Raw genomic sequence first — 115,343 nt, forward strand, 5'->3', positions numbered from 1 at the left:
TAGCGCAGTTTGGTAGCGCACATGGTTTGGGACCATGGGGCCGGGGGTTCGAATCCCTCCACCCGGACCAGGTACAATTATATACTCATAAAAGTGAGGGCCTTTAGCTCAGTTGGTCAGAGCGTCCGGCTCATAACCGGCAGGTCCGGGGTTCGAGTCCCTGAAGGCCCACCATTTTCATTGTACAAAAAAGTACAAAACAAGCCCAGATAGCTCAGTCGGTAGAGCAGGGGACTGAAAATCCCCGTGTCGGTGGTTCGATTCCGCCTCTGGGCACCAAAAAAAGAACTGATATTTTATATATCAGTTCTTTTTATTTATCTTATTATATTTAATATTTATTATTTTAAATATTAGATGTATACTATAATGAAGATTATTTAAGGAATATAGATTTTAAAATAATAGAAAGCAGTTCTCCTATTAAGTGAATATTAAGATGCTCGCCAAGCTTTAAAATCATCAGCTTATTGATAAAGTATTTTTCACTATAATAATCACTTTTATTAAATAGTGATTTAGATAAATTAAAATTTTCCAAATTAATATAACTACATTTTTCTCCAGTAGATAGATAACCTTCAAATAATGGAATTTCAATATTGAACTCGCCATTATAGGGATGCCATTCGAAATTAAAGTTAGATCCATAATATATAACATCTAGTATATCTTTAAAGCTTTCAGTAAGTCCTTTTATATGTAAAAAACCTTTCTTAATTAATATATTTTTAGGATATACATTGAAATTAATTTTTTTAGAATTATAATTTACAATTATCTCTTTTCCTATAATGTCGTATTTTTCAATAGAAATACTATCGAAAATAGTAAGTAGCTTATTTAAATAATAAATATCTTCATAATTATGAAGTAATATTGTTTTCTCAACACTAGGTGAAGGGTTTTTAACATATTCCTTGTATAGCAGCACACTATCTTTTCCGCTAATAGTATCCTTTCTATTAATTCCTACAAAACGCTCAACAGTTTTTAGTTTAAAATTTTCTAATGGAAGTTGCTTTTTTTCTTTTCTAAGACACTGTAGTATATCAATATGTTTAATATTATCAAAGTTCCATTCTAACTTATTAAATATAAAACGTTCTTTTAGAAAAGGTATATCAAATGTCGCGCCATTATAGGTAATAACATAGGGGAAATTTCTAAAAATATTAGAGAATTCTCGTAAAATATTAATTTCCTCATTAGGATTTTCTGCAAAAAATTGTTTTAATATAATAGTATTATTTGCATTATATAAAATCCCAATCAAAATAACTTGATGATACTTTCTACTAAGTCCTGTTGTTTCAATATCTATTACACAATACTCAGTTGTATTAAATATTTCTTCTAAGTTCTTTGGTAATATAGTTCTATCCTCTACTTCAAATGTTTTAATTTTCATGATTACCTCCTAACTCTCCTTTACTAAATATAATATCAAAAACTAGTAAGTCAATCAAAAACTAAATGATATTTAGACTTTTTTATGGGTAATAGAAATGTAATATAGGTGTAATGTTATTGGTAGAGGTTATATGATAATATTAATAATGGAATATTTTACAATATTGAGGATGGTGATTTTATGAAGAGAATTGTTATGTTATTAATAGTAGTTTTAATATTGTTATCTAGTTTTCAAACGGCTATGGCATATACATATTATATTGATATTTTAGAGCATTGGGGAGAGCCCTATATTGAATGGGCAACTAATGATGTGGCTTTATTTAAAGGTTATAAAGATGGTACATTTAAGCCAGATAATAGTATTACACGTGCTGAATTCATGTCTATATTAAATAGACTGTTACAAATACAAAAATCAAATAATACTAATGTAGCTATCAAATTTTATTTAGATTATGATGATTTAAATAAAAATTTTTGGGCATATGATGATATTTATGAACTTGCATATTACTTGGAAAATAAAGCTCGACAAAAAGTAGATTTAAAGTCAATTTTCCCTGGAAATAATTTTAGACCAAATGATCCTATTACTCGTTATGAGGCTGGAGTGTTAACTAGCTTAATTATACCACCGCCTATTGAAGTATTAAATAAGAGCTATAAGGATTTAACTAGTAATGTGAGCTTTTACAAGGAAATAATGGAATTAACAAGTAATGGTATTGTCAAAGGATATAATGATGGAACATTTAGACCTTGGCAAAAGATTACACGGGCTGAGGCAGCAACAATTATTAAGAATGCATATGGTGAGTTAGAATACTTAAAAAACAATGAATTATGTATGAGAGATTTAAAGAAATTCAATCTAAATAAAAAGAAACCATTATTTGAATATGGTGCTAATAATATAAATCAACCTGATCTCGATAAAAATTTCATTAATGCTATTACTACTTTAGATTACCTGTCCTTTGTTGGATACATACCATATTCTGAAAGACATCTATATGATCCTAACCCGATAGATAGCTTATGGCAGTTAAAAAATGATGATTACTATAATGTAATAGGTGTAAACTATTATTTATTGTATTATGATAAAAATCTTGTAAAGGAAAGAAAAGTTGAACTTATAAAAGAAGCATTTGAACATTATGAAAGTATAAAGAAAATAAATAATGTTGATGGAATGGTAGAATTAGTGGAAATAGCCAAAAATATAGTCAGTCCTCAAGAACTTATTTTGTTTTTAGAGAAATATTTTTACTCAACAAAAGACAATAACGATAAAATTTTAGCAGGCACATTATTAATTGAACAGTATTTAAATGATTATAAATATAAAAAAGCATTAGAAATACATAAAGAAATGTTGAATTTAAGTAAAGATATTGAACTAAAAAGTCACTTGATATTAAATAATGGTTACTTAGTTTATAAAAATAGTGGAACTAAGGTAGCTATAGATTATTTGAATAAATCATGGAATGATTTAAAGATAGATAGTCAATATAGAATATATAAGGATAAAGGTGACTTTTTATTTACCAGCATGATTAAGCAATTAATGGTGAAATGATTTAAATTGACTTAAGTTTTGCTATAATAGTATAAGTACTATTATAATATAAATTTTGAGGTGTGTTATGATCGAGCAGTACTTAGAAGAGTTAAACAAACAACAGTTAGAGGCAGTTAAGCATTACAATGGTCCTTGTATGGTATATGCAGGACCAGGGTCTGGAAAAACAACAGTAATTACTCATAGAGTAGGTTACTTAATCCAACATTATAAAGTAGATCCTAATAAAATTTTAGTAATATCTTTTACAAAGGCAGCAGCGGATGAAATGAGATTACGGTTTGAATCGAGTTATGATTGGTTATTGCATGGAAAGCAACATGTTAATTTTGGAACTTTTCATTCTGTATTTTTTAGAATTTTGAGATCCTATTATCGATATGATTTAAGTAACATTTTAAATGAAGGAGAGAAGTTTGGTATAATTAAGAACATTGTAAGAACCCTTGGAGTTGGAAATAAATTAGATGATGAATTGATAAAAGATATAATATTAGATATCGGATTGTTTAAAAGTAATATATTAAATATAGATGATTTTTCTCCCAATTCAATGTCTAAAGATGATTTCAATAGGGTGGTACTTTCTTATGAGAATTATAAAAATGATTGCCATAAAATTGACTTTGATGATATGCTTACAAAATGTTATGAGCTATTAATTAGTCAACCTACAGTCTTACAAGCTATACGAAATATGTACCAGTATATATTAATAGATGAATTTCAAGACATTAATAGTGTACAATTTGAAATAATTAAATTGTTATCTAGTTCTAAGGAAAACTTGTTTGTTGTTGGAGATGATGATCAGTCTATTTATAGCTTTAGGGGAGCTAAGCCAAATTTCATATTAGAATTTGATAAAATTTATAAAAATACAATAAGAATTATACTTAACTTAAACTACAGATCCCAAGAGAATATAATTAGTACTGCCAATAAGCTTATAAGCAATAATGATTTAAGAATAAAAAAAAGTATGCTATCTACTAAGGAACCTGGAGTAGACATACAGTTGTTCAGACCCAAAACTCGAGAGTTAGAGAACAAAGAGTTAAGTGATTTGATAAACAGTTTAATTAAAGAAGGCTATAGTTATAGTGATATAGCAGTAATATATAGGACTAATATATTATCAAGCTCTATAGTGGACTCTTTATTGGACAGTAATATTCCCTTTGCTTCTAGAGAAAATATATATAATATTTACGAGCATTGGATGGCTAAAGACTTAGTTGCCTATTTAAGGTCAGCATTAGATATAAATGATAGAGAAGCAGTAAAAAGGATTATTAATCGTCCAACAAGATATATAACTAATAAGGCAATGAATGAAGCTGACGGATACCATAAGGATTTTATTACGTCCCTAAAGGTTAAAGGTAACCTAATGCCTTATCAAATCTCTTACTTAGATAGATTAGAAGTAGATATGAAAACTCTTAGTCATTTAGAAACAAGAAAGGCGATTAGCTATATTAGAAAAGAAATTGGATATGATGAGTATATTTATAATTATTCTATAGAAAAACAAATTAGTACTAATGGATTGATAGAAGTTTTAGATGAACTGGAGGAAACATCTTCTAAGCACAGTAGTATTATGCAATTTATTAATCATATAAAAGAATTTAAAGAATCTTTATATGATAATAAACGAAACTATTCTTATAAAGATAATCAAGTAGAGCTTTTAACGATGCATAGTGCAAAAGGGTTAGAATTTAAAGTAGTTATTATAGTTGAAGCTGTAGAAGATATTATCCCCCACAGTAAAAGCAAAGATGAGGAAAGTATTGAGGAAGAAAGAAGGCTATTTTATGTTGCCATAACTAGAGCTAAGGAACGTTTATATATTTATGCACCACTAAATAAATATGATAAAAAAGCTGAAATATCACGTTTTATAAATGAGATGGAAATTTTAAACGAAAAGAAAAGCAAATTAGAAAAAGGTCAAGAGATTATTCATAGGGTATTTGGTAAAGGGTTTATTGAAAGTATTAATAAAAGTATGATTAAAGTAAGGTTCTGTAACAATAATGAAACTAAAGAATTAGATATTGTTACATGTCTTGAAAATAATTTGATTTATTAAAGAAAAAGACCTTGATGGTAGGAGTTGTTTGTAAACTCACTGTCAAGGTCTTCTTGCTATTTATATTGATTATTTTCGATTATTCCCTTTAATGTATTTAAATCTTCAGTTACAGTTAGAGCTAGCATAAGTTTAATTCTAGCTTTTTGGCCTGGTAGATCTCCACCTAATATTACACCCATATTTCGGAGAGTTCTTCCAGCTCCCTCATAGCCATATGTATCAAGAACCCTACCAGTAGGACAGCGTGACACCATTACAATAGCAACATTATTTTTAATTGCATATTCAATACCATCTAGCATAGTTGGAGGTACATTACCTCTTCCTAAAGCTTCAATAACTATACCCCTAGCACCAGTATCAACAGAATACTTAAGGAATCTAGAATCCATGCCAGCAACGCACTTGATTAAATCTACTTTTGTTTCAACGGATTGAGTAGGGATATGTTGACGATTTATAATTTGTCTATGATAGATTACCTCATCATTGTCCACGATCCCAAGAGGACCAAATTCTAAGGATTTAAATGTATCTAGACTTAATGTATTACTTTTAGTAGCTTCACTAGCTGCATTAACCTCATTGTTCATTACGACAAGTACACCTTTATTTTTAGAATCATGTGAAATTGCTGTACAAACAGCAGCGGCTAAGTTACTAGGACCATCGTAGCCAAGCTCTGAGCTATTTCTCATTGCCCCTACCACGACTACACACTTTGAAGAATTAATTGTTAGATCTAACAAGTAAGCGGTTTCTTCTAAAGTATCAGTTCCATGAGTAATTATAACACCATCTACATCATCTCTTTCCAAGTTTTTAACTACTAGTTTTTGTAGATCCATCATTAATTGAATATCTATATGTGGACCAGGGAGTTTAGAAAATGTAATTGATTCTGTTTCTGCATATTTATCAATGTTTGTAACCAATGACATAATCTCTTCACTTGATAAAGAAGGTATAGCAGCTCCAATCCGTGGATCTACTGTCATTGAAATTGTACCACCAGTAAATATTATTACAACTTTAGGCTTACGCATGATAAACCTCCTTATATTTAATTATTCAAAAATTAATTGAATACTGCAATATCATTATATAATATATGGACAGAATTTGAAAATATCAAAATATAAATTTGCAGAAAAAAAAGCCAGGTCCACGAGACCTGACTTCACGTCCATAAGACGTGATTTCCGTTCAAAAGGGGTATTGGGAATAGAGATTATATTATCGAGGTTACCAGGGGGATAACCACATACTCATTGTAACAAATTACGACAAAAAGGTCAATGGTTTGACAAAAACTTTTTGTTATTTTGTCTATATAGTAATTTTGCTTATATAGAAATTGGTATATAATAGAATTGTATACATTTCTATTTAATTAGGGGGTAATGATATGGATCAGGTAATTGAAAAGGTTTTAAAAAATTTAGAGAAAAGAAAAATAAAGGCTAAATATTTTGAAACAAAGGAAGATGCTAGAAATATAATTTTAGAAGAAGTAAAATCAAATATGACTGTCGGTATTGGAGGGTCAATGACTGTAAAAGAAATGAAGCTACATGAAGATTTAATAAAATCTGGTAATACTATCTATTGGCATTGGCTAGTTGAGCCAGCACAAATGTCAGATGTAAGAAAAAAGGCGTCTATAGCAGATGTATATTTAACTAGTACAAATGCACTAACTGAAGATGGAGAACTAATAAATATAGATGGAGTTGGAAATAGAGTTGCTAGTATGTTCTATGGACCTAAAAAAGTTATAGTTGTGTGTGGTGTAAATAAAATCTGCTCAGATTTAATTTCAGGCATCGATCGTATTAAAGCTCAAGCCTGTACTAAGAATGCTACAAGATTAAATCGTAGAACACCTTGTGCAGCAACTGGCCAATGTAATGACTGTCAAAGTCCAGATAGAATGTGTAATGTAACTACTATTATTAGTGGAAAGCCTGAGGAAGTAGATTTGAATGTTTATATTGTAGGAGAAGAATTAGGATTCTAAGAGAAGAAAGGTTAAATAACCTTTCTTTTTTTTGCAATAATAGAAGAATAATATATCAATAATTAATTTTTTAAAAACTATTGCATATTTATACTTAAAAATGTATAATATCTCACATAGGATAATTATACAAATAAATGTATAGTTATTAATTAGTTAATCAAGGAGGAATTAAAATGAAGAAGTTTTCGAAAATAGCTATTATTTTAGGAGTAGTTACTTTATTTACTGCCTGTACTAACGGTGTCGCTGGTAATAATACAGAGGAGACTTTATCTAAGCTAGATAAAATTAAAAAAACTGGAAAGATAGTTGTTGGTACTAATGCGTACTATCCTCCATATGAGTTTCATAAGGAAATTAACGGTAAAGATGAAATTGTGGGGTTTGATATTGACATTGCAAAGAAGATTGCAAAAAGCTTAGGTGTAGAGCTTGAAATAAAAGATATGGATTTTGACGGATTATTATTAGCATTAAATGCAGATAAAGTTGATTTTGTAATAGCTGGTATGACTCCAACTGCTGAGAGAGCCAAGGCCGTGAACTTTTCTAAAGTATACTATAAAGCTATTCATGGAGTAATTATTAATGTGGATAATAAAGATGTATTTAATACATTAAATGATTTAACCGGTAAAAAAATAGGAGCTCAGAAAGCTACTGTACAAGAGGAAGTTGCAAAAACAGAGATAGCAGATATCCAATTAAAATCATTAGCAAAGATACCAGATTTAATCCTTGAAGTAAAAAATAATAAAATTGATGGCTTAGTTATAGAAAAGCCAGTAGCTGCTGCATATACATATCGCAACAAAGACTTAATGTTAATGGATATTACATTCGAAGATGCAGAAGGCGGATCAGCAGTTGCAGTTAAAAAGGAAAATACTGATTTACTCGATGAAATAAATAAAACATTGGATACTCTAATGAGCAATGGAGATATAGAGAAATTTATAACAGAAGCTACAAAAATTGTAGATGACTTATAATAGAGAGATAGAATATAAAACTTTGAGTTATGGAGAACTAAACATATTATACAGGGAGTGATTGAAATGCATAGAAAAAATATTATTATTATAGGAGCAGCAGGGCGAGATTTTCATAACTTCAATACATATTACCGTAACAATGGTAATTATAGAGTTGTAGCTTTTACAGCAGCTCAAATACCTGATATCGACAATCGAAGATATCCTACTGAACTAGCAGGGAGTATGTATCCTGAAGGAATTCCAATATATTCTCAAGATCGATTAGGTGAATTAATTAAAGAATTTCAAGTAGATGAATGTGTTTTTGCATATAGTGATGTAAAATATGAAGATGTAATGGGTATAAGTGCAATTGTTAATGCAGAAGGTGCTGACTTTACGCTTCTTGGTTCTAAAAACACCATGCTAAAAAGTAGCAAACCTGTAATATCAATTTGTGCTGTTCGAACAGGTTGTGGAAAGAGCCAAACATCACGTAAAATTATTGAGATATTGATGGAACATAATCTTAAAGTAGTTGCAGTTAGACATCCAATGCCGTATGGTGATTTAGCTACACAAAGAATACAAAGATTTGCTACCGTAGAAGATTTAGAGAAGCATAATTGTACTGTTGAGGAAATGGAAGAATATGAACCCCATGTTGAACGTGGAAACATTATTTATGCTGGTGTAGATTATGAAAATATTTTAAGAGCAGCTGAAAATGATCCTGATGGCTGCGATGTCATTATATGGGATGGAGGAAATAATGATTTTTCGTTTTACCAATCTGATTTATCAGTTGTAGTGTTAGATCCACACCGCCCAGGGCACGAATTAAACTATTACGCAGGAGAAGTTAGTCTAAGAACTTCAGATATAGCAATTATTAATAAAATCGATAGTGCTGATCCAAGGGCAATAAAGCAAGTGGAAGAAAATATTAAACGTATTAATCCAAATGCTACTATTATTAAAGCAGAATCTAAGATTACTGTAGATAATCCAGATATAATTAAGGGAAAACGAGTCTTGGTTGTTGAAGATGGTCCTACTTTAACTCATGGAGAAATGAAACTGGGGGCTGGAATAATTGCAGCACAAAGATTTGAAGCAAAAGAATTAACAGACCCTCGTCCATATGCAGTAGGAAAACTAATTGAAACCTTTAATAGCTATACACATATTGGCACACTTCTTCCTGCAATGGGTTATGGTGAACAACAATTAAAAGACCTTGAAGAAACAATCAATAAAGCTGATAGCGATTCTATTATTATAGGTACACCAATTGATTTAAGTAGAGTTATTAATATTAATAAGCCTTATACACGTGTACATTACGAACTAGAAGAAGTGGGAAGTCCAAATCTTAAATCAATATTAAATGACTTTATCAAAGATTATAAACTTGGAAAATAGAGAGCGTATAAATATTCTTGTGCAAACTGATTTAAAAATCTCCTCATTGGATAACAATCTAAGGGGAGATTTTAAATTTATGTAGACCTAGCAGAGCAGATAAATAGAGTTTGCTCGATTAATGCTACATTGGTTGTTTTACTGAAATACGGGAAATACTAAAGTAGGTTAATGAAAGCTTTACAAAAAAGCATTATTTAGATATTATAATACCTGTAATATGAAAATGAGGGTGAAATTATGGAAGTTTACTTAGATAATGCAGCTACTACAAAACCAAGAAAAGAAGTAGTAGAAAGCATATTAAAATCATTGGAGGAGCAATATGCTAATCCTTCATCTTTACACAAAAAAGGAGTAGAAGTAGAAAAGGAAATAAAAAGAATAAGAAGAATAGTGGCTAAAGCATTAGGCTGTACAGATCAGGAGATAATTTTCACCTCTAGTGGTACAGAAGCAAATAATTTAGCTATTAGAGGAATAACTGATGCTTATAAAAGAAGTGGTAACCATATTATTACTTCGAAAATAGAGCATAAATCTGTTTTAAACACATTTAATGAGTTAGAAAAAAAAGATTTTAAAGTTACATATTTAGATGTAGATGAAAAAGGATTTATATCTACTGAACAGTTAAAAGATGCAATTAATAATAGCACAATTTTGGTTAGTATAATGTATGTTAACAATGAAATTGGAAGTATTCAGCCAATAGAAGAAATGAGTAAAATTATTAAAAGTATAAATCCCAAAACATTATTTCATGTAGATGGAGTACAGGCTTTTGGAAAAATTAAGTTTAACATAAAGGATATTAAGATTGATAGTTTTTCAATAAGCGGACATAAGATTCATGGGCCAAAGGGAATAGGCGCCTTATATATTAAAAAAGGAACTAAAATTAATCCAATATTAACTGGTGGAAGTCAGGAAATGGGTATTCGTTCAGGAACTGAAAATGTACCAGGTATATATGGATTAGGTGAGGCTGTTAAATTATCTATGGAAGATCAGGATAAGAACATCGAACACTTAAAGAAACTTAGAAATTACTTTATAGATACATTTAAAAGTCAAGTTGAAGGTATACATATAACATCTGAAAAGAATGATAATTTTGCACCACATATTATTAATGTTTGTTTTCCTGGAGTTAGAAGTGAAATTATGCTCCATAGCTTAGAGCAAGATGGGATTTATGTGTCGTCTGGTTCTGCTTGTTCATCTAAAAGAAAAGGATATAGCCATGTGCTAGAAGCAATAAATATGAAAGATGACTTAATTGATAGCGCACTTAGATTTAGCTTGTCTTATATAACTACCAAAAGCGAAATAGATTATGCAATAGAAAAGACGAAGGAACATTTTATTAACTTGAAAAGAATTATTAAGAGGTGATTATATAGTGGAAAATGTAGTAGTAATTCGTTATGGAGAAATAATGCTAAAGGGAAAAAACAAAAGATTTTTTGAAGATAAATTAGTAAGTCAAATTCGGCATGCATTGTCAGATTTAGGAAAACTTAGGGTATATAAAGCACATAGTCGGATTTATATAGATGTAGAAAACTACAATGTAAATGATATTACGGATAGAGCTAAAAGAGTATTCGGTGTTGTTTCCCTTAGCGTTGCCAAAAGATTTGAAGTAGATATGGATAAAATTAAAGAAATAGCACTTGATGAGCTTAAGGATAGAATATCTGAAAACAATAATATTAAAACATTTAAAGTAGAAAGTAAAAGAGGGGATAAGAGCTTTCCTATGCAGTCTTTAGAGATTAGCAGAGAAGTAGGAGGATACTTACTTGAAAATATAGAGAATATATCCGTTGATGTACATAATCCTGATGTGAGTATTCAAGTAGAAGTAAGAGATAAAGCCTTTGTTTTCAGCAATAAAATCAATGGTTTTGGAGGATTGCCTCTAGGAACTAATGGTAAGGCTCTACTACTTCTTTCGGGAGGAATAGACAGCCCAGTGGCAGGTTGGCTTGTTGGAAAAAGAGGAGTAGATATAGAAGCAATTCACTTCCATAGTTACCCTTTCACCAGTGACAGGGCCAAGGAAAAGGTAATAGATCTTGCAAAAATACTTTCTAGCTATTGTGGTAAGTTTAAGTTATATTCTATAAATTTATTACCTATTCAAAAAGAAATAAATGAGAAATGCCCAGAGGAAGAAATGACTATTCTTTCAAGAAGGTTTATGATGAAAATAGCAGAGAGAGTAGGAGTAGCAAACAACTGTGATGCCCTAGTAACAGGAGAAAGCATTGGACAAGTGGCAAGTCAAACTGTAAAGAGTCTTTATGTAACTAATGAATCTGTTGAAATGCCAGTATTTAGACCTTTAATAGCTATGGACAAGGTAGATATTATTGATTTAGCACATAAAATTGGAACATACGAAACATCAATACTACCATTTGAAGATTGCTGTACTGTATTTCTTCCAAAGCATCCAGTTACACAGCCTAAATTAGATAAAATTGTTAAATCTGAAAGCAAATTAGATGTAGAAGAGCTTATTAATGCAGCAATAGAAGATATGGAAGTAGAAATAATTACTATAGAAGATTAAAAAATATATAGACAACAGCTAAAAGGGAGGAGAATTTTTATGGATTCATTGACTCATTTTAATGAAGAAGGAAGAGCTAAAATGGTTGAAGTAGGGGATAAACTGAATACTAAAAGAGAAGCTGTAGCTAAAGGCAGTGTATATATGATGCCTGAAACATTAAAGAGAATTATAGATTATGATATAAAAAAAGGCGATGTTTTAGCTGTTTCGCAAGTAGCTGGTATAATGGCTGCTAAGAAAACAAGTGATCTTATCCCAATGTGCCATAATATTATTTTAACTGGTGCAGATATCAATTTTCATATAGATGAGGAAAATAATAAAATAGATATTGAAGCTGTAGTTAGAACAACTGGAAAAACTGGTGTAGAAATTGAGGCATTAACCGCTGTGTCTGTAACTGGGTTGACAATTTATGATATGTGTAAAGCTATAGATAAAAAAATGAAATTAACAGATGTAAGGCTAGTTAGGAAAACAGGTGGCAAATCTGGAGACTTTATTATAGAGGACTAAAACTAAAACCTAGGGTATATGTCTATGTATAGGCAATTATCCTAGGTTTTTGTAAAATATATAATTATTTTACATCGTGTCCACATTCACTATCTGTGCCTTTTAAAATGCCAATGCCATGAGAAAGTACAGGTAAAATAACCTCTAAACATTCCTTTACTCCCTTTGGGCTACCAGGTAAGTTGATTATTAAAGTTTGTTTTCTTATTCCTGATACAGCTCTAGAAAGCATGGCCTTAGGAGTAACACTAAGGCTTTTCATTCTAATAGCTTCTGAAATGCCAGGGGTTAATCTCTCCACAACATCTAAGGTTGCTTCAGGGGTAACATCCCTAGGGGAAAATCCTGTACCACCAGTTGTAAAAATAATATCAAGCTTTGCTTCATCACACATATAAATTAATCCTTCAGCTAACTTCTCTCTTTCATCAGGAACAATCATATATTCCCTTACAACTCCTCCAATAGGTTCAAGCATTTCACCAATTAATGGACCGCTTTTATCTGTTCGTTCTCCCTTAGAGCCTTTATCACTAGCTGTAATAATACCAACTGTAATCAAATTGTACTCCTCCACTTCATATATAATATTTTTGTAAAACATTGTTGTATCTATATTAGTTATCATATAATATAAGTATAACATAGAAATGGAGGTGAGTAGAATGAGGTTTTTAGCAAGATGGTTTATAAGTGCTATTTCGATTTATATAATAGCTAATTTATCTTTAGGGGTTACTGCATCAAGCTTTAAGGCAACTTTAGTCGCCGCAGCTATTTTAGGTATTGTAAATACAATTATTAAACCTATTTTAGTAATTCTCACTTTACCAATTAACATAATGACCTTAGGATTATTTACATTCATTATTAATGGTATTACATTAATGATAACATCCAGCATTGTTGGAGGCTTTGAAGTGAAAAATATCTTTGCAGCGGTTGTTGCATCTGTACTTATTAGTATAGTTAATATGATATTAACAAGCTTAACAGGAGTTAAAAAATAACAAAAGTTAAAGTATAGCGAGGGAGAAACGTGGAAAATATAATTGATACAAAACTAGATAAATTTAAGCTAAGATTTGGAAATGAAAAGGACGTTCCTTTAATTTTGCAGTTTATTAAAGAATTGGCTGATTATGAAAAGTTATTACATGAAGTGGTTGCAACGGAAGAAATATTAATGGATTCCTTATTTAAACAAAAATCAGCAGAAGTTGTTATTGGTGAATATGAAAATAAATCTGTAAGTTTTGCATTGTTTTTTCATAACTTCTCAACATTTTTAGGTCGATCAGGAATTTACTTAGAAGATTTATATGTAAAACCTGAAATGCGAGGAAAGGGAATAGGAAAGCTAATGTTATCATTCCTAGGAAAGCTTGCCATTGAAAGAGGTTGTGGAAGATTAGAATGGTGGTGTCTTGATTGGAATGAGCCATCAATTCAGTTCTATAAAAGTATGAGTGCTATTCCAATGGATGAATGGACAGTATATAGAGTTTGTGATGAAGCCTTAGTTGATTTAGCTAAGGGATATGATAGCTAGTTACATAAATTTATATAATTGAATAATATTTTTCTGTTTAAAAAGGCATTGGTTTTTATCAATGTCTTTTTATTATAACCTTATAGAAGAATTGCAAAGAATATTTGGGAATATTTTGATAAAAAGCAGGATATAAGATAAATAGATAGAAGATTATGTTAAAGCAATATGGGATCAGTTAAGTTAATTAAAGGAAGAAAAGGAGGCTGGAAATTAATATGTTCAAGGAAAATAAAATATATATTATAATATTTCTGACTCTCATTATATCAATATTGATACCTAATACTAGCTATGGAAATTCAGCTGAACCACCATCTATATTAATTATCGTTCCAAATGCCCCTAATGACTTGGAAGTAAGTGCTAGAACTGGAGATAATGTAATAAAAGGCAGAGAAATAAATAAATTAATTGAAACTCACTATACTTTCTATAATAGCCAGATTAAGATGGCTTCTAGGCACAAGGATATCGACTATATATTTACAATTAGTACAGGAGATATCAGCTATGAAATAGCTTTAGAGAAACCTGTAGCATCATATAATAATATATATACATTAGATTTAGATGCTCAGATATTGACTCCAGGAAAATTACTATCGAGATCAATTTTATTAGTTGCTATGCGTATAATTTTGACACTTATAATAGAAGGAATTGTATTCTGGAAATTTGGTTTTAGAAACAAAGAGTCCTGGATAGCTTTTATTATTATAAATTTAATTACGCAAGGTGCATTAAATATTTGGATTAATGGATTTGATCCTAGCAGTAGTTATATGATTTTTTCATTGATACTTGCTGAGATAATTATATTTATTACTGAGATGATACTATTTCCCATATTTGTAAAGGAGCATTCAAAATCGAAGAAAGCGGCATATGTTTTTATTGCAAATATTGTAAGCTTAATTGCTGGTGGATATATTATTACAATATTACCTATATAATAGCTGCTTAGTTTCTTCTACTTGGCTTAAAGAGTTAAAAATTTATTTTTACATAGAGATGCCACTAGCAATTTAGGATACATTGTATTATAGAGAAATTAATCTATCTTAAGTGGAACAACTTAAAAAGTTCATCGTCTAAGAATAAAAGAGAATTATTAGGAGAGTGAATTTATTGTGAAGAAATCTTTAATTTTGATTATAGGTATAATAATGATATTTACGATTGTAGCAGGATGTAGTAATTCAGAAAAGGATAATGAGGTTTCATTTATTGCAACTGTACTTGAAAATAATCAATCCTACTTGTTAGTAGAACCTGTTGAAGGCTCTTCTGAACTTAGTTCTGCTGATAAAATTATGGTATCTATAGGAGATGAAACTCTGTTAAAATCTCAAAATGAACAGACAATTGTAGATAACATTGAAGTTGGGAGTAAAGTTGAAGTATTTTACGATGGTAGGATTGCTGAAAGTTATCCTGCACAAATTAATACTTGCCATCAGGTTAAAATATTAGATTATAATATTTTTACTACAGAAGATGAGAATTTTCTAGTAAAAACATATATTAATAAATTAGAGCTTAAAGAAAATGAAGAAATAAGCATGTATTCAACTATAGAATATATTGGGGAAAAAGACAACATTACTATATGGTCAGGAGAGCCATATTTTCATTATACGATTTATAATGGACAAGAATATTTTAATGAGGGTATAACTGAAGATTTACTAAAGCAAACAGTTTTAAACAAAGGTGAAATATATACTATACCATTTTCAAAGAGTGGAGGATTTAGTGGGGATGATCCCAAAGCTGATTTCTGGAAACACTACTATTCAGAAAAAGAGCTAAAATTACCTAAAGGAGAATACTCTTTTACTGCATATACAGATTTTGCTTTGACTGAAGAACAAACAGAAAAAGTAACATTAAAAATAGACTTTGAAGTTAAAGTGAAATAATTTAAAAAATTAAGGAGAAATACACATGAAAAGATGCTCTTGGTGTGAAAATGATGAACTATATATAAAATATCATGATGAGGAATGGGGTGTTCCTGTTCATGATGATAATAAACATTTTGAGTTTTTAGTTTTAGAGTCAGCCCAGGCAGGTTTAAGCTGGATTACTATCTTAAGAAAGAGAGATAATTATAGAAAAGCGTATGATAACTTTGATCCCGTAAAGGTAGCTAAATATGATGAAGAAAAAATTAATGAATTAATAAATAACCCAGGAATTATTAGAAATCGTAGAAAAATTGAAGCTTCAGTTAATAATGCACAAAGATTTTTAGAAATTCAAAAGGAGTTTGGAAGCTTTAATAATTACTTATGGGGCTTTATAAATAATGAAACAATAAAAAATGAATGGGATAATATTTCACAAGTACCTGCTAATACAGATCTGTCAAGTAAAATAAGTAAGGACTTAAAAAAACGTGGTTTTAGATTTGTAGGCTCAACAATAATTTATTCCTATTTACAGGCGGCAGGATTGGTAAATGATCATATTAAAGATTGTTTTAGATATAATGATATATAAAATAAAAAAATCGACAAATATAGTCGATTTTTTATTTTAGAAGAAATAATCTTTAAATTGTTGATAGTTTCTAAAGACGTATAAAATCAGTAATACTTTGAGTACTTGAAAATTTAGAATAAATTTTAAGTACGACAGGAGTCGATGCGATAGCATCATACGACTTTTTTTTTATTTTATATTAAATATAACTTTCAAAATGTTACAAAACAAGTGTTTTTTCACTGAAGGACTTGTCCTACATTTATAGAAATAGTATATATCACGTAAATAGGAGGGGTAAAAGTTGCAATTACAATATGAAATGGTAGACAACATACTAATTGTTAAATTTGATGGTGAATTGGATCATCATGTTGCTGAAAACATTAGAACAGATCTAGATGATACAATTAGTCAACATAGGATTAAAAACCTAGTTTTTGATCTAAGTGGCATGGGATTTATGGATAGCTCTGGAATAGGGGTTATTATTGGACGATATAAGAATATATCTAAACTAGGGGGAAAAGTATCGGTTATCCATGTAACTGATCAGATAGATAAAATATTTAGTCTAGCAGGTTTATACAACATTATAAGTAAGCATAACAACAAAAGCGAAGCCCTTAATTGTATGTAAAGGAGTGTAATTAGATGGAATACAAAAACTATATGAAAATAGAATTTGACAGCAAATCTCAAAACGAGGCTTTTGCTAGAGTAGTAGTGGCTGCTTTTGCCTCACAGTTAGATCCTACAATAGAAGAAATTACAGATATAAAAACTGCTGTTTCCGAAGCAGTAACCAATGCTATTATTCATGGATATGAGAGTAACATGGGTATGGTTACTGTAACATGTAGAATAAATGGTAATGAGTTAGAGATTATTATAGAAGATAAGGGACATGGGATTGATAATGTTGAACAAGCAAGAGAACCTCTTTTTACTTCTAAACCACAACTAGAGCGTTCAGGTATGGGCTTTACTGTGATGGAAACCTTTATGGACGAAATTGAAGTATATTCTGAGCTAGAAAAGGGAACAACAATAAGAATGGTAAAAAAGTTCAAAAGCCTGAATGTAGAGTAAGGGGTAGATAAAATGAATTTTCCAGCATTCTCAGGGGAACAAGTTGAAATATTGGAGCACGAAAAAACTATAGAATTAATATTAGAGGCACAAAAAGGAAGCTTACAAGCTCAAGAAACATTAGTAAGTCATAATTTAGGACTAGTTAGAAGTGTAATAAGGCGTTTTGCTAATAGGGGATATGATAGAGAAGATTTATTTCAATTGGGCTGTATCGGATTAATTAAAGCAATCAAAAAGTTTGATATCAGTTTTGATGTAAGATTTTCTACCTATGCAGTACCTATGATTATTGGAGAGATAAAACGATTTTTAAGGGATGATGGAATAATTAAAGTATCCAGATCTCTAAAGCAGACAGCAGCTAGGGTTAAAATGACAAAGGAGAGATTGCAAAAGGAACAAGGTAGGGAACCGACTTTACAGGAAATTGCTGATGACATGGATGTAACAAAGGAAGAAATTGTAATGGCATTAGATTCCAGTGCACATCCAGAGTATTTATATGATGTTATTCATCACGATGATGGTTCACCAATACATCTTATAGATAAAATTAGTGAAACTGATAGTTTAGAGGATAGTGAGGTAATTGATAGGATAATGCTTCAAGAAGCTATTGCAAAATTAGAACCAAGAGAAAGACAAATTATATTTTTAAGATATTTTAAAGATCAAACACAAACCGAAATTGCTCAAGTTTTAGGTATTTCTCAGGTTCAAGTTTCAAGAATCGAAAAAAAAGTATTGCAAAATATGAAAGATTTAATGAAGAAGGCTTAAATATAAGTCTTCTTTTTTATTTAAATAAAATATCCACAGTAATTATTTAGCTAATAAGTATAGAACATAATAAAGGAATTAAAAAATGAAAATAGCAAATAATAAATGTGAAGGATGGTGAGAATATGACATATATATTAAGAAAATATAAAAACATATTTTTTATAACACTTATTTTAGTACTTTCCTTTAGTGCATGGTACATTTTTACAAGTAATAATATCAATAAAATACCTGAAAAAGCAGATTTAGTTTTGAATCATACCAGCATTTTAAGGAGTAGGACAAATGAGTAATAATAATCAAGTTTTTTTGAGAGTAAATGGAAAGGTTTCACTTCCAAAGAGCCAATCTGTTGTATTAAAAGATTTAGTAGAAATTTCTGCCGACAAGGAAATAAAGAAAAAATTAGAAAATTTAAGTTATCCAGTTAACATAAAAGACAATAGTAACATTTTAATTTCAGTTATATCACTTATAACCTTTATAAAAGAAAATATATCTGATGTTGACTTAGTGGTTATAGGTGAAACTGATATTTTAATTAGCTTTCAAGATGATAATATAAATACAGATAAATACAAAAAATTGAGAGTTTTAGTAGTATGTTTGTTGCTATTTATAGGATCTATTACGGCTATTATTAATTTTCACTCTGATGTGGATATGAAAACGGCCCATACTGTTATATATAAGATAATTACAGGTGTAGAAACTGATAGACCATTATTACTGCAAATACCATATTCTTTAGGAATAGGAGTAGGAATGGCAGTGTTCTTCAATCATATATTTAAGAAAAAAATCAATAATGAACCTACCCCACTTGAAATGGAGATATATTCTTATCAACAAAGCGTAGATGAATATATAAAAAACAACAATAGTGAACAGCGCTAGAGGTGATAAAGGTGATAAAGATGAAATATACAATTGTACCTCTGTTAGGATTTTCAAATGGGATTATTGTAGGAAGTGGGATTGTTGCCTTACTTTCACTTTTAGATATTATTCCAAGACTAGCTCAATTAACAAAAACCTATAATAATATTAAACTTTATGAAAGTGTAATTGTAGGTGCTGCTGTTTTGGCATCGATTACTTCTCTTACAGGTGTTGGAATAAATTTAGGAAAGTTCACAGTGATAATTGTTGGATTTAGTATGGGTATATTTATTGGGCTACTAGCATCTGCATTAGCCGAAGTATTAAATGTCATGCCTGTATTAATAAGAAGATTTAGATTAGATGGATATATAATATATATAGTTTATTCATTAATACTTGGAAAAGTATTAGGATCATTGTTAAATTGGACGCTATATTTTAAATTTAAATAGAGAGGAAATTACACATGAATAAATATAAATCATATTATTTACCAAATCAATTTGATATACACAAATTTGAAAATATAGAGGATAAAAAAATTATCCATCAATTTGAAGATAAAAATATAACTGTAAATATAGAAAAGCTAACAGATAAATATATATTAAATCAGCTAAGATAGATAAATACTAAATATGGAGTGATATGAATGTCAAAAAATCAAGCGAATAAAAATAAGGCTTATCAAAATTATGTAGATACAAAAATTCCAAAGCCTCATTTACTTAAAAATTGCATATGGGCTTTTTTGGTTGGGGGAGCTATATGTACAATAGGAGAAGTAATCCATCGTGTAATAGAATCACACTATAAGTACTCTCATTTAGATGTAAGTGATATAACTACTTTAATAATGGTTTTTATTGGAGCATTTTTAACGGGGATAGGTATATACGATATTATTGGTAAAAGAGCAGGAGCAGGGTCTCTTATTCCAATTACAGGATTTGCGAACTCTATAGTTGCTCCTGCAATGGAATTTAAACGAGAAGGATTTATAATGGGAGTTGCAGCAAAGATGTTTGTTTTAGCAGGTCCAGTACTAGTATATGGAATAGGCTCTTCAGTAATAGTTGGCATTTTATACTATATTTTTAAAAAATAGGAGGGAATTAATTATGGCTATAAAAAAACTAGGAAGTCAAACTATAAGGTTATTAAATCCTCCATCAATTATTTCTACAGGTACAGTTGTAGGTCCTAAAGAAGGAGAGGGTCCTCTGGCACAATACTTCGATACAATATTAGATGATGATTTATTTGGAGAAGATAGTTGGGAAAAAGCTGAAAGTAAGTTAACTAAAGAATCAGTAAAGTCTGCCTTAAGTAAAGCTAGATTAAATATGACAGATATGGAATATATGTTTGGTGGAGATTTACTTAATCAACTTATGTCAACATCATTTGCTGCTAGAGATTTGCAAATTCCTTTCTTTGGACTATATGGAGCCTGTTCTACTATGACAGAATCTCTTAGCTTAGCATCTATGATAATAGATGGAGGATATGCAGACAATGTAGTGGCAACAACATCAAGCCATTTTTCTGCTGCAGAAAGACAGTATAGATTTCCATTAGAGTCTGGAAATCAACGTCCGGTAACGTCACAGTGGACAGTAACAGGTTCTGGATCTGCAATATTATCAGCAAAAGGTGAAGGTCCATACATTACTTATGTTACAACAGGGAAAGTAATAGACTTTGGTATTAAAGATGCAACAAATATGGGTGCAGCTATGGCTCCAGCAGCAGTAGATACTATAAGAATGCATTTAGCTGATACAGGATTTAAACCAGACGACTATGATCTTATTATTACAGGTGATTTAGGAAAAATTGGTCACCAAATAGCATTAGAGCTATTAGAAAAAGAAGGCTACGATCTATCAAAGGTTTTAAAGGATTGTGGAATAGAAGTATTTGATAATGAAAAACAAGATACCCATTCAGGTGGTAGTGGATGTGGTTGCTCTGCTGTAGTGTTTTGTGGATATTTATATGATCAATTAAAGTCAAAAAACTTAAATAAAATATTACTAATTTCTACAGGAGCATTGCTATCACCTACAAGTACATTACAAGGAGAATCTATTCCCAGTATAGCTCATGCAGTTACAATAGAAAGCAAATTAGTAAATTAGGAGATGATAATATGCAGTATGTAAATGCATTTATAGTAGGTGGAATAATTTGTGTAATTGGACAAATTATAATTAATAAAACAAAGCTTACACCTGCACATGTTTTAGTTTTATTTGTAACATTAGGAGTTGTGCTGGGTGCTATTGGCTTATATGAACCTATAGTAAAATTTGGTTGTGCGGGAGCAACAGTTCCAATTCCAGGTTTTGGATATTCCTTAGCTAAAGGAGCAATGAAAGGGGTTGATGAACATGGCATATTAGGCGCCTTTACTGGAGGAATATCGTCTACTGCTGGAGGAATTACAGCCGCCATAGTTTTCGGGTATTTAATGGCAGTACTATTTACTCCAAAAACCAAACCATAGGATGTGGAAAAATGAATAATACGAATACAGAAAAAAGAAAAATTATATTAGTAACAGATGGAGATTCTTGTGCTCAAAAGACATTAGAAATAGCAGTTTCAAATATAGGGGGAAGATGTATCTCAAGATCGGGAGGTAATCCTACCCCTATTACATCTTCCGAAATAGTTGAGCTAGTAAAACAAGCTAAAAATGATCCAGTAGTAGTTATGGTTGATGATAGAGGAAACACTGGTATAGGTAAAGGCGAGCAAGCTATGTTTGAAATTATAAATCATCCTGAAATAGAAGTACTTGGAATTGTTGCCGTAGCTTCAAACACTAAAGGAGTGAGAGGAGTAAGAGTAGATTACTCTATAGATAATAATGGTAACATGATTAATGCTCCTGTAGACAAGCATGGAAATATAAGCGATAAAAAAGTACTATATGGGGATACAGTAGATATTATTAATAATTGTAATGTTCCTATTGTTATTGGAGTAGGTGATATTGGGAAGATGGAAGGAAAGGATGTAAGCGAAATAGGAGCTCCTATAATTACAAAAGCATTAGAAGAGATAATTACTAGAAACTCTACTCAAAATAAAAAAGGTTATAGACATTAGTTTAATCTATAACCTTTTTTATTTAATTTATTTTGAATAGTAATTTTAAAAAGATTAATTATTATCTAGGGAATCTATAGTATCATCATCTATATCTTCTATTTCTCCTTCATTAGGTCCTCCCTCAGTTTCTGTTCCATCTGGAGAACCACCTGGAAAAGGGATGCCTAATCCATCTACTAATGGGTCATAGTATCCACTAGGAAGTTCGTAAATATAGTCTAATGGTGTAATACCACCATGTTCTGCTGGATAATAAGGAATTGGTCTTTGTACAAATACCTTAGATTGTACTTGCCAAGGTGGAGTTAAATCTGTAGCTAACTTGCCAGATGGTACGTGAATATCCGCAAGTACATGAACATCACATTTCCCAGTAGGCTGAGTACCCTTAATAAATATCTCAGATTTAACTGTACTACCTCTAGGGTCTAGTGCGCAAAGTTCTGTAGGAAGTTTACCAGAAATAGTACATATATTAACTCTTACTATATCACTTGGCATTTCGAAGTCCTTAACCGAGTGACCCTCATGAACTCTTTTCATAACTTTGCTCCATAAAGATGCAGCAGCGGGACTACCTGAAGTTAATTTTACAGGTTGATCAGATCCAATCCAAACAGATGCTGAATAATAAGGAGTATAACCTACAAACCATGCATCTTTTTGACTATCTGTTGTACCAGTTTTACCAGCTACAGGCATACTTCCAATATTAGCTCCTTTACCAGTACCTCTAGGAGATGAAACAACTCCACGAAGCATATCAGTTACAATATATGCGGATTGTTCTGTTATTACTCTATGCTGCTGAGGCTTATTTTCTAAAATAAGATTTCCGTGTCTATCATGTACTGTAGTAAAGGTAGTTGGACTAGTGTAAAGTCCTTTATTAGCTAATACATTGAAGGCAGTATTCATTTCTAATGGACTAACACCTCTAGTCATACCACCTAAAGCAGTAGCCAATGTTTCATCAGTATATTTTTTACCATTAATAGTTAATGGGTTTTCTCTAGTATGAACTGTAGTTATACCCATATTTTTCATAGAATCTAGCATAGTATTTATTGAAGAATTTTGATCACCACTAAGCATACTTGCTAGCTTAACTGCAAATATGTTACCAGAACGTTCCACACCTTCACGTAGAGTAATTAATCCACGATAGCTTTTATCAAAGTTTCTAGGCCAAGGTGTATTAGGTGTAGATTTATTAAAGTAGTGAGGAATATCATCTACTATACTTCCAGCAGTAAAACCATGCTCAATAGCTGGAGCATATACTGCTATTGGTTTAATGGATGATCCAGGCTGTCTAGGAGTCAAAGCTCTGTTAAGTATTCTTTGACCAGAGGTCATACGTCCACCAACAATAGCCTTAATTTCTCCAGTTTGATGATCACTAATAACCATAGCAGATTGAGGCTGAATTTGGCCTTCGTTATCTCTTATATTTTTTTCAGAATCTTCAGTAAAGCCTTCTTTGGCCAATAGCTTTGCTCTATCTGCATTATTTATTTTAGGAAAGTTACTTGAATTAGCATATTCTTCATCTAATATTTTTTGAATTCTTGTATCTAAAGTACTATTAATTCTAAGACCACCAGAATAAAGCATATCAATAGCTTCATCTTCTGAGTAGCCACTATCTTTTAATGCCTGTATAACATCTTTTTTTACCAAATCTCCAAAAAATGAAGAGATATTTTCGGATATTTGCCGATTAGGTTTTAAGTGAGATTTAACATCTTCTTCTAATGCTTGGTTATACTCAGTTTCTGTAATATATCCTAATCTTTTCATTGCATTGAGTACTAATTTTTGTCTACTAATAACATACTCATCAATTTTATCATTCATTATTACAGTATATACTGGATCTGAATCATCTAATACAACATGATGCTCTTGTACATCTTCTTTTTTCAATGTGATAATTGGTGTATTTCTTGAAGGATATTTTGTTATTCCAGCAATTAATGCAGATTCTGCAAGGGTTAAATCTTTAGCATCCTTAGAAAAATACACTTGGGCAGCTGCCTGTACACCATGTGCTCCACTTCCTAAATAAATAGTATTTAGATATGCTTCTAAAATTTGTTCCTTTGATAGCTGTTTGTTTAGCATAATACCATAATAAGCATCTTTGATTTTTCTGCTATAGCTTTTATCGGAACGACTTAAATATAGGTTTACAGCTAACTGTTGGTTAATTGTACTGGCACCTTGTCTAGAACCTGTACGAAGGTTTGTCCAAAGTGCACCAAAAATACGCTTTATATCTACTCCTTTGTGAGTCCAAAAACGCTCATCTTCAATTGAAACAAAAGCACTCGTTAAATGCTCAGGCATTTCAGAATAATCTACTACAACTCTAAATTTGTTAGATTCTATTTTTTCAATTACTTGGCCCTCAGAATCTAAAATAAAGGAGCTCTCATCGAGCATTTCGTATATATTTGAAGCATCAATAGGCTCCGTGTTTTTAATGATGCTCATTACAATTCCTGCTACAGCACCAGCACCAATAAAACCAATTAATATCATTGTAACTAATATTACTCTAAAAATACTTAGCTTTCTTTTTTTATTATTGTCTTTGTCAGTTTGTCTGCTTAGTTTTTTATCTGACATGTTTAACACCTCCATAAAGAGTGAATCTAATAGGTTTAGGAGAATAGATCAAAGATATTATACCATATTACTAATAATGCTATTATATAAATATAGCATATAGGCATTAACATTACAATTATATCATACTTTATGTAAAGTATACATTGTATCTTTATTCTCCAAGCTTTGTTATATAATAAAAAAATATTTGTATTAAGATAAGCAGAATAAGTCTGTTGTTCTAGAATCAAATAATAGCAATATAGTTGTGATCATTATATAATGTAAGTACATATAATAGCATAGGGGTGATGTCCTTGAGCATTATTAAATTAGGTAAGAAAAAATATTTAAAGTTTAAAATCATAACTATCCTAATTCTAATTGTTATAATACTAACTATGTGTTTTTTATACATAGATAGAGAAATTACCCCTACTGTACAAGCTATTGGAGAATTAAAAGCACAGGAAATCACTACAAGAGCTATTAATGAATCTGTAAGTTTAGTATTAAAACAAGATATACAGTATCAAGATTTGATTTCTGTAAAAGAAGATGATGAAGGTAACATAACTATGATGCAAGCTAATACTTTTTTGATGAACAAAGTAGCTTCAGATGTAGCTTTGACTATTCAAGACCATCTTAAACAAATAAAAACAACTTCTGATCGAATACCCTTAGGTAATGCTTTGGGAAGTCAACTTTTAGCCCAATATGGTCCTAAAATAAAGCTTACTGTAACCCCATTAGGAATGGTTGATGTAAATTTTGGAACAGAATTCGAACAATCTGGCATAAATCAGACAAGACATAGAATTTATTTGGTTATTAATACCAGTGTTAGAGTAATAGTGCCATTTAGTTCTAATACTATACATGTAACAACTTATTTTCCAGTGGCAGAAACAGTTATTGTTGGAAAGGTTCCGATGAACTATATAAATGTTCCAAAAGATCAATTTCTAGATGTAACACCTATATACGAACAATAGTGTTATATATTCCAATTATAGGATATAATGTTGATAGATAAATTTTAATATTAAGTTTAGATAGCATGTTCTAACTTATACAAAGGAGTGAAATATTCTGTGGAAATAGAAAATATATATGAAAAAAAATCTAAAGCAATATTGGTAGGATTAAATAATACAGGAAAAAAAGAAAGTATTGACATAGAGATTTCTATGAATGAATTAAGTGAGTTGACTAAGGCTGCAGGAGCCGAGGTCTTATCTATTGCAATACAAAATAGGCCAGCAGTTGATGTTACTTACTTTATTGGTAAAGGAAAAGTAGATGAAATTAAACAATTATGTGAAACTCTTGAAGCAGATATGGTCATATTTAATGATGAATTGTCAGGTTCTCAAATAAGAAACTTAGAAGAAACCCTTGGTGTTGATGTTATTGATCGTACTGCACTTATCTTAGATATTTTCGCTCAAAGGGCACGTACAAAGGAAGGAAAATTGCAAGTAGAACTAGCTCAGTTAAAATATAGAATGCCAAGGCTCATAGGCTTAGGCAGACAACTTTCACAGCAAGGTGCTGGAATAGGTACTAGAGGACCTGGGGAAAAGAAGTTAGAGACCGATCGTAGGCACATATTAAAGAGGATTGATGATATAGAACAAGAGCTGAAAGAAGTTAAAAAGAATAGAGAAGTACAAAGAGGTAAGAGGAGTAAATCAGAACTTCCTATTGTGGCTTTAGTAGGTTATACAAATGCTGGAAAGTCTACATTAATGAATTCCCTTTTAAAAATGAGCGATCAATACGATGAGGCTAGAGAAGTATATGCAGAAGACATGCTGTTTGCGACCTTAGATGTATCTTTACGTAGATTGTCTTTTCCTAATAAATTAGACTTTATATTAACAGATACTGTTGGATTTGTAAGTAAATTGCCACATGCTTTAGTAAACGCGTTTAAGGCTACATTAGAAGAAGTAAAGTATGCGGATTTACTTATACATGTTATAGATGCTTCAAATGAAGAATATAATTTACAGAAACAAACTACATTAGATGTATTAAGGGAACTAGGTGTTGAAAATAAAAATATTATTAATGTATACAATAAGGTAGATAAAATTCTAGATGGAACACTTCTTCCTAAAGAAGAAAATGCACTATGTATTTCTGCAAAGGCAAATAAAAATTTAGACACGCTAATAGAGCATATTAGGAATCAAATTGGACCAGATATTATTGATGTTCATTTGTTAATTCCTTATGATAAAGGTAACCTTATTTCGAGCTTACATAATGACGGCGTGGTACTTGGGTCGGAATATGTTGAGGAAGGAATTGAAGTAAAAGCAAGGGTTGAAAAAATGTATTACCATAAATATGAAAGTTTCAATTTAGATAAGTAATTAATTTGGGGGATAGGCATGAAACAAAAGCAAATAGATTATTCCGTATTATCATGGGATAAAATAGAGGAGAAAGAAGACTTTATTATTACCTATTTATTATACGATGAAGGAAAATCAATCAATTTAATATCAAGAATTAGAAATCTTAATAAAGAAACAGTTGAAAATCACATTATTCAATACAAGTCTCTTCATAATTTAAAAAAATATAGTATAGACGATGATTTTTTTATTAATTTATTAGCGAGTACAAAGGAAGAACGAGTCAAAGCTATAGATTTATTAGATGAAGATGAGGAGATAGAGTTAGTAAAGTATTTAATGAAAAAAATTCCATTAATAGAAAATGCAGAAGACAAGATGATTGCATTATGGATTGCTGGAGAATTGAAAGATAATAGATTATTACCTGTTATCCATAATGAAATTATCCATAAGCATGGAGGAGTACGGCGAATGGTGTGCTCTGCCCTTGGTAAAATCAGTTCTACAGATAGTATAGATTTGCTACACAGATGTTTGCAAGATGCAAAGCCGCAAGTACGACAATATGCATCAAAGGCGTTAAAAGTAATTGGGAATGAGAAAACTTTACGAAGGTTGAAGAGTTTATTAAATAATCCCAATGAATTACCATATGTACGTAGAAGTTATAAAGAAACTATTGATATAATTGAGGACAGATTAAAAGGAGGCTTATAAGCCTCCTTTTACATAATAAAAAAGAAAAAACAAAAAAGCTAAAAAATTCTGAAAAGTAGTTGTAAAATTCTATTATTTGGTATATGATAATAGTAAGATAAAAGGAAGGAGGATTCGTCCAATGATTTTTAGAAACTGCGCAGGCGGTGTTGTGTTTTATGCGAATCAGGTATTTATCTTCAAGAATGAAAAAAATGAATGGGTTTTACCAAAAGGTATAATTCGTAACAAGGATCTCTCGAGAGATGTAGCTTTGTGCCGAGTCAAAATTGAGGCTGGCATTGATGCTGAAATTCTTTCAACAGCGGGAGGTACTAGTTACGAATTTTATTCTGTTACGAGAAAAGAACCAGTATGTAACCAGATAACATGGTACATTATGCATGCAAAAACAAAGACATATGAAATAAATAAAGAATTAGGCTTTAAAGACGGAGGATTTTATACTATCGATAAGGCACTAGAAATGATTACCTATAGTCAGGATAAATCCTTAGTTAATCTATCTTATAAAAAATATAAAGACATGATGAGGAAAGAATCAGCACAAGCAGCGGAGGCAGCAGTGTAGATTTGCATAATATAAAATAACATAAATAATAATAAAGAAGCAGTTCATACTGCTTCTTTATATTATCTAAATATTGCGTAAAAGAGTATGCGTTTTTTAATAGCTGATTGTTTTTAAATAAGTAGAAGACTGATAATATTTCAAGTGAGTCACAGGTTAATACGGTAACATCAGATGAAATTTTCAACTATTTGTTAGGTATATGATATAATATATATATCATAATAAAAAAGGATTGGTAGTATATGTTAAAAGAGTATAAAACATTATCGGCATATGGTGAAGGTGAAATAACTATTGAAAAATCTAAATTTATAGGATATGCAACTCCTATTAAAAGTGAAGAAGAAGCCATTGCTTTTATAGAAAACATAAGGACTAAACATTGGAATGCAACACACAATGTTCCAGCTTATGTAGTTGGTGAAAATAATGAAATACAGCGATATAGTGACGACAGAGAACCATCAGGTACCGCAGGAATTCCAATATTAGAAGTAATTAAGAAAGAGGATTTAAGAAATGTTGCAGTAGTTGTAACAAGATATTTTGGCGGAATTAAGCTTGGTACTGGCGGCTTAGTAAGAGCCTATACTAAAGGAGCTAAAATTGGACTAGAAGCTGCCAAAATAGTAACTAAAAGATTATATGAACTTGTTCATGTAAAGATAGATTATACTATGTTGGGAAAAATTCAAAATGAAATTTTGCAGAACGGATATTTGATTAAGGAAACACAATATGATGATGCGGTTCATTTTTATTTATATATAAAGGTCGATTCTTTGGATTACTTTGAAAAACAAATTATTGAATGGACCAATGGTAGAGCTACCTTAGACTTCGCTGGAGAAGAGTATCTAACCGAGATTGATGGTAAAGTTGCTATGCCATAGACTAAGTTGATAATTTTGATTAGTTAAATAAATATTTTTAATATATATGTATAAAATATATGGGTATATACTTTGAATAGATATATGAGGGAGGATTATATATGGATAAAATAGAACAAGTAAAAAAAGAAATGCTAAGTAAAAAGGTATGGGCAGTTGTAGGAGCTACTCCAGATTCAGAAAAGTTTGGCTATAAAATCTATAAAAAATTAAAAGATCATGGATATACAGTATATGGTGTGAATCCAAAATATGAAAGCTTAGATGGAGATAGACTATATAGTAGTTTGAAAGACTTGCCAGAAAAACCTGAATGTATAGATATGGTTGTAAACCCTAAAGTAACTAAGTCTACACTTACAGAAATAAAAGAGCTTGGAATTGAGTATGTATGGTTTCAACCTGGTACCTTTGACGAAGATATTATAGACATGGCAGAGGAAGATGGCCTACAAATTGTATATTATGATTGTGTATTGGTTGCTTTAGGAAATGGCCACTAAAAACAGTGGCTTTATTCCTTTTTTTTACCTTTATAAAAAACTTCATAAATTCCCATAATTAATAAAAAAACTCCGAACCATTTTCTTAATAACGTGGATGAAAGAGTTAGTGCTAGTTTTGATCCTATGAAAGTACCAAATATTCCAAAAAAAATAAGAGGATAACTAAGTTTTAACAATATATTTTTATTACGATAGTGAACAACTAATGCAACAATTGCTACAGGTATAAACGAAATTAAATTTATGCTTTGAACCGTTTGTTGTTTTAAGTTTGTTAAAAGTATTATACTAGGAATTAAAATGGTTCCTCCGCCAATCCCCATACCACCAATTGCGCCAGTTATTAATCCTAACAAAAAAAATATCATAAAAACACCATCCTTATAGCAGCAACTATTATAAAAAAGCCAAAAATTTTTCTAAGATAGTTTGCAGGAATTTTGTTTAATGCATTGGAGCCTATATAACTCCCAATAATTCCTCCCAAGGCTACTTTAAAAGTTATATCTATTGTTGTAAAGCCATTTTTATAATAAATAAAACCACTAATTAATGAAAGAGGAAGAATTATAGATATTGCAGTAGCTTGAGCTTTGTGTTGACTTATCCCAAAGATAAGTGTAAGGGCTAAAACCGCAACTGTGCCGCCCCCAGCCCCAAATAAGCCATTTATAATACCCGAAAAAAAACCAATTAAAGCAATTTTAAGCCAATATATAAATTTCTCCATATTATTTCTCCTATGTATAAGTAAAATTGTAAGGGTAACAAAAATTAGTAACTGAGTCTTAGTTTAACCAAATAGAACCAAGATATTCTGTATAGTAACAGACTTTGATATAAAATATAAAAGTATAAATAGAGGTTGAATCATCTATATAGCTATAGGTGTTTTTTTATGTATACAGTGGATAAAAAGCATATAACTTATGATATAATAATACAAACAAGCTGGTAATGAAAGGAGACTCTTTATGGATCAACAAATACATAAAAAAATCGATGAAGTTATATTATGGTTAAGAGAACAGGTAAACAATGCTGGGGCCAAAGGACTTGCTGTTGGAATTTCTGGAGGAATAGATTCAGCTGTTGTTGCTTGCTTAATCAAAAAAGCTTTCCCTAACAATTCTTTAGGAATAATACTGCCTATTAAGAGTGATAAAAAAGATATAGAAGATGGAATTTTAAGTGTGAAGGCTTGTAATATTGATTATTTTGAAGTTGATTTAGAAGAAGAACATAATGGAATTATGGCTAAGGTAACAGAACAATTAAATGATAAAGGTAAATTTAACAACAGTACCAAAAGGGCAACGGATGCTAATTTAAGGGCAAGGCTAAGGATGAGTACCCTTTATGCAATTGCTAATAATTTGAATTACTTAGTAGTAGGTACAGACAATGCAGCAGAGTTATATACAGGATATTTTACTAAGTATGGGGATGGTGGTGTAGATCTTCTGCCTATAGCTTCATTGAAAAAGTATGAAGTCTATGAATGGGCTAAGGTACTAGGTGTGCCTAAAGAAGTTATTGAAAAGCAACCATCAGCTGGATTATGGGAAGGACAAACTGATGAGCAGGAAATGGGTACAACCTATGAATATATCGATTCTTTTTTAGATGGTAAATCTATACCAGAAAAAGACTTAGCAATTATTGAAAGATTACATAAAAATTCTGACCATAAAAGAACAACCCCACCATCCCCTAAATTAGATAAATAAATTGCATCCTCCCTAAAGTTATGCTAAAATTTTTTTAGAAATCATATATTAAATGAAGCAGTATTGCTTCAACAGAGCTTAATTAAGGAGATGGAATTATGGGAAGAATCGGTAACATTATCGATAGAAAATCAAAGCAAGATGCTAAAAAGGCAAAGATATATACTAAACTAGCACGATTAATTACTGTAGCTGCTCGTGAAGGTGGAGGAGATATAGAGTATAATGCAGCTTTGAAAAATGCTATTGATAAGGCAAAGCTTCAAAATATGCCTAATGATAATATTGATAGAGCTATAAAAAAGGGTACTGGAGAGCTAGGTTCAGATCAATATGAAGAGTTTATTTACGAAGGATATGGACCAGGTGGTGTAGCTGTTATAGTTGAAGTACTTACTGATAATAGAAATAGAACTGCAGGAGAAGTAAGACATGCTTTTGACAAAAATGGTGGAAATTTAGGATCACCGGGTTGTGTTTCATTTATGTTTGATAGAAAAGGTCAAATAATTATTGAAAAAGATGATAATATAGATGAAGAAACACTGATGATGACAGCACTAGAAGCTGGTGCAGAAGACTTTGCATCAGAAGAAGATGCCTATGAAATTATTACAAGGATTGAAGACTTTAACAGTGTAAAGGAAGGTCTTGAGAAAGAAAATTACACATTTATAGAAGCTAAAATTGCCTATCTGCCACAGACCTTAGCAGAATTACAAAGTGAAGAAGACATAAAGAAAATGAATAAGTTAATAGATATGCTTGAAGATAATGATGATGTTCAAGAAGTGCACTACAATTGGGAGCAAGCATAAAACTATTGAAATCTCAATATTAATTGGCGTTTAGGTAGACTATTGAATGATGATGTACATGCAAATTTTGATTGAGTAATGATATATACTGTTGATTACTCGGTTGAGTTGTGGATGTACAAGTTGAACACCTTCTTATGTGAATGTTTATTATTAAATATTTATGTAGGAGGGTGTTTTTTATGTTATTAGAAGATTATTTAAAAGGATTTATATTTGAGTGTCAGATATTTTGATAAATAAGGTAGTCTAATTAGACTACCTTATTTAGTTGTATAAAATCAACAATTAAGTTTAACAGAGCCAAAAACAAAAAGTCCCTAAGGCTTTCAATTATTATTTTTCAATTTTAATTAGTTATGGATTACAATATAAACGTCTAAAGTAAAATTGAAATCTGCTATAATAATATAGAAAATATGGTATAATTTTCTTGTTAGTTAAGTTGCATTAGATGAAAAATGTGAATTAAGTTAGCATGGAAGAGTCAAGATTTATTACATGGGGGCTTAGATATGATGACTAAGAAGAGAAAAAAGTATAAGATAGCTTTAATAGTTTTTATTTGTATAATTGCCATAATACAATTTCATAGCTCTACAAATTCAAAGAAGAGCAAAATTAAAGCAATAGTTAATAATAATTTAGATATTTTAAGCGAGAGTATTAAAAATAATGACTATGATAAAGCTTATAAAATTGATGGAATAGAGGAAATAACACCTTATTATTTAAGTAATAACGAGGTATTTATTGATTTTTATTGTTATAGATTCGGACTTGTACCAAGTTCAATCTATTATGGTTTTTACTATGTTACTAATAATGAACCGTTAGGATTTCAAGCTACACGCGTAAAATTGGAACCAGATGGACATGGTTGGAAATGGAGAGAGCCTAATGGTGATAATTATTATTATATTGAGAAAATAACAGATTATTGGTACTATTATGAGGCTGGATTCTAATATAAGAAGTGAGTATAACCTTTAATTTAGGTCTTAATTATCTTATAACCTGCTCATAATGAATAATCAGTAAACCTAGAGGTGTATTATATTTAATATTAAGAGGATTAAATCACTTATACCATTTATAATGGGATTTATAGCTTATCATGTAGTAACAATCATATTAAACTTACTTGAGAAAAATACAGGAATATTTAGATTCATTACTTTTATAATTGTAATACTACTATCAAGCATTATAGGTGGGTTGTACGAGAAGAATAAGTCGTAATATCTTTTTTAGGCGCAACAGATATATTATGCGAAGTAAGGAAAGTGAAATTAAAATATGAAAAGAAAAGTTTGTTTTTTTACAAGTATTATAATTATAATAAGTTGGTTTGTATTAGTACGATGTGAAGAAAAAAATGAGTCCATTAATGAGTCAGAAGAAGCCTTTGAAATGATTGAAGACTTAGGAACCACTTTTCAAGAGAATACTTTAAATAAAAGTTTTTATGAGATTATTGATGGGGAAGTTGCAGATATTTTATTATATAATTATCAGGATAGGTCAATGTATATAGCTGGATTAAAAGTTTTTGAGGAATTTGGTATATCAAATGAGGGTGTAGTTTCAATAAGCGCGGATAGGAAAATTTTAACTTTATCTATGATTAAATCTACTGGGTCTGTCACAGGAGCTCTTGACGGTCCTTATGTGTATTTCCAAATAAACCTTGTTACAAATGAAATTATTGAAAAGAAATTTGAGCCTGCTCCAGATTATACTGAATTAGGGAGGTTAGAGTTTGCTGAATATAACAATGAAGTGATTGAATTAAGCGATGAACAGATTCTTCAAATCGGATTGTATTTTAAAGATTTAATTAGAGAGATAGAATCAAATTAACAAGGACGCATTATCTTTTTTAGACGTAACAGCTATATATTATTCATTAAGAAAGAGGGGGAAAGTTGATGGAACATATCTTGAATTTATCTCCATCAGAAGATGATATATTGAAAATTTGTAGAAAGTTACAAGATTATAATTCTCATTTTTTTGAAATAAAAGATGAACCTAACTTTATTATTTCAGAAATAGATGAATATAATGAACTAATAGGCGGAATTGTGTGTACTATTGTTGGACAATGGTTAGAAATTGATTTTTTATGGGTCAAAGATGACCAACGTGGAAAAGGATTAGGTAAGAAACTATTATTTGAAGCAGAAAAAATAGGAATGAAAAATAAGTGTATAAAGGCATTTTTAACTACTATGAATTTTCAAGCGAAGCCATTTTATTTAAAATACGGGTATAAAATAGTATATATTCAAAAGGATTATCCTTTAATAAATGAAAAGTACTTTATGGAAAAGACATTAAATGAAACATAAAACATATAAAATAAATATGATGTTATCTGATTTAGTATCATACAAACTAATATGCTTAGACTATGAAATAGTAATCCGCATTTTTTATAAATTATTAAGTAATAAAATAAATGTTAAGTCGTATCATCTTTTTTAGACGCAACAGTAGGTTAATTTGGAGTATATATTATACATATAGCCCTAAGGAGGATTTATAGATGAATATTAAACTAATAAAAGATATAGAAGGTAACATTCTCGATATTGGTGGTGGAGGAGAAGGAGTTATCTCCAGAGTTTATCCAGACAAGTTATTTCCATAGATAATCGACTTGAAGAGCTTGAAGAAGCTCCTAATGGTCCAATAAAAATTGTTATGGATGCTCGTCATATGTTATTTACAGATAATTGCTTTGATAATGTGACCGCTTTTTATAGTTTTATGTTTATGTCAAAGTCTGATTATCCAGTGGTTTTGTCTGAAGTCAAACGTGTACTTAAGAATAATGGTTATTTATATCTTTGGGAACCTGAAATTAAGACAGCTAATCCATTTATAACAGACTTAGAAATAGATGCAAACGGAATTAAATTGAGTACCACTTATGGTATAGTCAAAGAAGATGCATTTCAAAATGCGGACTATTTTAAGAAACTCATTTTTAAGGCTGGTTTTAGACTAGTGAGTGAAAGAAGTAGTAATCTCCATTTTTATCAATGTTGGGAACGTATTTAAGTTAGAAGTAAATAGTAAGAATTATTATCTGTAAATTAATTATATAGTTAAAATACATTCTTCCTTTTAGACACAACAGATATGGATTACGAATTAAAAATTATTTATATAATTGTAGGAATAAAATGAACAGATTAAAATTAGTTTTACCGACACCAGAGTATAAAGAGGAACTTATGGAGTATAAAAGAGAGTTTATTGAAAATGAGGATAGTATGGATGGCACTGCAGGTTTGAGAACTGCTAAAACTTTTAAAGATTGGTATAGTGTAATTTGTGATAATTTAAAAGAAGAGACTGTAAGGGACGGGTTAGTTCCATCAACTACATATATGGCTATTTCTACTAATGATGGTCGTTTGATTGGTATGATTGATATTAGACATCGTCTAAATGATTATTTATTAAATTTTGGTGGACATATAGGTTATAGTATTAGAAAATCAGAAAGGAAGCAAGGATATGCAACTGAAATGTTAGCATTGGGCTTAACAGAATGCGTAAAATTAAATATTAAAAAGGTTTTAATTACCTGTGATAAAGATAATGTTACATCGGCAAAGACTATAATAAATAATGGTGCCAAATTAGAAAATGAAATACCAGAGGGAAATGGAATTACACAAAGATATTGGATAACTTTAGATTAAGATTAAGAGGACGACCTATATATAGAATGATTAGTATTGTGAAGGACTTTAATTGCATCTTAAGTCGCATCATCTTTGTAATACGTAATAGATGAAAATAGCGTAATAAAAAATATTCACAAGGAGAGGGAGAATGAGAAATAAAAAATTCAGAAAAGCTTATATTTTAGGATTAATAGGTATGCTAGTTATTATATTAACTTTTATATTTTTTAATATTAATAAAAATAGTGAATATTTGAACCCTATACGAAAAATGTATGGTACGGTTGAAGATCATGAACTTATTTCAATTAAAGAAACAAAAAATGGAATTATGGTATATTCAGTAGGTAAAGTAAATAATGGGATAAACAATATGTATCTCGTTAATAAGGTAAAAAAGTCATTTATAAGCTACAAATGGATGGGTGGCGGAGGACATGTTAACCGAGACCTTCATCAGCATAGAGATTTTATTTTCTCTGCACAGCTATTGAATGAAAGCCAGAATGTAAATCCAACATTATTTGGTGTTTTTTCAGATGAAAATATTAGCCAAATAACTGTTAGAACTACGAATGGGTCATATAATGCTGTTATTTATGATGGAAAAAATAGAGATGAAAAATTTTATGTTATTTCATTTGAACAAAATGTTATGGATGAAAGATATTTTATGTTTACAGTTTCATATATAAATGGTGAAAGGTTAAATTTTTTTCATTCAAGGTGAAGAAATAAATAAGTTTCAAGAAGGTACTTGGTGTTATTTCTATGAAGAAGATATAGAATAATTAGTTAAAAAAATAAAGAAATAAATGAATATAAATTTTTAGTGATATGTAAATCGAAATTTTATATTTGTTTGGCCTAATCTTTTTTACACGTAACAGTAGAATGTTATGAATAAAATTTATAATATTAGAGGAATATTAATGCCCTGCAGACATGAATTTGGAATAATAGATTGTTTGGAAGAATATGACGAGGATAAGTATGAACCTGAAAAATACAATTGTGTTTCTGTGGACGATGATTTTCTAGGCGAAATATACCACGCACGATTTAAAAATAAAATAAAAAAACTTGAAACATTTGCACATAATACAAATAGACCCTTTAAAGACCTTGCTTATTACGGAATAACTTTAATACCACCAAAATTCCTTAAATATTTTTTAGATATAATTGTTGAGGAGAATGTAAAGCATAAATCAAAAGAGCTAGAAATGTTAATTGAGAAAATATCTACTGCAATTAAAGAAAATAAATGGATGATTCATTACGGAATTTAAATATTATTTCTTGTAGATTATAAGATTGTGCTTTGCCTTCTTTATAAGGTGCAACAGTTATATATTGTGAAGTGAAGTAAAGGAGGTAAGTATAGTGCATCATTATCTGAATAGAAAAGTTAAGGTTATTGTTGATAGACCATTAGGCACAATGCATCCAGAACACGAAATTTTTTATCCTTTAAATTACGGATATATTCCCAACACTATAGCTGGGGATGGAAAAGAGGTAGATGTTTATATTATAGGAGAGTTTCAACCATTGAGGGAGTATGAGGGTATTGTGATAGCGTTAATACGTAGGTATAATGATGTTGAAGATAAACTGGTAGTATCAAAATATACATCTAAGTACAGCAAGGAACAAATTGAAGCGTTGGTAGAGTTCCAGGAAAGATTTTTTGATTCAGAGATTATAATGGATTGATACATAATATTCTTATTAGACGTAATAACTACAAAACCGAATAATTATTTAAAATACCATATTATTCAAAATTCCAAAATTGAATATTACAGTATTTTTATGTCGTAATCCAAGGTAAATGCCTGAAGTAAAATAGAAATTTGATATAACAATATAGAAAATATGGTATAATCTTCTTGTTAGTTAAGTTGCGTTAGATGAAAAATATGAATTATTGTAGGGGGATTAGATGAGATATATTTATTTATTTGCTTTTTTAATATTTTGGACAGTGATAGAAAAGATCATTATTAACAAGTTCAATATTAAAAAGAAAGAATGGCGATACAAACATGTTAATGAAATCCATAAATGGTTAGAAGTATTACTTATTATAGGAATATTATTAATGTTTTTTGTTGATGCGTATTATTCTCTTGTAGGGTTAACTGTACTACTTGGTTTTAGCGCTTTTATGGAATGGAAGTTTGAAAAAGAGTCAAAAACATATATACTAAATATCTTAAATGGTAGTGTATGTATATTGTTTTTAATAATATTAAAACCATTTTTATAGATAAATTTATATTGTATAACTCTACTAAGTTAAGATATAAAGAATTAGTTATTGTGTAGTATCTTTTTTAGACACAACAGTATTAAATTGCGAAGAAAGATTAATTATATATTGTAAAAAAATATTTAAAAACCTCTTGACCTTAACGTCGCGGAATACTCTAATATTGATTTCAGAGAGGAGAGGTGCAAAATGCTTAGGATAGGTGAAATTGCAAAAAAATTTGATATTTCAAATCGAACCCTGCGTTACTGGGAAGAAGAAGGAATAATAAGCAGTATAAGAACTGAAAATGGTTATAGATTCTATGACGATGAGAATGCAGTCCGTATTAAACAAATTATCTTGTTAAGAAAACTCAGAATGCCAATAGCAGATATTGAACGGGTCTTTATTTCAGATGGCTATGATATAGCTATAGATGCATTGACTAGTCATCTTGAAAAATTAAAGCAAGAAGCCATCGTTATAACTTCGCTGAGTACAGTACTTGAGAAACTTATTAGGCAGATAAAGGCAGGTAAGAATTTGAATCAGGTTTTTTTGTACCTTGAAAAACAGTCTAAAACCATCGATTCTGAGATTGAAAAAGCACTTCAAATTGTGCTCTCTGAAAGGAAAAATAATATGTCAGTAAATCAGTTAAGTGATGTAAGAATCGTAAGGCTTCCTGGAATGACAATCGCATCGTACCGTGCCGAGAGTGAAACGCCGGAAAAGGACTGCTCCAATGTGATGAACAAGTTTATTTTAGAAAATTCATTGCATAAGAAAAGTGGATTCCGACATTTTGGGTTTAATAATCCAAGCCCGTCTGAAAACAATCCTGTTTATGGATATGAAATTTGGGTATCAATACCTGAGGATTTTAATGTTCCTAAGCCTTTAGAAAAAAAGCAATTTGAGGGTGGATTGTACGCATCAATAACAACAAAGATGGGAGAGATAGGCGAGCGCTGGCAACAATTATACAGCTGGGTAAAAAACAATGATAAGTATGATGTAGACTTCAGCTTTCAGTGGCTTGAAGAATGCTCTGACTTTGAAACATTCATATCTAGTGATGAGAGCGCTCAACAATTAGACCTCTTGGAACCGATAAAGCTTAGGTAAGGGTAATATCACAGTATAAGCATGATCTACAGTAAACTTATTACGCAATTTTCTTATTAGACGTAATAACTATAAAACCGAATAGTTTATTAAGATACCGTATTATTCAGAAATGGATTTTACGGTATTTTTATGTTACATAACAAGTAGTATCTGCAACTAATGAAGACAATACGATATAACTATTAAAGTTTAAAGTCAGGATGATGTTTTTTGAAAATTGAATAATATGGTATTAAAGAATTATGAATTTGATATAATTTTCTTATTGAATAAATCTGATTAGTAGGATAAGGTGAAATAAGGATTATCTGCATAACAGGAGGTAATATTTTGAAAGAAATTTTAGTTAAATGTCGACAAGGTTCATTAGAGAAAAATTTAAAATCTGATATAACAAATACTATTTTAATTATATTAACAGGAAGTGTACTTGGAGTATTTTCAAAACTCCTTGATAATATGTCTTTAAATGATGCTATTGGATGGCATAGATTGCTTGGGGATTTAGACTTGAGCAATGTTTTTTCGAGACTATCTGTTTGGGTACTATTTGCAGTAATTATTGCAGTCTTAAGCAAACGACCATTAAGAGCAAGTGTAAATGTGTTCGGATTTTTCATTGGGATGCTTATAGGATATTACACGATTACCATATCTATGTCGGGCTTTTTTCCAAAGACATATATGATAGCATGGGGTGTTATAACTTTATTTACACCTGTCCTTGCTTTTTTTGCTTGGTATTCAAAAGGTCATGGATGGTTAGCAATCGTATTATCATCAGTAATAATTGGTTTTTTCTTCACACAAGCATTTTCCTTTGGTATGTATTATATAGATATTTCTTATTATGATGGATTGATTTGCTTATTATTAGTAATAGTTTTATTATATAGAGATAAAAACCAATTGATTCTCTCTTTGATAGGAGCATTAATTGCTGCTCCATTAATTAAAAATTATTTGCCCTATATTTTTGGTGGATTATAAACAAAATGGAAGTAATCTACATTTGTATTCAAGACGCATTCTTTACAAATTGCGATAACTAAAGATAACTAAATAAGGTAGTCTAATTAGACTACCTTATTTAGTTGTATAAAATCAACAATTAAGTTTAACAGAGCCAAAAACAAAAAGTCCCTAAGGATTTCAGGTATTTTACACAGACTAAACTTATAACTTATTTATACTAACAAAGTTATCATATGCTAGTTGTTGAAGTGTTTTGTATAATGGTTGGATAGAATATTTTTTAGGAAATTCTAATTTTATGCTTTCTGTAGAAATATTGTTTGCTCTTAAATTTAGAGTAGTTATGTAAGTAATAGATATCTCACTATCATCCATTCCAAATCCAGCTGTTTCTGCTGTTACAGATATAACACTTTCAAGATTTATAGATTTAACTCTCATTTTAGTACCGGTAGCTCCTTGTTTATCAAAAAATAGAAGATGCTTATCTGTAAAAATAAAAACATCCCTAACGAGCTTATAGCCAATTGTTATTGATTCATTTTCCATTAAATATTCTCCAAACTCTTTGGCTAACTGATCGATTGACACCTCATTTAAATTACCCAATAATCCATTCATTACATCTTTATTCATTAAACCTTTTAATGCTATTTTAATTCTTCCTTTGCAATTGGTACATTAGTACTAGCTACATTATATAGGTAGAATTGAAAAAATATCGAAACTTGTTTAGAAAGTAAATATTTACACTAGAAATAAAGGCTGTTTTCCTAAATATTGTTGTTTTTAGTAAAGATAAAAATTCTCTTTAAAAAATAAAATGTAAAAGATGTTTGACAAAAAATGAATGCGATTGTATACTGTAATTGTAAAAGATGTTTTACATTATAAGGAGGTGTTTTTATGGATTGGTTTCTCATAATATTTTCAGGCATTATTCTATGTCTGTTAATAACAATTGGATTACTGATACTATCTTTATCTAAACAAGGAGATGAAAGGAACAGTTTTATCAAATCAAAGTCAATGTCTCAAACGTTCCTAATTATGGTGGGTTTCTTAATAATAAAGATTGGCGAATCTTTATATGTGACATTTGTAAGTGGGGGTAAAGTAGAGGGTATTAATCCGTTTATTATTTTAGCGGTAATATCTGTCGTATTCCTCATTTCTTTAATACTTAACAAAAAGAAATATGGTGATTGGAGTGCAAAATAGAATTCAAGAACTAAGAAAAATAAAGAAGTTGACTCAAGATGAAATTGCTAAACTATGCAATGTTTCGAGACAGACAATTAATGCGATAGAAAATAATAAATACGACCCTTCGTTATCGCTTGCATTTGATTTAGCGAGAAGTTTAGGTACAACTGTTGATGAGTTGTTCAATGGAGGAAAAACACGATAATAGGTAGATGTTAAACATCTATTTGCTTTCGCCACTTAGCAAATAGGAGTCGCTTGTGCAAGATACTAAAAACAATAAGACTAAGTATTACTGGAATATAATTAATAGTAATAAGTAGAATATTGTGACTTTAATAAAATTATTTCGCATTAAATTATAAAGATACGAAGGGGCGTTTATTGTGAAGTTATTTAACAAAGTTGTGTATTTATGTATGTTTCTAATTGCTACATTACTTGTAGGTTGTAATTTAACAGGTACAAAAAATCAATTATCTTCATCAAAACCAAAGGATTTTAATTTTGTCTTTCATTACGGGGTAGGGGCTAAAAATCAATTAGATACTATTAAAGGATAGTATACTAAAGACATGGTTACAGAGTCATCAATTATTACGAACTTAAAATTATCTGATGAAGAAATGAAGAAGATTAATATTTTAGATTATCCTGAAAATTTTAAGCCAAAGAATAATGCAATGCAAACACCATTTTACACATACCATATCAAAATAATTGTAGATGGTAGGGAGAAAAGTATATTTTGGGAAGATGGAAATATATCTCAATCAAAAGACTCTATTCAATTAAGGGAATTGTTTAAAAAAATTCAAGAAATAATAGTTAGTAAGGAAGAATTTAAGAAATTACCTAAAGCAAATGGAGGGTATGATTAAGTCAAAATATTTAAGATGTGAAGCAAAGATCATATATTAGACGGAATGAAAATATATGACTAATAAAGAAAAAAATAAAATAATTTTCTAAACCATATTAGGAATACTTGCAATAGTGATAGGTGGTTTTTTAGGATTTATTCTTTTACAAGGGTTCAATGCGTTTTAAATTATAATATTTGCATTGGTGTGTATAGCTATAGGGTATTTATTTAGTTTTATATCTAAGAAAATTTCTGAAATATAGTAAGGTTTGATGCTGTAAGTAAAGAGATTGGATGCAATCTGCATTTGCATTTAAGACGCAAATTTTATATAATTTGCAGTAATAAAATAATATAGTGTAATTTAGAGGGTAGAGTACTTTGTTAGAATAAGAGCGATGTCCAATATGCGATTCTACCGAATTTAGTTTACATAATCTTTCTAAGATGTAATAATAGATATGGTTATTACTTGTATTGTGACATAAAAAATACCGTAAAATTCATTTCTGAATAATACGGTATTTAAAATAATTATTCGATTTTATAGTTATTGCGTCTAATATAAAAGATGCGTCTTAATTCTATTGCAGTCTAGATAAAACTAATAATATTTTATGTTATATTTAAAAATCAATTATCACCTTTTTACAGTTGTTACAAAGATAGGCTTCTGCTTTTGAACCATTCCAACCAAATGGAGCTATCGAAACATCACCGTTTGATACATCAGCTATAAAGAATACTTTCTTTTCATTAATAGACCAAAATATTTCTCTTGCACTCTGTATAACTCCTTTATCCATCTCATCTCTGCAGTATGGGCACTCCATTTTATTACCTCCTTTGATAATATAAATGACTGCAATTTCATATTTTCCATCTGTTACGTAGAAAAATATAATATGTAGTTATATCTTTTATAAGTCCATTAATATAATGCCAAGCATAATCAAAAAAGAACCTATTAGTATATAAAAAGATCTAGCACGATTATCCCCAAATACATTTCTAATACGAATAGTACCTTTGCTTTCCCAGAAAAAATTAGGCTTTCTTATAACACCATAAATAAAATATATTCCTATAAATACAAGAATCGAATAAGAAATAGGATACTTCTGCATAAATCTACTAAAATGATAATTTCTTCTACTTGTTACATATAGAATAGATAATGCGCCAATAATTTAATCTAGCTTTCTATTTATTTCTGCTAGTATACTCTCTATTCTTTCAATTTTTTCTTCATTTCTTTTAAGTCCCTTAGGTAATTTAATAAACAAATTAAAAATGAAGTAAATAATTCCAATCCATAGTACAGTATTTAAAAGTTGAAAAATTAAAGTGAAGTTAAATTCAAAAATACCCGTTTTCATAATAATCACTCTCCTCTAATTTAACTATGTATGTCACACTCATCTGGCTCTCTCCTGTAAAGAATAGTTACTAGGAGACCTTGAACTACAAATAGTAAAGCAAAAATTATAGTTATCCAATCATATCCTTTAATAGAAATTGTTATAATGGTTTGTATTGCTATTAGCATAGATATATAGTTTAAAATATTTTTGCTTTTCTCCATACGAAAAATAACAAAAGAATTATAAATACTATAAGGTATATTGAATTGATGTTGATACTATAATCCATCATAAATTCTCTCCTTTATTGCGGATTTTACATCAACTATGCTACACATTCTATACTAAATACATTTTGTTCTTATCTTTACATAATTTTATTATGTTTATCTAAATTATGTGTTGACCAATGGCACCCTTATTACATCTTAATCTGCTTATTTAATTTAATAAATATATCACTTGTTGCATATTTTGTATCTTAACCTAATTTATTCAACAAGAAAATTATACCATATTTTCTATATTGTTATAATAAATTGCTATTTTGTAATAAAGTATTATTTAATTTTTAAAGAACATTACTTACTTTACAATATCTTTATAAGCAGAATTAAGGAAAGACATTGGACTTCCTCTAAAAATTAATATAATTTCAACATTAAAATGAATAAGTTAATAGATATGCTTGAAGACAATGATGATGTTCAAGAAGCGCACTACAATTGTGAAACAAATGAATAATTATTAAATAATTTACGCACCTTTTTTGTAAATAAAATATTTTACATAAAAAGGTGTTTTGTTCTATAAATAATGAAAAATATTTTTGTAATAAATTTGTAAGAAAAATAATAAAAAAGCAGGACAATTTTAATATATATCGAATAGTTTATATTACTAAAGAAGAACTAAAGAAGATGACTTACTTATGGGGGAGATGGTTGACATTTTGAAAAACAAAAATAAATATATTATGTGTATGGCATTAGCATCCGCATTATTATCAACTACAGTTGTATCTGGTTTGGACTATAAAGCTACAATAATTGCACCTGAAGCAATTGTTAGACAAGAGAAGGTTTTTGACAGCAAAGAGCTGGACAAGTTAAATATAGGAACACAAATTACTGTAAAGGAAGTATTGGACAACTGGTATCGTGTAGAGTTATCTGATGGAAAAAGTGAGGGGTGGATTTCTTCTGAAGAAGCTACCATTAATGATAAGTCTTATACTGCGAGTAGCCTAAAAAAAGGAGAAGTAACAGCTAGTGTGCTTAATGTAAGAATAGGACCATCTACTAATAATAGTATAATTAATAAGATTTATAACGGAAATATTGTTACTATTATTAATACATCGAATGGATGGTATGAAGTTGTTCTAGATAATAATATGAAGGGATGGGTACATTCAGACTATATTAAATTAACCTATAACCTTCCCAGTGGAAAAATAAATACTAATGCTGTTGTATTAAAAGAGCAGGCCAATAATATTTCAGCTGATGTTATATCGCTAAAAAAGGAAGAAGTAGTTTATATTAAAGGCTATAGTGATAATTGGTACAATGTAATTACATCGAGTGCTAAAGAAGGCTGGATAGAAAGTAAATATGTTACAGTTTTACTTACTGAAAAAACAAATGTAAATAGATCTGGGTCATCTAGAGAAGTATTTGATAATATAGAGTCTATTACAGAAAAATATTTAGGTAAAAAATATGTTTATGGTGCAGGTGGACCAGATAGTTTTGATTGTTCTGGTTTCTCATCATACATACTAAAAACATATTATAGTGAATATCTAAATGCAAAGGGAATTACTCAACTTCCAAGAACCGCTAGCGGTCAAGCAACAATAGGAACAACAGTTAGCAGAGCAGATTTACAGAAGGGTGATCTTGTATTCTTAGATACTTCTGGAAAAATAGGTGACAACATAACTCATGTAGGGATATATATAGGTAATGGGCAAATTATTCATGCATCTACATCAAAACGTCAAATTGTTAAAGACTCATTATCCGATCGTTATTATAGCAGTCGATTTATGAAAGCCGTTAGACTATAAATAAAAATGAACTCCTGTATAAAATTTATATAGGAGTTCATTTTTGTTTAACTGGATGATAAAAAAATTTTATTCTAAATAATATAACTATATAACAGTAAACTTAGAAATATTATTTAATACTTTATTTACATAATTTTCTGTTTCCTTAAATGGAGGTATTCCATTATACTTTTCTACATTTCCAGGACCAGCATTATATGCTGCTAAAGCTAGCTTTATATTTCCGTCATATCGGTCTACTAGTTCTCTTAGATATTTTGTTCCGCCTTCTATATTTTGTTTAGGATCCCATACATTTTTAACACCGAGATGTTCTGCTGTTAATGGCATAAGCTGCATTAAACCTTTAGCACCAGCCGATGATATACTATTAGGATTAAAGCTAGATTCTACTGAAATAACAGATTTAATAAGGGCTTGAGGAATGTTAAATTTAGTAGATGCTTCACTGATTATATGATCAAAACTATTTGAGTCATTTAAATTACTGTAGTCATTCAGGTTACCTATCTTTTCTGTCATATTCATTTCTGTATTTAACACTTCATTAAATGAAGGTGTGTTTATTTCAGGTACATTTAGTTTCACTGGAATCTTATTTTGAATACTCATTACTTTCTCGTAAAAAATTTGATTAACCATACCTTTTAACATAATCTATCTTCCTCCAAGGAATAATTTAATAATTTTATTATATATATATTAAGACAAGTATTCAATAGACCAAAGTACCATTTATGTAGAGTACTTAGATCTAAAATAGGTAAAAGAAGGACAATCTATTCATTAAATATTAATAATATGGGAGGGATTATTGTGAGAAAATCTAGGATTGGTATACGAAGAAGGCAAAGGAGAATTAATATAGGGGTAGCTATATTCTTTTTAGTTATTTTACCTATAACAGCTGTAGCAATTGGATCGAGGATTACTGAATGGCTGGTTATTCCTACAATTAATACTGACAATATACTAAAACCGCCGAGTGGTATTACTTTGGAAGGGAGTGGCGACGTAGAAGATGGTAGTATAGAAAAAGAAGTAAATAACGTAAAGGATGTAACCGAAGTTTCGGGTAAAGAAGAAATAAATACAGAGATAACAAATCAGAATTCTTTATCTGCATATATGATACAAATAGCCAGCATATCTGATAATAAGAACATAGAATCGTTAATTGAACAATTAAATAGTTATAGTTTTCCGCATATCATATACAAATTAGATAACATATATAAAGTATATACATTTGGTTCTACTAAAAGAGAAGATATAGAAAAAAAATTAGACAATGTGAGAGAAGTATACGCTGATGCTTATATAGGACAAATATATATTCCACAAAAGCAAATCCATTACTCAAGTACAGAAAATAATGGGACAAAGGAAGTTATAGATAATATGAATTCGTTAATAGAAATATTAAATCAATCTTCAGAGACTCTATATAAATTTATTAATGCAGAAGGTACATTGGAAGAGTATAAGAAAATATTAATTAATCATCAAAAACTTTTAGCACAAATGTCTGAAAAAATTAACAATGTTAAACTACCTAAGGAATTTGCTAATGTAGAAGATATAAAGAAAATGATTGAATATCAAGAGAAAAATATTTTGGAGTCCTTAAAAGTAATAGAAGAGGGAAGGGACACATATCAGTTGCAAAATCATTTTTTAGATAGTTTATTTAGAACAATAGAAGTAATTAAGAAATGATTAAAATAAGTATGTTATATTTCTAAACCTTTTCTTAAGTTTGAAAAGGTTTAAAAATGTCGATTTATACAATAAAAAAGAAGTTTAAGTAAAAGAATATGTAAAAGATGGAGTAGAAATGCTTGTTAAATCTTAAATTTTATACTAATATAGTAATGTAGAATAATTATTCCATAATAACGAATAAGTGATTATAGACTATAAATAATTGAAATTAAGTACAACTAGGGATATTTATACTGGATTTTATATAAGAATTACGGTATACAATATTCCATTTTGATGACATAATGAAGATATGTTATATTAATTAATTTTGTGGTTATTTATGGTTAATTAATTAACATGGAAAAACATGTCGAATTGTAACTTAAAATGGAAATTATTTAAGCTATAGTCAAATAATATTTAAGGGGTGAAATATGTAATGAAGTTTTTAACCTTTAGGGGTGGTATTCATCCTCCCGGTTATAAAGAAGCAACAGCTAATCTTAAAATAGAAAAAGCTGTTGAACCAAGTGTTGTATACATTCCACTACAACAACACATCGGAGCACCTTGTCAACCGTTAGTAAAGGTGGGAGACCGTGTTACTGTAGGTGAGAGAATAGGAGAGCCTCAAGGTTTTGTTTCGTCTCCAGTACACTCAAGTGTATCTGGTACTGTTAAGGCAATTACTATGATACCTAATGTTATCGGTGGAGAAGTTCAAGCAGTAGTAATTGAATCTGATGGTTTAAATGAGGTACATCCTTCTATTAAGCCAATAGGAAGTATCGAATCATTAAAGCCAGAAGAAATTATTGCTGCAATTAAAGATGCAGGAATAGTTGGAATGGGTGGAGCTACTTTCCCAACCCATGTAAAATTATCAGTGCCTCCAGATAAGAAAGTTGAAAACTTTATTTTAAATGGAGCTGAGTGTGAACCGTTCTTAACAGCAGATCATCGTTTAATGCTTGAAAATCCAGATGACGTTATATATGGATTATTAGCTATGATGAAGGCTGTAAAAGTTGAAAATGGATTTATTGGTATTGAGGATAATAAACCAGATGCTATTGGATCTATGAAAAAAGCAGCAGAAAAATATCCAAATATTAAAGTTGTAGCACTACACACAAAATATCCTCAAGGTGCAGAAAAACAATTAATTTATGCTTGTACAGGTAGAGAAGTACCTTCTGGAGGATTACCAGCAGATGCAGGTGCAATTGTTAATAACGTTGGAACAGCAGCTCAAGTTGCTAAAACATTAAAGACTGGTATGCCATTAATTGATAGAATTACTACAGTTACAGGAAGTGCTATTGCAAATCCTAAAAATCTATTAATGAAAATAGGAGTACCTATTAAAGAAGTAATTGAGCAATGTGGAGGTTATGCTAAAACTCCAGGAAAAATTATTATGGGTGGGCCTATGATGGGGTTTGCTCAGCATTCAGACGATGTTGTAATTGCAAAAGGTTCTTCTGGAGTATTAGTATTCGATGAAGAAGAGGCAAAAATTCCAGATCCTCAACAGTGTATACGTTGTGGTAAGTGTGTTGAAATTTGTCCTGCAAACCTTCAACCAGTACAAATCAGTGCATACTCTTTAAATAACATGATGGAGCATGCAGAAAAATATAGAGCTTTAGATTGTATCGAATGTGGTTCTTGCTCATTTATATGTCCATCGAAGAGACCTTTATTACAATCTATTAGAGTAGCAAAAAGAGAAATAGTCGCAAAAAAAAGAAAGCAAAGTAATTAGTTGATGGGAGGGAAGATTGATGGAAGGAAAATTATTTGTATCTTCTTCACCCCATATTAGGGTTGAAAACACGATACAGAAAGTAATGCTAGATGTAATAATCGCATTATTACCTGCAGCATTAGGGGCATTATACTATTTTAGAATGAATGCAGCAAAAGTTATATTACTATCGGTATTAACAGCTGTTATTTCAGAAGCTATATTTCAAAAAATAACTAAAAAACCTATAACAATCAATGATTTAAGTGCAGTAGTAACAGGATTATTATTAGCTTTTAATATACCAGCTTCAGCACCATGGTGGATTCCTGTTTTAGGTTCTATTATTGCAATCTTAGTTGTAAAACAGTTTTTTGGTGGTGTAGGTCATAACTTTATGAACCCTGCTTTAGCTGCCAGAATTATGCTTATGATTTCATACACAGGTCGTATGACAGCTTGGGTAAAGCCAGGTGCTGATGCTGTCTCAGGAGCTACACCTTTAAGCTTTGTAAAGGGTGTTTCTGAAGTACCAGGCAATGCTCCAAAGTTATTTGATATGTTATTAGGTAACATAGGAGGTTCTTTAGGAGAGACTTCTGCAATTCTTTTAATATTAGGTGGAATATACTTAATATATAGAGGCGTTATTTCATGGCACATTCCTGCAATTTATATTGGTACAGTTGCAGCAATTACTTTAGTATACGGTGGATTTAATCCAACTTTCATGCTGTATCACTTATTAGCTGGAGGTTTAATGCTAGGAGCAATATATATGGCTACCGACTATGCATCTGCTCCTGTAACACCTAAGGGAAGAATTTTCTTTGCACTTGGATGTGGTATTTTAACTTCTGTATTTAGACTTTACGGTGGTTATCCAGAAGGTGTAGGCTTCTCTATTCTTCTTATGAATATTGCAGCTCCTTTAATTGAGAAGTATACCGCTCCTAGAGTATTTGGGGAGGTGAAGTAATCTATGAAACAAATGGTTAGATTAGGATTAATATTATTAGTTATAACTGCTGTATCAGCTGGATTACTTAGTGTTGTAAATGATGTTACTAAAGTTGTTATTCAAGAAAAAGCTATGGAAGCCAATCTAGTATACATGAAGGAATTATTGACAGATGCCGATGAGTTTAAAGTAGTGGAGAATCCTGCCATTAGTGATGTAGATGGTGTTGAAGAAGCCTATGAAGCATTAAAAGGTGGAAGTATTATCGGTTATGTAGTTAAAACAACAACTTCAGGATATGGTGGAGATGTTGTAATGTTAACTGGTATTAATAGTGATGACACCATTGCTGGAATGAAGGTATCCTCACAAAGTGAAACTCCTGGTTTAGGAGCTAGAATTACTGAAGCAGATTTTGGTAGCCAATTTGTAGGAAAGTCAGCTGCAAGTGAGCTTCAATTAAACACTGATATTGATGCATTATCAGGTGCTACTATTTCTTCAAGAGCTGCTACTGCTGGAGTAAATGCGGCAATAAAAGCATACAACGATGTATTAAAATAATATAAGCTGATAGTTTTGGAGGTGAGTTTATGAATATTAAAAGAGTATTTACTGATGGAATGATTTTTAATAACCCAACTTTCGTACAGGTAATAGGAATGTGTCCTACGCTTGCAACAACAACTTCTGCTACAAATGGTTTCGGAATGGGTCTTGCGACTACCGCCGTATTAATTGGTTCTAACGTAGTAATTTCTATACTAAGAAAAATTATACCTGATCAAATTAGGATACCTGCATTTGTCGTTGTAATCGCTACATTCGTGACTATAATAGAGATGCTTTTACAAGCATATGTAACTCCTTTATATGAATCTTTAGGTATATTTTTACCATTAATAGTTGTTAACTGTATTATTTTAGCTAGAGCAGAGGCTTTCGCATTCAAAAACTCAGTTATTTTCTCAGCGGTTGATGGTTTATCAAATGGACTTGGATTTACATTAGCATTAACAGTTCTTGGAATTATTAGAGAATTATTAGGTGCAGGATCAATTTTTGGTAAACAAATAATGTGGAGTAGCTATGAGCCAATGTCAATTATGACTCAAGCACCAGGTGCTTTCTTGGTTTTAGGATTACTTCTTGCACTATTTGGAAGTCTTGCAGCGAAAAAACATAATGCGTAATTAGGAGGTGGAATTCGTGACATTGGGATCATTATTTGTTATAATAGTAAGTGGAATATTAGTAAATAACTATGTATTATCTCGTATTTTAGGAATATGTCCATTTTTAGGTGTTTCTAAACAAGTAGAAACTGCTTTTGGTATGGGAATGGCGGTTACTTTCGTTATGACCTTAGCAGGGACAATCACTTATTTAGTACAAATATTTATTTTAAATCGACTAGGATTAGCATATATGCAAACTGTTACTTTTATTCTTGTAATAGCTGCACTAGTTCAATTTGTAGAAATGGTTATACAAAAAACCAGTCCTACTTTGTATCAAGCATTAGGTATATATTTACCACTTATTACTACTAACTGTGCAGTACTAGGGGTAGCAATTTTAAATATTCAACAAAAATATAATCTAATAGAAACTATCGTTAATTCAGTAGCATCAGCAATTGGTTTTACTTTAGCAATTGTATTATTTGCTGGTATTAGAGAACGTCTAGAATTATCTGATATTCCTGAAGTCTTTAAAGGATTTCCAATTGCATTATTCACTGCAAGTTTAATGTCAATGGCATTCATGGGCTTTGCTGGATTAGTGTAAAGGAGTGATAATATGAGTCTTCAAACAATTATATATCCCGTAGTGAGCCTTGGAGGAATGGGCTTGCTATTTGGAGCAGGTTTAGCGTACGCTTCTCAAAAACTTGCTATACCTGTAGATGAAAGAACTGTTGCTATTAGAGATGTACTTCCAGGAGCTAACTGTGGAGGATGTGGTTTCCCTGGATGTGACGGTCTTGCAAAAGCTATTGCAGCAGGAGAAGCACCCGTGAATGCTTGTCCTGTTGGTGGTGCAGACTGTGCAGCAAAAGTTGCAGAAATTATGGGCGTAAAAGCAGACGCTGGGAATAGAAAAGTGGCTAAGGTTATATGTAACGGAGATACTACAAAATGCGGTGAAAAATTTGAATACGATGGTATTCAAGATTGTGTTGCTGCATCAATGGTTCAAGGTGGACCTAAATCCTGTCAATATGGATGCTTAGGTTTTGGTACATGTGTAAAAGCTTGTGCTTTCGATGCAATCGAAATAGTTGATGGAAGAATTGCAAAGATTAATCCAGAAAAGTGTACTGCTTGTGGTAAATGTCTAGAGGTATGTCCAAAGAGCGTAATCGCATGGGCTCCTTATGAGCAAAGTGTTGTTATTACATGTAATAACAAAGAACCAGGAAAAGTAGTTAGACAAAAATGCAGTGTTGGATGTATTGGATGCCAAATTTGCGTTAAAAACTGTCCAACACAAGCAATTGAATTTAAAGATAATTTAGCATCTATTAACTACGATAAGTGTACTAATTGCTTTGTATGTGTTGAAAAGTGTCCTACAAAGGCAATTGAAGGAGATTTAGAAAGAAAGCAAAAATTTAATTTATAATAATATATTTATTAATAATAGAAGAGCCGCTAGCGGCTCTTCTATTATTTTCTAATTATCTAATAAAGTATAAGGTTTTTATTACTGGTGTTTTTTAAAGAAGTAGAAAGCTAGTGGTATCTTAAACACTAGAAAGTTTAGAACAAATTTTCTAGTGTTCCATGAGTAGATGTAATAGTATCAGATAGACTTTAATTAATAAGCTTTAGAAATACAATTATTTACTACTTGTATATTAAAACTGTTAATGGTAAACTTTTAATGTGTTTACTTTCTGTTTATATATTAGATTTTAAAACTATATCTTAACTAAATGCTTGCTTAAATTGATATTGTTGTTAAAATATTAATATCGTAAGATTTTTTCATTTAAAAAATTAAATTTAATCTATTATTTAGAAAGTGTGATGACTATATGAATACAAGAAAAATGGTACACTTAGCCATGTTGACCTCTGTTGGATTAGCACTTCATATTATTGAGTCCATGATCCCTAATCCTTTTACAGCCTTTGCACCAGGCGCAAAATTAGGACTAGCTAATATTGTTGGACTTATTACTCTAGCGATATATGGAATTAAATATGCATTAGCCGTTAATATACTGAGGAGTTTTATAGGTGGATTAGCCTCAGGAGCTGTAATTTCCATGATGTATAGTATGGCAGGTGCTCTTGTTAGTACAATCCTAATGTGGGCTATGTATAAGTTTTTTAGGAAATATTTTAGTTTAATAGGTGTAAGTATTTTTGGAGCATTAGGACATAATATGGCCCAGTTGACAGTAGCCAGTATGATTATTAAAAATCCTAAAATATTTGCTTATTTACCAATATTAATGTTAACTAGTATTTTCACAGGAATATTTATTGGAATTACCGCAAATTATACTTTAAGCAAAACTAAAGCGAGCATTGATTATATAGTAAGACCTTAAGTGTAAATGGGGGATAATTATGGGGAAACTTAGAAATTCTTGGTTATTAATATTGTTTGTTATTACTGGAGTAATTTTAGGAAGTTTAATCGGTAGCTTTTTTCAAAAAACACTTCCTTTTTTAAACTATGGCCCAGAACCATTAGGCTTAAAAAATATTGAAATTAATTTAGGTATTATTTACTTTCAAATAACTTTATTGATTAAAATTAATATTGCTAGTTTAATTGGACTTTTATTAGCAGTAATTATATTTAATAGACTGTAGGTGAAATTATGAAACAAATAGTTTTAGCCTCTACTTCGCCAAGAAGAAAAGAAATTCTTGAAGGACTGGGAGTTGAGTTCAAAGTAGTAGGAAGCAATATTGAGGAAAAGGTGAATGAAAATCTTTCTCCCCCAGAAATTGCCAAACAATTAGCATACCTAAAAGCAAAGGATATTTCGAATAAAATAAATGGAGATTATGTTGTTATTGGGGCTGATACTATAGTAGAATATAATAAGATACTAGGAAAACCTAGAAATATAGAAGAAGCATATAGTATGCTTAAGCTTCTTTCTGGTCAAGTTCATAGGGTTATTACTGGATTTGCAGTTATCGACTGTTTAACCCAGAAAGAGTTCATTGATTATGAGTGTACAAATGTATATTTCAATCATCTTACGGATAATCAAATACAAAAATACATTTCTACTGGTGAACCTATGGATAAAGCAGGAGCTTATGGAATTCAAGGGAAAGCCTCTTTATTTGTATCCAAGATAGAAGGGGATTATTTTAATGTGGTTGGTTTGCCAATATTTAAGTTAGGCGTAGTATTGCATAATCATTTTGACATCAGCCTCCTTTAAAATTTTTTAGGGGTGATTGGTAGTGAATAATTATTGTGAGTATACTACTATTAAAAAGATGCCTGAAAGTGAACGACCAAGGGAGAAGATGTTAACCTATGGTTGTCAAAGTTTATCAAATGCAGAATTATTAGCAATTATTTTGTCTACAGGTACAAAGGATAAGACTGCAATTGATTTGGCAAGTGGAATACTAAATATGTCTAACGAAGGACTGAGGTCTCTTAGAGATTGTACTATTGAGGAGTTAAGACAGATAAAAGGTGTCGGATTGGCAAAGGCATCTCAAATTATAGCCGCCGTGGAACTCGGAAAGCGTATAGCTTTAACAACAAAGGTAAATAATTACAAAATAAAGAGCCCTGATGATGTAAGTAATTTATTAATGGAAGAGATGAGATATTTAAATAAGGAAATATTTAATATTTTATTATTGAATACTAAGCATGATGTAATTGCTATAGAGAATATCTCTATAGGTAGTTTAAATTCTTCTATTGTTCATCCTAGAGAGGTTTTTAATAGAGCAATTAAGAGGAGTAGTTCTGCCATTATATTGGCACATAATCATCCAAGTGGAGATCCCAAACCTAGTGGTGAAGATATTAATATAACAAAAAGACTTATTGAAGCAGGCACTATTATCGGGATAAATGTATTAGATCATATAATTATTGGAGATGGAATTTACTTTAGTATGAGGGAGCAAGAATTGATATAATCGTTATGTAAAAGGAAGGAGCATTATTGATGGGGATGTTTAAATTTTTCTCACGTGACATGGGAATTGACTTAGGAACAGCAAATACATTAGTTTATGTAAGAGGAAAGGGAATTGTACTTAATGAACCTTCAGTAGTAGCAATTCAAAATGATACTAAAACAGTTTTATCTGTAGGTGAAGATGCAAAAAAAATGATTGGTAGAACTCCAGGAAATATAGTGGCTATTAGACCTATGAAAGATGGGGTAATTGCAGATTTTGATGTAACACAAAGCATGTTAAAATATTTTATTAAAAAGGCTTATTCTAAAAAAACAATAATACAGCCAAGAGTAGTTGTATGTGTTCCTTCAGGAGTTACTGAAGTAGAAAAGAGAGCTGTAGAAGAGGCTGCATTGCAAGCAGGCGCAAGAGAGGCTTATTTAATAGAGGAGCCTATGGCAGCGGCTATAGGTGCTGGCTTACCTGTTGAAGAACCTGCTGGAAGCATGGTTGTAGATATTGGCGGAGGTACAACAGAGGTTGCAATTATTTCACTAGGAGGTATTGTAACAGCTAAATCTATTAGGGTTGGTGGAGATGAATTAGATGAATCAATTGTTCAATATATAAAAAGAGAATATAGTTTAATGATTGGTGAGAGAACTGCTGAAGAAGTAAAGGTAACCGTTGGATCCGCATTTCCTAAATCTAAGGAAGAAAAGATGTTAGTTAGAGGTAGAGATTTAGTTTCTGGGCTGCCTAAAACCTTAGAGATAACATCAAGTGAAATAATGGATGCTTTAAGAGAGCCCGTAGGACAAATTATTGAAGCAATTAAATATACATTAGAGAAGACACCACCGGAACTTGCTGCTGATATTATGGAAATGGGTATTATGCTTACGGGTGGGGGAGCATTGCTAGATGGATTAGATAAATTAGTACGAAAAGAGACTGGAATGCCTGTTCAGATTGCTGAAGAACCTTTAGATTGTGTAGTAATGGGTACTGGTAAAACAATAGAAGAAATCGATACTCTAAAGAGAGTTTTAATAGCACCGAAGAAATTAGGATAAGCTGGGTGATATGAGTGGCTAAAAAAAGGTCAAAAAACGGTTCAGCAATGATAGTGGCAATTGTCGCTATCATTCTCATTATAATATCGGGGATTACCGCTAAACAAAGAGAAAATATTACTGTGGTAGAGAAGTGGATTGGAAATTTAATTACCCCTGTTCAAAGTGTTATTAATACTGGAGTTAGTAGTTTGGGAGAGAATATTAGCTCAATAGCTAGGCTAACTAAGCTTAAAACAGAAAATGAGGAACTAAAAAAAGAAGTAGAAGCACTAGAAAAAGAGGTTTTAAATTTATCAATGGCAAAAAGTGAGCTTGAAGAGTTAAAAGGTTTAAAATATGCATTGAACTATATTGAAGATACTGAAAAATACAATACTATTACTGCAAGTATAGTAGGAAAGAGTCCAGGTAATTGGTTCAATATATTTACAATTGACGTTGGAGAAAATCAAGGAATAAAAAAAGATAGTATAGTATTAGATTCTAATGGACTTGTTGGTAGAGTATATGAGGTTGGAGGTACTTGGTCAAAGGTTATTTCAATTATAGATAATAATAGTTCTGTTAGCTTTCAAATAATGAGAGATAGTAGTTTGCAAGGCATAGTTACTGGAAGTATTACTAATGAAGTTACGGGATATTTATTTGACCCTCTAGCAGATGTAATTGTAGGTGATAAAATAGTTACTTCAGGACTTGGAATTTATCCAAAAGGAATTACAATAGGAGAAATTGTCGAAATAGACAAATCTGGCGATCATCTATTAAAAACAATTAAGGTAGAACCATCAGTAAACTTCAAGAGAATAACTAAGGTATTGGTAATGGGACCAAGACAAATTGATTATTAATAAAGGGGAAACTAATAGTGAGGCCGATTATAATTAGCTTAATTGTTATATTAAATTTAATATTGCAATCTACCGTCTTTCAGTGGTTCAAAATATACGGAGTATTGCCTAATACAGCTTTAATACTCGTAATATCCTTTGCTATATACAGTGGTAAAAATAAAGGAGCTATGATTGGATTCTTTGTAGGCATTTTGCATGATATTGTTTTCGGTCGTACGATCGGCTTAAATGCTCTTGTATTTATGATTACAGGATATTTAGTTGGACTTATGGATCAAAAAATCTTCAAGGACAATCTAATTATTCCTTTCACGCTAACAGCTTTAGCAACAATTTTTTATGAAACAATAAATCTTCTCTTAATATTTTTGTTAGGATATCGAATTGAGTTATTTAATGTAATAAAAAAAATGTTAATAGTAGAAGTAATATATAACTCTATTCTCTCCCTGATTATTTATTTTTATGTATCTAAATTATTTAAGTCGAGTTTAATGAAAAAAAGATATTAATTAAAGGTGATGGAAATGTTTTTAAAAAAATTTAAAGATCGTTATAATGTAATTATTTTGATTTTCACTATTATTGTTGCTATTATAATTTTAAGATTAGCAACTTTAATGATAGTAAAAGGACAAGATTATCGTGAAGAGGCAGAAAATAGAATTTTTAAAAACATTCCTTTAAGTGCTCCTAGGGGCGAAATTAGGGATAAATATGGTAGATTATTGGCTGGGAATAGGCCTAGTTTTACTGTGCAAATTATGAGAAATGAAGTAGATAGTAATAAAATAAATCAGGTGTCATTGGATTTAGTAAATATATTAGAGAAAAATGATGATAAATATACAGATGAATTTCCAATTGTAATAACAGAAACTGGGGAGTATACCTTTACTTATGATATAGATTTAGCTAGTTGGAAGGAAACTTATGGGTTGGTAGGAGTTAAAGACGGAGAAGAAGCTTTCAAAATTTTAAAGGAAAGATATGGTATTGAGGTAGAGGATCCTTATGAAGCACAACTAAAACTCCTAGAAATTCCAGATTTAACTGTACCTATATCTATAAAAGAGGCAACTAGATGGAGGTATACAGATGAATTAAAAAAAGAAGATTGGCTTAAAAGTTATGGATTTAAAGATTTAGATATAAGTGCTATAGATGCATTTAATAAGATTAAGAAAAATTATGAAATACCTGATGATTATTCTTTTGAAGATGCAAGAAAAATTATGGTTATTCGCCAACAAATAAGAAGTAGTGGGTACTTGCAGTATAACCCTGTAAAGATAGCTCAAGATATTTCACCACGTTCTGTGGCACAAATTGAAGAGAATATTTTAGATTTACCAGGGATAAGTGTAGTAATTGAGTCAATTAGATATTATCCTGAAGGAGAATTGGCCGCTCATTTAATAGGGTCTTTAGGGAAGATTGCTCAACAACATGAAATAGACAAATATATTAAAGAATTAAAGTATTTACCGGGAGATATTATAGGGAAAACAGGCCTTGAGCATAAATTTGAAGAAGTATTAAAAGGACAAGATGGTTACCAAAAAGTAATTGTAGATTCTAGAGGAAGACTTGTTGAAGTTTTAGAAAGAAAGGACCCAATTCCTGGAGACACCTTATACTTATCAATGGATATTAACTTGCAAAAAAGAACAGAAGAAGTTCTAGAAGAAGTTCTAAAAGCAATTCAAACTGGAGGAACTTATGAAACTAAGTGGGGGAAAAGCAACTTTTTAGGTACAAGTGGAATTAGAGCAAATGCTAAGTCGGGTGCTGTTGTAGTAACAGATGTTAAAACTGGTGATGTTCTAGCCCTAGCAAGTTATCCATCTTATGATCCCAATCTTTTTGCTACAGGCATAAGTACAGCAGATTGGCAAAGCTTAATGCCAGAAAATGAAAGAGATCTTTTAGCCCCTAGGCCTTTATTAAATATGGCTTTAAGTACAGCAGTACAGCCTGGTTCTACTTTTAAAATGCTTGTTGGCTTAGCAGGCTTGGAGCAAGGACTTAGTCCTAATTATAAAATTTTAGACAAAGGATATATTAAGGTTGGAGGACACTCATTCGGTAACTGGCTATGGAACCAAAATAGAAGAACCATGGGCTATCAAAATTTAGCAGAGGCTATTAGAGATTCTAATAACTATTATTTTTACTCTTTAGCTAATGGATATGATTATGGTGCTGGAAAACCTCTTCCAATTAAAATGAGTCCAGAAATATTAATTGACTATACTAAAAGATTTGGACTAAATGATCGTACAGGTATAGAAATTGATATACCAAGGGAAAAATCTGGTGGAGTTCCTAGTATTGAAAGAAAATTAACAACAGTTAAGGCTATGCTTAATAACTATTTAAATAGACAAATGAAATTAGAAGATTTAGACCCAAATAAAGTTACACCGAATGCTGATAATCTAGAAACAATTATACAAGAAATTGTAAGTTGGGCAGATGAAAATCCATCCAGAGGAACTGTTGAGAAAAGGATGATTGAGTTAGGAGTAAAAAAAGAAAAAGCTAGTATATACACAGATGTTGCAAAGTATAATTATTTTAACCAAGCAAAATGGAGTGTAGCTGATACTATGAACTTTTCCATTGGGCAAGGAGAACATTCATACACACCTATTCAAATGGCAAATTTTATGGCCATGCTGGCTAATGATGGGTATAAATACAAAGTAAGTGTTGTTGATAAAATTAAATCAATTGAGAATGGAAATATTGAAGAGTATCCTACTGAGCTAATAGAAAGAATTAAATTAAATGATTACAACAACTTAAATGAAATAAGACGTGGAATGCATGAAGTTACAGCAACAGGCTCAGTCAGATCCCATTTTAATAATTTTCCAGTTGATGTTGCTGCTAAAACAGGTACTGCTCAAAAATCTGGTAAGATTCCACCAGTGGATGAAGTTGAATATTTAAAAACTCATCTATCAAAATTTGGTGTTTCTTTGCAGCAGGTAGAGGCAAGAATGCTTGAACTAAAGAGCAAAAATAAAGATAGTGCCAAATATATGGACGATGCTTTTGTTATGAGAGAGGCTATTAAGCAACTAAATCCTAAAATTAGAGATAAAGATATTGATCAATTTAAACCTAATTATGATAACTACACTTGGTTTACTGGATTTGCTCCTTATGATAATCCTCAAATTGCAATTTCAATTCTTATTCCACAAGGTGGTTCAGGAGGATACGGTGCTCCTATTTTTAGAGAGATTGTAGCAGAATATATGGGTTTAAATGCAACTGATGATAATGAGAATCTTAATATTGAAAACAGGTTGCTTAAATAAACGCAACTTGGGATTCTTTAGCGAAAGCAGCTTAGCTGCTTTTTTTATAGGTATTTAGGCTTATTAAGTTTTTTGTATATCAAAGAAGGATTTATCTAATTTGTGGAGAATTTAGTAGTATAGGCAATATGTTGGTGGAGGTAATACCAATGATTCAAGAAAATGTAATAGAGTTTAAAGGAACCAAAAAAGGGATTTTAATTTGTATTAAGCCACAATATGATTTTGAAGTTATAAAAGAGCAGCTAATTAGCAAAATAGAAAAAACACAATCATTTTTTAAGGGTGCTAAAATTTTCGATATATATTGTGATACTTTGACGACTGAAGAGAAGGAAGAATTACAAATATTGATGGCGACAAGATATAAAATACATGTTTTAAAGCCAGAAGAAAGAGAGGCTTTAAATAAAACTGAGTCTACTGAAGAAATTTTTGCAGGAGTCATTGAAGGAAAAACAAAGTTTATTCAAGGTACTTTAAGATCAGGACAAAATATAAGCTATAAAGGAAATGTGGTTGTATTAGGAGATGTTAATCCAGGTGCTCAAATAACTGCATACGGAAATATTATTGTTATGGGTAGTTTGCGTGGAGTGGCCCATGCTGGAGCAAATGGCAACATGGATGCCTGTGTAGCTGCTTTTCATTTAGATCCTACACAACTCCGAATTTCAGATGTTATAACTAGGGCGCCAGATGGTGATTATGAAAAACCAAAAATTCCGGAATTAGCCAGAGTAAAAGGAAATATGGTATATATTGAACCTTATTTAAACAAAAAATAATATTAAATTAATAAAGACTATTAAAATATACATAAGATAGGGGGAAAGATTATGGGTGAAGTCATTGTAATAACCTCTGGAAAAGGAGGGGTAGGAAAAACAACTACTACAGCTAATTTAGGTACTGGATTGGCACAGTTAGGATATAAAGTTGTAGTGGTGGATGCTGATATTGGATTAAGAAACCTAGATGTAGTAATGGGCTTAGAAAATCGAATAGTTTATGACATTGTCGATATAGTTGACGGTGTTTGTAGATTAAAACAAGGCCTAATAAAGGATAAGAGATATGAAGGACTACATTTACTACCAGCAGCACAAACTAAGGATAAAAACTCTATTAGTACAGAACAAATGCAAAAGCTCACATTAGAACTAAAAGAGAACTTTGATTATGTTTTAATTGATTGTCCAGCAGGAATAGAACAAGGTTTTAAAAATGCGATTGCAGGTGCAGATCGTGCTATTGTTGTAACAACTCCAGAAATATCAGCAGTAAGGGATGCAGATAGAATTATTGGGTTACTTGAAGCATCTGAAATAAGGGATCCTCTACTAATCATTAACCGTATTAGAATTGATATGGTTAAGAGGGGAGATATGATGAATATTGATGATATGATTGATATTCTAGCTATTGATTTACTTGGGGTAATACCTGATGATGAGACGATTGTCATTTCTACTAATAAAGGTGAACCTGTAGTTACAGATTCAAATTCATTAGCTGGACAGGCATATAGAAATATAACTAGAAGAATTACAGGGGAAAATGTTTCTTTTATAAATATGGAAAGTGAAGAGGGATTTATGAGCAAGCTAAAGAAAATATTTGGTTTAGCTAAATAAATATTTGGGAGAGGAGAAAAAACATGGATTTATGGAAATTTTTTAGTCGAGACTCTGAAACAAGTAAAAATGTAGCCAAAGAAAGATTGAAATTAGTTTTAGTTCATGATAGAACAAACTGCTCTCCTCACTTTTTAGATATGGTTAAGGGAGACATAATTAAAGTTATTTCTGATTATATGGAAATTGATGAGGATGGACTGGATATTAAGTTAACTAAAACTAAAAGAGACTATGATGATTCAAGTGTTCCAGCATTAGTGGCAAATATCCCCATTAAGAAGATGAAAGATCGTAGCCGTTAAGTTTTATAAAAACTAATATACAACATATTAAAAAAGACTATTTAATTTTTAGATAGTCTTTTTATAATACATAGGAAAATTATGCATCTATTAAAATTGTTCATAAGCCATAATTTTAGTTATGTATTTCAACAAAGTTAATCTATAAGTTTTTCAAAAGAAAAACTTGTCCAATTTAATACAACTTTAATATAGAATTTACTTAAGTAATAAAATTACTGTGTAATCAATATATTATACTAAAGCAAAAGCAAAGGAGTGAGTATAGTATATGGTTACAGGAAAAAACAGAGCAAATTCTTCTAACAATTTATTTGCAAAAAGAAAACTATGTATCAACTCTACAAGCTATCATAATTGGCTTAGGAAAACATTTACTAGAACTATTATTTCGATTATATTGATTATGTTAGTATTAATTATTCAAATGTTAAATTTTCAAGCACCAAAGAATGCATTAAATTTTGTAGAGGAAAAATTAGAACATAATGCAAGTCTAAATACTTATATAGCAGGAGCAAAGAAATTATATGCACATGTTAAGTTATTTGGGGGTAAAGCATTAGAAGCAATGAAGCTAGAAGGTAAAGTAGAAAACAAATTTATATTACCAGTAGATGGAAACATAATTTCTTATTTTAATGAAAATATTGGTGAGACATCAAATGTATCAAAGGGTTTAATTTTTTCTAGTGATACAGGAAAAAATATTTATTCTGTTGATGATGGTGTTATTATTGATATTGGATCAAATAAATTTATTGGCAACTATATTATTATAAAGCATAAAGGAGAATTACTATCTGTATATAAATATCTTGATACTAATCATGTAGAGTTGAATCAAAGGGTAGAAAAGGGTCAAGTAATAGGGACTTCATCTGAAAAGCTTTTGTTAGAAGTATGGTATCGAAATGAGGCTGTTGATCCTATTAAATATATAGATTTAAGTATGAAACAATTATAATATATGGAGCTAAAAATAAAATGAATTTATTTAAAATATTTAATATAGAAATAAAAATTAGTTATTTGATTTTTTTCATACTGATTTTCAGTATGTTTTTTAATTATTTTATTGAACTGCTAATATTAATTATAATTGTTTTAATACACGAATTAGCTCACTGCTGTTTATGTATTTACTATGATATAGAAGTATCCGAGGTGAAGTTGTTTGCTTTCGGTGGAGTGGCTAAATTTCGAGGTGATATTGAGACTGATTCCAAACGTGAAATTGTTATTGCACTAGCAGGACCTCTATCTAATTTTATACTTAGTATTATTTTGATTTTTGTAGTGAATATATTTAATATTGAAATGAATAATATAATACAATTTTGCTTAGTAGCTAACTTAACTATAGGTATATTTAATCTTATTCCTACACTACCATTAGATGGTGGAAGGATTATAAGAGGAATTATAGGATACTATGTGGGAATTAAGAAGGCTACGTATATTGTAGTAAGGTTAGGCTATATTGTATGTATATTATTATTTGGGATTGGAATATATTTAACATTGGTTTATAATATAGAATATATTTTTTTAAATATGCTATCTATTTATATATTTGTATCTAACCGAAAAGAGAAAAATAGGATTAATTTTATCTTTGTTAAAAATCTTGTTTTGAAAAAAAAATCCCTATTTAGTGAAGGAATTATGGATGCAAAATATGTAATAGCTATGGAATTTATCGACATAAAAAAAATATTTGATGAATTTACACTTGAAAAATATCATATTATAACAGTTATAAATACAAAAGGTAAAGTTATAGGAAGCTTATCAGAAAGTGAGATTATAGATGCTATTATTAATCACGATAACAATATCACTTTAGGATATCTAATAGATATTTATAAACAAAGACTAAGTTAATAAATATTTTCCAATTGTTTATGTTATCATATAACTAAAAGAGTTTTAAAAACCAAGGATGGACTTTGAAGGGAGAAAAATAATGGATAAGTTACAAATCGATAATTTATTATATAATGTAGAAAGACCAGCTAGGTATTTAGGGAATGAGTTAAATAGTGTACATAAAATAGTTGATGAAAATATGATTAGATTTGCATTTTGTTTTCCAGATGTTTATGAGGTAGGAATGAGTCACCTGGGAATGCAGATTTTATATAATTTACTAAATAAACAAGAAAGCATTTTCTGCGAAAGGGTTTTTACACCAGCCATAGATATGGAGGAAGAAATGAATAAGAATAATATTCCTCTATTTGCCTTAGAGAGCAGGCAACCTATTAGAAATTTTGATTTCGTAGGATTTACTCTGCAATATGAACTAAGCTATACTAACATATTGAGTATGTTAAAACTAGCAGGCATCCCTATTTATAGTGGAGATAGAAAAGACGAAGATCCTATTATAATTGTAGGTGGACCTTGTGTGTACAATTGTGAGCCAATAGCAGATTTTATTGATATAGCAGTATTAGGAGAAGCAGAAGAAGTAATTTTAGAGATTACAGATCTGTATAATAAATTTAAAAATGGTAATTATAATAGACTTGAATTCTTAAAGCAAGCTGCTTTAATTGAAGGAGTGTATATTCCTTCACTTTATGACGTAAATTATAATGAGGATGGAACTATTAATGGAGTTACTCCAAAGTTTGATGGAATACCAAAGACAATACGCAAAAGAGTAATTAAAAATTTAGATGATGTATTTTATCCTGAGGAAATTATTGTACCCTATTTAAACATTGTTCATGATAGAATTATGATGGAAATTTTTAGAGGATGTATTAGAGGCTGTCGTTTTTGCCAAGCAGGTATTATATATAGACCTGTAAGAGAAAAATCTTTTGATAGGTTACAGGAGATAACAAAGAATCTTGTTTCAAGCACAGGGTATGATGAAATTTCACTAGCATCTTTAAGTACCAGTGACTATTCACAATTGGAAGATTTAGTTAGACATTTAATAGATGAATATGGCAGCAAAAAAATAGGTATATCATTACCCTCTTTAAGATTAGATAATTTTTCTCTTCAATTAATTGAAGAAATTCAAAAGGTTAGAAAAACTGGGTTAACATTTGCACCAGAAGCTGGAAGTCAAAGACTTCGAGATGTTATTAATAAAGGAATAACAGAAGAAGACCTAATTAATGCTACTGAAAATGCATTTAGTTCTGGTTGGAGTAGTGTAAAATTGTATTTTATGATTGGCTTGCCTACCGAAACAGATACGGATATTATAGGAATTAAAGATCTGGCCTTTAAGGTAGTCGATGCATATTACAAAACTCCAAAGGAACAAAGAGGAAAGGGATTGAATGTTACAGTAAGCGCTTCCACTTTTGTACCAAAACCATTTACACCTTTCCAATGGGAACCACAATCTACATTAGATGCAATATATGCGAAACAGAAATTGTTAGTATCAGAGCTTAAGCATAAAAATATTACATTTAACTATCACGATTCTAAAACAAGCTTACTAGAAGCCGTATTTGCTAAGGGAGATAGACGACTTTCAAAGGTGCTTGAAATTGCATTAGAAGAAGGTTGCAAATTTGATGGCTGGATAGAACATTTTAATTTTGATAAGTGGATGGCTATATTTGATAAGGCAAATATTGATCCATCTTTTTATGCTAATAGACGTAGAGAATATGATGAAGTATTGCCATGGGATCATATTGATGTAGGAGTTAGCAAGCAATTTTTAATAAGAGAAAGCGAAAATGCTAAAAATGAAAAGGTGACAGCTAATTGTAGGACAAGTTGTGCTGGCTGTGGAGTTAATCAAATTTTTACAGGGGGAATATGCTAATGATAACCATACGTTCTAGATTTTATAAAAAGGGAGACATGGTGTTTATTTCGCATCTAGACCTAGTAAGAGTTTTTGAGAGGGCAGTTAGGAGGGCTAATATACCTGTTGCTTATACACAAGGATTTAATCCTAGGCCTATTATGGCATTTGCTACTGCCTTAGGTGTAGGAGTAGTTAGTGAAGGGGAATATATTGATATACAGTTAAGTGAAAAGTTAGATTCTAATTCATTTACAGAGAAGTTAAACAACGTATTGCCAGAAGGATTAAAAATAATTAAAAGTTTAGCAATTAGTAATAAGGAACAATCATTAATGTCTATTATTTCAAGTTCTACTTACTTAGTAAAATTACAAACAAAAGATATATTATCTAAAGACAATATTGAAGGATATATAAAGGAATTTTTAGATTATGAATCAATAATCGAACTAAAGGAAAAAAAGAAAAAACCTCATCATAAAAATAGAAAGCCAGAGTTTAGAGAGATTAATATTAGACCATTAATTAAAGAGGTTGAACTATTCTGTATAGATAACCATGAAGTCATTCTAAAAATGCATTTAGCAGCTGGGAGTGAAGCTAATCTTAAGCCAGAGATAGTTATTAGTAAATTAAAAGAAATTACTAATCTAGAAATAGTAGAAGATAAAACGAGGGTTCAGAGATTAGACCTATTTAAGGAAGAAAATGGAGAGTGCATAACTCCTTTGGATAAAGTGGATATTATGGAGTAAAATTAGGGAGTTGATTATATGAACCAAATTATAGTTGATGTTGGGATTAATGAGAATAGACTAGCACTAGTGGAAGATGAAGAGCTAGTTGAACTATATATAGAAAGACGAAATAATAAACGTATAGTTGGCAATATTTATAAAGGTAGAGTGGTTAATGTCCTTCCAGGAATGCAAGCTGCCTTTGTTGACATTGGATTAGAAAAAAATTGTTTTCTTTATGTTAAAGATGCTCTAGGTCAAGAATTTTTTAATAAGGATGAAGATCAATATAATGACATATCGATAAAAGATGTTGTTAAGCAAGGTCAAGAAATAATAGTACAGGTAATTAAAGAGCCAATTGCTAGTAAAGGTGCTAGAGTAACTACGAACATAACATTACCTGGAAGATATCTAGTTCTAATGCCACATACTACATATGTTGGCGTATCTAGAAAAATAAGTTGTTCAGACGAAAGAAGTCGATTAAAAGAAGAAATTGAAGAATTGAAACCAGATAATATGGGTATAATTGTTAGAACTGTGGCTGAAGGAAAAAACAAAGATGATTTTAAGGAAGATATTAAGTTTTTACTAAAATTATGGCAGAAGATTGAGAAAGAAAAAAAATTAGGTTTTGCTCCAAGAGCAATATATAAGGATTTTGATTTAATAAATAAAACAATCCGTGACACCTTTAGTAAGAATATAGATAAATTTATTATAAATGATCCTGATGAATATAAAAATGCTATGGAACTAGTTGAACTACTATCTCCACATTTGAAGGATAGAATTTCTTATTTCGACGAAGCTACTGACATATTTGGATATTATAAAATAGAGTCTCAGATTAACAAGTCATTAAATAGAACAATATGGCTAAAAAGTGGTGGTTATATTGTGCTGGACAACACGGAAGCTCTTACGGTTATAGATGTAAATACGGGTAAGTATGTAGGGAGCATTGATTTAGAGGATACAGTTTTAAATACTAATCTAGAGGCAGCTATTGAAATTGCTAAACAATTAAGATTACGAGATATAGGTGGAATTATTATAATTGACTTTATAGATATGACAAATGAAGAAGATGATCAAAAGGTATTGGATGCCTTAGAAAAAGCTTTAAATAAAGATCGGACTAAAAGCAAGGTTTTAGGAATGACAGAATTAGGATTAGTCGAGATGACAAGAAAAAAGGTTAGGCAAAGACTAGAATCATTATTACAAAAAAAATGTCCATGTTGTGATGGAACAGGTAGATTATTAAATGAATACACATTATTACATAAGTTTGAAAAGGAAATGACTAGAATTAGCGTACACACTAATTCTCAAGCTGTTGTATTTGAAGTGCATCCAACGGTTTTACAGGTTTTCAAACAGGAAGATGGAATAGTAGAAGAAATAGAAAATAAAACTAATTTAAAATCATTTGTACTTTCTAATCCATTTTTACACTACAATGATATAGTAGTAAAGGCCATGGGGAACATTCAAACTATAAAGAAGCTAATAGATGAAATTGACAGCTAAATAGTTGACACTGCAATAACAATATGATAATATATATATCTGTAAGTAGCCGCACGAATCGGGTTTTAAACGTTAGTACCTAGTATTCGGCGAGTTTGGGTCAGGGAGGTGTAATTTATGTACGCAATTATTGAAACAGGTGGAAAACAATACAGAGTTCAAGAAGGAGATACACTATTTGTTGAAAAATTAGAGGCTAATCAAGGCGATGTAGTTACTATTGATAGTGTATTAGCAGTTTCAAAAGACGGTAAATTAACTGTTGGTAGTCCAGTAGTTAATGGTGCTAAAGTTGAAGCTAAGGTTGTTGAACAAGGAAAAGGTAAGAAGATCATCGTTTTCAAATATAAGCCAAAGAAGGACTATAGAAGAAAACAAGGTCATCGTCAACCTTACACAAAATTAGTGATTGAAAAAATTAATGCTTAGGATGTAATAATTTATGATTTCAATCTCTATTTATCGTAATGCTAAAAAAAATATTGAGCAATTTATAGTAAAAGGACATGCCTATGCGGCTGACCCAGGTCAGGATATTGTTTGTGCAGCTGTTTCTGTCTTAAGTCAAACTACAGTATTAGCACTTCATGAAATAGCCCATGTAGCTATTGAATATGAAATTGAAAATGGTTACCTAAAATGTAAGTTGCCAATGAATTTAATGGAAAAAGAGCTATACGAGACAAAGCTTTTAATTGATACAATGCTTTTAGGATTAAATAATATCCGAGAAAGCTATCCACAATATGTTGAGATTCATGACAAGGAGGTGTAAGTCATGCTATTTAGAATAGACCTTCAGTTATTCGCGAGCAAAAAAGGGGTAGGTAGCTCCAAAAACGGTCGTGATAGTATTGCAAAAAGACTAGGTGTAAAAAGAGCGGATGGACAGTTCGTTACAGCTGGTAATATTTTAGTAAGACAAAGAGGAACAAAAATTCATCCTGGTATTAATGTAGGCAAAGGATCAGATGATACTCTTTTTGCAATGGTAGATGGTGTTGTTAAGTTCGAAAGAAAAGGTAAAGATAAAAAACAGGTAAGTATTTATCCAAGAGAAAATGCTGTAGCTGCTAACTAGTAGAAAACCGCCAAGGGCGGTTTTTTTATTGATTTATATTATAGTATATACCAGCAGTAAAAAGAAAATTTATGTGTTTTGTTTAATTGCTAGCTGGTTATACTAAATGTAGTTGACATCAGTATTAATACTGATATAATAAAATGGTAAAATAGTGAAAAGTGTGTGTAATTATATGTTGCTATAATCATAGTATTTTATAAAAACATGTTATAGCAATAATTAAGGGTGATTATATGTTTATTGATAAAGCTAAAATATATTTAAAGGCAGGTAAAGGCGGAGATGGTGCTGTTGCCTTTAGAAGAGAAATCTATGTTCCAGCAGGTGGTCCTGCAGGTGGAGATGGTGGTAAAGGTGGAGATATTATATTTAAAGTTGATGAGGGCATGAGAACCTTAATGGACTTTAGATACCAGAAACACTACACTGCAACCAATGGTGAAGACGGTAAGAATAAAAATATGTATGGTAAAGATGGAGAAGATCTAATACTTATGGTACCGCCTGGTACCATTGTTAGAGAAGAAAAAACTGGAGAAATTATTGCAGATTTAACTATAAACAATGATGAAGTAGTTGTAGCAAGAGGAGGAAAAGGTGGGAAGGGTAATAGCCACTTTAAAACAGCAGTTAGACAAGCGCCTAGGTTTGCTATAGGAGGAGAGCGTGGGCAAGAGTTTACAGTAATATTGGAGTTAAAGTTAATAGCGGATGTAGGACTTGTAGGTTTTCCAAATGTAGGTAAATCCACGTTTTTATCTGTAGTAACTAGTGCAAAGCCTAAAATAGCTAATTATCATTTTACAACTCTTACACCTAATCTTGGGGTAGTTAGAACTAAATATGGGGATAGTTTTGTTTTAGCTGATATTCCAGGACTAATAGAAGGTGCACATGAAGGTACTGGATTAGGACATGAATTTTTAAGGCATGTTGAGCGTACAAAACTTCTTATTCATGTACTTGATGTAGCAGGGTTAGAAGGTAGAGATCCGCTAGAAGATTTTGAAAAGATTAATCAAGAGCTTTATTTGTACAATGAAAAACTTGCAGAAAAGCCACAAGTTGTGGCAGCTAATAAGACTGATATTCCAGGTGCTGATATTAATTTTGAAAAATTAAAATCTACTCTTAATGAACGTGGTATAGAAGCATTTCCTATTTCAGCGGCTACTAGCCAAGGTCTAGATGAGCTTTTAAACTATGTTTCTAAAAGATTAAAAGAACTAGAGTTATTACAAGAAGAAACAGTTGTAGAAGAAGAAAAAGTCTATAGGTATCAAGAGACGGAGGATAAATATCACTTTACAGTTACTAAAGAGGATGATGTATATGTTGTAGAAGGTAGGTTTATTGAAAGACTAGTTAACTCTACTAATTTTGACGACATAGACTCTTTAAGCTATTTCCAAAAAGTATTAAGAAATAGAGGAGTTATTGATAAATTAAAAGATGCAGGAGTTTCTGAAGGTGATTTAGTAAAAATGTATAGTGTTGAATTTGAGTATTTTGATTAGAGACGGGGGTCTATAGAGTAGTATGAACTGTATAAACTGTGAAAATTGTAAACAAGGCATGACAACATACTTTTGTTTAGCTAAAAATGATTTTGTGATTAGCAATGATATCAAAGCAGTTGAAAAAGTTCGTTCTGGATGGAAGAAAGGTAATAAGGAATATGAGGTCCATCGCAGAAAAATAAAACAAGAAGTCGAAGTATAAAGGAGTAGAATGATGCTAACAGGAAAACAAAGAAGTTATTTAAGGAGTATGGCTAATGGAATCAAGCCTATTACTCAAATAGGAAAATCTGGATTAACAGATGCTTTTCTAGAACAACTAGATCTAGCTTTAGATGCAAGGGAGATTGTGAAAGTTACTATTTTGGAAACGAGCTTACTGGATACTAAGGATACAGCTAATGAAGTAGCACAGAGTGTAAGGGCCGAGTTTGTGCAAGCAATTGGAAATAAGTTTGTTATTTATCGTAAAAATCACAAAAATCCTAAAATAGAGTTACCAAAAGGCTAGTGCTTGTCACTGGCTTTTTTCTTAACCAATTAAATAATATAGGGAGAGTAATAAATTGATTAAAGAGTCAAGTTTTAAACCCCAAATTTTTAAAAAAAATAAAATAGGAATAATGGGAGGAACATTTGATCCGATTCACTTTGCTCATTTATTTATTGCTCAAACAGCTTTAGATAGACTTGAGTTAAATAAGATCATATTTATACCAACTGGAAAACCTCCACATAAACAAGAAAGGTTAATAACAGATAGCTATAATCGTATTGATATGTTAAATTTAGCAACTAAAAGTAATCCCAAATTCGAGATTTCGTCTATAGAAATAAATAGAGAGAAAACATCCTATACGATTGATACAATTAAAGAACTACAGCTGTATTATGGAAAGGATACAGATATTTATTTTATTACAGGAACTGATGCATTTATTGATATAGAGTCTTGGAAGGAATATAAAGAGCTTCTAAGTATAGCTAAGTTTATTGTTATGACTAGGCAAGTATTAAACAGTGAATTATTAGATGAGAAGATTGAACTATTTATTAAGGAATATGGGGCTAATATTACTAAAATAGAAATACCAACTTTAGATATTTCATCAACAGATATTAGGAGAAGAATAAGAGAAGGAAATTCCATAAAATATCTATTGCCTGAAAGCGTAGAAAAGTATATATTAAAAAATAGGTTATATATTGATTAGCGAGGTGTGATAGTGGGAGTACATACAATTGAAGAAATTCATCATAAATTAAGACAGAATGTATCTTCACATAGATACACACATACTTTAGGTGTAATAGATGCAGCTATTTATTTAGCAAAAAAATATGGTGAGAATGAAGAAGCTGCATATATGGCAGCATTATTACATGACTATGCTAAGGATTTTTCAAAGGAACAATTGGAAGAATATATGCGTCAAAATAATTTAGAAGTTGATGAGATTATGGCTAATGCATACCAATTAATTCATGGAAAAGTCGCTGCACATATTGCTAAATATGAATTTAATATTTACGATGAAAATATATTAAATGCAATAGAGTATCATACAACTGGTAGAAGAAAAATGAGTAAATTAGAGAAAATTATTTACCTAGCGGATTTTATTGAGTTAGGCAGGAATTATATAGGAGTAGAGGAATTAAGAATGATTGCTGAGAAAGACTTAGATGCTGCAGTTTTACAGGCTATAAATAATACTATAAGTTACGTTTTATCTATGGGAGGTCTATTGCATACCAATACCGTTGAAGCCAGAAATTCATTATTGTATAGGGATAAACAGCATTAGATGACTTTTATTGATACAAAGTTAAATAGAAGAGGTGAATTATGGGAAAAAGAAGAAAACAAAAGCGGAAAATTTTACCGATAATTATAACTATTGCTATAGTACTACTTATTGGTAGTTTTATTAATATATATCGTGCAAATCCTTTTAATACTAATGATAATAACGGTGGATGGGGAAATCCACTGCAGTTACTTAGAGGTAAAAAGGAAAGAATTAATATACTTGTTTTTGGAGTAGATTCTTCAAAGAAACAAAAAAGTGATATATCCCGATCAGATAGTATTATGCTTGTTACTATAGATCCTAATAAGGAAAAGCCTACAATTATTTCAATCCCAAGAGATACTCGTGTTCAAATTCCTGGCAGAAAAAATTCAGATAAAATAAATCATGCCCATGCCTATGGTGGGCCAGACCTGTTAGTAAAAACTGTGGAACAATTTCTTAATATAAGCATTAATTATTATGTGAGGATAAATTATAATGCAGTTATTGAGGTTGTAGATGCTTTGGGTGGTGTTGAAATTGATGTACCAATCAACATGAAGTATAGCGATCCATACGATAATCCCCCATTAAAGATAGATATTAAAAAGGGTTTACAAGTACTAGATGGCCAACAGGCAGTACATTTCATGCGTTTTAGAAAAGGATATGTTAATCAAGATTTAGGCAGAATAGAGGCACAACAGCAATTTGTAAAGGCATTAGTAGATAAGGTGATTTCACCGACAACAATTTTGAAAATTCCTCAACTTGTAGATATTGCATACAAGAATGTTGAAACTAATATACCAAAAAGTAAGATGCTTTCTTTAGGAGCTATGGCTTCTTCTATTAATGTTGATAATTTAAATAAAGTTACTTTGCATGGAGTTCCTAAAACAATTAATGGAACATCTTATTATGTAGTGAATGATGAGGACATAATTGAACTAAAAAATACCTATTTAACAGATGAGCAAAGCAGTTCTTCTATAGTTACAGTGGAGATTTTAAATGGATGTGGAGTTACTGGTATTGCTGGACAATATGCAGATACAGTTAAAGAATATGGATTTGATGTTTCGCGAGTTGATAACTACGAAAAAAACACAATTGATGTATCTTTTATTGAATATGCAAAAGCTTATAAAAAAGAGGCCGAAAATATAAAATCTGAACTTGGTATTAATACATTGATTGAAAAAGATAATAATGATGAAGCGAATATACGAATTATTATAGGAAAAGACTTAGCTAGATAGTTAAGAGTTTCAAATATTCATTGAAAATATTTAATATTAAACAATATAGTTATTGTTATTATACAAGTCTATGGCTTCCTTTAAAACAAAAGGGAGTCATATCTTTCAATCTAGCAAATATATTATTACAGAAGCTTTTTAGAATGTATAGATATGTAAAATGCTAGGGAGGAACATTTCGATGAATATTATTATTGTTTTTTTTATGTTTATTGTAAGTTTGGTAATTATAATTAAAGGGGGAGATTGGTTTGTAGAATCTGCGGTATGGGTAGCTAAGGCAACAGGAATTCCTAATGTGCTAATAGGAGCTACTATAGTAAGTGTTGCAACGACTCTTCCAGAATTATTAGTTTCTTCGATTGCCACATATAATGAATACTACGATATTGCTATAGGAAATGTTATTGGATCAACAATATGCAATATAGGATTGATATTAGGATTAGTGGCAGTTTTAGCGCCTATTAAAATAGAAAGAAAAGGTTTTTTTATAAAAGGAAGCTTCATGTTATTTAGTGCTGCAGTTTTACTTTTTCTATTAAAGGATACAATAATTACGAGAAAAGAAGGTAGTGTACTATTAATCTTATTAGCCATATATATCGTATTTAATATAATAGAGCTCAAAATTGAGTCGAAAAATCAATCTGTAACTAATAGATCTACTATAACAAAAAAGAATGAGGCTTTTAAAATCATAATTAAGTTTGTTGCTGGAGCCATATTAATTGTTATAGGTGCAAAAATATTAGTAGAAAGTGGTTCGGAGATAGCAAGATTTTTAAAAATACCAGAACAGGTTATCAGTCTAACTTTAATTGCTATTGGTACTTCTTTACCTGAACTCATTACAGCTATTAGCTCAATGTTAAAAGGAGAACAAGGAATCTCTGTAGGTAATATTTTAGGAGCGAATATTCTGAACATGTTAATGGTACTTGGAGTTTCTTCTAAAATAGGGAGCAAAGGAATTGTTACTAGCTATCAAAATATTATGCTAGGAACTAAAATTTATAATATTCCACAAACATTGTACCTAGATATGCCTATGTCTCTTTTAGTGATGTTGGTATTAGTCGCTGGAGGTTTATTTTCGAAAAAAATAGGAAGAGCATTAGGGCTATCATTGGTAGTCAGTTATATAATGTATTTAACTGTTTTAGCAAAACTTTTTATGTAATAGTAATATAGGAGGATTTAAATGAAAAAACAACTAATGAGTATTATTTTGAAAATTATGAGTAGTATAGACGATAAATTAGGAGAAAATTCAACAGTTTTAGATCTTAGCAACATTACATCAATATGTGATTATTTTGTTATAGCTAGTGCCTCATCTTCAAGACAAGTAAAGGCAATAGTAGATGCGATTGAGGATAAATTATCAAATGAAGGTTTAACATTAACTCATAAAGAAGGTTATGAATCAGGAAGATGGGTATTATTAGATTATGGTGATATAGTGATACATATTTTTCATGAAGAAGATAGAGAGTTTTATAATTTAGATGGAATTTGGAAAGATGCAAATGAAGTAAATATTGACATCATCTAAATATTAGAATAGAGTATATAATATACAATAAAAAGAGTTATTAATATTTCAATAAAAATTATCTTCAGAGATTTAAGAAAATTTCAACACATGATGAAACTTAGATAATCTATATGAAGAAATAGTTATGGAGGAGATTATGGAAAAAGAAATACATCCAATATTAAAAGGTATTATTCCTCTAATTGATGGTATAGCTGCAACCTTTGGGAAGAACTGTGAAGTAGTTCTACACGAGATAAATGGTTCTAAAAAATCTATTGTTGCAATACATAATGGACATGTGACTGGTAGGTCCCTAGGAAGTCCAATGCTAGATATAGGAATAAAGGCATTAACTAAAGATGATAATGTAAGTGATATTTTAAATTATAGTAATAAAAGCTCTAATGGGCATATTTTAAAATCATCTACTATGTTTATTAAGGATGAAAATAATAATATTATTGGTTGTTTATGCATTAATATTGATATTTCACAGTTTGTAGTTGCACAAAAAGCATTAGAAGAATTAGTACACACTAACTTAGATGCAGAGGTAAGCCTAGAAGATACTGTTTCAAATAATATAAATGATGTTCTTACAAATATTGTAGCACAAACCTTAGAGGCTACAGGAAAACCTGTTGTTTATATGAATAAGGAAGAAAAGGTAAGTGTTGTGAAAAAACTAAATGATCAAGGTGCATTTTTAATTAAAGGAGCAATTGATTATGTTGCTAAAATTCTCTGTGTATCTAGATATACAGTATATAATTACCTTGATGAAATAAGAATAAATGAATAGGGAGGAATACAAATGATGGAAATGATAAATACTGATAAGGCACCAGCTGCAATTGGTCCTTATTCCCAAGGGGTAAGAGTGGATAATTTGCTTTTTATCTCTGGACAAATGCCACTAGACCCAAATACAATGGATATTGTACCTGGAACAATTAAAGAGCAGACAGCAAGAGTAATTGAAAATTTAAAGGCAATTTTAGAAGAAGCTGGACTTACCCTCAATAATGTAGTAAAAACTACAGTATTTATTAAAGATATGAATGATTTTGCTAATATCAATGAAGTATACGCTAGCTATTTTACTGAAAATAAACCTGCTAGAGCATGTGTAGAGGTTGCTAGATTACCTAAAGATGTAGGTGTAGAAATAGAAGCTATTGCTGTAATTAAATAGTAAATTCAAAAGTGGTCATACATTGTATGACCACTTAATTGTGTGGATATAATTTTGGATAAAAGAGGAAGTAAATTATATATTTGTTAGGGGAGAAAGATATGAAAGAGTTTAGTATATTTGATGTTGTAGGCCCAAATATGATAGGACCTTCTAGTTCGCATACTGCTGGTGCATGTAGAATAGGAAAGGCAGCCTATAAAATGGCAGGAGAAGATATTAAAAAGGTAACGTTTCTATTACATGGTTCTTTTGCAAAAACTTATCGTGGACATGGAACTGATAAGGCCTTGGTAGGCGGAATATTAGGTTTTGATCCAGTTGATGAGCGAATAAAGTATTCCTTTGACTTAGCTAGAGAAAAAGGGATAGAATTTATATTTCAGGAAGCAGATTTAGGAGAAGTGCATTCTAATACTGTCAAAGTTATTGTTGAGAAAAATGACGGCGAAATAATAGAGCTAATGGGATCTTCGATTGGTGGAGGAAATATTGTAGTAACAGAAATTAATGGTTTGGAAATAGAATTTACTGGAGAATATGATACATTGATTATTTCTCATGTAGACAAACCGGGGGTTATAGCAAAGGTTACTGCAGTTTTAGCACTTTATGATATTAATATTGCTTTTATGAGGGTATATCGTTATAGTAAAGGGCAAAACGCATTTATGATTATAGAAACTGACAATGAAATTAGTCCTGAAATAGTTTCTTACATTAAAAAGACAATACCAGAAGTTCCACAGGCTTATTTAGTGAATATAAAATAGAATAAGGATAGGTGAAACTGAATGAACTTTACAAATGGAAAAGAGCTACTGGATCTATGTAATAAACATAATAAAAGGATTTATGAAGTGATGCTAGCTAAGGAAGTAGAATTATCGGGGTTAAGTGAAGAAGAAATTCGTGGCAAAATGAGAGAAAGTCTAGAAATAATGAAATCAGCAGTTAATAGTGGACTTAATGAAGAAGTAAAGTCTCTAAGTGGATTAATAGGTGGAGAAGGTAAAAAGATTAAAAAAAGAAGAGATACTCATAAACCCGTATGTGGATTAGTTATGTCAAAGGCTATTAGTAGTGCTATGGCAGTACTTGAGGTAAATGCGGCAATGGGAAGAATTGTGGCTGCTCCTACAGCGGGATCATGTGGTATAATACCAGGAACCTTAATTACTATGCAGGAGGAATTTGGTTTAGAAGACGAAGATATAATTAATGCACTTATTACAGCAAGTGCCATCGGAATGATAATAACCAAAAATGCAACAGTAGCTGGTGCTGAAGGTGGTTGTCAGGCTGAAACTGGGTCAGCGGCTGGTATGGCAGCTGGAGCAGTTGTAGAGCTTATGGGTGGAACTCCAGAGGCAAGCTTGTCCGCTGCATCTATGTGTATTAAGAATATTTTAGGACTAGTTTGCGATCCGATAGCAGGACTTGTAGAAGTGCCTTGTCAGACGAGAAATGCAATGGGCGCAGCTAATGCTCTAATATGTGCAGAAATAGCATTGTCTGGAGTATCTAGTATTATTCCTTTTGATGAAGTTGTTGATACTATGTACAAAGTAGGTAGATCTATTCCTTTTGAATTAAGGGAGACGGCTTTAGGAGGTTTAGCTGACACACCAACTGGTAGAAAAATACAAAAACAGGTATTAGGGGAATAGTGATAAAACACCAAGGTATGAAAACTACATACCTTGGTGTTTTATTTAAATATATTTTTATTAAAATTATATATAGGAGATCTTTTCCTATATGAAAATCTTTTTCTATTTCTTTTTTTAATTCGCAAATATGCAATAAATATTTGCCATAAAATAAATGCACTAATAAATATAACAAAAAACTTGGAAGGTTTTAAAAGTTTAAGTAATATAGGTTGTTCTTCTATAGACTCTTTAGCAATCAAATCTATTTCACCTATAACTTCGTTGTCTAAAGAGTAACTGAGTTTTCCTAGCGCTTGACCTTGAGTAATCGGTGCTTTAATATTTTCATTTATTGAAATACTTTCTGTAATATCACTTAATTTTGTATTATTTGGTATTATAGAAAGTTTATCATTTGCAATGGAAATGTTAACATAGTTCTCTTTACCATTTTTTACAGGAACTTTAAGTTGGTCAGAATTTTTTCCTGTTAGTGATACTAACTTAAAGTTTGCATGCCCATAGTCAATTAAAGTTCTAGAATCACTATAGACATCTACACCTTCTGCTCCAAGTATAACGGAAATTAAACGATGATCGTCTTTAACTCCAGAGCTTATAAGACATTGCTTAGCTGCGCCTGTATACCCTGTTTTAATTCCATCGATAATATCATATTTAATATTTATGTACTTTCCATCATAAAGCATTTGATTCCCAATACCTGTACCCCATAAAAACTTATTTGTATTGCGATAATATCTAGTTTCTGGTGTTTGTTCTGTCGGTTCAAATGTTAGCATAGGAGTATTTACAATTTCTCTAAAAAGGTCAAAACTCATAGCATGCTTTGCAATCATTGCTAAGTCATAAGCTGTGGTCACATGACTCGTGTCTGGTAAACCGTGCGGATTGGAGAAATTAGTATTTAATGCACCAAGTTCTTTGGCACGTTGATTCATCATCTCGACAAACTTTTCTACAGAGCCAGCTACATGAATAGCTAGTGCCTCCGCAGTGTCGTTGGCAGAACGAATCAATAGGGCATGCAAAAGTTCTTTAACTGTAAATGACTCTCCCCTTAAAAGATACATGCTAGAACCATCTACATAAAGATCGTAATCAATAGTAACCTTATCATCTAAGTTAGCATTCTCTAATACTAAAACGGCTGTCATTACTTTAGTAGTACTTGCTGGATAAGTTTGCTGATGAGCATTTTTATCGAACAAAACCTTTCCTGTTTCGTAGTCTATTAGTACTCCATTCGGAGCAGTAATAGTAGGAACTTCTTGAGCAAAAGTAATGTTTGATATGGATGTAACAATAAAAACTATTAAAGTAAAAATTAATAAGTATCTCCACTTATATTTCATAGTCCCCCTACCCTTCATATAATAAAACTGATTATCTAATATAGTATACCAGAAATTATAAAGAAAATTAAGGAAAAATTATTATTAATAAAAGGGAAAGTTGTAAATAGATAGAAATATAATAACTAAACTCTTATTTTCTTACAATATAATAATTAAATTATTGAAAAGAGGGATTATATGAATTTAGGTAAAAAACAAAATCTAATAATAGTTATTGCAATTACAGTTATAGTGTTAGGTTTCTCAATTTCTAACTATATAAAGCAGCAAAAAGTCTATGTCCTAAGCCATGAGGAAAAAAAAGATATTTTACATGAAAGTAGTACAGAAAGTGGTAAAGATAGTAGTAGCAATAGAGATGAGATCAATAGTGAGAAAATAGTAGTACATATAGAAGGTGAGGTTGTCAGCCCTGGCGTATACGAATTAGATAAAGATACAAGGGTTTTTGATGTTATTGAAGCAGCTGGAGGATTATTAGAAACAGCAAATCGGAAAAAAATTAATTTAGCTAAAAAAATAGTAGATGAAGAATATATATACATCCCTAGTGAAAGTGATGAAAATGTAGAAATTCAAAATATAACTAATGCACCTATAACGACTAATATTAATAAAAATGAAAGTCTTGTAAATATTAACAATGCTAGTATGACAGAATTAAATAGCCTACCAGGTATAGGAGAAGTATTAGCTAACAGAATAATAGAATACAGAAGTGAAAAAGGGGATTTTAAATCTGTAGAAGAATTAAAAAACGTAAGTGGAATAGGGGATAAAAAATTTAGCGAAATAAAGGATAAGGTAACTGTAAAATGATAACAGGTTTAAGTATAACAATAAATGATGTATAATATATATGATTTATTATATTATGTAGTTTAGCGATTATTATAGGTATATTAATAAGGAGGATTAGGATGACAAACCCTCAAAGACTTACACAAATGACTACAAGCTCAGGCTGAGCGGCTAAAATAGGACCAGATGTCCTTGCGCAGGTTCTGTGCAATTTACCAAAAGTAGAAGATAAAAAACTAATTGTAAGCCTAGATACTTCTGATGATGCAGCTGTATATGAACTTAATGAAGACACAGCTCTAATTCAAACTCTGGACTTTTTTACACCAGTTGTAGATGATCCATATACATATGGACAAATAGCAGCAGCCAACTCATTAAGCGATGTATATGCTATGGGAGGAAAACCACTTATGGCAATGAATATTGTATGTTTTCCAAGCTGCTTAGACCCTAAAGTACTACAAGAGGTACTAAAAGGTGGGGCAGATAAAATAATAGAAGCTGGGGCATTATTAGTTGGAGGCCACACTGTTGAGGATAATGAGCCTAAATATGGACTTTCTGTTACTGGAGTTGTTCACCCTAAAAAAGTATTAGCTAACAGTACGGCTCGAGTGGGAGATTATTTAATACTTACAAAGCCTGTTGGATTAGGAGTATTAAATACAGCTATAAAAGCAGATATTGCTTCTAAAGAGCAATATGATATCGCTGTAAAAACTATGGTTACATTGAACAAATATGCTTTTGAGGCAATTGAACATGTAAACATTTCTTCCTGTACAGATATTACAGGATTTGGTTTTCTTGGACATGCTTACGAGATGGCAAAGGGGAGTGAAGTATCCTTAGAGATTTACTCAGATAAGATTCCTATACTAAAAGGAGCAAGAGATCTTGCTAGTATGGGTATTATACCGGCTGGTATGTATTCTAACAAAAAGCATATTGAGAAAGAAGTAAGAATAGTAGGAAATATAGAAAATGTGATAGAAGATTTACTGTATGATCCCCAAACGTCGGGAGGTCTGTTGGTAGCAGTACATGAAGCTGATGTAGAAAAGGCTCTTGAAAGCTTATCTATCAATACAGATATTAAATTTTCTATTGTTGGAAGGGTTCTTCCAAAGGGAGAATATGCTATTTATTTAAAGTAAATAAATTTAAATAAATATAATAAAAAACGGGTACATTTTAGTAATGTATACCCGTTTTTTATTGACTATAATATTATTTATTAGGACCTTTTGCAAATGATTTATCAGCAAAGAACTCCTTTGTTAGCTTAAACACTACTCCACTTAATCCTAATAGACCTATTAAGTTAGGAATTGCCATTAATCCGTTCATAGTATCAGCTATACCCCAAATAAGCTCTAAGTTAGCAACAGTTCCAACGAATACTAGTGGTATCCAAAGTATTCTATAGTACTTCTTAACCTTTGGTCCAAATAAATACTCGGCACATTTTTCTCCGTAGTATGCCCAACCTAAAATAGTAGAGAAAGCAAATAGTAAAATACCAATTGCTACTATAATGCCACCAGGTCCAGGAAGACCTCTGTTAAATGCTGCAGTTGTTAATGCAGCACCTGTTAATTGTTCTCCACCAGTATTTGCTGGTAACCATACGCCAGTAGATAATATGGCTAAAGCAGTTACAGAACAAATAAGGATTGTATCAACAAATACTTCAAAGATTCCCCATAGACCTTGACGTACAGGATGGTCAGTTTTTGCAGCAGCATGGGCGATTGGAGCAGAGCCAAGACCAGCTTCGTTAGTAAATACTCCACGAGCAACCCCGTATCTCATAGCCATCATAACTGCTGCACCTGCAAATCCACCAGTAGCAGCTCTAGCTGAAAATGCATGACTAAAGATTTCTGCAAAAGCACCCGGAATACCACTTGCATTTAATATAAGAATTAATACAGCACCAATTATATAGAACAAAGCCATGAAAGGTACTAACTTTTCAGTAACAGAAGCAATACGGCCTATCCCCCCAATTATAACAAGTGCAGCACCTACCGCTAATACAATACCTGTAACATAGTGAGGAATATTAAAAGTAGCATTAATCGCCTCAGCAACAGAGTTAGATTGAACCATATTACCAATACCAAATGCAGCAAAAGCTCCTAGTATTGCGAATAATGTAGCTAACCATTTTAAATTAAGTCCATTTCTAATATAGTACATTGGACCTCCTGACCAACTACCGTCAGCATTTTTTTCTCGATATTGTACAGCTAATACTACCTCGGCAAACTTTGTCATCATACCGAAGAATGCAGAAATCCACATCCAAAATACAGCACCAGGTCCACCAAGAGCAATAGCTGTAGCAACTCCAGCAATATTACCTGTTCCAACTGTAGCAGCTAAAGCCGTTGATACAGCTTGAAAAGGAGTAATATCTCCATCTTCGCCACCTTCTGATTTAACAAAAATTTTCATTAGAGTTTCTTGCATAGCATAGATAAATTTTCTAATTTGGAAAAAATTAGTTCTAAATGTGAAGAAAATACCTGTTCCTACTAATAATACTAGCATATAAGGACCCCAAACTAGTCCATTAAGAAAATCGTTAATTTGCTCTATTGTGCTTAAGAATGCAAACATATACAATCCCCCTCTAAATATTTAGATTAATTATTAAAAATGTAAAATAATTATTGAATAGTTTTTTATGAAGTATTGTTGAGTATTAAATTTAAAAGATAATATCAATTAATAATTAAAAAATAAATACATAATTAATTAACTAACCAACCATTTTATTGAATATTCCGAAAAATAAGCACGCCTCCTTGATTTGCATATTTCAATGAAGTTGATAAAAAAATAACAATAACCACATAGGAAACTATTGTAAAATTGCCAGTACATTTTTAATTAGGTATATATTATCATAATAATAAGAAAATTAAAATAGATTTTTACAAAATTTATAATGATTATTATAAAATTGCTTACTTATTACTTAATTGTTACTTAAAATATGTTATTATGTATTAAATATTGGTGCATACTCTATCTTGATCTTTAAAATAGTATACTAGTGTGTAAAATATGTTATAATCTATATATCTATATATCTTATAGAAAGAACATGATAGAAGTAAAAAATCATAAATTTATCATCTTTAGGAGTGAATTAGTTATGAGCAAAGGAAAAATACTTAGCACATTACCTTCAGTGGATGAGCTATTGAATCATAAAGAAATCTTAACTTTAGTGCAGGAGGTTCCTCGTAGAGTAGTTGTAAATGAAATACGTAGGAGCATAGAAAATTATAGAAAAAAAATATTACAAATAGATGAAACATCACTAAACACTTTTAAAATAGATATAGAAGAAATTATTTATAATATAATTAGCAACAGTCATAAATTTATGAGAATGAATTTAAGAGAGGTCATAAATGGTACGGGAACAGTGTTGCATACTAACTTAGGAAGATCTCTTTTAAGTAATACTATTAAAGATGAAATATGGGATATAGCTTCTGGATATTCTACACTAGAGATAGATGTTTCAACAGGAAAAAGAGGAAGTCGTTATAGTCATGTTACTGAAATTATAAAATTTTTAACTGGGGCAGAAGATGCCCTAGTTGTTAATAATAACGCAGCAGCGGTCATGCTTGTACTTAGTACAATGGCTAAAAACAAAGAAGTAATTGTATCAAGAGGAGAATTGGTTGAAATAGGAGGATCCTTTAGGGTTCCGGATGTAATGGAGCAAAGTGGTGCTAAACTTGTAGATATTGGAACAACCAATAAAACACATTTATGGGACTATGAAAATGCTATAGGTGAAAATACCGCCGCATTTTTAAAAGTACATACTAGTAATTATAAAATACTAGGGTTTACAGATAGCGTAAGTGTTAAGGATTTAGTAGATTTGGGCAAAAAAAACAATGTACCTGTAATTGAAGACCTAGGTAGTGGTGTATTAGTGGATTTACAAAAATATGGTTTAACTCATGAACCTACTGTTCAAGAAAGTGTTGCTGCTGGTGCCGATATAGTTACTTTTAGTGGAGATAAATTATTAGGAGGTCCACAGGCAGGCATAATTGTAGGTAAGAAATGTTTTATTGATAAAATGAAGAAAAACCCATTAACTAGGGCATTTAGAATTGATAAATTGACTATGGCAGCATTAGAGGCAACTTTAAAGCTTTACTTAGATGAAGAAAATGCTATAAAAAATATACCTACTTTAAGAATGCTAACAGAATCACTTGATTCTATTAAGAAAAGGACTAACGTATTATATGAAATGATTTCATCTAAAGGACTAGATCTAGAAGTTAATATTAGTAGTGATTATTCAGAGGTTGGTGGAGGTTCTTTGCCTTTAGAGAAACTACCAACATGTACGTTGACACTTAAATCTAAAAGCATTTCAGTATCGCAGTTAGAAAACAAGCTTAGAAAATATAGCAGACCTATTTTTACAAGAGTACAAGACGACAGAGTAATAATTGATTTGCGTACAATAAAACAAGAACAATATGAGATAATAGTACAAGCATTAGTGGAAGTTATGAAATAGGGGGCTTTGGACGTAGATGAAAAATGTTGTAATTGGAACTTCAGGACATATTGATCATGGAAAAACTACTTTAATAAGAGCATTAACAGGCCATGAGACAGATCGTTTAAATGAAGAAAAAAAGAGAGGCATATCTATAGAATTAGGTTTTACATATTTTGACTTACCTAGTGGGAAAAGGGCAGGTATTATTGATGTACCCGGACACGAAAAGTTTATTCGAAATATGCTCACTGGAGTTGGAGGCATGGATATTGTTATGTTAGTTGTTGCTGCAGATGAAGGTGTAATGCCCCAAACTAAAGAGCATCTAGATATTCTATCCTTACTTAAAATAAAAAAAGGAATAATTGTAATTACAAAATCAACCTTAGTTGATGATGAATGGCTAGAATTAATTAAAGAAGATATCAAAGAAAAGGTTAAAGGAACCTTTTTAGAGAATGCGGAAATGATAGCCGTAGATTCTGTTAAAGGAGTAGGCATTGATAATTTGGTTAAGAAAATTGATGTACTAACAGATGAAACGGAAAGTAGGGATATTAACGCACCCGTTAGAATGCCTATAGATAGAATATTTACTATTACCGGTTTTGGTACTGTAGTAACTGGAACATTAATGGAAGGTCAAATTTCGGTTGAAGATACATTGGAAATTTTACCAGATAAGGTTAAGGTTCGCATACGAAACATACAGGTTCATGGAAAATCTGTTGATATTGCTTATGCTGGACAGAGAGTAGCTATTAATTTAGCTAATACTAAGAAAGAAGATATTGAAAGAGGTCAAATATTGGCTCAAATAAATTCAATGGAACCTACTATGATGATAGATGCGAAGCTAAGCCTATTAAAAGACCTATCAAAGCCCATTAAAAACCGTGATCGGGTAAGAATATATCATGGTGCTTCTGAAATTCTTGCTAGAGTTACCTTGCTGAACCAGGAAGAGGCAAGTACAGATGAAAATATTTACGTTCAATTTAGGTTAGAAGAACCAACTACTGTAAAAAAAGGAGACCATTTAGTTATTAGATATTATTCTCCTATGGAGACCTTAGGTGGAGCAGTAGTAATAGATGCTAATCCTAAAAAACATAAGAGGTTCGATGAGGATGTGCTAAAAGATCTAGCTATAAGGGAAGAGGGGAGCCCTGAGGAAATTGTGGAAAAACAAATAGATATCCATAGCAGTGAGTTTCCGGATCTGGCACTTATAGCCAAGTTAACATCCCAGCAAGTAAATAATGTAAAAGAAATACTATCCAACCTAATTAATGAAAATAAAGTATTTATGCTAGGAAATGATAATGTTATTCATACAAAATACTATGAAAAGGTCAAAGAAGAATTAACATTTATACTTAAATCCTATCATAATAATAATCCTCTTAAGACAGGTATGTTAAAAGAAGAAGTTAGAAGTAAACTATTTCCTAAAATAAAGAGTAAAATTGTAGATACTTTAATTGATACATTTGTTAAAAATCAAGTTGTAAAAATTCAAGGAAAATTCATGTCATTATACGAGTTTAATATTATATTTACGCCAACTCATGAAAAAATCAAAGCTCAACTTGAGGAAATATATCTAAGGGAACCTTATTCAACACCACGTTTTGAGGATGTTATACAAAATATGCAATTTAAAAAAGTAGATATTGAGCAGGTTTTTGATGCTATACTCGGAGATACTTTAGTTAAATTGAACCAAGAAATTATACTTCATGTTAAAGCATACGAAGATGCTAAATTAAAGTTGGCAGACTATATTAACAAAACTGGTAGTATTACTCTTTCGGAATTTAGAGATATGTTAAATACTAGTAGAAAGTATGCTGTTGCATTGTTAGAGTATTTTGATAACGAAAGATTTACAAAAAGAATAGATGAAAAAAGGATTTTGTATTAATTAAAATAGTAATTATTATTCCAATTAATAAGGAATGGGGTGAAAAAATGGGATATAAAATTTTAATTGTAGATGATGAGCCTCTTTTGGTAAAGGGGTTAAAATATAGTCTGGAACAAGATGGGTATGAAATATTTACAGCATTTGACGGTGAAGAAGCATTAGAAAAAGTGAAGGAACAAAAGGTGGATTTAATTTTATTAGATCTAATGCTTCCTAAAATAGATGGTTTGCAAGTATGTCAACAAATACGATTAAGCTCTCAGATTCCTATTATTATGCTAACTGCTAAGGGTGAAGACATGAGTAAAATATTAGGCTTAGAATATGGTGCAGATGACTATTTAACTAAGCCATTTAATATTTTAGAATTAAAAGCTAGAATAAAGGCTGTTTTAAGAAGATACCAAAGCATAGATCAACCAATTGAGGAGAGAATTATTAAAATTGATGATTTTAAAATTAATACTTTAGGTAGAAAAGTAAGTTTGAATGGAGCAGATATAAATCTAACAGCTAAGGAATTTGATTTATTGCTATTGCTAGCGTCAAATCCAGGAAAGATTTATAGCAGAGAAGAATTATTAGAAATAATTTGGGGTTATGAATATTTTGGAGACTTACGAACAGTAGACGTGCATATTAGACGTTTAAGAGAAAAAATCGAACTTAACTCTAGTAACCCAGGATACATATTGACAAAGTGGGGAGTTGGGTACTATTTTAGGAATAAATAATAACTTTGATGGAATTAGGTGGAAGCTAATATCCACATATTTATTATTAATAGTAGTTGCTTTGTTAGTTATAAATATTTTTGTATACGAAACTATAAAAACTGGTTTTTTAAAACAACAGAAAAAAGATGCTTTAATAAAGGCTAATATTATTTCTGATAGCATATCCGTTACTTTAAAAAAAGAAGATGTTGAATTAACTGATATCAACTTAGATATTCAATTAAAGGAAATATCTACAAAGCTTGATGGAAGAATATTGATAATTGATTCTAAAAAAAAAGTAATTTACGATTCTTTTAATGATTTAAGAGATGCTGTAATTGATCAAAAAGAAGTAGTTAGAGCTTTGGATGGAGAAGCTATGGTAAGTGAATACATATTAGATAAGTATAAAAACACTTTATATACAAGTGTGCCACTTACTAAGAATGGAAAAATTGCAGGGGTAGTTTTATTATCCGTATCGCTACTAGAACATTATATTACAATAAATTCAATTAGAAATAGTCTAATATTAATTTCTCTGATTGTACTTATACTAATTACTTTTATAACCCTTAAAATTGCGACTGCTATATCAGAACCTATTAAACGACTAACCCAAGCTATGCAAAATGCTGCTCACGGAAAGTTAAATGAAAATGTATCTATAACAGGTAGTGATGAGATTAGTCAACTAGCTAAGGCCTATAATTTTATGAATACAAAACTAAGTCAAATTGAAAAGCAAAGAAGAGAGTTTGTGGCTAATGTTTCTCATGAATTAAAAACTCCCTTAAGTTCTATGAAGCTTTTATCAGAGTCACTGTTGATTCAGCCTAATGTAGAGGTTGAAATATACAAGGAGTTTTTGATGGATATAGACTCTGAAATGGATCGTTTAAATAAAATCATAGAAAATTTATTAAATATGGTGGACATGGACGAAGAAAAGTTACATCTTGATTATAAATTAACCTATGTGAATTATCTGTTAGAGAAGGTTGTCAATTCAATTAAACCTCTAGCTAATGAAAAAAACATAAAAATTATTTTGAACCAATGGGAAAAAATACAGATTTATTTAGATCAAGATAAAATACATCAAGCATTAACTAATATAATTCATAATGCAGTAAAATATACAGAAAGTAGTGGAAAAGTCGAAGTAAGCTTATTTAGAAGAGGACAATATGCTGTAATTAAAATAAGTGATAATGGAATAGGTATAGCAGAGGAAAATATACCGTATATATTTGAGAGATTTTATCGGGTAGATAGTGCAAGATCTAGACAGACAGGTGGAAGTGGATTAGGACTAGCTATCTCACATCAAATTATAAGTCTACACCAAGGAATGATAGAAATAGAGAGTAAGGTAAATGAAGGGACAACATTTTATGTTAAATTACCTATGGAGTATATGCTGGGCGAGAAGGATTAATTAGGAGGTTTATATGAAAAAAATTCTGATATATTTACTTCTTATAGTCGTTCTAGTCATTTCAGTTAATAGAATTATGTTAAATAAGGATAATAATATTAATGAAGAATTAAAGGTAGAAATAGCACCAATACCTGAAAAGACAGTTGAACTTATAACTCTATATTTTCCTGATGGAGGAAAACAATATTTAACTAGGGAAAATAGAGTTATTGAACATACAGTGGAACAACGAGAAAGAATAATTTTAGAGGAATTGATTAAAGGACCTATTGATAAAGAAAAAATAGCTGTAATTCCTGCAACTACTAAACTGTACTCTGTAGTAACTAAAAATGGTACTGCTTATATTAATTTATCTAATGAATTTAAGTCAGACATGCAATTTGGTGGTAACAATGAGATACTGGCCATATATTCAATAGTAAATTCATTAACTGAGCTTAAAACTATTAAAAGTGTACAAATATCAGTGGATGGAGAAAAAGAAGGAGTTTTACAAAAGTATATGCCTTTGGACTATGCATATAAGCAAAATTTAAGTTTAGTTAATAATCCTATTAGAACTCCCATAGAAGTAGTAAAAGATTATTTTAATTTTATAAAAAATGAAGATTATCGGAATGCTTTTGATCTTTTATATAATCCATCTAACGTAAATATTGATTATTCTATGTACTATCATTTCCAAAAAGAACAAGGAGTTAGAGAATATAATATTTATTCTTATGAAATGATTGAATACAATGAATTTATAGTAGTTAAATTTGACTATAGTGAAAAAACTTGGACTGGTGATGAATTTTATTACAAAAACAAAGAGTTTAAATTTATAAATCATTATGGAGAGTGGAAAATAGTTATTGAAGATTTACCAAAGTTTTTTAACAATAGTATAAAGTTCAATAATTCTCCATAAGCTCTAGAGGCTATATAACAAAGTTAGAAGGCTGGATAATTCTATATTGAAGTTGAAATATTAAATATGATTCTAAGATACAATTTCATAAAATAAGAAAGGGATTTATACATGAGGATTAATAAATATATTAGTGAAACTGGGATTTGTTCTAGAAGAGAAGCTGATCAATGGATTGAAGCAAACAGGGTTACTATAAATGGCATTATCGCACAGCTTGGAACTACAGTTGAGTCAGGGGATGATGTTCGAATTGATGGTAAGCCTATAGGGAATAAAAGAAAACCAGTGTATATTGCATTAAATAAACCAGTAGGTATAACTTGTACTACTGAAAAACATATAAAAGGTAATATAGTTGATTTTGTTAAGCATCCAGAGAGGATATTTCATATTGGAAGATTAGACAAGGATTCCCAGGGGCTAATATTACTAACAAATGATGGTGATATAGTAAATAGAATTTTGCGTGCAGAAAATAATAATGAAAAAGAATATATAGTAACGGTAAACAAATCTATTACACCTTCATTTCTACAAGGAATGTCAAGTGGGGTAAGAATACTTGGTACAAAAACTAAGCCTTGTGAAGTAACCCAAATAAGCGATAAGGTATTTCGGATTGTTTTAACTCAAGGACTTAATCGTCAAATTAGGCGAATGTGTCAGACATTTGGGTATACAGTAACTAAGTTAGAAAGAATACGAATAATGAATATAAAACTAGATGACCTAGAAATAGGACAGTGGCGTAATCTTACCAAAGAAGAATTTAATGGATTAATGAAAAATTTACAATGAAAAGATCACGAATATAGTGGTCTTTTTATTGTTGTACAATTATTTGTAACTTGGTTAACCTGAAAATAAAAATAGGTTGACTAATTATATCAACTTCGGTTATACTTATTTTGTCTAGATGATTAATATATTAAAATAATTTAGCGAAAGGAAGTATAATTATGGGAGAAAAAGCAAATATAAATAAAGCTACAAAAATATCTATAAGTGAAATGACAAAAATATCCTTATGTACAGCATTACTCTGCATATCATCATATATTTTACTTCCATTACCCTTTACCCCTATAATGATTACTGCACAAACCATAGTAGTCAATTTAATAGCTTTAACTTTAAAACCTATACATAGTGTTATATCTATTGTAATGTTTATATTATTAGGTGTCATCGGGTTACCTGTATTTGCAGGTGGAATTGGTGGGTTAGGAGCATTATTTGGTCCAACGGGTGGATTTATAATTGGATTTATATTTTCAGCTATTGCAATAAGCTATTTAAAAGGTAAAAAAATAAATTTAGTCAGATATTTATTAGTAACTATTTTGATAGGTATGCCTATTACTTACTTATTTGGAGCAACATATATGAGCTATGTATTAAATATGGGATATATAAAAACTCTACAAGTTGCTGTAATTCCTTTCATAGTGGGAGATATAATTAAGGCTACACTAGCATCTATAATTGCATTAAAATTAAATAGTATTTAAGAAATAAGTAAATATATTAAATTTATTTAATGGAGAACGTTGTAGAAAAATGCAAAAGTATGTTGAAGTTAAAAAGTATGTATGTTATAATCTATTGGTGTCAATAATCAGTTATAAATGGGAGTAGATGGGTGCTGGTGTGCCCTCTGGTCTTCAAAACCAGCGCGAGGGGTTAGTAGCCTCTTGGGTGGGTTCGATTCCCACGTACTCCCGCCAAGAGTAGATTCAAGGCTTGCAGGATTTTTGCAAGTCTTTTTTTATTGATAAAATTTACTTAACAACCTTTAAGTTTTTGTCCTGCGTGCCACCTGATAAAATATTGGAAAAAACATTAGCTGCATCTTTATCAATTCTAGGTATAGCATGAGCATAAATATTTGCCGTTGTAGACGCACGAGAATGTCCTAATCGCTCTGCAACATTCTTAAGAGGTATACCACTCGCTAAAAGCATCGTAGCACTTGTATGACGTAATCCATGAAAAGTAATACGTTTTAATCCATTTCTAATTAAAAACCTTCTGAACCAATCTGAAATAGTTTTCTTTGCTATAAAATCACCCTTAATACCTGTAAATATTAAATTGTTTTCTACTCCTAATTGTTGCTTTTTAAGAGCTTCAATTTCCAAATGCTCATCTAGTAGCTGTTCTAACTCTTCTGGATAATATTCTACCCTTATCTTTTTAGTCTTAGTAAGTGAATATTCTTTTTTGCCTTTGGTTTCAGATAAGGCTTTAGATATTGTTATATAATGTTCCTCACGATTAAAGTCATCTTCAGTAAGTGCAATAAGCTCCCCTAGCCTTAATCCAGTTGATAAGGTTAGAAGGATTGCAAACTGATATACTAAAGGCTCATCATCAAGAGCAAATATCATTTTGTTTATATCGTCAAGATCATAATAGTTATTCTGTAATTGATAATCATCAACAGTATATTTAATATTTTCAATCGGATTCTTTTTTATAATTTCTAATTCCATAGCAGTTCTAAACAAAGCCTTTAATATATTCATGTAGTTTCTTACTGTTCTTTCAGCTATAGGCTCCCCTGTATTTTTATTCTTTTTAGCTTTTATAATGTCCAGCAATTTAAGCATATCGCTTTGTTTTATATTAGATAGAATTTTATTGCCAATATATTTTTCAATATAATTAAGATTATATATATGATTCTTTAGTTTGCTCTGTTAATTTTATATATTCTAACCACCATCTCACAAAATTAGAAAAAGATTTGTTAGCCATATCGTTATAAGATATAGATTTCTCCTTTATTTCATCTTCAAATTCATACTTTTTGATAGTTAGGAATTTTTCTAAATCTCTACCTGTTAAATCCGTTTCTACAGTTTTAGAAAACCTCCGTCTTGTCCCATCTAAGTTAAATCCGTCTGAAACAAATATTCTATGTTTTTTCATAATATCACCTCCCTTCGAAACGTATGTTCGATTTAAAAAATAAAAAAATATATGTATTATTAAAGTTTTTCTAATACAACTAGTGGTTCAAAATAAACTATATAATTATCTATTTCACAATAAAGTCCATGCTTTTCTTTATAATATTTTATAGCATCTTCTATATAATCTTCTGTTACTTCTAAGTACTCAGCTAACTCGAATCTACTTCTAACCCCATCTTTATACGCATTAACTAAGTTAATAATTCCTACAAGTTTTTCATATCCCCAAGCTCTAGCTTTTCTTTCTTGTTGTCTATTTTCTATTTTAGACTGATCTATAATGTTTCCTACAGTTGTAAAATGATGTCCTAGCTCTTCGCTTAGAATGCACGTTTTTTCGGCAGTTGTTTTTAATCTGCTATCTATTATTATTTTTCTATTTTTATATAATCCCTTAAGCCCATATTTTAGAGGCTTCTCTTTTATTTTTACTTCTTTTTCTGTCTCAATTATTAGTCTTTCGTACCTCATCCCCCTGTACCTCCTTAGTCGTCATCTTCATCAAATAAGGCATCTATATACTGTTCTAATAGCTTTATCTTTTGAGGAGTCAAATTCTTACCTTCTAAGTGAGCCGCTATAGTATCTATATCTTTATCTCTAGTATTTTTATTATCTTTTATATCTTTAACTGTAGTATATTCTATATCTTCATTTGACTTTTTAGTAGTAATATCTATATCTTTTTTAAAAAGGTCATCAACAGATACTTCAAGTGCAGCTGCTAGTTTTTCTAAGAGATCAAGACTTGGTTGTCTTTTATTGTTTATAACATAGCTTATATGAGTAGGACTAACATCAACAATATCAGCCAATTCTTTTGAAGATATTTTTTTTATTTTCATTAGTTCTTTTATATTATTACCTAGCATTTTGTACACTCCTATATAAACTTATTGTTTATATAAATTATAAACTCATAGTTAATAAAAGTCAACGAAAAAGTAAGAAAAAAGAAGTAAAGGTTAGATATAACTTTATAGTTTAATTTAAATATAATAAACTATGAGTTTATTTAAGCATTGTGATAAACTTGTAATTTACGTTATTATAAACATGTAGTTTATAAACAAAAGAAAAAAGAGGTGAAATAATGAACAAAATAGATTTACTAAGACGGAGAAAAAGCTTGAGTTATGGGGCTATAGCTAAAGAAACGGGATTAACTCCAACCTACATATGTTTACTGGCAAAAGGTAAAAGGACAAACCCTAGTTTAGAAGTGATGCAAAAAATATCCTTGGCGCTAGACGAGAAGGTGGAAAAAGTATTTCAAGTTAATCAGTAAGTTAAATAAGGAGGTGAGAAGAGTGGAGAGAGTAGGACAAGAAAATCAAAGTGATTTAAGAGAAAAATTTAATGATGTTATTAACAAAATGCATGTGATTCATATCTCACATGAACTGGGTTTAAGTAAAAGACAAGCATATCTATTAAAAAAAGGACAAGGTGCCAAAGTAGATATTAATAAGTTATTAGATTTTTTTAATAACATTCAATTGTGGCACCAGAATAATTTATAGAAAATTTATGAGTCTATATTTACCATATTTATTTATAAAATCTAAGTCATATGATTCGCTATCCAAATAACAAGAAATTAAAGATGTTTCATGTAAAGTTTCGTAATCTTTAGGATTAAATATAGTGTCCTCATGATATTCATCTGAAGCAACCCAATCGCTTAATAAGTGAAACAGTAATGCATCAAGTTTAAAAAGTTCATTTACAACTTGTTTAAAACTATATTTATCTTGGTTTTCATATAGTTCTTTCGCTTCTGACTTATATTTATTAAATAAGTCATATATTAATTCTTTGCATTTTATAGGATGACTAAAATAATCTTCAGAAGTTACTGTGCCATCATAGTTACTTGAGAATAATTTAATTGTATTTCCGTTGGGATTGTTTATTAGAGAATCTTGATATACATTTTTCCATCCAATAGGAATTTTATCAAGGTCTAAGTCTCATAAAAATTTAATCATAATTATACCCCCTTTTAAACAAATTTTACTATAGATAGCATTTAAAATGAAGGAGGACATGCAATGCAAAATCTAATGATAGAAATTGATGTCAATGAGAAGCAACAGCAGATAGTAAGTGCTAGAACATTACATGAAGGACTAGGAATTAGTAAAGATTTTACAAGCTGGTTCAAAAATCAAATTGAAAGACTCAAATTAAGAGAAGGAGTAGACTTTACACCTTTTAGGGTGGAAAGTACAGGCGGAAGACCAAGTGTTGATTATGCTGTGGTTTTAGATATAGCAAAACATATATGCATGGTCTCTGGGGGAGAAAAAGCATGGGAGATAAGAGATTATTTCATAGAAGTAGAAAAGCAGTGGAACAGTCCAGAAGCAGTAATGGCAAGAGCTTTAAAAATGGCAGATAATACATTACTTGAATATAAAAGCAAAGTAATCGAACTTCAACAACAAGTAGAATACAAAACAGAAGTTATAAAAGGTATCACAGAGGATGTAGACATCCTAACTAAAAGAAATGTATTGAACAGAGTAGTTAAATATAAAAAAGCAAACTTCCAACAAAGATGGAATGAATTATATCGAGTATTTAAAGAGACTTACTCCGTTGATTTAAAGGCTAGATGTGAAGGTTACAACTTGAAACAGAAAAAGAAGAAAGACCAATTGTCTGTTATAAAGTATGCTGAAAAATTCGGTCACTTAGATAACTTATATAAAGTAGCATTAAAGCTTTATGAAACAGATATTAAAGAAATTTTAGATGGATTAGAAAAAATAGCATAGGAGGATCAAAAATGAATGAAAATTTATTAGCTGAACTAGTAAATGAAATGAAAGCACTAAATAAAAAAATAACTAGAATGAACCAAGAAGTTTTTACATCAGAAGAAGCTGCAGAATATCTAAGAGTTGGATATTCTACAATATTACAATTTGCAAGAATAGGACAAATTGAACACGTAAGAAATGGTACAAGCTATATATTTAAAAAAGAGCATCTAAATAACTGGTTAGATAGAAATAAGAAAGGAGTGGTTTAACCATGGTAAAGCTATTCATTTTCAAAGGAAAGGTTAGGGATTTAACTAAGGCAACAAGAAGATTAGCGGAAATAGAAAAAGGCCAATCTGCTGCAACAGAAAAGGCCCACATAAAAATTTAAGTTAACGTTATTATACCAATTAAAGGGAGGAAATACAAGTAGATATTAAAACAGCTAAACAAGCCTTTAGTATCAAAATTGAACGAAGAAAATGAAAGTTATACCATAAATAGTTATAGAGATGATGGACACGATAAAATTATATCCATTGCACATACAGCGGAGTTTGCAGGGATATAGCAGCACATAGATTAGGGGGATTAAAATGCTTAACGATCAACAAATGCAAGAAATCAAAGCAGATATAAATTACTTTGTATCACAACTAATAAGCGAAATAAATAGACTTAAGGATGAGGTTAGTTATCTTGAAAGACAAAATGAAATTCTAAAAGAGCAATTAAAACAGCCAAAGTAGGAGAGATATAACATGAATAGAGTTCTATTGTTTATTCATAAAAAATTAGAATCGTATCTATATGATGAAAGCTATTCCGAACTAGAGGACAAGTATTACAAAGAAAAACATGATCGTGAGTATTTTGAGGAACAAGCAGACTATTGGAAAGAAAAATATTACGAGGTGAGATAAATGCCTAATATTAAAGAAATGTCTGATAGACAATTATTAATAAGCTATGCAATTACTAGAAAAGAATATAAGGCTAATTATGCAGCATTAAAAGAAATGGAAGAAGAAATGGATAGAAGGGCAACAGAGCAGTTAGAAATTAATCGTATGCCTAGAAGAAACAGGGAAGAAGCGGAAAATTTTAAACCTGTAGAAGAATTTTATTGGGAGGTAAAACAATGAATATCAGAACATTAATGGCTGATGAAATTGAGTGCAGGGTTCAAACAGTAAAAGAGAATGGTTGCTCCATACTTCTTTATAAAGATGCTAGATGTGACATGAGAATACTAGATGAAACATTTGGAATAATGGGATGGCAAAGAAAACATGAGCTTATAAACAATAACTTATTTTGCACTATATCAGTTTGGGATGAAGAAAAACAAATGTGGATTAATAAACAAGATGTTGGAGTTGAAAGCTATACAGAAAAAGAAAAGGGACAAGCATCAGACAGTTTTAAAAGAGCTTGTTTCAACTTAGGAATAGGTAGAGAACTCTATACAGCGCCTTTTATATGGATTAAGTTAAATAGCAATGACATAAACAAGTACAACAATAAAATAAGTGTTAAAACTAAGTTCCATGTATCTGAAATAGCTTATAACGATAAAAGAGAAATAGTAGCATTAGAAATTAAGGACGATAAAGGCAATGTTAGATACAAATTAGGACAAAGGACAGTAACAGAAACAACGGATGAAGAACCAAATAAGAAGTTAGATAAAGCTAAAGTAGATGCTATTAGAGAATTAGCGAGGGTTAAAAACGTTGCAGAAGAATATATTTGCAACTTTAGAAATGTAAGCAGTTTTGAAGAACTAGAACAAGATGATTGGAAAGCAACTATGGAATGGTTGAAAAAGAGATAAAGGACTAGCGATAGCCCTGCCCGAAAGGGGGACAAAAAATGAAAGGATGGATAAGTCTCCATAGGAGAATAAGAGACCATTGGATATGGCAGGAAAAGCCTTTTGATAAACGTTCAGCATGGATTGATTTATTGATGATGGCAAACCACCAAGAAAATAAATTTCTATTAGGTAGCGAGTTAATAGAAATACAAAGAGGTAGCTTTGTTACTTCTGAATTAAAGCTTATGGAACGTTGGGGATGGTCAAAAACTAAGTTAAGAAACTTTCTAAAATTACTTGAAGAAGATGAAATGTTAATAAAAAAAACAGACAAAAAAAAGACCACCTTAACAATTTGCAATTACAACGATTATCAAACTTTAGAAAACTATAAGGAGACCACAAGAGAACCACAACAAAACCACGCGGAGACCACAGAAAGACCACAAGAAGACACAAACAATAATGATAATAATGAGAATAATGATAATAATATTATATCTTCTTGTGAAGATGAAGGAGAATTAAAATTTCCAGTAGATTCTATCGAATATCGTTTAGCTGATTATCTTAGAAAGCACATATTAAAAAATAATCCTAAAATCAAAGTGCCAAACGATATTGAAATGGATAAATGGTCACAGCATATAGACTACATGATTAGATTAGATAGTAGATCAATAGAAGATATAAAAGCAGTAATTGAGTTTGCTCAAAAAGATGATTTTTGGATGACTAATATATTAAGCACTTCAAAGTTAAGAAAACAATTCGACCAACTATATCTAAAGTGTCAACAGAAAAATAAGCCGACTAAATCAATTAATCAACCAGCAAAACATAAAACTAAATTCCATCTTGCTAAAAGCAGGGGTGATAAATATACAGCGGATGAATTAGAGCAGCTTATATTAAGTAATCAGAAAAGACGTTTAGAGCAAACGTGACTAGGAGGGATTAAATGCTAGATGAAATCTTAGACGAAATAGTAAGACAAGTTGCGAACGGTAAATCATTTTGGGAAGTGATAGCATAGGCTAAGGAGGTTTTAAAATGTTAGAGATAGTGCAACAAGCGAAGATAGATTTAGAGATAGCTGAAAATACGTTTCAAAATGCAACTGGCGATGATGTTGACATAGCTATACTACAAGTAGATTTAGCAAAGGCAAAGCTAAACAGAGCATACAAATTAGCGAAGGAGGAAGGGGTTAGGTATGAATAGAGTAATTTTAATTGGTAGATTAACTAGGGACCCAGAGTTGCGTTTCACTCCAAGTGGAAAAGCAGTATGTAAATTCGGTATTGCAGTAAATAGACTTTTTGCAAAAGAGAAGGAAGCAGACTTTTTTAATGTGGTTACATTTGATAAACGAGCAGAAAACTGTGCTAACTATCTTGCAAAAGGCAGATTAGTAGGATTGGAAGGAAGACTACAGAGCAGATCATACGAAGCTCAGACTGGAGAAAAACGATATGTTACGGAAGTAATTGTGGATAACGTAGAGTTTTTAGAGTGGGGAGATAAGAAGCAGGAGGGCAATTCTACAGGGGATTTTAACTATGATGAATTTCAAGCTATAGACGATGACGAGGATATACCATTCTAAGACACAATATGAAGAAATAGCGACATAAGGGGGTGCAGAAATTGAAAGTTTTAAAATGGCCTGGAGCCAAGTGGAGCATAGCAAATAAAATAGTAGATTTAATGCCTGAACATAAAATCTATTTAGAGCCATTCTTTGGGTCGGGAGCAGTATTTTTTTCAAAGGCTCCATGTAATACGGAGATACTAAATGACCTAGATGGCGAAGTAGTTAATTTGTTTAAGTGCATAAGAGATAATCCAGATGAACTAGCGAGGTTAGTTTACTTCACACCATATAGCAGAGAAGAATATAAAGAATCTTACAATAGGTCCGGAACAGATTTAGAAAAGGCGATGCAATTTTTAATTCGAGCAAATATGGCTAGAGCAGGTATGCAATATTATTTTTCCAGCTGGAGACATGCAGGTCCAGTGTTAGGAGCAACGTGCAAACAGAGAGTCACTGGCGATTGGAACAAAGTTACTGAAAAAATAATGGAAGCAGCTGTAAGATTAAAATATGCAGAAATAGAAAATTCAAATGCAATAAGTCTTATAGAAAAGTATAACAGGAAAGATTGTTTAATATATGTAGATCCGCCATATTTACTAAGTACCAGGAAACAAAGATACTACAACGTGGAAATGACTGAGGAACAGGAGCATGAGGAATTAATAAAAGCTTTAAAAGGTCATTCAGGGCCTGTATTGCTAAGTGGATATAATTCAGAGTTATACAATGATTTGCTAGAAGGTTGGGGCAGAAAAGAAATACCAACTCAAGCAGAGCAAGGTAGAAGAAGAATAGAAATAGTTTGGGCCAATTATAAATTATCTAATCAAATATCAATGTTTGGATAATTACACATCACAAAATATTAAAGTTTAAAGCAAGAATAATGTTCTTTGAAAACTGAATAATACGGTATTGAAAAATTAAGAATTTACTATAACAATATAGAGAATATGGTATAATTTTCTTGTTAGATAAATCGGATTAGATGAAAAATATGAAATAGGAGGAAGAATAATAAAATGAGACTTTCGATTTTTTTGCCTGCTTATATAGTGTTGATAGCACTGATAGAAAAAATTTTAAAGAACAAGTTGGATATTAGAGATCCAAAAGGACTATTCAACCATTTTAATAAATTGCATAAGTGGTTAGAAGTATTGCTTATCGCAGGAATAATATTATCGCTTTTTATTAATGCACTTTATACTTTTATTCTGTTTATTTTGTTATTTGCTTTTCGTGCTTTGATGGAATGGAAGTTTGATAAAGACTCAAAATTATACATTCTAAATGTCTTATATAGTGGCGAATTTTTATTACTTTTAATAATATTATTATTATTTTTTGAGAGGGAATCATATGTTATTTAGTTAAGACATAAGGAATTTGTTGTTGCACATCATCTTTATTAGACGTAACAGATGTAAAATATGCATACCTAATACTACTGATTTTATACATAAAAAGAATTATAAAAAGGAGTGATATTATGAGAAGTAAATATATCATCTTAGGTGTTGCATTAATTATTTGTAGCAGTCTATTTTTGGTAGGTTGTAATAGGGAAGCAAATAAGGAAATGAGTTATGAAATAATTTTATTTGAAAATGCTCCAAAAGAAGTTCAGAATGAAATAAGCGAAGTAGATAAATGGATAAGAGAAAGGGAAGCGGTTATAGATAATGATCATCCGAATCAGACAATAAGCTTTAGTGGTAGTGTTGATTTAGGTAAAGAGAGGTATGAGTATTTCATAACAAACAATCAAATACCTAAAATCATTGAAGTTGTACCAGACAAAGCTTATGGCATTGGAATAATGATAAAACATACTACTGAATATAGGGAAAACATAGAATTTCCGACTACTGTAGCTATTGTAAAATTAAGCGATTATTATGGTAAAATCTCACATGTCTATGTAAGTCATCCATAAGAAATTTTGTAAGTATTTAAATAATAGCTATATCTCATCATCTTTTTTAGACGTAACAGATGAAAAGTGTGCAACAAAGAATATATTTATTAACTGATATCAACAATGTATGGCATAACAATTTACTATACATAAAATAAAAGGGGGATAATAGTTGAGTAACTATAAAATTGTAGAAAGTACAAAAAAAGAAATTGATTTTGTTGAGGACAAAATTTGTGAATATAATGAATCAAATGTACCGTTTGAATTATCTATTCCATCATCTAAAATTAATAGACACATACAAGATGATAAGGGCAATATTATAGCAGGAATAAATTGTATATATTACGCTTGGAAATGTATATATAGATGCTTTATGGGTTAAAGAGGAACATAGAAGTAAAGGTCTTGGTTCTCAATTGTTAGGTGAAATAGAGAAAACTGCAAAAGAGTATAGTTGTCACATTGTACATCTAGATACCTTTGATTTTCAAGCAAAAGATTTTTATATTAAACAAGGATATGATATATATGGAGTATTAGATGATTGTCCACAAGGTCATAAGAGATATTATATGAAAAAAAACATTTAATTCATCTTATTCTTTTATTGTGAAGAAGTAAAAACTAATATTTATATCGTACTATCTATTTAAAGCGTAATACCTAAAAAATAAAATATTTTACTTTAATACCGTATTATTCAGAAATGAATTTACGGTATTTTTATGTCGCATTACAAGAAATAGGTGCAACTGCATCTAATGAAGATATTGTGAAGTAATTAATAAAAAATGTTCTTTGAAAATTGAATAATACGGTATTAAGAAAAAGTGTTATAATTAATTCATAATTGTATTAAATTGTTTGTTGATTATTTATATAATAGGAGGTATTGACTTGAACAATAATAAAGATAATAGCCTTGCCGAATATCTTGTCATTGGAATGATAATTGGTTCCTTGGTAGGTGTTGTTTTTTCGATAATTATGAGAAATAACACTTTCTTCTCAATAAGTGGAACAGGTTTTGGTCTATCATTTGGTTTACTAATTGCAAATATTATATGGTGTGTAAAGAATACGACAAAATGAGCATAATGTGAAGCACGATAAATTTCAATTTGTAGAGTAGATTAAATTAACTTTAAGGGAACAATTTTAAAATATAACGAAAATAAAATTAAATATTTAATTTATGAAAGTACCGTATTATTCAAAAGTGAATATGCGGTATTTTTTATGTTGTAGTTCAAGAATTAGCTACAACTAATGAAGATATTGCGAACTAATTAAGAAAAAATGCTCTTTGAAAACTGAATAGTACGGTATTGAAAAATAGAAATTCATTATAACAGTGTGGAAAATATGGTATAATTTTCTTGTATGATAAATTGAACTAGTAATTATATTTAACATTAATATGACTGTTGATTATGAGGTGGATTATGGAAATGAAAAAGATTAAGGGAATAAATTTAATCAAAATGTCTGTACTTGTATTAACAGGATTCACACTTGCTACTCTGATATTAAACATCAGTGTTTCATACCAGACTTATAGAGGGAGTGAGGATTCACTAATAGGATTGTTTGCAATTTTGTTAGGAACTGTTTTGGGAGTAATTGCAAGAGTTGGGTTAACATTATTATTTTGGAGTTCGTATAATATTAAGTATCCAAATGAGAAGTTTAATGAGAAAATTGGGAAAAAAATAATTGCATATTTTTTGTTTATGACTGCTCTGATAGGTTTGTCTCTGAGCCGTGGAACATTATTAATATTCATTATTTGTACTCTATTAATAGCTCTAAAAGAGCAAAAGAAGTTGGCTGTAGAATAAATAGGATGAATAAAATATTATCTATAAATACCGTATTATTCAGAAATGAATTTACGGTATTTTTTATGTCGCATTACAAGATATAGTTGTAACTAATGAAAAAAATAAGCTTTAGATATTAAATTTTAAAGCAAAAAGATGTTCTTTGAAAACTGAATAATACGGTATTGAAAAATAAAAATATTTACCATATAATGCAAATAAACTAATGATATATGCTATAATCTTCATATAAATAAATTGAAACAGTAGAATGATATGAAACAAAGATTATTTTCATTATGGAAAGATGGGATAAAGATATGATATCAATTTTAGGTGCTTTAGTATTTGGTATAGCCACAATAATATATGTTCTGCTAGCACTAGGATTTCCGTTAGGTGAATTTGCACTCGGTGGTAAATATAAAGTAATGCCAATACAATTTAGGATAGTATGCGCTATATCTGTTTTAGTTCAATTGTTTGCAATAGTAATCATTTTACAAGCAGGAGGTATTATATCGCTTTTATTTTCATTGAAGGCTACAAAAATGATTTGTTTTTTCTTTGCTGCTTATTTGTCATTAAATTCTATAATGAATGCATTATCTAATAGTAAAAAAGAAAAATTTATTGTTACTCCTCTATCTATCATAGCAGCAGTATGTTTTTGGATAACAGCATTTAATGCATAACATAATAGTCAGAACTAAATATTTTACTTTAATACCGTATTATTCAGAAATGGATAAGCGGTGTTTTTTATGTGATAATCTAAGGTTTCTGTACAGATAAATTAAAAAGGGGGCATAAGATGCTAGGGATAAAAACATATAAGGATCTACAATTAGAAAAGGAAATAATTGAGGATAGAATAGAACAATTAAAACAAAATCAAAAGCTTTTAGCTAAGGAGTTAAGAGGTCCAGTAGATATAGCTGCTATAGATTATTCTAAAGATAAAGGAGTAGGGATAACTCCAAGACCATTAGAGGATGTGCTAGCGGAAACTATGCAATTGGACAGTATGATTTACTTAGAGGAAGAAAGATTAAAGAATACTATTAGGACTATACAAAAGATTGATGCAAGATTACAACAGCTAGAGGGATTACATTATAAGGTGGCATACATGAAAGAAGTAGAGAAAAAGTCATTACAAGAGATAGCAGATGAACTAGACTACTCATTAGATTATGTAAAAAAGATTAGTGCAAGTTTAAAATAAGGCACTTTTATGGCACTTTTTTTAAAATTAAATGTGATATTATGATAGTGTAAGGAAATGTCCTCCTCTCAAAATTATGGGTCACTAATAGTGGCCGACCGCCCATATTATTATGCGGTGGTTTTTTGTTGGTAAAAAAACGTAATCAAAAAGACATGAAATAGTAACTTAACTGTAACTATAACTTAGTATACTTAAGTTGTAAAAAAATAAACAAGCAAATTTCTCCCTTATTAAAACCTCGTCAGAAATGGCGGGGTTTTTTAATGCGAAAAATTAAATAAGGTGATGCCATGAAAGAAAAATACATTGATATACTCTATAAAAAAGAGTTAGAAAGAGAAAAGAAAAGACAGGATGAAATAGAAAGTTCTAAATGTCATAGATGCGAATGGAGCAGGTGGACAGGAGTGGGCTATACTTGTTTTTGGAAAGTGTGTCAGAAGTGAATGTCGAAACTTGACGCACGAAAGATGTAGGTTATTCTCCTTTTATGTAGAATGTTTAATATTAGACCATAATAATTAGACAATAATATTTTCAAGGAGGAAGCGAATAAAAATGAAAGGAAAATTTGCAGGTTTTTTAACTGGAGTAATTGTTGGTGGTGCTGTTTTTGGCTCTGCAGGAGTATATGCAGCTAGCAAAGGATCTTTAATTGAGGTTTTTAATAATGTAGTCAAAACGATTATAATTGATGGAGAAGATAAAACTCCTAAAGAACAAAAAGATATGCCTTTTGTTTATAACGGAACAACTTATGTTCCAATAAGATATATAAGTGAATCAATGGATAAAAAGGTATCTTGGGACGGAAATACTGGTACAATATTTATAGGCGATACTCAAGAAGAAGCTAGTTATTTCTACAAAAAACCTTTTGCTGAAGTTTCATCACTGATTACAACTAGAGAGGATATTAAAGGTATTGCTTTGGTTACTGATTTTAACTGGGGAAATCCTGTGGAAGAGACAGATAAACAATATTATAAAGAATCAATAAAATATAATTTAAATGGAAGTGTTGATAAAATTGCTGGTTCTATAGAAATGTTACATGAATTTGGTAAGCATCATGAATCTTATGAAGGTAATAAAAAAGTTAGCGGACGAGTTAGAATATATGATAGTAATGATAATATGATTTATGACAGTAAACTTATCAGATTAGGAACAGATGCTATTAAGTTTGAGATTGATGCAAAGAACATATTAAGTGCAAGATTTGAATTATATTTAGAAACACCGAATGGTCAGTATGGCGGAGGAGCTATTGCAATTAAAAATTTAAGATATTATTAAAATATAACTCAACATAATATAAACTTAGTAAAAATTCCTGTAGATATACTGAATAACGCTAATGTTGAATATGTAGATAAAATTTTTTCAAGAGCCAACAGGCTCTTTTTTAATTCCAAAACAAACGAATAGCAACTAGCAATGGGGTGGCATGTCGAAACTTGCGAACGATTGATGTAGGATTTTAACTCTTTTTGACGAAATAAACGTAGGTGGGAGGGAGGTGCTAAAATGGCAAAGTATAAAGTTTATAAAAATCCAGCAAATGGATATACTGAGAAAGTAAAAGATGGTTTTAATTGGCCTGTATTTTTCTTTGGACCTATATGGTATTTATTTAATGGTCTTGTTGGACAGGGTATAGCTTGGTTATTGGTAGCTTTAATAGCTGGAACATTTACAATTGGTATTGGTGCAATTATAGTATGGATAATAGCAGGTGTTAAAGCTAATAAAGTTAAGGAGAAATCTTTTTTAAGTAAAGGATGGCTTTATGTTGGATATGAAGATGAAATAAGGCAAGATAACATATAAACAAAGATAAAGACTATAAAGAGCCAGCGGGCTCTTTTCTAATACAATTAAATAAACGAATAGCAACTAGCATGAATTGTCGAAAAATGTTATACGAGTAAGAATAAAGCCATTACTCTTAGATGATATAATATACTAAAACACTAGGAGTGATATTGTGGGATTTTTTGGAGACAAGAGAACATACGAACAAAGACAACGAGAGCAACAAGAGCGATTAGAAGAGTTTATGGAGAGATATCAATTAGAAGATTTAGACGAAAAGGATATGGTAGTTCTTGAAAGGATTGCTAATGATCCAACACGTAATTCTTTAATAAAAACAGGTATGAATTTATCAGCGCTAAGACTTACGATCAACTGCAAGTTACTTACTTATCAGCTCTAATTGAACAGAACTGGATGATTATTAGACAATTAAGTAGATTAAACAATAACATAGAAAAATTAAATAACAAACAAGAAATTTAATTAAGACACTCAACAGGTGTCTTTTTTCATGTAATAAATTAAGGCAGGTGGTGGTATGGATGTAAAACTAATAACAAAACAAAAACTATTTTGTGATGAATATTTAATAGATCTTAATGCAACAAGAGCATATAAGGCAGCAGGGTACAGTATTAAAAGTGATAATGCTGCAGCAGTAGAAGGGCATAAACTACTAAGAAACCCTAAGATTGATTTATACTTAAAACAACGAATGGAAGATAGAGAAAAAAGAACAGAGATAACCCAAGACATGGTATTAAAGGAACTTGCTAAGATCGGGTTTGCAAATGCTACGGATTTTGCAAGAGTAGTAGAAAAATCTTACATGAAACCTATATTGGATGCCGAAGGCAATAAGACTGGAGAAGAAGAGGCATTTTATAAAACAGTTGAAATATTTGCAACAAAGGAAATTTCACAGGATAAGCTTGGTGCTATAGCAAGTATTAAGCAAGGTCCTAATGGAATAGAAGTGAAACCGAATGATAAGGTTAAAGCCTTAGAACTTATAGGAAGGCATCTAGGCATGTTTACGGATAAGGTAGATGTCAAAGTTGAAAAATCGGAAAAGTTAGCTGACATAATAGATCAACTTGGTGGTGAAGGCCTTGACGAAGAAGAGTAACTTTCCTTTATCACAAAAATATATAAATTTTATCAATACCACAAAGAATGTGGATGCTGACTTCCTAGAAGGTACAACAGCCAGTGGAAAAACTACAGTTGGTGCTGGTGTTAAGTTTATGAATATGGTAAGTAGGAGCAAGAAGAAACTACACATTATAGCTTCAAAGACTACCGGGACAGCAGAGAAGAATATTATTCAACAAGATAATGGCATACTAGATATACATAAGGGAAATGCAAAATACTATGGTAATGGGGATAAGGATTACAAAATACCTCATATAAAATTTGAAGATAAAATAGTATTTGTTTTAGGGTATGATAATCGTGATAAGTGGGAGTTAGTTCTAGGTTCTCAATTCGGGTGCGTCTACATAGATGAGATTAATACAGCCAACATAGATTTTGTAAGGGAGATATCAACAAGAAATGATTACTTAATGGCTACCTTAAACCCTGATGATCCTAATTTGCCAGTATATAAAGAGTTTATTAATAGATCCAGGCCGTATAAGAAATATGCCAAAGATGTTCCGATTGAAATAATGCAAGAATTAAATGAGGAGCCAGTACCTAAATGGAGGTATTGGTTTTTTACTTTTAACGATAATCTTAGCTTATCGAAAGAAGATATAGAGAAGAAGAAAAGATCAGCACCTAAAGGCACTAAGCTATATAAGAATAAAATACAAGGGCTTAGAGGTAGGGCAACAGGATTAATCTTCTCTAACTTTACCAGAAAGAACAATGTGATTACTCTGGCCACACTTAAAAAATGGATGGAGGATAAGAAGGACCCTCTAAAGTTTATTCACTTCTCGTGTGGAGTAGATACAGCTTATTCTTCTGAAAGTCCTGATACTATATCTTTTATATATCAAGGGATAACAAACAAGGGTCAATTAATAATCCTTGATGAAGAAGTATATAACAATACTGACTTAGAGAACCCATTAGCGCCTAGTGATACAGTAAATAGGCTAATAGCTTTCCTAGATAGGAATAAGGATAAATGGAGATTTGCTAGAGATGTATTTATAGATTCAGCCGACCAAGCAACTATTACAGAATTAAATAAGTATAAAAGGCAACATGGAAGTATATATAATTTCCTTAATGCTTATAAGAAGGTAAAGGTAATAGATAGGATACACTTACAATTAGGATGGTTAAATACAACAGAAACTAAGAAGGCTGATTATTTAGTATTAGACCACTGTGTTAATCATATAAGAGAATTGGAGTCTTATAGCTGGAAAGAAGATAAGTATGAGCCAGAGGACAAGAACGACCATACGATTAATGCCAGCCAATATGGATTTATTCCATTTAGAAATAAGATAGGAGTAGGGGGTTAATTATGGGTGTAAGAGAGGTGATAAAAAACATGGTAATGAAAATGTTAAATGTAGTGCCAGCAACAGATAATTCTATTTCAATCAAAGAACCTTTATCACATGCAGGAACAGTATTAAGAAATAGAATTTGGTATAGAGGAGATCCATCAGAGTTAGACCAATTCTTTAAACAGACAGCCCAAGATGATGTAGGGAAATCTCGGTTTTGGGCAGCAGTACCTTCGGCAGACTCTAGTATAAGAAAGTTTCATAGTGGATTACCTGGGGAAATAGTTGATAAGTTAGCCGATATTGTAATAGCTGATTTAGATAATATTGAATTATCAGAACAGGACTTATGGAATGAAATAGCACTAGATAATAAATTTAATGATGGATTATTAGGGGATGCAATCAAAGATGCTTTAATTTGTGGAGACGGTGCATTTAAGCTGAGTATAGATGAAGAAATATCTAAGTATCCTTTGATAGAATTTTATAGCGGTTCTGATGTAAGCTACACATACAAGAGGGGTAGACTACAAGATGTAATATTCTATGCCTACTATCCGCATGAAAAAGAAACATATAAGCTAGAAGAAATCTATGGAAAAGGATTTATAGATTATAAGCTATATGATAAGCATAATAAAGAAGTTCCACTGTCTAAAGTGCCAGAGATAGCTAACTTATCTAAGGTTACTTTTGCAGGAAACTTTATTATGGCAGTACCTATGAAATTCTTTAAATCTGCTAAGTTTAATAATAGAGGTAATTCAATCTTTGAAAGAAAATCAGATAACTTTGATGCACTAGATGAAGTTATAAGTCAATGGATAGATGCCATAAGAGCTGGAAGGGTAAAGAATTATATTCCAGAGGACTTAGTACCTAAACACCCTGAAACTGGTCATGCAATGAGACCTAATCCTTTTGACAATCAGTTCATTAAAATAGGCTCTTCTATGAAGGAAGATTCTAAAGACCAAATAGATCAAGTACAGGCAAATATAAACTATGAGGCATTTGTTGAATCATATGCAAATACTTTAGATATGTGTCTACAAGAAATTATTTCACCCTCTACTTTAGGCATTGACTTAAAGAAAACCGACAATGCGGAGGCCCAAAGGGAAAAGGAAAAGACTACTCTATATACTAGATCAAAGATAATTGATGTATTAACAGAAATTATCCCATTATTGGTTAATGTAACATTAAAGGTAGTGGATAATATGAAGAACAGAAATCCTAATGACTATAAGGTATCTGTATCCTTTGGAGAATATGCAAGCCCTGACTTTGGTAGTGTAGTTGAGGTAGTAGGCAAAGCCAAGTCTTATGGAATTATGAGTATAGAAAAGGCTGTAGATGAATTATATGGAGACACACTCACAGATGAAGAAAAGGCTTTAGAAGTTAAAAGAATTAGACAGGGAGATTATGTAGTAGAGGAGCCAGCAACAAACATTGATGGATTAGATGATGAAGTGATAGAAGATGAAGAATAAAAATTATAATATCCGAGATATATTCCTAATGATGGAGTTGGATTTAATAAGGTCTATGGCTAGGAACCTAAAAAGACACCAGGAAGAAGAATATAAGCAGGGTTTTAAGTTCGAGCAATGGCAATCAGCTAAGTTAAGAGATTTAAAACGATTCAGAAAAGAAAATAAAGCAATTATAGGAGAGTATAACAAGCCTATAGAGGAATTAATTAACTTTACACTATTAAATACCTATAAGAAATCACAAGACAATGTTAATAGGTTTATAAAAGAAATAAAGAACGAATTCATAGATGATGTATTTATTAGATTACCAGGAGACTTAAAACCAATAACAAAGCCTGTAGAAGCCGAAAACATGCAGGAAATGTTAGAAGAAGTAGTAGAAAATGCAAGAACGTGGCAAGAAACTCCTACACCTATTGATGAAGTTTTCTTTAGGAGTAACAATAATAAATTCAATGCGCTTATGGAAACAGTAGAAAATGACTTTAATAAGGCTAATGCAGCAGTATTAAGACGAATGGATGATGTATATAGGCAAACTATATTCAAAGCCCAAGTCCATTACAACACAGGTACAGTAAGCCTAGATAAAGCTATTGATATCGCCACTAAGGATTTTTTAGAAAAAGGAATAGATGCGATAGTATATAAGGATGGTAAGAAGGTTAATATAACTACCTATGCTGAAATGGCTTTAAGAACCGCCAACCATAGAGCTTATTTAATGGGAGAAGGCAAGAAAAGACAGGAAATAGGATTGTCTTTAGTAGTTGTATCAGCCCATGCAACGAGTTGTGAATTATGTGTACCATGGCAAGGGCTTGTATTAATAGATGATGTATATAGTGGTGGTAAAAAAGAAGATGGACCATATCAGTTATTAAGTACAGCTATGGATAAAGGCTTTTTACATCCTAACTGTAGGCATAATATGAATACTTACTTTCCTGGTATAACTACATTACCTAAAATACCTAACATGGATAAAGCACTGGACAATTACAAAAGAGAACAACAGCAAAGGTATATCGAAAGGCAGATAAGGAAGTATAAAAGGCTTAATGCTGGATCAATAAGTCCTTATAATCAAGCAAAATATGAGGAGAAATTAAAAGAGTGGCAGACTAAGCAAAGAGAATATTTGAAAGAAAATCCTCAACTTAGAAGGGCTTATAGTAGAGAAAAATTAAGAGTTAATATTCCATTGACACCGGAAGATCAGAAAGTTAATATTAAGATAGATCCTAAGCAGTTTGGTAAAAAAGTAGGTAAACATGCCGAAGATTATGGGTTGGATGTTACTAAAGCAGAAGATAGAGCTAAGATGAATAATATTATAAATGATATAGCTCAAAATCATAATGAGGCTAGAAAAGGTATCTGGAGAGGATTAGGTGGAAAGGATCCAGCTACAGGTAAACAATTAGATGGTGAAGCATGGTTTTTAATTAAGGATAATGATGTTATAGTAGTAAATAATAAGAATGAGTTTGTAACAATACTGAAAGATGGTATTGGCAATGAAAGAGTTAAAAAAGCAATATTAAAGAGAAAGAGGTGATAATTATGAGTGAAGAAAAATTTAATAAGTACTTTGAATTAGTACAACAAGAAGCAGCAAAGCAGGGTAAAAAATTCTTCATGGATACAGGAGAAGGAAGAGAACATATAACAGAGGATATGGAAATGGAAGATTTATCAGGTTGGTTAATCCCATTAGAAAGATCAGAAGAGTTTATGCAGCATTGGGCTAAGGAGGAATTTCCTCATAATATCCCCGATGAACTAGATGATACTTTCTATGTATTTGCGATATGGTCCATAGATGATGATAGAAAGGTACAAATAAAATTTAATAAATACTAATGGAGCACTTATTAATAAAATGATAGGTGCTTTTATTATGCAAGAAAATATTTGAACCAAATATTGCTATAATATTCCATAGAAGATATAATGAATAAAAAAGGAGGGGTATTATGAATAAAAAACAGTTTTTTTTAATTCTAACAAGTATTTTTATGGTCATGACTCTAAGTAGCTTAACTGTATTTGCAAATAGCTCTATCAAAGTTAGTGTTGATAATAAAATACTTAGTTTTGATTCTGAACCATTTATAGAAAGTGGAACAACACTAGTTCCTATGCGCAAGATATTTGAAGCATTAGATGCAGATGTAACATGGGTCAGTAAAACACAACAAATAGTTGCAACTCATGGCAATAATTACATTGTATTAACAATAGGTTCGACTGTTGCAGAGAAAAATGGAACAAATGTAAATTTGTTAGTTGCGCCTAAGATTGTAAATGGTTCAACTTTTGTTCCTGTAAGATTTATAGCAGAAGCATTAAATGCAGATGTAGTTTGGGATAGCACTTCACAAACGGTTATTATTAACTCTGGCCCAGATGTAGCTCAAGATACTATTTTAGAAGTGATTGTTATTGATAATAGCTCAGATATAAGTGGATTTGATTTTCGTTCTTCTTATAGCCCGTTAGAGCTTGAACTATTAAACAAAAAAATATTAAATGATGATGTAATGCCTTACAATGAGCTCTTAATCGGATACGAAAATCCTGAAATTGCATTCTACATAATTGAAAAACCTAAAGATCAACCTGGTAGTGTAGATGGCATATTACCACGAGAAGAGGATGAAGAAAAAAAGGCCATAGATGATAAAGTTGAACAGTTCAAGACTGAATGGATAGGCGAAAATGAGTTAAAAAACTCATATAAGGTAACAACTACTCAGCTACATAACGCCATTTGGCTTCATAGATATGAGAATTCTGAAAATGTAACTTTGTATACTATTAACAATCCGCCGGATAGTTTGGAATCGCAAAAAGTATATAAGAAAGATGGAGTTGAATTTCAATATATAAAGGACTCAGAAATATCAAAACGTTATGGGCAAGGGCTTTATTTTAAAAGAAGTGATCTAAAAAGAGAAGGCGTAATTAAATAATTAATTCTTATGCTTAATTATATAAATTAAATTTGTCAAAACACCTAAGACAAATCTGGGTGTTTTTATATTGCCCTTTTTTAAGTGTTGCAGGGCATAAAGAACAACGGTACTCCTAACAGGGAGCAACCTGTATAAATATGCTATTGGAGGAATGGATAATGGAATGGTTAAAAAAATTAATAGAGAAACATATAAAAGATGGAGCATTAAATCAGGAGGAATTCATTAAAGAAGTAAACAGTGAATTCCCTAAACATGCAGTACCTAAAGAGACTTATAACACCTTAGCAGAAACTAAGACAAAGCTAGAAAATGATATTAAAGACAGAGACAAGCAGCTAGAAGATTTGAAAAAGGTTGATGCCGAAGGTCTACAAGCTGAAATAACTAGACTTCAAGAGGAAAATAAGACAGCTAAGGAAACTTACGAAAAAGAATTAAACGATATACAAATTACGAATGCTATTAAATTGGTATTGGATGGCAAGGTGCATGATGAATCTATAGTATCCAATTTGCTTGATAAGTCTAAATTAATCATTAGTGATGATGGTAAGATTGTTGGATTAGATGAACAAATAAACTCTTTAAAAGAGGGTAAGGCATTCTTGTTTAAAGATGAAAATGTAGATCCAAATAATCCTACTCCAGGATTCCAGAAGATAGGTAATCCACCACCAAATGATCCTAAAGCAATAGATAGTGCAGTATCAGCTGCATTTGGTAATACAGAAAAATAATAAAAGAAAAGTGAGGTAATAGAATATGCCAGCTATTAATTATGCAGAAAGATTTGAAAGAGAAATAGAACAGCAATTTGCAAGAGAATTAACCTCTGCAAATATAGCAACAAACAATAAATTTAGATTTATTGATGCACAAACAATAAGAATACCAACTGTTGAATTAACAGGATATAAGGACCATGCAAGAGATGGTTCAAAAAACAGAGGTAAAGTAGGAAATACTTACCAAGCTATGTCATTACAACATGATAGGGATATCGAATTTTATGTAGATGAAATGGATGTAGATGAAACTAATCAAGTATTATCTGCCGCTAATATTACATCTACGTTTAATGAGGACCAAGCTATTCCAGAAACTGATGCTTATAGATATTCTAGCTTTATGCTGAGTTCATACAGCATGGTGGGAAAGTAAACAACGAAGTATTAACACAAGCTAATATCTTACAAGTATTTGACAAGATGATGGAGGATATGGACGAAGCAGGAGTACCACAATCGGGAAGAATCTTAAAAGTAACTCCAACTGTTTACACTATGCTAAAAAATGCAGAAGGAATTCAAAGAACCTTAGATGTAACAGGTGGTGCTAAGGGAATAAACAGAAATGTTAGGTCTTTAGATGAGGTTACTATAGATACCGTACCAT

Annotated in this window: 142 protein-coding genes and 3 tRNA genes (1 of these 145 running past the window's edge); 129 read left to right on the plus strand and 16 right to left on the minus strand. The window is 30.7% G+C overall.

Annotation, left to right across the window (positions count from 1 at the left end; all coding sequences use genetic code 11):
• Positions 1-97 precede the first annotated feature (97 nt).
• Together KQI88_RS14520 and KQI88_RS14525 are read left to right on the plus strand one after the other, a co-directional pair.
• A tRNA-Ile gene (locus KQI88_RS14520) sits at positions 98-174 on the plus strand.
• A gap of 29 nt (positions 175-203) precedes the next feature.
• A tRNA-Phe gene (locus KQI88_RS14525) sits at positions 204-279 on the plus strand.
• A gap of 97 nt (positions 280-376) precedes the next feature.
• On the opposite strand, the gene KQI88_RS14530 is transcribed toward KQI88_RS14525, so the two are convergent.
• A complete protein-coding gene (locus KQI88_RS14530) occupies positions 377-1,411 on the minus strand; it encodes a ribonuclease H-like domain-containing protein (RefSeq protein WP_216418539.1) in 1,035 nt (344 codons plus the stop codon).
• Positions 1,412-1,594: 183 nt separating this feature from the next.
• On the opposite strand from KQI88_RS14530, the gene KQI88_RS14535 reads away from it, so the two are divergent.
• Positions 1,595-3,004, plus strand: a complete 1,410-nt coding sequence (locus tag KQI88_RS14535; RefSeq protein WP_216418540.1) for an S-layer homology domain-containing protein — start codon at positions 1,595-1,597, stop codon at positions 3,002-3,004.
• Positions 3,005-3,071: 67 nt separating this feature from the next.
• On the plus strand, positions 3,072-5,108 hold the full coding sequence (locus tag KQI88_RS14540) for an ATP-dependent helicase (protein WP_216418542.1): 2,037 nt from the start codon (positions 3,072-3,074) through the stop codon (positions 5,106-5,108).
• Between the two features lie 56 nt (positions 5,109-5,164).
• Here KQI88_RS14540 and KQI88_RS14545 read toward each other — a convergent pair whose 3' ends face one another.
• Positions 5,165-6,157 (minus strand): asparaginase, encoded by a 993-nt coding sequence (locus KQI88_RS14545; RefSeq protein ID WP_216418544.1) that lies wholly within the window; start codon positions 6,155-6,157, stop codon positions 5,165-5,167.
• A gap of 362 nt (positions 6,158-6,519) precedes the next feature.
• On the opposite strand from KQI88_RS14545, the gene KQI88_RS14550 reads away from it, so the two are divergent.
• The 6 genes from KQI88_RS14550 (at position 6,520) to moaC (ending at position 12,639) form a co-directional block, all read left to right on the plus strand.
• On the plus strand, positions 6,520-7,131 hold the full coding sequence (locus KQI88_RS14550) for a lactate utilization protein (protein ID WP_216418546.1): 612 nt from the start codon (positions 6,520-6,522) through the stop codon (positions 7,129-7,131).
• A gap of 176 nt (positions 7,132-7,307) precedes the next feature.
• The gene (locus tag KQI88_RS14555; protein WP_216418548.1) at positions 7,308-8,126 is read left to right on the plus strand and encodes a transporter substrate-binding domain-containing protein; all 819 of its coding nucleotides are present in this window, start codon (positions 7,308-7,310) and stop codon (positions 8,124-8,126) included.
• A gap of 66 nt (positions 8,127-8,192) precedes the next feature.
• Entirely contained in the window at positions 8,193-9,536 is a 1,344-nt protein-coding gene (locus KQI88_RS14560; RefSeq protein ID WP_216418550.1) for a cyclic 2,3-diphosphoglycerate synthase, read from the plus strand.
• Between the two features lie 240 nt (positions 9,537-9,776).
• Positions 9,777-10,934 (plus strand): cysteine desulfurase family protein, encoded by a 1,158-nt coding sequence (locus tag KQI88_RS14565; protein WP_216418551.1) that lies wholly within the window; start codon positions 9,777-9,779, stop codon positions 10,932-10,934.
• A gap of 7 nt (positions 10,935-10,941) precedes the next feature.
• Positions 10,942-12,120 carry a tRNA uracil 4-sulfurtransferase ThiI gene (thiI, locus tag KQI88_RS14570; protein ID WP_216418553.1) on the plus strand — a complete coding sequence of 393 codons (1,179 nt, stop codon included), beginning with the start codon at positions 10,942-10,944 and terminating at the stop codon, positions 12,118-12,120.
• Between the two features lie 39 nt (positions 12,121-12,159).
• Positions 12,160-12,639, plus strand: a complete 480-nt coding sequence (moaC, locus tag KQI88_RS14575) for a cyclic pyranopterin monophosphate synthase MoaC (protein WP_216418556.1) — start codon at positions 12,160-12,162, stop codon at positions 12,637-12,639.
• Between the two features lie 64 nt (positions 12,640-12,703).
• Here moaC and KQI88_RS14580 read toward each other — a convergent pair whose 3' ends face one another.
• On the minus strand, positions 12,704-13,201 hold the full coding sequence (locus tag KQI88_RS14580; RefSeq protein ID WP_216418557.1) for a MogA/MoaB family molybdenum cofactor biosynthesis protein: 498 nt from the start codon (positions 13,199-13,201) through the stop codon (positions 12,704-12,706).
• Between the two features lie 103 nt (positions 13,202-13,304).
• Here KQI88_RS14580 and KQI88_RS14585 point away from each other — a divergent pair, with 103 nt between their 5' ends.
• From KQI88_RS14585 to KQI88_RS14655, 15 genes are all read left to right on the plus strand, one after another.
• Complete coding sequence (locus KQI88_RS14585) at positions 13,305-13,649, plus strand: phage holin family protein (RefSeq protein WP_216418559.1); 345 nt, start codon at positions 13,305-13,307, stop codon at positions 13,647-13,649.
• A gap of 29 nt (positions 13,650-13,678) precedes the next feature.
• Positions 13,679-14,191 carry a GNAT family N-acetyltransferase gene (locus tag KQI88_RS14590; RefSeq protein WP_216418561.1) on the plus strand — a complete coding sequence of 171 codons (513 nt, stop codon included), beginning with the start codon at positions 13,679-13,681 and terminating at the stop codon, positions 14,189-14,191.
• Between the two features lie 218 nt (positions 14,192-14,409).
• Positions 14,410-15,147, plus strand: coding sequence for a hypothetical protein (locus KQI88_RS14595; RefSeq protein WP_216418563.1), 738 nt, complete (start codon positions 14,410-14,412; stop codon positions 15,145-15,147).
• Positions 15,148-15,324: 177 nt separating this feature from the next.
• On the plus strand, positions 15,325-16,116 hold the full coding sequence (locus KQI88_RS14600) for a DUF3221 domain-containing protein (protein WP_330656245.1): 792 nt from the start codon (positions 15,325-15,327) through the stop codon (positions 16,114-16,116).
• 25 nt (positions 16,117-16,141) lie between these two features.
• Entirely contained in the window at positions 16,142-16,699 is a 558-nt protein-coding gene (locus KQI88_RS14605; RefSeq protein ID WP_216418565.1) for a DNA-3-methyladenine glycosylase I, read from the plus strand.
• Positions 16,700-16,985: 286 nt separating this feature from the next.
• Positions 16,986-17,321, plus strand: coding sequence for an anti-sigma F factor antagonist (gene spoIIAA, locus KQI88_RS14610; RefSeq protein ID WP_216418566.1), 336 nt, complete (start codon positions 16,986-16,988; stop codon positions 17,319-17,321).
• A 14-nt stretch (positions 17,322-17,335) separates the two neighbouring features.
• Positions 17,336-17,773: an anti-sigma F factor gene (gene spoIIAB, locus KQI88_RS14615; protein WP_216418568.1), complete on the plus strand. Its 438-nt coding sequence runs from the start codon at positions 17,336-17,338 to the stop codon at positions 17,771-17,773.
• Between the two features lie 12 nt (positions 17,774-17,785).
• On the plus strand, positions 17,786-18,556 hold the full coding sequence (gene sigF, locus KQI88_RS14620; protein ID WP_216418570.1) for an RNA polymerase sporulation sigma factor SigF: 771 nt from the start codon (positions 17,786-17,788) through the stop codon (positions 18,554-18,556).
• Between the two features lie 288 nt (positions 18,557-18,844).
• Entirely contained in the window at positions 18,845-19,456 is a 612-nt protein-coding gene (locus KQI88_RS14625) for a stage V sporulation protein AA (RefSeq protein WP_216418572.1), read from the plus strand.
• 20 nt (positions 19,457-19,476) lie between these two features.
• On the plus strand, positions 19,477-19,896 hold the full coding sequence (locus KQI88_RS14630) for a stage V sporulation protein AB (RefSeq protein WP_216418574.1): 420 nt from the start codon (positions 19,477-19,479) through the stop codon (positions 19,894-19,896).
• Positions 19,897-19,910: 14 nt separating this feature from the next.
• On the plus strand, positions 19,911-20,069 hold the full coding sequence (locus KQI88_RS14635) for a hypothetical protein (RefSeq protein ID WP_212377322.1): 159 nt from the start codon (positions 19,911-19,913) through the stop codon (positions 20,067-20,069).
• Positions 20,070-20,096: 27 nt separating this feature from the next.
• The gene (gene spoVAC / locus KQI88_RS14640) at positions 20,097-20,552 is read left to right on the plus strand and encodes a stage V sporulation protein AC (RefSeq protein ID WP_216418576.1); all 456 of its coding nucleotides are present in this window, start codon (positions 20,097-20,099) and stop codon (positions 20,550-20,552) included.
• A gap of 13 nt (positions 20,553-20,565) precedes the next feature.
• A complete protein-coding gene (spoVAD, locus tag KQI88_RS14645; RefSeq protein ID WP_216418578.1) occupies positions 20,566-21,588 on the plus strand; it encodes a stage V sporulation protein AD in 1,023 nt (340 codons plus the stop codon).
• A gap of 11 nt (positions 21,589-21,599) precedes the next feature.
• The gene (spoVAE, locus tag KQI88_RS14650; RefSeq protein WP_216418580.1) at positions 21,600-21,956 is read left to right on the plus strand and encodes a stage V sporulation protein AE; all 357 of its coding nucleotides are present in this window, start codon (positions 21,600-21,602) and stop codon (positions 21,954-21,956) included.
• An 11-nt stretch (positions 21,957-21,967) separates the two neighbouring features.
• Positions 21,968-22,564, plus strand: a complete 597-nt coding sequence (locus tag KQI88_RS14655; RefSeq protein WP_216418582.1) for a stage V sporulation protein AE — start codon at positions 21,968-21,970, stop codon at positions 22,562-22,564.
• Between the two features lie 54 nt (positions 22,565-22,618).
• On the opposite strand, the gene KQI88_RS14660 is transcribed toward KQI88_RS14655, so the two are convergent.
• The gene (locus KQI88_RS14660; protein ID WP_216418584.1) at positions 22,619-25,201 is read right to left on the minus strand and encodes a transglycosylase domain-containing protein; all 2,583 of its coding nucleotides are present in this window, start codon (positions 25,199-25,201) and stop codon (positions 22,619-22,621) included.
• A 299-nt stretch (positions 25,202-25,500) separates the two neighbouring features.
• On the opposite strand from KQI88_RS14660, the gene yunB reads away from it, so the two are divergent.
• From yunB to KQI88_RS14690, 6 genes are all read left to right on the plus strand, one after another.
• The gene (gene yunB, locus KQI88_RS14665) at positions 25,501-26,181 is read left to right on the plus strand and encodes a sporulation protein YunB (RefSeq protein WP_246579325.1); all 681 of its coding nucleotides are present in this window, start codon (positions 25,501-25,503) and stop codon (positions 26,179-26,181) included.
• Positions 26,182-26,280: 99 nt separating this feature from the next.
• Positions 26,281-27,570: a GTPase HflX gene (gene hflX, locus KQI88_RS14670; RefSeq protein ID WP_330656246.1), complete on the plus strand. Its 1,290-nt coding sequence runs from the start codon at positions 26,281-26,283 to the stop codon at positions 27,568-27,570.
• A gap of 18 nt (positions 27,571-27,588) precedes the next feature.
• Positions 27,589-28,275 (plus strand): HEAT repeat domain-containing protein, encoded by a 687-nt coding sequence (locus tag KQI88_RS14675; protein WP_216418588.1) that lies wholly within the window; start codon positions 27,589-27,591, stop codon positions 28,273-28,275.
• Between the two features lie 121 nt (positions 28,276-28,396).
• Positions 28,397-28,846 carry an NUDIX hydrolase gene (locus KQI88_RS14680; RefSeq protein ID WP_216418591.1) on the plus strand — a complete coding sequence of 150 codons (450 nt, stop codon included), beginning with the start codon at positions 28,397-28,399 and terminating at the stop codon, positions 28,844-28,846.
• Between the two features lie 245 nt (positions 28,847-29,091).
• Positions 29,092-29,742 (plus strand): YigZ family protein, encoded by a 651-nt coding sequence (locus tag KQI88_RS14685; RefSeq protein WP_216418593.1) that lies wholly within the window; start codon positions 29,092-29,094, stop codon positions 29,740-29,742.
• A 101-nt stretch (positions 29,743-29,843) separates the two neighbouring features.
• The gene (locus KQI88_RS14690; RefSeq protein ID WP_216418594.1) at positions 29,844-30,245 is read left to right on the plus strand and encodes a CoA-binding protein; all 402 of its coding nucleotides are present in this window, start codon (positions 29,844-29,846) and stop codon (positions 30,243-30,245) included.
• Between the two features lie 11 nt (positions 30,246-30,256).
• Here KQI88_RS14690 and KQI88_RS14695 read toward each other — a convergent pair whose 3' ends face one another.
• Entirely contained in the window at positions 30,257-30,616 is a 360-nt protein-coding gene (locus KQI88_RS14695) for a sulfite exporter TauE/SafE family protein (protein WP_216418597.1), read from the minus strand.
• Complete coding sequence (locus KQI88_RS14700; protein WP_216419155.1) at positions 30,613-31,023, minus strand: sulfite exporter TauE/SafE family protein; 411 nt, start codon at positions 31,021-31,023, stop codon at positions 30,613-30,615. The genes KQI88_RS14695 and KQI88_RS14700 overlap by 4 nt, the downstream gene beginning before the upstream one ends.
• Before the next feature lie 199 nt (positions 31,024-31,222).
• Here KQI88_RS14700 and nadE point away from each other — a divergent pair, with 199 nt between their 5' ends.
• The 13 genes from nadE (at position 31,223) to KQI88_RS14765 (ending at position 40,881) form a co-directional block, all read left to right on the plus strand.
• Complete coding sequence (nadE, locus tag KQI88_RS14705; RefSeq protein WP_216418598.1) at positions 31,223-31,978, plus strand: NAD(+) synthase; 756 nt, start codon at positions 31,223-31,225, stop codon at positions 31,976-31,978.
• Between the two features lie 98 nt (positions 31,979-32,076).
• Positions 32,077-32,796, plus strand: coding sequence for a YebC/PmpR family DNA-binding transcriptional regulator (locus KQI88_RS14710; RefSeq protein ID WP_216418600.1), 720 nt, complete (start codon positions 32,077-32,079; stop codon positions 32,794-32,796).
• 515 nt (positions 32,797-33,311) lie between these two features.
• Positions 33,312-33,764 (plus strand): hypothetical protein, encoded by a 453-nt coding sequence (locus KQI88_RS14715; protein WP_216418602.1) that lies wholly within the window; start codon positions 33,312-33,314, stop codon positions 33,762-33,764.
• A gap of 331 nt (positions 33,765-34,095) precedes the next feature.
• Complete coding sequence (locus KQI88_RS14720) at positions 34,096-34,659, plus strand: hypothetical protein (protein WP_216418603.1); 564 nt, start codon at positions 34,096-34,098, stop codon at positions 34,657-34,659.
• 68 nt (positions 34,660-34,727) lie between these two features.
• Positions 34,728-35,150, plus strand: a complete 423-nt coding sequence (locus KQI88_RS14725; RefSeq protein ID WP_216418605.1) for a GNAT family N-acetyltransferase — start codon at positions 34,728-34,730, stop codon at positions 35,148-35,150.
• A 298-nt stretch (positions 35,151-35,448) separates the two neighbouring features.
• Complete coding sequence (locus KQI88_RS14730; protein WP_330656255.1) at positions 35,449-35,865, plus strand: class I SAM-dependent methyltransferase; 417 nt, start codon at positions 35,449-35,451, stop codon at positions 35,863-35,865.
• Between the two features lie 125 nt (positions 35,866-35,990).
• Entirely contained in the window at positions 35,991-36,515 is a 525-nt protein-coding gene (locus KQI88_RS14735) for a GNAT family N-acetyltransferase (protein WP_216418607.1), read from the plus strand.
• A gap of 133 nt (positions 36,516-36,648) precedes the next feature.
• A complete protein-coding gene (locus KQI88_RS14740) occupies positions 36,649-37,230 on the plus strand; it encodes a hypothetical protein (protein ID WP_216418609.1) in 582 nt (193 codons plus the stop codon).
• Positions 37,231-37,399: 169 nt separating this feature from the next.
• A complete protein-coding gene (locus KQI88_RS14745) occupies positions 37,400-37,792 on the plus strand; it encodes a hypothetical protein (RefSeq protein WP_246579327.1) in 393 nt (130 codons plus the stop codon).
• 94 nt (positions 37,793-37,886) lie between these two features.
• Positions 37,887-38,219, plus strand: coding sequence for an inorganic diphosphatase (locus KQI88_RS14750; RefSeq protein ID WP_216418610.1), 333 nt, complete (start codon positions 37,887-37,889; stop codon positions 38,217-38,219).
• 229 nt (positions 38,220-38,448) lie between these two features.
• Positions 38,449-38,775: a DUF4181 domain-containing protein gene (locus KQI88_RS14755; protein WP_216418612.1), complete on the plus strand. Its 327-nt coding sequence runs from the start codon at positions 38,449-38,451 to the stop codon at positions 38,773-38,775.
• A gap of 192 nt (positions 38,776-38,967) precedes the next feature.
• On the plus strand, positions 38,968-39,888 hold the full coding sequence (locus tag KQI88_RS14760; protein WP_216418614.1) for an effector binding domain-containing protein: 921 nt from the start codon (positions 38,968-38,970) through the stop codon (positions 39,886-39,888).
• Positions 39,889-40,221: 333 nt separating this feature from the next.
• The gene (locus KQI88_RS14765; protein WP_216418616.1) at positions 40,222-40,881 is read left to right on the plus strand and encodes a DUF6518 family protein; all 660 of its coding nucleotides are present in this window, start codon (positions 40,222-40,224) and stop codon (positions 40,879-40,881) included.
• 186 nt (positions 40,882-41,067) lie between these two features.
• Here the strand turns inward: KQI88_RS14765 and KQI88_RS14770 are convergent, their stop codons facing one another.
• Complete coding sequence (locus KQI88_RS14770; protein WP_216418618.1) at positions 41,068-41,502, minus strand: PH domain-containing protein; 435 nt, start codon at positions 41,500-41,502, stop codon at positions 41,068-41,070.
• A gap of 270 nt (positions 41,503-41,772) precedes the next feature.
• Between KQI88_RS14770 and KQI88_RS14775 the strand changes: the two genes are divergently transcribed.
• The 4 genes from KQI88_RS14775 (at position 41,773) to KQI88_RS18185 (ending at position 42,953) form a co-directional block, all read left to right on the plus strand.
• Positions 41,773-42,087 (plus strand): hypothetical protein, encoded by a 315-nt coding sequence (locus KQI88_RS14775; RefSeq protein WP_216418619.1) that lies wholly within the window; start codon positions 41,773-41,775, stop codon positions 42,085-42,087.
• Positions 42,068-42,277: a helix-turn-helix transcriptional regulator gene (locus KQI88_RS14780; RefSeq protein ID WP_408629728.1), complete on the plus strand. Its 210-nt coding sequence runs from the start codon at positions 42,068-42,070 to the stop codon at positions 42,275-42,277. The genes KQI88_RS14775 and KQI88_RS14780 overlap by 20 nt, the downstream gene beginning before the upstream one ends.
• 181 nt (positions 42,278-42,458) lie before the next feature.
• Entirely contained in the window at positions 42,459-42,635 is a 177-nt protein-coding gene (locus KQI88_RS18180; protein ID WP_246579328.1) for a hypothetical protein, read from the plus strand.
• Positions 42,636-42,647: 12 nt separating this feature from the next.
• On the plus strand, positions 42,648-42,953 hold the full coding sequence (locus KQI88_RS18185; protein ID WP_246579329.1) for a hypothetical protein: 306 nt from the start codon (positions 42,648-42,650) through the stop codon (positions 42,951-42,953).
• Positions 42,954-43,563: 610 nt separating this feature from the next.
• On the opposite strand, the gene KQI88_RS14790 is transcribed toward KQI88_RS18185, so the two are convergent.
• Both KQI88_RS14790 and KQI88_RS14800 read right to left on the minus strand, forming a co-directional pair.
• On the minus strand, positions 43,564-43,770 hold the full coding sequence (locus KQI88_RS14790; RefSeq protein WP_216418622.1) for a PF20097 family protein: 207 nt from the start codon (positions 43,768-43,770) through the stop codon (positions 43,564-43,566).
• Positions 43,771-44,127: 357 nt separating this feature from the next.
• The gene (locus KQI88_RS14800; RefSeq protein WP_216418626.1) at positions 44,128-44,316 is read right to left on the minus strand and encodes a hypothetical protein; all 189 of its coding nucleotides are present in this window, start codon (positions 44,314-44,316) and stop codon (positions 44,128-44,130) included.
• A gap of 937 nt (positions 44,317-45,253) precedes the next feature.
• On the opposite strand from KQI88_RS14800, the gene KQI88_RS14805 reads away from it, so the two are divergent.
• The gene (locus KQI88_RS14805) at positions 45,254-46,375 is read left to right on the plus strand and encodes a C40 family peptidase (protein WP_216418628.1); all 1,122 of its coding nucleotides are present in this window, start codon (positions 45,254-45,256) and stop codon (positions 46,373-46,375) included.
• Between the two features lie 87 nt (positions 46,376-46,462).
• On the opposite strand, the gene KQI88_RS18365 is transcribed toward KQI88_RS14805, so the two are convergent.
• Positions 46,463-47,032, minus strand: coding sequence for a lytic transglycosylase domain-containing protein (locus tag KQI88_RS18365; RefSeq protein ID WP_281417588.1), 570 nt, complete (start codon positions 47,030-47,032; stop codon positions 46,463-46,465).
• 162 nt (positions 47,033-47,194) lie between these two features.
• Between KQI88_RS18365 and KQI88_RS14815 the strand changes: the two genes are divergently transcribed.
• From KQI88_RS14815 to sdaAA, 38 genes are all read left to right on the plus strand, one after another.
• Positions 47,195-48,097, plus strand: a complete 903-nt coding sequence (locus KQI88_RS14815; RefSeq protein ID WP_216418630.1) for an SPOR domain-containing protein — start codon at positions 47,195-47,197, stop codon at positions 48,095-48,097.
• Positions 48,098-48,524: 427 nt separating this feature from the next.
• Entirely contained in the window at positions 48,525-49,853 is a 1,329-nt protein-coding gene (gene rsxC, locus KQI88_RS14820) for an electron transport complex subunit RsxC (protein ID WP_216418632.1), read from the plus strand.
• Between the two features lie 19 nt (positions 49,854-49,872).
• Positions 49,873-50,814: an RnfABCDGE type electron transport complex subunit D gene (locus KQI88_RS14825; protein WP_216418634.1), complete on the plus strand. Its 942-nt coding sequence runs from the start codon at positions 49,873-49,875 to the stop codon at positions 50,812-50,814.
• Positions 50,815-50,817: 3 nt separating this feature from the next.
• A complete protein-coding gene (locus tag KQI88_RS14830) occupies positions 50,818-51,360 on the plus strand; it encodes an RnfABCDGE type electron transport complex subunit G (protein ID WP_216418636.1) in 543 nt (180 codons plus the stop codon).
• Between the two features lie 29 nt (positions 51,361-51,389).
• The gene (gene rsxE / locus KQI88_RS14835) at positions 51,390-51,989 is read left to right on the plus strand and encodes an electron transport complex subunit RsxE (protein WP_216418639.1); all 600 of its coding nucleotides are present in this window, start codon (positions 51,390-51,392) and stop codon (positions 51,987-51,989) included.
• A gap of 16 nt (positions 51,990-52,005) precedes the next feature.
• Positions 52,006-52,587 (plus strand): electron transport complex subunit RsxA, encoded by a 582-nt coding sequence (rsxA, locus tag KQI88_RS14840; RefSeq protein WP_330656247.1) that lies wholly within the window; start codon positions 52,006-52,008, stop codon positions 52,585-52,587.
• Positions 52,588-52,599: 12 nt separating this feature from the next.
• Positions 52,600-53,424, plus strand: coding sequence for an RnfABCDGE type electron transport complex subunit B (locus tag KQI88_RS14845; RefSeq protein WP_216418641.1), 825 nt, complete (start codon positions 52,600-52,602; stop codon positions 53,422-53,424).
• A 415-nt stretch (positions 53,425-53,839) separates the two neighbouring features.
• Entirely contained in the window at positions 53,840-54,361 is a 522-nt protein-coding gene (locus tag KQI88_RS14850; RefSeq protein WP_216418642.1) for a Gx transporter family protein, read from the plus strand.
• A 19-nt stretch (positions 54,362-54,380) separates the two neighbouring features.
• Complete coding sequence (locus KQI88_RS14855; RefSeq protein WP_216418644.1) at positions 54,381-54,629, plus strand: DUF4321 domain-containing protein; 249 nt, start codon at positions 54,381-54,383, stop codon at positions 54,627-54,629.
• A gap of 8 nt (positions 54,630-54,637) precedes the next feature.
• A complete protein-coding gene (locus KQI88_RS14860) occupies positions 54,638-55,216 on the plus strand; it encodes a Maf family protein (protein ID WP_216418646.1) in 579 nt (192 codons plus the stop codon).
• A 58-nt stretch (positions 55,217-55,274) separates the two neighbouring features.
• A complete protein-coding gene (gene radC / locus KQI88_RS14865; RefSeq protein ID WP_216419164.1) occupies positions 55,275-55,937 on the plus strand; it encodes a RadC family protein in 663 nt (220 codons plus the stop codon).
• Positions 55,938-55,966: 29 nt separating this feature from the next.
• Positions 55,967-56,998, plus strand: coding sequence for a rod shape-determining protein (locus KQI88_RS14870; protein ID WP_281417590.1), 1,032 nt, complete (start codon positions 55,967-55,969; stop codon positions 56,996-56,998).
• Between the two features lie 14 nt (positions 56,999-57,012).
• A complete protein-coding gene (gene mreC, locus KQI88_RS14875; protein ID WP_330656249.1) occupies positions 57,013-57,852 on the plus strand; it encodes a rod shape-determining protein MreC in 840 nt (279 codons plus the stop codon).
• 17 nt (positions 57,853-57,869) lie between these two features.
• A complete protein-coding gene (gene mreD / locus KQI88_RS14880) occupies positions 57,870-58,367 on the plus strand; it encodes a rod shape-determining protein MreD (RefSeq protein WP_216418648.1) in 498 nt (165 codons plus the stop codon).
• 15 nt (positions 58,368-58,382) lie between these two features.
• The gene (locus KQI88_RS14885; RefSeq protein WP_216418650.1) at positions 58,383-61,187 is read left to right on the plus strand and encodes a penicillin-binding transpeptidase domain-containing protein; all 2,805 of its coding nucleotides are present in this window, start codon (positions 58,383-58,385) and stop codon (positions 61,185-61,187) included.
• Positions 61,188-61,336: 149 nt separating this feature from the next.
• Positions 61,337-61,975 (plus strand): septum site-determining protein MinC, encoded by a 639-nt coding sequence (minC, locus tag KQI88_RS14890; protein ID WP_216418651.1) that lies wholly within the window; start codon positions 61,337-61,339, stop codon positions 61,973-61,975.
• A gap of 51 nt (positions 61,976-62,026) precedes the next feature.
• Positions 62,027-62,824: a septum site-determining protein MinD gene (gene minD, locus KQI88_RS14895; protein WP_216418653.1), complete on the plus strand. Its 798-nt coding sequence runs from the start codon at positions 62,027-62,029 to the stop codon at positions 62,822-62,824.
• Positions 62,825-62,847: 23 nt separating this feature from the next.
• Positions 62,848-63,129 (plus strand): cell division topological specificity factor MinE, encoded by a 282-nt coding sequence (minE, locus tag KQI88_RS14900; RefSeq protein ID WP_212377407.1) that lies wholly within the window; start codon positions 62,848-62,850, stop codon positions 63,127-63,129.
• A 271-nt stretch (positions 63,130-63,400) separates the two neighbouring features.
• The gene (locus KQI88_RS14905; RefSeq protein WP_216418655.1) at positions 63,401-64,096 is read left to right on the plus strand and encodes a murein hydrolase activator EnvC family protein; all 696 of its coding nucleotides are present in this window, start codon (positions 63,401-63,403) and stop codon (positions 64,094-64,096) included.
• A gap of 92 nt (positions 64,097-64,188) precedes the next feature.
• Positions 64,189-65,016 carry a site-2 protease family protein gene (locus tag KQI88_RS14910; RefSeq protein ID WP_246579347.1) on the plus strand — a complete coding sequence of 276 codons (828 nt, stop codon included), beginning with the start codon at positions 64,189-64,191 and terminating at the stop codon, positions 65,014-65,016.
• Between the two features lie 82 nt (positions 65,017-65,098).
• The gene (locus tag KQI88_RS14915; protein ID WP_216418658.1) at positions 65,099-66,937 is read left to right on the plus strand and encodes a TIGR03960 family B12-binding radical SAM protein; all 1,839 of its coding nucleotides are present in this window, start codon (positions 65,099-65,101) and stop codon (positions 66,935-66,937) included.
• Positions 66,937-67,677 carry a TIGR03936 family radical SAM-associated protein gene (locus KQI88_RS14920; protein ID WP_216418661.1) on the plus strand — a complete coding sequence of 247 codons (741 nt, stop codon included), beginning with the start codon at positions 66,937-66,939 and terminating at the stop codon, positions 67,675-67,677. Before KQI88_RS14915 ends, KQI88_RS14920 begins: the two co-directional genes overlap by 1 nt.
• Positions 67,678-67,695: 18 nt before the next feature.
• A complete protein-coding gene (locus KQI88_RS14925; protein ID WP_216418662.1) occupies positions 67,696-69,198 on the plus strand; it encodes an Rne/Rng family ribonuclease in 1,503 nt (500 codons plus the stop codon).
• Positions 69,199-69,315: 117 nt separating this feature from the next.
• A complete protein-coding gene (gene rplU / locus KQI88_RS14930; RefSeq protein ID WP_212377420.1) occupies positions 69,316-69,627 on the plus strand; it encodes a 50S ribosomal protein L21 in 312 nt (103 codons plus the stop codon).
• Positions 69,628-69,640: 13 nt separating this feature from the next.
• Positions 69,641-69,973 carry a ribosomal-processing cysteine protease Prp gene (locus tag KQI88_RS14935; RefSeq protein WP_216418664.1) on the plus strand — a complete coding sequence of 111 codons (333 nt, stop codon included), beginning with the start codon at positions 69,641-69,643 and terminating at the stop codon, positions 69,971-69,973.
• A 3-nt stretch (positions 69,974-69,976) separates the two neighbouring features.
• The gene (gene rpmA, locus KQI88_RS14940; RefSeq protein ID WP_216418666.1) at positions 69,977-70,279 is read left to right on the plus strand and encodes a 50S ribosomal protein L27; all 303 of its coding nucleotides are present in this window, start codon (positions 69,977-69,979) and stop codon (positions 70,277-70,279) included.
• A gap of 236 nt (positions 70,280-70,515) precedes the next feature.
• Positions 70,516-71,799: a GTPase ObgE gene (gene obgE, locus KQI88_RS14945; protein ID WP_216418668.1), complete on the plus strand. Its 1,284-nt coding sequence runs from the start codon at positions 70,516-70,518 to the stop codon at positions 71,797-71,799.
• Between the two features lie 22 nt (positions 71,800-71,821).
• Positions 71,822-72,004, plus strand: a complete 183-nt coding sequence (locus KQI88_RS14950; RefSeq protein WP_216418670.1) for a hypothetical protein — start codon at positions 71,822-71,824, stop codon at positions 72,002-72,004.
• A gap of 12 nt (positions 72,005-72,016) precedes the next feature.
• Positions 72,017-72,313, plus strand: a complete 297-nt coding sequence (locus tag KQI88_RS14955; RefSeq protein ID WP_216418672.1) for a YhbY family RNA-binding protein — start codon at positions 72,017-72,019, stop codon at positions 72,311-72,313.
• A 55-nt stretch (positions 72,314-72,368) separates the two neighbouring features.
• Positions 72,369-73,016, plus strand: coding sequence for a nicotinate-nucleotide adenylyltransferase (gene nadD, locus KQI88_RS14960; protein WP_246579330.1), 648 nt, complete (start codon positions 72,369-72,371; stop codon positions 73,014-73,016).
• Positions 73,017-73,028: 12 nt separating this feature from the next.
• On the plus strand, positions 73,029-73,610 hold the full coding sequence (gene yqeK / locus KQI88_RS14965; protein ID WP_330656250.1) for a bis(5'-nucleosyl)-tetraphosphatase (symmetrical) YqeK: 582 nt from the start codon (positions 73,029-73,031) through the stop codon (positions 73,608-73,610).
• 41 nt (positions 73,611-73,651) lie between these two features.
• On the plus strand, positions 73,652-74,860 hold the full coding sequence (locus KQI88_RS14970; RefSeq protein ID WP_216418676.1) for an LCP family protein: 1,209 nt from the start codon (positions 73,652-73,654) through the stop codon (positions 74,858-74,860).
• A gap of 181 nt (positions 74,861-75,041) precedes the next feature.
• Complete coding sequence (locus KQI88_RS14975; RefSeq protein ID WP_216418678.1) at positions 75,042-76,043, plus strand: calcium/sodium antiporter; 1,002 nt, start codon at positions 75,042-75,044, stop codon at positions 76,041-76,043.
• A 21-nt stretch (positions 76,044-76,064) separates the two neighbouring features.
• Complete coding sequence (rsfS, locus tag KQI88_RS14980; RefSeq protein WP_216418680.1) at positions 76,065-76,418, plus strand: ribosome silencing factor; 354 nt, start codon at positions 76,065-76,067, stop codon at positions 76,416-76,418.
• Positions 76,419-76,557: 139 nt separating this feature from the next.
• On the plus strand, positions 76,558-77,205 hold the full coding sequence (locus tag KQI88_RS14985) for a helix-turn-helix transcriptional regulator (protein ID WP_216418682.1): 648 nt from the start codon (positions 76,558-76,560) through the stop codon (positions 77,203-77,205).
• Positions 77,206-77,220: 15 nt separating this feature from the next.
• Positions 77,221-77,598, plus strand: a complete 378-nt coding sequence (locus KQI88_RS14990; RefSeq protein ID WP_281417641.1) for a RidA family protein — start codon at positions 77,221-77,223, stop codon at positions 77,596-77,598.
• Positions 77,599-77,699: 101 nt separating this feature from the next.
• Entirely contained in the window at positions 77,700-78,371 is a 672-nt protein-coding gene (sdaAB, locus tag KQI88_RS14995; protein ID WP_212377444.1) for an L-serine ammonia-lyase, iron-sulfur-dependent subunit beta, read from the plus strand.
• A gap of 21 nt (positions 78,372-78,392) precedes the next feature.
• Complete coding sequence (gene sdaAA / locus KQI88_RS15000; protein WP_216418687.1) at positions 78,393-79,268, plus strand: L-serine ammonia-lyase, iron-sulfur-dependent, subunit alpha; 876 nt, start codon at positions 78,393-78,395, stop codon at positions 79,266-79,268.
• A 41-nt stretch (positions 79,269-79,309) separates the two neighbouring features.
• Here sdaAA and KQI88_RS15005 read toward each other — a convergent pair whose 3' ends face one another.
• The gene (locus KQI88_RS15005; protein ID WP_216418689.1) at positions 79,310-80,629 is read right to left on the minus strand and encodes a D-alanyl-D-alanine carboxypeptidase family protein; all 1,320 of its coding nucleotides are present in this window, start codon (positions 80,627-80,629) and stop codon (positions 79,310-79,312) included.
• Between the two features lie 180 nt (positions 80,630-80,809).
• Here KQI88_RS15005 and KQI88_RS15010 point away from each other — a divergent pair, with 180 nt between their 5' ends.
• Positions 80,810-81,451, plus strand: coding sequence for a helix-hairpin-helix domain-containing protein (locus KQI88_RS15010; RefSeq protein ID WP_216418691.1), 642 nt, complete (start codon positions 80,810-80,812; stop codon positions 81,449-81,451).
• A 101-nt stretch (positions 81,452-81,552) separates the two neighbouring features.
• Entirely contained in the window at positions 81,553-82,593 is a 1,041-nt protein-coding gene (gene selD / locus KQI88_RS15015; protein ID WP_216418692.1) for a selenide, water dikinase SelD, read from the plus strand.
• 73 nt (positions 82,594-82,666) lie between these two features.
• Here selD and KQI88_RS15020 read toward each other — a convergent pair whose 3' ends face one another.
• Positions 82,667-84,064, minus strand: coding sequence for an alanine/glycine:cation symporter family protein (locus tag KQI88_RS15020; protein ID WP_216418694.1), 1,398 nt, complete (start codon positions 84,062-84,064; stop codon positions 82,667-82,669).
• 541 nt (positions 84,065-84,605) lie between these two features.
• Between KQI88_RS15020 and selA the strand changes: the two genes are divergently transcribed.
• The 8 genes from selA to KQI88_RS15060 all read left to right on the plus strand — a co-directional run bounded on the left by selA (position 84,606) and on the right by KQI88_RS15060 (position 92,733).
• A complete protein-coding gene (gene selA, locus KQI88_RS15025) occupies positions 84,606-86,009 on the plus strand; it encodes an L-seryl-tRNA(Sec) selenium transferase (protein WP_216418696.1) in 1,404 nt (467 codons plus the stop codon).
• A gap of 16 nt (positions 86,010-86,025) precedes the next feature.
• Positions 86,026-87,921, plus strand: coding sequence for a selenocysteine-specific translation elongation factor (selB, locus tag KQI88_RS15030; RefSeq protein ID WP_216418698.1), 1,896 nt, complete (start codon positions 86,026-86,028; stop codon positions 87,919-87,921).
• A gap of 47 nt (positions 87,922-87,968) precedes the next feature.
• A complete protein-coding gene (locus KQI88_RS15035) occupies positions 87,969-88,658 on the plus strand; it encodes a response regulator transcription factor (RefSeq protein ID WP_216418700.1) in 690 nt (229 codons plus the stop codon).
• Positions 88,633-90,084 (plus strand): sensor histidine kinase, encoded by a 1,452-nt coding sequence (locus KQI88_RS15040; protein ID WP_246579331.1) that lies wholly within the window; start codon positions 88,633-88,635, stop codon positions 90,082-90,084. Before KQI88_RS15035 ends, KQI88_RS15040 begins: the two co-directional genes overlap by 26 nt.
• A gap of 13 nt (positions 90,085-90,097) precedes the next feature.
• Positions 90,098-91,003: a GerMN domain-containing protein gene (locus tag KQI88_RS15045; RefSeq protein ID WP_216418702.1), complete on the plus strand. Its 906-nt coding sequence runs from the start codon at positions 90,098-90,100 to the stop codon at positions 91,001-91,003.
• 111 nt (positions 91,004-91,114) lie between these two features.
• Positions 91,115-91,804 carry a 23S rRNA pseudouridine(2604) synthase RluF gene (gene rluF / locus KQI88_RS15050; RefSeq protein ID WP_216418704.1) on the plus strand — a complete coding sequence of 230 codons (690 nt, stop codon included), beginning with the start codon at positions 91,115-91,117 and terminating at the stop codon, positions 91,802-91,804.
• 161 nt (positions 91,805-91,965) lie between these two features.
• A complete protein-coding gene (locus KQI88_RS15055) occupies positions 91,966-92,517 on the plus strand; it encodes a biotin transporter BioY (protein ID WP_216418706.1) in 552 nt (183 codons plus the stop codon).
• 119 nt (positions 92,518-92,636) lie between these two features.
• Positions 92,637-92,733, plus strand: a tRNA-Sec gene (locus tag KQI88_RS15060).
• Positions 92,734-92,787: 54 nt separating this feature from the next.
• On the opposite strand, the gene KQI88_RS15065 is transcribed toward KQI88_RS15060, so the two are convergent.
• From KQI88_RS15065 to KQI88_RS15080, 4 genes are read right to left on the minus strand one after another with little or no spacing between them, the layout of a single operon-like run.
• Positions 92,788-93,687: a tyrosine-type recombinase/integrase gene (locus tag KQI88_RS15065; protein WP_330656257.1), complete on the minus strand. Its 900-nt coding sequence runs from the start codon at positions 93,685-93,687 to the stop codon at positions 92,788-92,790.
• Positions 93,680-93,940 (minus strand): hypothetical protein, encoded by a 261-nt coding sequence (locus KQI88_RS15070; protein ID WP_216418710.1) that lies wholly within the window; start codon positions 93,938-93,940, stop codon positions 93,680-93,682. Before KQI88_RS15070 ends, KQI88_RS15065 begins: the two co-directional genes overlap by 8 nt.
• 59 nt (positions 93,941-93,999) lie before the next feature.
• Complete coding sequence (locus tag KQI88_RS15075) at positions 94,000-94,455, minus strand: ImmA/IrrE family metallo-endopeptidase (RefSeq protein ID WP_216418712.1); 456 nt, start codon at positions 94,453-94,455, stop codon at positions 94,000-94,002.
• 14 nt (positions 94,456-94,469) lie between these two features.
• Positions 94,470-94,856, minus strand: a complete 387-nt coding sequence (locus KQI88_RS15080; protein WP_216418713.1) for a helix-turn-helix transcriptional regulator — start codon at positions 94,854-94,856, stop codon at positions 94,470-94,472.
• Between the two features lie 221 nt (positions 94,857-95,077).
• Here KQI88_RS15080 and KQI88_RS15085 point away from each other — a divergent pair, with 221 nt between their 5' ends.
• From KQI88_RS15085 to KQI88_RS18195, 32 genes are all read left to right on the plus strand, one after another.
• Positions 95,078-95,272: a helix-turn-helix transcriptional regulator gene (locus KQI88_RS15085; RefSeq protein ID WP_216418715.1), complete on the plus strand. Its 195-nt coding sequence runs from the start codon at positions 95,078-95,080 to the stop codon at positions 95,270-95,272.
• Positions 95,273-95,294: 22 nt separating this feature from the next.
• The gene (locus KQI88_RS15090) at positions 95,295-95,507 is read left to right on the plus strand and encodes a hypothetical protein (protein WP_216418717.1); all 213 of its coding nucleotides are present in this window, start codon (positions 95,295-95,297) and stop codon (positions 95,505-95,507) included.
• A 531-nt stretch (positions 95,508-96,038) separates the two neighbouring features.
• Positions 96,039-96,767 (plus strand): antA/AntB antirepressor family protein, encoded by a 729-nt coding sequence (locus KQI88_RS15095; RefSeq protein ID WP_216418719.1) that lies wholly within the window; start codon positions 96,039-96,041, stop codon positions 96,765-96,767.
• 11 nt (positions 96,768-96,778) lie between these two features.
• The gene (locus KQI88_RS15100) at positions 96,779-97,024 is read left to right on the plus strand and encodes a helix-turn-helix domain-containing protein (RefSeq protein ID WP_216418721.1); all 246 of its coding nucleotides are present in this window, start codon (positions 96,779-96,781) and stop codon (positions 97,022-97,024) included.
• A 327-nt stretch (positions 97,025-97,351) separates the two neighbouring features.
• Positions 97,352-97,504, plus strand: coding sequence for a hypothetical protein (locus KQI88_RS15105; protein WP_216418723.1), 153 nt, complete (start codon positions 97,352-97,354; stop codon positions 97,502-97,504).
• A 12-nt stretch (positions 97,505-97,516) separates the two neighbouring features.
• Complete coding sequence (locus tag KQI88_RS15110; protein WP_216418725.1) at positions 97,517-97,678, plus strand: hypothetical protein; 162 nt, start codon at positions 97,517-97,519, stop codon at positions 97,676-97,678.
• A complete protein-coding gene (locus tag KQI88_RS15115; protein ID WP_216418727.1) occupies positions 97,679-97,900 on the plus strand; it encodes a hypothetical protein in 222 nt (73 codons plus the stop codon).
• Positions 97,897-98,592, plus strand: coding sequence for a hypothetical protein (locus KQI88_RS15120; protein WP_216418729.1), 696 nt, complete (start codon positions 97,897-97,899; stop codon positions 98,590-98,592). Before KQI88_RS15115 ends, KQI88_RS15120 begins: the two co-directional genes overlap by 4 nt.
• 38 nt (positions 98,593-98,630) lie before the next feature.
• Positions 98,631-99,521 (plus strand): hypothetical protein, encoded by an 891-nt coding sequence (locus KQI88_RS15125; RefSeq protein WP_216418731.1) that lies wholly within the window; start codon positions 98,631-98,633, stop codon positions 99,519-99,521.
• A gap of 106 nt (positions 99,522-99,627) precedes the next feature.
• On the plus strand, positions 99,628-99,798 hold the full coding sequence (locus tag KQI88_RS15130; protein WP_216418733.1) for a hypothetical protein: 171 nt from the start codon (positions 99,628-99,630) through the stop codon (positions 99,796-99,798).
• On the plus strand, positions 99,791-100,183 hold the full coding sequence (locus KQI88_RS15135) for a single-stranded DNA-binding protein (RefSeq protein ID WP_216418735.1): 393 nt from the start codon (positions 99,791-99,793) through the stop codon (positions 100,181-100,183). The genes KQI88_RS15130 and KQI88_RS15135 overlap by 8 nt, the downstream gene beginning before the upstream one ends.
• Positions 100,184-100,224: 41 nt before the next feature.
• Entirely contained in the window at positions 100,225-101,025 is an 801-nt protein-coding gene (locus KQI88_RS15140; protein WP_216418737.1) for a DNA adenine methylase, read from the plus strand.
• Positions 101,026-101,199: 174 nt separating this feature from the next.
• Positions 101,200-101,550, plus strand: coding sequence for a DUF4181 domain-containing protein (locus KQI88_RS15145; RefSeq protein WP_216418739.1), 351 nt, complete (start codon positions 101,200-101,202; stop codon positions 101,548-101,550).
• Positions 101,551-101,669: 119 nt separating this feature from the next.
• Entirely contained in the window at positions 101,670-102,116 is a 447-nt protein-coding gene (locus KQI88_RS15150; protein ID WP_216418741.1) for a hypothetical protein, read from the plus strand.
• A 154-nt stretch (positions 102,117-102,270) separates the two neighbouring features.
• Positions 102,271-102,486, plus strand: coding sequence for a hypothetical protein (locus KQI88_RS18515; RefSeq protein ID WP_330656251.1), 216 nt, complete (start codon positions 102,271-102,273; stop codon positions 102,484-102,486).
• Positions 102,467-102,694 carry a GNAT family N-acetyltransferase gene (locus tag KQI88_RS18520; protein WP_330656258.1) on the plus strand — a complete coding sequence of 76 codons (228 nt, stop codon included), beginning with the start codon at positions 102,467-102,469 and terminating at the stop codon, positions 102,692-102,694. The genes KQI88_RS18515 and KQI88_RS18520 overlap by 20 nt, the downstream gene beginning before the upstream one ends.
• A 307-nt stretch (positions 102,695-103,001) precedes the next feature.
• Positions 103,002-103,196: a hypothetical protein gene (locus KQI88_RS15160; protein WP_216418743.1), complete on the plus strand. Its 195-nt coding sequence runs from the start codon at positions 103,002-103,004 to the stop codon at positions 103,194-103,196.
• A gap of 359 nt (positions 103,197-103,555) precedes the next feature.
• Positions 103,556-103,945, plus strand: a complete 390-nt coding sequence (locus tag KQI88_RS15165) for a hypothetical protein (RefSeq protein ID WP_216418745.1) — start codon at positions 103,556-103,558, stop codon at positions 103,943-103,945.
• A gap of 302 nt (positions 103,946-104,247) precedes the next feature.
• Positions 104,248-104,622 carry a hypothetical protein gene (locus KQI88_RS15170; RefSeq protein WP_216418747.1) on the plus strand — a complete coding sequence of 125 codons (375 nt, stop codon included), beginning with the start codon at positions 104,248-104,250 and terminating at the stop codon, positions 104,620-104,622.
• A gap of 119 nt (positions 104,623-104,741) precedes the next feature.
• Complete coding sequence (locus tag KQI88_RS15175) at positions 104,742-105,155, plus strand: hypothetical protein (protein WP_216418749.1); 414 nt, start codon at positions 104,742-104,744, stop codon at positions 105,153-105,155.
• Positions 105,156-105,716: 561 nt separating this feature from the next.
• On the plus strand, positions 105,717-106,457 hold the full coding sequence (locus tag KQI88_RS15180) for a stalk domain-containing protein (protein WP_216418751.1): 741 nt from the start codon (positions 105,717-105,719) through the stop codon (positions 106,455-106,457).
• Positions 106,458-106,688: 231 nt separating this feature from the next.
• Complete coding sequence (locus tag KQI88_RS15185) at positions 106,689-106,991, plus strand: DUF2628 domain-containing protein (RefSeq protein WP_216418753.1); 303 nt, start codon at positions 106,689-106,691, stop codon at positions 106,989-106,991.
• 157 nt (positions 106,992-107,148) lie between these two features.
• Positions 107,149-107,379 (plus strand): hypothetical protein, encoded by a 231-nt coding sequence (locus KQI88_RS15190; RefSeq protein WP_216418755.1) that lies wholly within the window; start codon positions 107,149-107,151, stop codon positions 107,377-107,379.
• A 138-nt stretch (positions 107,380-107,517) separates the two neighbouring features.
• Positions 107,518-108,108 carry a terminase small subunit gene (locus KQI88_RS15195; protein WP_216418756.1) on the plus strand — a complete coding sequence of 197 codons (591 nt, stop codon included), beginning with the start codon at positions 107,518-107,520 and terminating at the stop codon, positions 108,106-108,108.
• The gene (locus KQI88_RS15200; RefSeq protein WP_216418757.1) at positions 108,092-109,468 is read left to right on the plus strand and encodes a terminase; all 1,377 of its coding nucleotides are present in this window, start codon (positions 108,092-108,094) and stop codon (positions 109,466-109,468) included. Before KQI88_RS15195 ends, KQI88_RS15200 begins: the two co-directional genes overlap by 17 nt.
• 2 nt (positions 109,469-109,470) lie before the next feature.
• The gene (locus tag KQI88_RS15205) at positions 109,471-110,958 is read left to right on the plus strand and encodes a capsid protein (RefSeq protein ID WP_216418758.1); all 1,488 of its coding nucleotides are present in this window, start codon (positions 109,471-109,473) and stop codon (positions 110,956-110,958) included.
• The gene (locus tag KQI88_RS15210; RefSeq protein ID WP_216418760.1) at positions 110,948-112,525 is read left to right on the plus strand and encodes a phage minor capsid protein; all 1,578 of its coding nucleotides are present in this window, start codon (positions 110,948-110,950) and stop codon (positions 112,523-112,525) included. Before KQI88_RS15205 ends, KQI88_RS15210 begins: the two co-directional genes overlap by 11 nt.
• Positions 112,526-112,530: 5 nt before the next feature.
• Positions 112,531-112,830 (plus strand): hypothetical protein, encoded by a 300-nt coding sequence (locus tag KQI88_RS15215; protein ID WP_216418761.1) that lies wholly within the window; start codon positions 112,531-112,533, stop codon positions 112,828-112,830.
• Between the two features lie 113 nt (positions 112,831-112,943).
• Complete coding sequence (locus tag KQI88_RS15220) at positions 112,944-113,942, plus strand: copper amine oxidase N-terminal domain-containing protein (RefSeq protein WP_216418763.1); 999 nt, start codon at positions 112,944-112,946, stop codon at positions 113,940-113,942.
• Positions 113,943-114,103: 161 nt separating this feature from the next.
• Positions 114,104-114,685, plus strand: coding sequence for a phage scaffolding protein (locus KQI88_RS15225; protein WP_216418764.1), 582 nt, complete (start codon positions 114,104-114,106; stop codon positions 114,683-114,685).
• Positions 114,686-114,710: 25 nt separating this feature from the next.
• Positions 114,711-115,109, plus strand: coding sequence for a hypothetical protein (locus tag KQI88_RS18190; protein ID WP_246579332.1), 399 nt, complete (start codon positions 114,711-114,713; stop codon positions 115,107-115,109).
• A gap of 59 nt (positions 115,110-115,168) precedes the next feature.
• Positions 115,169-115,343, plus strand: the beginning of a protein-coding gene (locus KQI88_RS18195) for a hypothetical protein (protein ID WP_246579333.1). 251 nt of this gene lie beyond the right edge of the window; 175 of the gene's 426 nt are visible here — the first part of the coding sequence; it begins with the start codon at positions 115,169-115,171; the stop codon falls past the right edge of the window.

This window comes from Alkaliphilus flagellatus, assembly GCF_018919215.1.
Classification (GTDB): Bacteria; Bacillota; Clostridia; order Peptostreptococcales; family Natronincolaceae; genus Alkaliphilus_B; species Alkaliphilus_B flagellatus.

What these genes read in the sequence shown, in the direction of transcription:
- KQI88_RS14530 (WP_216418539.1), bottom strand. Translation starts at nt 1,411, where the DNA reads ATGAAAATTAAAACATTTGAAGTAGAGGATAGAACTATATTACCAAAG.
- KQI88_RS14535 (WP_216418540.1), top strand. Translation starts at nt 1,595, where the DNA reads ATGAAGAGAATTGTTATGTTATTAATAGTAGTTTTAATATTGTTATCT.
- KQI88_RS14540 (WP_216418542.1), top strand. Translation starts at nt 3,072, where the DNA reads ATGATCGAGCAGTACTTAGAAGAGTTAAACAAACAACAGTTAGAGGCA.
- KQI88_RS14545 (WP_216418544.1), bottom strand. Translation starts at nt 6,157, where the DNA reads ATGCGTAAGCCTAAAGTTGTAATAATATTTACTGGTGGTACAATTTCA.
- KQI88_RS14550 (WP_216418546.1), top strand. Translation starts at nt 6,520, where the DNA reads ATGGATCAGGTAATTGAAAAGGTTTTAAAAAATTTAGAGAAAAGAAAA.
- KQI88_RS14555 (WP_216418548.1), top strand. Translation starts at nt 7,308, where the DNA reads ATGAAGAAGTTTTCGAAAATAGCTATTATTTTAGGAGTAGTTACTTTA.
- KQI88_RS14560 (WP_216418550.1), top strand. Translation starts at nt 8,193, where the DNA reads ATGCATAGAAAAAATATTATTATTATAGGAGCAGCAGGGCGAGATTTT.
- KQI88_RS14565 (WP_216418551.1), top strand. Translation starts at nt 9,777, where the DNA reads ATGGAAGTTTACTTAGATAATGCAGCTACTACAAAACCAAGAAAAGAA.
- moaC (WP_216418556.1), top strand. Translation starts at nt 12,160, where the DNA reads ATGGATTCATTGACTCATTTTAATGAAGAAGGAAGAGCTAAAATGGTT.
- KQI88_RS14585 (WP_216418559.1), top strand. Translation starts at nt 13,305, where the DNA reads ATGAGGTTTTTAGCAAGATGGTTTATAAGTGCTATTTCGATTTATATA.
- KQI88_RS14595 (WP_216418563.1), top strand. Translation starts at nt 14,410, where the DNA reads ATGTTCAAGGAAAATAAAATATATATTATAATATTTCTGACTCTCATT.
- KQI88_RS14605 (WP_216418565.1), top strand. Translation starts at nt 16,142, where the DNA reads ATGAAAAGATGCTCTTGGTGTGAAAATGATGAACTATATATAAAATAT.
- spoIIAB (WP_216418568.1), top strand. Translation starts at nt 17,336, where the DNA reads ATGGAATACAAAAACTATATGAAAATAGAATTTGACAGCAAATCTCAA.
- sigF (WP_216418570.1), top strand. Translation starts at nt 17,786, where the DNA reads ATGAATTTTCCAGCATTCTCAGGGGAACAAGTTGAAATATTGGAGCAC.
- KQI88_RS14625 (WP_216418572.1), top strand. Translation starts at nt 18,845, where the DNA reads ATGAGTAATAATAATCAAGTTTTTTTGAGAGTAAATGGAAAGGTTTCA.
- KQI88_RS14630 (WP_216418574.1), top strand. Translation starts at nt 19,477, where the DNA reads ATGAAATATACAATTGTACCTCTGTTAGGATTTTCAAATGGGATTATT.
- KQI88_RS14635 (WP_212377322.1), top strand. Translation starts at nt 19,911, where the DNA reads ATGAATAAATATAAATCATATTATTTACCAAATCAATTTGATATACAC.
- spoVAC (WP_216418576.1), top strand. Translation starts at nt 20,097, where the DNA reads ATGTCAAAAAATCAAGCGAATAAAAATAAGGCTTATCAAAATTATGTA.
- spoVAD (WP_216418578.1), top strand. Translation starts at nt 20,566, where the DNA reads ATGGCTATAAAAAAACTAGGAAGTCAAACTATAAGGTTATTAAATCCT.
- spoVAE (WP_216418580.1), top strand. Translation starts at nt 21,600, where the DNA reads ATGCAGTATGTAAATGCATTTATAGTAGGTGGAATAATTTGTGTAATT.
- KQI88_RS14655 (WP_216418582.1), top strand. Translation starts at nt 21,968, where the DNA reads ATGAATAATACGAATACAGAAAAAAGAAAAATTATATTAGTAACAGAT.
- KQI88_RS14660 (WP_216418584.1), bottom strand. Translation starts at nt 25,201, where the DNA reads ATGTCAGATAAAAAACTAAGCAGACAAACTGACAAAGACAATAATAAA.
- KQI88_RS14675 (WP_216418588.1), top strand. Translation starts at nt 27,589, where the DNA reads ATGAAACAAAAGCAAATAGATTATTCCGTATTATCATGGGATAAAATA.
- KQI88_RS14680 (WP_216418591.1), top strand. Translation starts at nt 28,397, where the DNA reads ATGATTTTTAGAAACTGCGCAGGCGGTGTTGTGTTTTATGCGAATCAG.
- KQI88_RS14685 (WP_216418593.1), top strand. Translation starts at nt 29,092, where the DNA reads ATGTTAAAAGAGTATAAAACATTATCGGCATATGGTGAAGGTGAAATA.
- KQI88_RS14690 (WP_216418594.1), top strand. Translation starts at nt 29,844, where the DNA reads ATGGATAAAATAGAACAAGTAAAAAAAGAAATGCTAAGTAAAAAGGTA.
- KQI88_RS14695 (WP_216418597.1), bottom strand. Translation starts at nt 30,616, where the DNA reads ATGATATTTTTTTTGTTAGGATTAATAACTGGCGCAATTGGTGGTATG.
- nadE (WP_216418598.1), top strand. Translation starts at nt 31,223, where the DNA reads ATGGATCAACAAATACATAAAAAAATCGATGAAGTTATATTATGGTTA.
- KQI88_RS14710 (WP_216418600.1), top strand. Translation starts at nt 32,077, where the DNA reads ATGGGAAGAATCGGTAACATTATCGATAGAAAATCAAAGCAAGATGCT.
- KQI88_RS14715 (WP_216418602.1), top strand. Translation starts at nt 33,312, where the DNA reads ATGATGACTAAGAAGAGAAAAAAGTATAAGATAGCTTTAATAGTTTTT.
- KQI88_RS14720 (WP_216418603.1), top strand. Translation starts at nt 34,096, where the DNA reads ATGAAAAGAAAAGTTTGTTTTTTTACAAGTATTATAATTATAATAAGT.
- KQI88_RS14725 (WP_216418605.1), top strand. Translation starts at nt 34,728, where the DNA reads ATGGAACATATCTTGAATTTATCTCCATCAGAAGATGATATATTGAAA.
- KQI88_RS14735 (WP_216418607.1), top strand. Translation starts at nt 35,991, where the DNA reads ATGAACAGATTAAAATTAGTTTTACCGACACCAGAGTATAAAGAGGAA.
- KQI88_RS14740 (WP_216418609.1), top strand. Translation starts at nt 36,649, where the DNA reads ATGAGAAATAAAAAATTCAGAAAAGCTTATATTTTAGGATTAATAGGT.
- KQI88_RS14745 (WP_246579327.1), top strand. Translation starts at nt 37,400, where the DNA reads ATGAATAAAATTTATAATATTAGAGGAATATTAATGCCCTGCAGACAT.
- KQI88_RS14755 (WP_216418612.1), top strand. Translation starts at nt 38,449, where the DNA reads ATGAGATATATTTATTTATTTGCTTTTTTAATATTTTGGACAGTGATA.
- KQI88_RS14760 (WP_216418614.1), top strand. Translation starts at nt 38,968, where the DNA reads ATGCTTAGGATAGGTGAAATTGCAAAAAAATTTGATATTTCAAATCGA.
- KQI88_RS14770 (WP_216418618.1), bottom strand. Translation starts at nt 41,502, where the DNA reads ATGAATAAAGATGTAATGAATGGATTATTGGGTAATTTAAATGAGGTG.
- KQI88_RS14775 (WP_216418619.1), top strand. Translation starts at nt 41,773, where the DNA reads ATGGATTGGTTTCTCATAATATTTTCAGGCATTATTCTATGTCTGTTA.
- KQI88_RS18185 (WP_246579329.1), top strand. Translation starts at nt 42,648, where the DNA reads ATGGTTACAGAGTCATCAATTATTACGAACTTAAAATTATCTGATGAA.
- KQI88_RS14790 (WP_216418622.1), bottom strand. Translation starts at nt 43,770, where the DNA reads ATGGAGTGCCCATACTGCAGAGATGAGATGGATAAAGGAGTTATACAG.
- KQI88_RS14800 (WP_216418626.1), bottom strand. Translation starts at nt 44,316, where the DNA reads ATGAAAACGGGTATTTTTGAATTTAACTTCACTTTAATTTTTCAACTT.
- KQI88_RS18365 (WP_281417588.1), bottom strand. Translation starts at nt 47,032, where the DNA reads ATGTTAAAAGGTATGGTTAATCAAATTTTTTACGAGAAAGTAATGAGT.
- rsxC (WP_216418632.1), top strand. Translation starts at nt 48,525, where the DNA reads ATGAAGTTTTTAACCTTTAGGGGTGGTATTCATCCTCCCGGTTATAAA.
- KQI88_RS14825 (WP_216418634.1), top strand. Translation starts at nt 49,873, where the DNA reads ATGGAAGGAAAATTATTTGTATCTTCTTCACCCCATATTAGGGTTGAA.
- KQI88_RS14830 (WP_216418636.1), top strand. Translation starts at nt 50,818, where the DNA reads ATGAAACAAATGGTTAGATTAGGATTAATATTATTAGTTATAACTGCT.
- rsxE (WP_216418639.1), top strand. Translation starts at nt 51,390, where the DNA reads ATGAATATTAAAAGAGTATTTACTGATGGAATGATTTTTAATAACCCA.
- KQI88_RS14845 (WP_216418641.1), top strand. Translation starts at nt 52,600, where the DNA reads ATGAGTCTTCAAACAATTATATATCCCGTAGTGAGCCTTGGAGGAATG.
- KQI88_RS14850 (WP_216418642.1), top strand. Translation starts at nt 53,840, where the DNA reads ATGAATACAAGAAAAATGGTACACTTAGCCATGTTGACCTCTGTTGGA.
- KQI88_RS14855 (WP_216418644.1), top strand. Translation starts at nt 54,381, where the DNA reads ATGGGGAAACTTAGAAATTCTTGGTTATTAATATTGTTTGTTATTACT.
- KQI88_RS14860 (WP_216418646.1), top strand. Translation starts at nt 54,638, where the DNA reads ATGAAACAAATAGTTTTAGCCTCTACTTCGCCAAGAAGAAAAGAAATT.
- radC (WP_216419164.1), top strand. Translation starts at nt 55,275, where the DNA reads ATGCCTGAAAGTGAACGACCAAGGGAGAAGATGTTAACCTATGGTTGT.
- KQI88_RS14870 (WP_281417590.1), top strand. Translation starts at nt 55,967, where the DNA reads ATGGGGATGTTTAAATTTTTCTCACGTGACATGGGAATTGACTTAGGA.
- KQI88_RS14885 (WP_216418650.1), top strand. Translation starts at nt 58,383, where the DNA reads ATGTTTTTAAAAAAATTTAAAGATCGTTATAATGTAATTATTTTGATT.
- minC (WP_216418651.1), top strand. Translation starts at nt 61,337, where the DNA reads ATGATTCAAGAAAATGTAATAGAGTTTAAAGGAACCAAAAAAGGGATT.
- minD (WP_216418653.1), top strand. Translation starts at nt 62,027, where the DNA reads ATGGGTGAAGTCATTGTAATAACCTCTGGAAAAGGAGGGGTAGGAAAA.
- minE (WP_212377407.1), top strand. Translation starts at nt 62,848, where the DNA reads ATGGATTTATGGAAATTTTTTAGTCGAGACTCTGAAACAAGTAAAAAT.
- KQI88_RS14905 (WP_216418655.1), top strand. Translation starts at nt 63,401, where the DNA reads ATGGTTACAGGAAAAAACAGAGCAAATTCTTCTAACAATTTATTTGCA.
- KQI88_RS14910 (WP_246579347.1), top strand. Translation starts at nt 64,189, where the DNA reads ATGTTTTTTAATTATTTTATTGAACTGCTAATATTAATTATAATTGTT.
- KQI88_RS14915 (WP_216418658.1), top strand. Translation starts at nt 65,099, where the DNA reads ATGGATAAGTTACAAATCGATAATTTATTATATAATGTAGAAAGACCA.
- KQI88_RS14920 (WP_216418661.1), top strand. Translation starts at nt 66,937, where the DNA reads ATGATAACCATACGTTCTAGATTTTATAAAAAGGGAGACATGGTGTTT.
- KQI88_RS14925 (WP_216418662.1), top strand. Translation starts at nt 67,696, where the DNA reads ATGAACCAAATTATAGTTGATGTTGGGATTAATGAGAATAGACTAGCA.
- rplU (WP_212377420.1), top strand. Translation starts at nt 69,316, where the DNA reads ATGTACGCAATTATTGAAACAGGTGGAAAACAATACAGAGTTCAAGAA.
- KQI88_RS14935 (WP_216418664.1), top strand. Translation starts at nt 69,641, where the DNA reads ATGATTTCAATCTCTATTTATCGTAATGCTAAAAAAAATATTGAGCAA.
- rpmA (WP_216418666.1), top strand. Translation starts at nt 69,977, where the DNA reads ATGCTATTTAGAATAGACCTTCAGTTATTCGCGAGCAAAAAAGGGGTA.
- obgE (WP_216418668.1), top strand. Translation starts at nt 70,516, where the DNA reads ATGTTTATTGATAAAGCTAAAATATATTTAAAGGCAGGTAAAGGCGGA.
- KQI88_RS14950 (WP_216418670.1), top strand. Translation starts at nt 71,822, where the DNA reads ATGAACTGTATAAACTGTGAAAATTGTAAACAAGGCATGACAACATAC.
- KQI88_RS14955 (WP_216418672.1), top strand. Translation starts at nt 72,017, where the DNA reads ATGCTAACAGGAAAACAAAGAAGTTATTTAAGGAGTATGGCTAATGGA.
- KQI88_RS14970 (WP_216418676.1), top strand. Translation starts at nt 73,652, where the DNA reads ATGGGAAAAAGAAGAAAACAAAAGCGGAAAATTTTACCGATAATTATA.
- KQI88_RS14975 (WP_216418678.1), top strand. Translation starts at nt 75,042, where the DNA reads ATGAATATTATTATTGTTTTTTTTATGTTTATTGTAAGTTTGGTAATT.
- rsfS (WP_216418680.1), top strand. Translation starts at nt 76,065, where the DNA reads ATGAAAAAACAACTAATGAGTATTATTTTGAAAATTATGAGTAGTATA.
- KQI88_RS14985 (WP_216418682.1), top strand. Translation starts at nt 76,558, where the DNA reads ATGGAAAAAGAAATACATCCAATATTAAAAGGTATTATTCCTCTAATT.
- KQI88_RS14990 (WP_281417641.1), top strand. Translation starts at nt 77,221, where the DNA reads ATGGAAATGATAAATACTGATAAGGCACCAGCTGCAATTGGTCCTTAT.
- sdaAB (WP_212377444.1), top strand. Translation starts at nt 77,700, where the DNA reads ATGAAAGAGTTTAGTATATTTGATGTTGTAGGCCCAAATATGATAGGA.
- sdaAA (WP_216418687.1), top strand. Translation starts at nt 78,393, where the DNA reads ATGAACTTTACAAATGGAAAAGAGCTACTGGATCTATGTAATAAACAT.
- KQI88_RS15005 (WP_216418689.1), bottom strand. Translation starts at nt 80,629, where the DNA reads ATGAAATATAAGTGGAGATACTTATTAATTTTTACTTTAATAGTTTTT.
- KQI88_RS15010 (WP_216418691.1), top strand. Translation starts at nt 80,810, where the DNA reads ATGAATTTAGGTAAAAAACAAAATCTAATAATAGTTATTGCAATTACA.
- KQI88_RS15020 (WP_216418694.1), bottom strand. Translation starts at nt 84,064, where the DNA reads ATGTTTGCATTCTTAAGCACAATAGAGCAAATTAACGATTTTCTTAAT.
- selA (WP_216418696.1), top strand. Translation starts at nt 84,606, where the DNA reads ATGAGCAAAGGAAAAATACTTAGCACATTACCTTCAGTGGATGAGCTA.
- selB (WP_216418698.1), top strand. Translation starts at nt 86,026, where the DNA reads ATGAAAAATGTTGTAATTGGAACTTCAGGACATATTGATCATGGAAAA.
- KQI88_RS15035 (WP_216418700.1), top strand. Translation starts at nt 87,969, where the DNA reads ATGGGATATAAAATTTTAATTGTAGATGATGAGCCTCTTTTGGTAAAG.
- KQI88_RS15045 (WP_216418702.1), top strand. Translation starts at nt 90,098, where the DNA reads ATGAAAAAAATTCTGATATATTTACTTCTTATAGTCGTTCTAGTCATT.
- rluF (WP_216418704.1), top strand. Translation starts at nt 91,115, where the DNA reads ATGAGGATTAATAAATATATTAGTGAAACTGGGATTTGTTCTAGAAGA.
- KQI88_RS15055 (WP_216418706.1), top strand. Translation starts at nt 91,966, where the DNA reads ATGGGAGAAAAAGCAAATATAAATAAAGCTACAAAAATATCTATAAGT.
- KQI88_RS15070 (WP_216418710.1), bottom strand. Translation starts at nt 93,940, where the DNA reads ATGAAAAAACATAGAATATTTGTTTCAGACGGATTTAACTTAGATGGG.
- KQI88_RS15075 (WP_216418712.1), bottom strand. Translation starts at nt 94,455, where the DNA reads ATGAGGTACGAAAGACTAATAATTGAGACAGAAAAAGAAGTAAAAATA.
- KQI88_RS15080 (WP_216418713.1), bottom strand. Translation starts at nt 94,856, where the DNA reads ATGCTAGGTAATAATATAAAAGAACTAATGAAAATAAAAAAAATATCT.
- KQI88_RS15085 (WP_216418715.1), top strand. Translation starts at nt 95,078, where the DNA reads ATGAACAAAATAGATTTACTAAGACGGAGAAAAAGCTTGAGTTATGGG.
- KQI88_RS15095 (WP_216418719.1), top strand. Translation starts at nt 96,039, where the DNA reads ATGCAAAATCTAATGATAGAAATTGATGTCAATGAGAAGCAACAGCAG.
- KQI88_RS15100 (WP_216418721.1), top strand. Translation starts at nt 96,779, where the DNA reads ATGAATGAAAATTTATTAGCTGAACTAGTAAATGAAATGAAAGCACTA.
- KQI88_RS15105 (WP_216418723.1), top strand. Translation starts at nt 97,352, where the DNA reads ATGCTTAACGATCAACAAATGCAAGAAATCAAAGCAGATATAAATTAC.
- KQI88_RS15110 (WP_216418725.1), top strand. Translation starts at nt 97,517, where the DNA reads ATGAATAGAGTTCTATTGTTTATTCATAAAAAATTAGAATCGTATCTA.
- KQI88_RS15115 (WP_216418727.1), top strand. Translation starts at nt 97,679, where the DNA reads ATGCCTAATATTAAAGAAATGTCTGATAGACAATTATTAATAAGCTAT.
- KQI88_RS15120 (WP_216418729.1), top strand. Translation starts at nt 97,897, where the DNA reads ATGAATATCAGAACATTAATGGCTGATGAAATTGAGTGCAGGGTTCAA.
- KQI88_RS15125 (WP_216418731.1), top strand. Translation starts at nt 98,631, where the DNA reads ATGAAAGGATGGATAAGTCTCCATAGGAGAATAAGAGACCATTGGATA.
- KQI88_RS15130 (WP_216418733.1), top strand. Translation starts at nt 99,628, where the DNA reads ATGTTAGAGATAGTGCAACAAGCGAAGATAGATTTAGAGATAGCTGAA.
- KQI88_RS15135 (WP_216418735.1), top strand. Translation starts at nt 99,791, where the DNA reads ATGAATAGAGTAATTTTAATTGGTAGATTAACTAGGGACCCAGAGTTG.
- KQI88_RS15145 (WP_216418739.1), top strand. Translation starts at nt 101,200, where the DNA reads ATGAGACTTTCGATTTTTTTGCCTGCTTATATAGTGTTGATAGCACTG.
- KQI88_RS15150 (WP_216418741.1), top strand. Translation starts at nt 101,670, where the DNA reads ATGAGAAGTAAATATATCATCTTAGGTGTTGCATTAATTATTTGTAGC.
- KQI88_RS15165 (WP_216418745.1), top strand. Translation starts at nt 103,556, where the DNA reads ATGAAAAAGATTAAGGGAATAAATTTAATCAAAATGTCTGTACTTGTA.
- KQI88_RS15170 (WP_216418747.1), top strand. Translation starts at nt 104,248, where the DNA reads ATGATATCAATTTTAGGTGCTTTAGTATTTGGTATAGCCACAATAATA.
- KQI88_RS15175 (WP_216418749.1), top strand. Translation starts at nt 104,742, where the DNA reads ATGCTAGGGATAAAAACATATAAGGATCTACAATTAGAAAAGGAAATA.
- KQI88_RS15180 (WP_216418751.1), top strand. Translation starts at nt 105,717, where the DNA reads ATGAAAGGAAAATTTGCAGGTTTTTTAACTGGAGTAATTGTTGGTGGT.
- KQI88_RS15185 (WP_216418753.1), top strand. Translation starts at nt 106,689, where the DNA reads ATGGCAAAGTATAAAGTTTATAAAAATCCAGCAAATGGATATACTGAG.
- KQI88_RS15195 (WP_216418756.1), top strand. Translation starts at nt 107,518, where the DNA reads ATGGATGTAAAACTAATAACAAAACAAAAACTATTTTGTGATGAATAT.
- KQI88_RS15205 (WP_216418758.1), top strand. Translation starts at nt 109,471, where the DNA reads ATGGGTGTAAGAGAGGTGATAAAAAACATGGTAATGAAAATGTTAAAT.
- KQI88_RS15210 (WP_216418760.1), top strand. Translation starts at nt 110,948, where the DNA reads ATGAAGAATAAAAATTATAATATCCGAGATATATTCCTAATGATGGAG.
- KQI88_RS15215 (WP_216418761.1), top strand. Translation starts at nt 112,531, where the DNA reads ATGAGTGAAGAAAAATTTAATAAGTACTTTGAATTAGTACAACAAGAA.
- KQI88_RS15220 (WP_216418763.1), top strand. Translation starts at nt 112,944, where the DNA reads ATGAATAAAAAACAGTTTTTTTTAATTCTAACAAGTATTTTTATGGTC.
- KQI88_RS15225 (WP_216418764.1), top strand. Translation starts at nt 114,104, where the DNA reads ATGGAATGGTTAAAAAAATTAATAGAGAAACATATAAAAGATGGAGCA.
- KQI88_RS18190 (WP_246579332.1), top strand. Translation starts at nt 114,711, where the DNA reads ATGCCAGCTATTAATTATGCAGAAAGATTTGAAAGAGAAATAGAACAG.